Below are 115343 nucleotides of genomic sequence, written 5' to 3'. Positions count from 1 at the left end.
ACAGCAGAAGGGTGGGGAGCAGCAGTCGCATGTTCATGGTGGGGGCCTCTTATTTGCCGCGCGGCAGCTGCAGCTTGCCGCGCACGTCGCTGTGGTTGATGTCGCCGCTGCCACTGTTGGCCACCGTCAGGTCGCCGGCTACATCGCGGACCGTCACGTCGCCCGAGCCGTGCCGCTCGACCTTGACGCTGCCGCCCACCGCGCGGGCTTCGAAATCGCCCGAGCCGATGTTGCCCAGGCTGACGTTGCCCTTGACCTGGCGCAGGTCCACGTCGCCCGAACCGACCGTCTTGATATCGACATTGCCGGCGACCCCGTCCAGGGTGAGGTCGCCCGAGCCGATCGTGCCGACCGTGGCGTTGCCGCGCAGGTTGCGGGCGGTGAAATCGCCCGAGCCGATCGACAGCAGGTTCAGCGCACCGGCACCGTCGAGCTCCACATCGCCTGAGCCGATCGCCGCCGTCACCAGGCCCTTGATGTCGCGCAGCTTGATGTCGCCCGAGCCGACATCGGCGCTGAGCGAATGCGCCCCGGTCACGCTGGCATCGCCCGAGCCGACCTTCATCTGCACCAGCACATTGGCCGGGATCGTGCCGCGCAGGTCCAGGTAGGCGTAGTTGCTGCCGCCGGTGTTCCAGTTCAGGCCCTGGTTTTCGCGCTGCAGCTGCACCACCAGCTTGTCGCCGACCTTCTTCTGGGTCACGGTCAGCTGGCTCAACCAGTCCGCATTGGAGGCGCAGGCGCGGCCACTGAGCTGGGCTGCGCCCGGGCCGGCCTGCAGCACCAGGTCGTGCTGGTTCACCTCGAATACCACGGCCTTCGCGCCGGCCACGTCGAGCTTGAGGTCACGCGGGGCGTTGAACCGGCACTGCGGTTCATCGGCCAGTGCGGTCAGCGGCAGCAACAGCAGGGAAGCGACGACGAGCTTGCGGATCATGGGCGGGTCCTCGAAGGGGCGGGATCAGATTTCGCCGGCGCGGCGGCGCAGGCGGATGGCGACGATGATGAACGCGACGCCGAAGGCAGCGCCGATCCAGAGCTCGGGCAGGGCGAGCGCGGCCAGCTGGCTGGCCGGCGACAGCGCCGCGGCCACGTTGTCGCTGTCGCGCATCACCGACTGCAGCTGGTCAGTGCGGTAGAACAGGTCGCTGCCCGGCAGCGTGCCCAGCAGCAGGCGGCCGACGATGTGTTGCCAGAACCAGCCGCTGGTCATGTTGAACAGATTCATGACGTGGGTGGTGCTGACGATGATGCCGGCAAACAGCGGCAGCATCACCGCCCACAGGAACGGCTTGGACTTGGCCCACGCAGACCACATCAGCAGCCAGCCCACGGTCGGCAGGGCCCACAGCAGGTACACCGGCAGCCAGGACAGGTGGCTGGCGACGAAGGCCAGCGGGCTGGCCGGGCCCCAGATCAGCGTGAGCGGGTTGCCGCCATGGACCAGCACCACCACCGAGAGGATCGCCATGAAGCCGAACATGGTCAGCACCGAGGCGATCACCGCGATCACCGGGGCCACCAGCAGCGCGCTCAGCGCCTTGGACAGCACGGTCTGCGTGTCCGACAGCGGCAGCGACTTCCAGAACAGGATGCTGCGGTCGCGGCGGTCGTCGTACAGGGCACCCAGGCAGTAGAAGAACACCACGAAGGCCAGCACCACGAACGGCCACAGCGAGCTCAGTACCAGGGTGGCGTCCAGGGTGTTGCCCAGGTCGGCCATGGCCTTGGCATCCATGTGGGCGGTCAACAGCTTCAGATCCAGGCCGTTGACGTTGATGTTGGTGTTGTCGATGTGCAGGTCACCGCTCTCGGCCGCACGGCGCAGGCCCCACAGGCCGAGCAGGATGCCGATCAGGCTCATCACCAGCGAAATGCCGCCGGCGATCAGCGGTGCCCACAGGAAACCGCCGCGGTTTTCCCAGTACTCGCGCTTGAGCAGCCACTTGAAGGTGCTGGCCTTGCTGATGGGGTGGAAGTGGACGGTGTTCATGCGTAGGTTCCCTTCATGATGGCCACGAACAGATCCGCCAGCCCCGGGCTGCGGATTTCGCCAAGCGGCGTGAGCTGGGCGCGCGGCACCCCGTCGAACAGCAGCACGGTCTTGCCGAACGGCAGGCTGCGCTCGTCGATCGGCTTCAGCGCACGCGCCGCTTCCAGCGTTTCGGTCGACACCAGCACTTCGGTGTAGCGCTCGCCGACGTCTTCCATGTCGGTGGTGAGCACGATGCGGCCGTCGCGGATGAACATCACGTCGGTGAGGATGTGTTCGATCTCTTCCACCTGGTGGGTGGTCACGATGATCGTCTTCTGCTCGTCGAAATAGTCTTCCAGCAGGCGCTGGTAGAACTCCTTGCGGTACAGGATGTCCAGGCCCAGGGTGGGCTCGTCGAGTACCAGCACCTTGGCGTCGATGGCCATCACCAGTGCCAGGTGCAGCTGCACGATCATGCCCTTGGACAGTTCACGTACGCGCTGGCGCGGCTGCAGCTTGGTGGAGGCCAGGAAGCGCTCGCAGCGGGCACGATCGAAGCGCGGGTGGACCCCGGCGACGAAATCGATCGCCTCGCGCACCTTCATCCAGCGCGGCAGCACCGCCACGTCGGCGATGAAGCACACATCATTCATCAGCGCGTTGCGCTGCACGGTCGGGTCCAGGCCCAGCACGCTCAGCTCGCCCTCGACCTGGGTCAGGCCCAGCAGCGCCTTGAGCAGGGTGGTCTTGCCCGCGCCGTTGGGGCCGATCAGGCCGGTGATCCGGCCGGGGGCGATGGTGAAGCTGGTGTTGTCCAGCGCGAGCGTGGATTTGTAGGCCTTGCGCAGGCCACGAGCGGAAATGACGACATCACTAGCAACGGCATTCATGAGGATTTCCCCTGGGGCAGCAATTCGTCGAGGCGCAGGCCCAGGCGCTGGATGCGCTCCAGGACCAGCGGCCATTCTTCATTGAGGAACCGGTCGCGCTCGCTGCTGCGCAGCTGCGTGGCCGCTTCTTCGGTCATGAACATGCCCAGGCCGCGGCGCTTCTCGACCAGGCCTTCATCGGCCAGTTCCTGGTAGGCGCGCGAAACGGTGATGGGATTGAGCTGGTACTCGGCGGCCACCTGTCGAACCGAAGGCAGCGCGTCGCCGGGCTTGATGATGCTGTCGAGCATCATGGCAATCACGCGTTCTTTCAGCTGACGGTAGATCGGAGCACCATCGCTCCATTGGATATCGCTCATGGTCAGCTCCGTGGGTTCAGCGACTGTGCGAATGAGAAGTAAGGCATGGACAGGGAGCTGTGCAGCCGGCGGGGAGGCGTGGGGGCGCCGTCGGCGTTCCCTGCCTGGATGACGCCTGCGTCCTGCGGGCTTTCAAACGCACCGGTGGCGGTCTCGCTGCCACGGTCACCGGCAGGGATGCTGAACCAGCCCAGCAACAGCAGTGCGGACGCGGCTGTCAGGGCTTTGGCGGAGTGGTGGCGCATGCGGTTCATGGGCTTCCCCTGCATCAGGTGACTGGTGTTGTATGCAACTATAACACCGGCACAGCCAAGTGCAATACCCGACACACCCCAACTGATGGCAGGGGCATGACGATGGCGGCGCGATCGCGTTAACGCATTGATTATCAAGCGATTGATGGTGCCGCGGTGCGCGGTATCAGTCTGCAGGTATTCAGCCGCGTGACGGCCATGTACGTCAACCGCGCGCTGAAACCCCCGGTGATATAGTCCGCCTTCCCCTGCAGGACAGGGTTTTCCAGCCTCTTTACCGGAGTTTCCAATGCCCCAGTCCCACCGCGCGACTTCCCCGTTCCACGCCACCCGGGCGCGCGCCCGCCGCTGGGGCAGTGGGCTGCTGCTGGTCGGGATGCTGGGCGCCGGGTCCGCCCAGGCCGCGGATCTGCTTGACCTCAACTACCGGCCGCTGGCCGGCAAGACCGAGGTGAACCTGGAGAAGCAGTACGGCGGCAAGGTGCTGCTGGTGGTCAATACCGCCAGCAAGTGCGGCTTCACCCCGCAATACGAGGCGCTGGAAGGGCTGCAGACCCGGTACGCCGCGCGCGGCTTCTCGGTGCTGGGCTTCCCGTCCAATGATTTCAAGGGCCAGGAGCCGGGCAGCGAGAAGGAGATCCAGGAGTTCTGCACGCTTACCTATGGCGTGAAGTTCCCGATGTTCCAGAAAGTGCAGGTCACCGGCACCGACGCCACGCCGCTGTACCAGCGCCTGACCGCTGCCACCGGCGTTGCGCCCGGCTGGAACTTCCACAAATACCTGCTGTCGCGCGATGGTCGGGTGGTGGCGCAGTTCTCCAGCAAGGTCAAGCCGGACGACAAGGAACTGGTGGCGGCAATCGAACGTGAGCTGTCCGTTGCGCCTGCAAAGCGCTGACATCCTCGACATCTCGCACGTGCGTGCGACAATGATCGCTTTCGCGCCGACGTCGGCGTCCAGTCACTTCCAGGAAAGCAGCAAATGAAGATGGGAATGCGCGGCGCTGCGGCGTCGGTTCTGATTCTGGCGATGGGTGCCACCGGTACCGTGATGTCGCAACAACCGGCCGCAGGCGCGGCCGCCAAGGAGACTTCTGCTTTGACCTCCCAGCGTGAAAAAGTCGGCTACGCCATTGGTATGGACGTGGCCAAGTCCTTCGAGCCGATCGCCGACCAGATCGACATCGTTGCCCTGCGCCGCGCGGTGACCAACGCCTTCGAAGGCAAGCAGCCGCTGATCACCCAGGAACAGGCGCAGAAGACCGACCAGGCGCTGCGCATGGCGATGGCCGTCAAGGCCGGCCAGCCGGTTCCGGGCATGGCCCCGGGCACCGAGCCGCCGAAGGTGGACCGTGAACAGGTCGGCCTGATGCTGGGCAGCTACGCCGTGGGCCCGTCGCTGGCGCCGCTGAAGGACCAGGTCGACCTGGACGCGCTGTTCGACGCCGTGCAGACCGCGTTCGCCAAGGGCACCCCGAAGATGACCGCCGAACAGGCCCAGGCCACGATGGAAGGCTTCATGGCCGCCCAGCAGGCGGAAATGCAGGCCAAGGCCGCCGCCCAGGGCGAGACCAACCGCCGCGCCGGCAATGACTTCATGGCCAAGAACAAGACCGTGCCGGGCGTGGTCACCACCGCGTCGGGCCTGCAGTACCAGGTGATCCGTCCCGGTTCGGGCGAGCGCCCGCTCCCCACCAGCAAGGTCAAGGTGCATTACGAAGGCAAGCTGCTCGACGGCACCGTCTTCGACAGCAGCATCCAGCGTGGCCAGCCGATCGAGTTCGGCCTGGACCAGGTGGTCAAGGGCTGGTCGGAAGGCGTGCAGCTGATGCCGGTCGGCGCCAAGTACCGCTTCTGGATCCCGGGCGAGCTGGCCTATGGCGAGCAGGGCACCCCGGGCGGTCCGATCGGTCCGAACGCGACGCTGACCTTCGACGTCGAACTGCTGGGCATTGCTCCGTAAAACGGAACTGGAGTCAACACGGACATGCGCGTCTCAATCTTCGGTACCGGCTACGTCGGTCTGGTCACGGGTACCTGCCTGGCCGATGTCGGCCACCAGGTGGTCTGCGTCGATATCGACCAGGCCAAGGTGGATGGCCTCAACCGCGGCGTCATCCCGATCTATGAGCCGGGCCTGGAGCCGATGGTCAAGGCCAACCATGCCGCGTTGCGGCTGGCCTTCACCACCGACGCCGAGGCGGCGATCGCGCATGGCCAGGTGATCTTCATTGCCGTGGGCACGCCACCGGACGAGGACGGCAGCGCCGACCTGCAGTACGTGTTGGCGGTGGCCCGCACCATCGGCCGGCACATGCGTGTGCCGACCGTGGTGGTGAACAAGTCGACCGTGCCGGTAGGCACGGCCGACAAGGTCCGTGCCGCCATCGCCCAGGCGCTGGCCGAGCGCGGCGAGGAGATCGCCTTCGACGTGGTCTCCAACCCCGAATTCCTCAAGGAAGGCGACGCCGTGGCCGACTGCATGCGGCCGGACCGTATCGTGATCGGGGCGGCCAATGCCGAGTCGGTGGCGCTGATGCGCCGCCTGTACGCACCGTTCAACCGCAACCACGACCGCGTGGTGGAGATGGACGTGCGCTCGGCCGAGCTGACCAAGTACGCCGCCAACGCCATGCTGGCGACCAAGATTTCGTTCATGAACGAAATCGCCAACATCGCCGAGAAGGTCGGTGCCGATGTCGAACAGGTCCGCCAGGGCATCGGCTCGGACCCGCGCATCGGCTGGCACTTCATCTACCCGGGCGCCGGTTACGGCGGCTCGTGTTTCCCCAAGGACGTGCAGGCGCTGGCCCGCACCGCGCAGCAGTACGGGCATGAACCCAAGCTGCTCAATGCGGTGGAAGCGGTCAACGATGCGCAGAAGGGGCACCTGTTCCAGCTGATCCAGCGCCACTACGACCGTGGCGAGGATGAGGGCGTGCGCGGCCGCACCTTCGCGGTGTGGGGCCTGGCCTTCAAGCCGAACACCGACGACATGCGCGAAGCCTCCAGCCGCCGCCTGCTGGCACAGCTGTGGGAGGGCGGTGCCACCGTCCGCGCGTACGACCCGGAAGCCACCGACGAGGCCCGCCGCATCTTCGGCGAGCGCGACGACCTGGTGTTCTGCGACAGTGCCAATGACGCACTGGACGGCGCCGATGCGCTGGTGGTGGTGACCGAATGGAAGCAGTTCCGCAGCCCGGATTTCGCCCACCTGCGTGACACGCTGAAAGACGCCGTCGTGTTCGACGGTCGCAACCTGTACGACCCGCAGGAGATCGAAGCCGCGGGCCTGGCCTATTACGGCATTGGCCGGGGACGTTCGCTGCATGCATGATTCCACTCCCACCGCGCGTGAGCAGGCGCTGGAAGCGCGCCTGGTCGAACTTGAAATGCGGGTGTCCTTCCAGGAACAGGCCTTGGCCGAGCTGAGCGAAGCCCTGGCCGATGCCCGCATCGAGGGCAGCCGCAACGCGGACCTGACCCGCCTGCTGCTGGAGGACCTGGGCAAGGTCCGCAACGCGCTGTATTCCGATTCGGGCGAAGAACCGCCGCCCCCGCACTACTGATCGACCCAACGTCATGAGCGATACCCTCCGCGACCAGCTGCTGGGCCTTGGCTTCAAAGCCGCGCCCAAGCCCGAACGCAAGCCCGACGCCCGCCGCGATGGCCGGCCCTCCAACGCGCCGCAGGGTGCCCGACCGCAGGCCAAGGCCGGTGAGGGCGCCCGTGGGCCGCGCGATGGCCAGCGCCCGCCGCGCGAGGGCGATGCCCGTCGTGGCCCCCAGGGCAAGGGTCGCCCCGGCGGCAACGCACGTCCCGGCCAGGGCCAGAACCCCGGCCAGGGCAAGCCGCGCTCGCGCGAGGACATCGACCTGGCCAAGGCCTACGCGATCCGCGCGCAGAAGGAAAAAGACGACCGGATCGAAGCCGAGCGGGTGAAGCAGGAAGAGGCGCGCGTGCGCCGCGAAGCCAAGGTCAAGCTCGACGAGCTGCTCAAGGACAAGGCGCTAAACGATGAAGCGGCCGACATCGCGCGGCACTTCCCGTATGGCGGCAAGATCAAGCGGATCTATGTCACCGCCGAGCAGCTGCGCCAGCTCAACGCCGGCGAACTGGGCGTGCTGCAGAGCACCGGCCGCTACCTGCTGGTGACCGCAGCGGTGCTGGACGAAGCCGAAGCGATCTTCGCCCCGGCCGTGGCACTGCGCGTGGACCCCAACGCCCCGGCCGAAGACGATCCGTACGCCGATCCGGCCTACCAGGTGCCTGACGACCTGGTCTGGTAAAATGGGCACGAAGCCTATCGGCGGTCTGTCGTGTTCCCTCGCCGCAACAGCGGCAGGCTGATCGCGAAGAAGCACAGCAGTGCACCGGCGAACGCAAACCCCGCGCCGGCCAGGAATGCGGTGCGGCCCTGGTCGACGTTCCACAGCTGGCCGGCGATCAACGCGCCGAGCACGCCGCCGACGCCTGACGAGAAGCCATACAGCAGCCCTTGGCCGTGCCCGTTGAGCCGGCCCGGGAAGTAGGTCGCCAGCATCTGCATGGCCGCCGCGAAGAAGGCGGCAAACCCCAGCGCATGCGCGGTCTGCGCCACCAGCATCACCCCCAGGTGGTCCGGGAACAGTGCGGTGACCGTCCAGCGCAGGGTCGAGCTGACCAGGGCGATCAGCAGCATCCAGCTGGCGTCATAGCGGCGGAAGAAGCGGCCGATGGTGAAGAACACGCCGACCTCGAACACCACGCCGATCGTCCACAGCAGCCCCAGCGTGGAGGTCGCATAGCCGTGGTGATCCATGTAGACCGAAAAGAATGTGTAGTACGGCCCGAACGACAGCTGTTCCATGAACGCGGCCAGGAAGAACGCCAGTACCTGCGGTTTGCGCACGATCTGCCAGAAGCCGCTGGCATCGCCATCCGCGCGATGGAAATCGCGCGCGTAGTAGTTGGCAAACGCAGAGCCCACCAGCAACGCGAACAGCGGCAGCATCAGCCACGGCAGCAGGTACGCCTTCCCAGCTCCGCCGCTGCCTTCGATCAGCCAGCCAAAGCCCATCACCACCGCGATGAAGCCCAGCGAGCCCCACACCCGGATCAGCCCGTAGCGGTGGCTGTCGTTGCCCAGGTGGGTGAGGGTGATCGATTCGAACTGCGGCATCACCGCGTTGTAGAAGAAGCAGAACACCACCATGGCCGGGTACATCCACGGCAGGGGCAGCGGCAGCAGGAACGCGCAGAAGGTGAGCAGGGTCAGCACGCTGCCCACGCGCAGCCAGCGGATCGGGTGCGGCGAGGCGGCGGCAATCGAGGTCCACGTCGTGGGCGCCACGATGCGGGTGGCATACCAGATCCCCATCATGACGCTGATCGCGGTCACGCTCATCCCGCGCGCGGTCAGGAACAGAGACCAGTACGGGGTGAATGCGCCGAGCGCCGCGTAGTAGAACAGGTAGTAGCTGGAGAGGCGGGCGACCGGAACCGCGTTCATTCCGGATCGTAATCCAGGTTGGAGGCCAGCCAGCGTTCGACCTGCGCGCGTTCCACGCCCTTGCGTTTGGCGTAATCGCCGACCTGCTCGCGGGTGACCCGGCCGACCACGAAATACTGGCTCTGCGGGTGGCTGAAGTAATAGCCGGATACCGCCGCGGTGGGCAGCATCGCAAAGCTCTCGGTCAGCTGCATGTCCGCGTTGTTTTCCGCATCGAGCAGGCGGAACAGGGTGGCTTTTTCGCTGTGCTCGGGGCAGGCGGGGTAGCCTGGCGCCGGGCGGATGCCGCTGTACTGCTCGGCAATCAACGCGTCGTTGTCCAGTGCCTCGTCCGGCTGGTAGCCCCAGTAATCGGTGCGCACCTGCTGGTGCAGGCGCTCGGCCAGGGCTTCGGCCAGGCGGTCGGCCAGCGCCTTGAGCAGGATCGCGTTGTAGTCGTCATGGTCGGCCTCGAAGCGGGCCACGTGCGGGTCGATGCCGATCCCGGCGGTGACCGCGAACGCGCCGATCCAGTCCTGGCGGCCGCTGTCGGCCGGTGCGATGAAATCGGCCAGGCAGAAGTCCGGGCGCTCCACCGGCTTGTCCACCTGCTGGCGCAGGAAGTGCAGTACGGCCGGGCCCTCCTCGGTGGTCAGGTGCACATCGTCGCCCACGCTGTTGGCCGGCCACAGCCCGAACACCGCCTTGGCGGTCAGCCAACGCTCGTCGACGATGCGCTTGAGCATCGCGCGCGCATCGCGGTACAGCTCGCTGGCCTGGGTGCCCACGATCTCGTCGGTGAGGATGGCCGGGTACTTGCCGGCCAGTTCCCAGGCCTGGAAGAACGGGGTCCAGTCGATCACCCCCACCAGGTCGGCCAGCGGGTAGTCATCCAGCACGTGCAGGCCCGGCCTGCGCGGGGCCGGCGGCTGGTACTGCGCCCAGTTGCCATCGAAACGCTGCGCGCGGGCCTTGGCCAGGGTCACCAGGCGTTTGGCATCGCCGCGGTTGCGGTGGCGCTGGCGGATGTCGGCGTAGTCGGCCTCGTTGGCGGCCACGAAGGCCTCGCGCAGTTCGCTGGAGATCAGCGACTGGGCCACGCCCACCGCCCGCGAAGCATCCTTCACCCACACCGTGGGCGCCTTGTAATGCGGGTCGATCTTCAGCGCGGTGTGCGCGCGCGAGGTGGTGGCGCCGCCGATCATCAAGGGCAGGGTGAAGCCCTGCCGTTCCATCTCGCGGGCCACGTGGCTCATTTCTTCCAACGACGGGGTGATCAATCCGGACAGGCCGATGATGTCGGCGTTCTCGGCGCGGGCCGCGTCCAGGATCTTCTGTGCCGGCACCATCACGCCGAGGTCGATCACCTCGAAGTTGTTGCACGCCAGCACCACGCCGACGATGTTCTTGCCGATGTCATGCACATCACCCTTCACCGTGGCCATGATGATCTTGCCGTTGCTCCTGGCGGTATCGCCGCTGCGCGCCTTTTCGGCTTCGATGAAGGGCAGCAGGTAGGCCACGGCCTTCTTCATCACGCGCGCGGATTTGACCACCTGCGGCAGGAACATCTTGCCGGCGCCGAACAGGTCGCCGACCACGTTCATGCCGTCCATCAGCGGTCCTTCGATCACGTCCAGCGGGCGGCTGGAACGGATCCGTGCTTCCTCGGTATCGGATTCGACCCAGGCATCCAGGCCGTGCACCAGCGCATGCGCCAGGCGCGCGTCGATCGGCTTTTCGCGCCAGGCCAGGTCTTCGCCCTTGATCTCGCCCTTCCTGCCCTTGTAGCGCTCGGCGATCTCGAGCAGGCGTTCGGTGCCATCCGGACGGCGGTTGAGGATCACGTCCTCCACGCGCTCGCGCAGTTCGGCATCCAGGTCGTCGTAGATCGGCATGGCGCCGGCGTTGACGATGCCCATGTCCATGCCCGCCGCGATGGCGTGGTACAGGAACACCGCGTGGATGGCCTGGCGCACCGTTTCGTTGCCACGGAACGAGAACGACACGTTGGACACGCCACCGGACACATGGCAATGCGGCAGTGTGCGCTTGATGATGCGGGTGGCTTCGATGAAGTCCACCGCGTAGCTGTCGTGCTCTTCGATGCCGGTGGCCACGGCGAAGATGTTCGGGTCGAAGATGATGTCCTGGGGCGGGAAGCCGACCTGGTCGACCAGGATCCGGTAGGCACGGGTGCAGATTTCCACCTTGCGCGCGCAGGTATCGGCCTGGCCCTGCTCGTCGAAGGCCATCACCACCGCGGCCGCACCGTAGCGCAGCACCTTGCGCGCGTGCTCGATGAACTGCGCTTCGCCTTCCTTGAGCGAGATCGAATTGACCACGCTCTTGCCCTGCAGGCACTTCAGCCCGGCTTCGATCACGCTCCACTTGGACGAATCGACCATCACCGGGATGCGCGCGATATCCGGCTCGGACATGATCAGGTTGAGATAGCGGGTGATCGCTTTCTCGGAATCGATCAGGCCCTCGTCCATGTTGACATCCAGGATCTGCGCGCCGCTGGCGACCTGCTGGCGGGCCACTTCCACCGCTTCTTCGTAGCGTTCTTCCTTGACCAGCTTGCGGAACTGCGCGCTGCCGGTGACGTTGGTGCGCTCGCCGATGTTGACGAACAACAGGTCCGGGGTGATGACCAGCGGTTCCAGCCCGGACAGCCGGGTGTTGCGGGTAGGGGCGTTCATGCCGCCTGCTCCTGCGCGCCGGGCAGTGCGCGCGGCCGCAGGCCGGCCACGGCCTGGGCGATGGCACGGATGTGGTCGGGGGTGGAGCCGCAGCAGCCACCCACCAGGTTGAGCAGGCCGTCCTCGGCGAAACCGCGCAGGGTGGCGGCCATTTCGTCCGGGGTCTCGTCGTACTCACCGAAGGCGTTGGGCAGCCCGGCGTTGGGATGGGCGCTGACGTAACAGTCGGCCACCTGGCCCAGGGTTTCCACGTGCGGTCGCATCGCGTCGGCGCCGAGCGCGCAGTTCAGGCCGATCGACAGAGGGCGAGCGTGGGCGAGCGACGCATGGAAGGCATCGGCGGTCTGGCCCGAGAGGGTGCGCCCGGAGGCATCGGTGATGGTGCCGGAGATCATGATCGGCAGGCGCGCGCCGCGCGCATCGAAGGCTTCTTCGATGGCGAACAGCGCGGCCTTGGCATTGAGCGTGTCGAAGATGGTTTCCACCATCAGGGTGTCGGCGCCGCCGTCGATCAGGCCGTCGATGGCCTCGCGGTAGGTCTCGCGCAGCGCATCGAAGCTGGTGTTGCGGAAACCGGGATCGTTCACGTCGGGGCTGATCGAGGCGGTACGGCTGGTCGGCCCCAGCACCCCGATGACGAAACGCGGTTTATCCGGGCTGTTGGCTTCGGCCGCATCGCAGCAGGCGCGCGCGACGGCAGCGCCGGCCTTGTTCAACTCGTACACCAGGTGTTCCAGGTGGTAGTCGGCCTGGCTCACCGAGGTGGCATTGAAGGTGTTGGTTTCGATCAGGTCAGCACCGGCTTCCAGGTAGGCGGTGTGGATGCCGGCAATGACCTCGGGGCGGGTCAGCAGCAGCAGGTCGTTGTTGCCCTTGAGGTCGTGGCCTTCCGGCGTGCCGTGGTCGCAGCCGGCGCCGTGCTGGTGGTCGAAGCCACCGGCGAAGCGTTCCCCGCGGTAATCGCCTTCCTCCAGCCCGTGCCGCTGGATCATGGTGCCCATCGCACCGTCGATGATCAGGATGCGCTGGGCCAGCGCGTCTTCGAGGGCGCGGACACGATCGGGGTGCAGCCAGGGCAGGGACATCGCGGGGAAACCTCAGGGCTTGCTGGCAATCAGCGAAATGACTTCAAAATGCGGCGGACGCTTTTCGCGGGTCACCGTTTCCAGGCTGGAGACCACCAGGCCGGCCTTCTCGGCGAATTTGCGCAGTTCCTTGTCCGAGAAACCCAGGTTGACGTGGCCATAGGCCTCGACGGCGGCCTTGTGCTCGTGGCGGGCCAGGCTGCAGAGCAGCAGGCGGCCACCAGAGCGCAGCACGCGCGCGCCTTCGGCCACGGCCTGGGCCGGCTTGGCGGCGTAGGTCAGTGCATGCATCAGCACCACCAGGTCGAAGCTGCGGTCCTTGAAGGGCAGGGCATGCATGTCGCCCTCGCGCACTTCCACGTTGGCCAGGCGGCGCAGGCGTTCGCTGGCGGCGGCCACGACGCGGGCGCTGGTGTCGATGCAGACGTAGCGCTTGGCATGCGGGGCCACCAGTTCCGCCAGCACGCCATCGCCGGAGGCGATATCGAGCACGTCCCCGGTTTCCAGCAGCGGCAGCGCGGTGCGCGCCAGCGCTTCCCAGGTGCGGCCGGGCGAGTAATGGCGTTCCATGTCGCCGGCCACGCTGTCGGCCCAGTTCTGGTCGGCGGCGCGGCTGGCCAGCACGCTGGCCACGCGTTCAGCATCCTGGCGCAGCAGCGGGTCGTCGCTGCCGGTGCTCAGGGCGTGCCACAATGCGCGTTGGGCCGGGTCCAGCGCGGCATCGTCAAAGCGGTAGTACGCCGACACGCCTGCGCGCCGGTCGCGCACCAGGCCGGCTTCCTTGAGGCGGGCCAGGTGGGTCGACACCCGCGGCTGGGCCAGGGTGGTGATGGCCGACAGCTCGGCCACGGTGAGTTCTTCCTGCTCCAGCAGCGCCAGCAGGCGCACGCGGGTGGCGTCGGCGAACACCTTCAGCCGGACCGACCAGTCCTCGAGATCCATAAATATCTACCTATCGCGATATAGAGATATTTTCGTCCTTTGGCGCCTTCGCGGTCAAGTCAGCCCGGATTGGGTGGCCCCCGGTACAATCGCCGCACCTGGACGCGCCCGGCGCGGCCATATCGACATGTTCCTGGGAGGGTTTCGTGGATTTCAGTTTCACCGAAGAGCAGCTGATGCTGCAGGACGTTGCGCGCCGCATCGCGCAGGAAAAGATCGCGCCGAGCGCCGAGCACCATGACCGTACCGGCGAGTTCCCGCTGGACAACATCCGCCTGCTGGGCGAAAACGGCCTGATGGGCATCGAAGTGCCGGCCGAGTACGGCGGCGCGGGCATGGACCCGATTGCCTACGTGCTGGCGATGGTGGAGGTTGCCGCCGGCGACGCCGCGCATTCGACCATCATGTCGGTCAACAACTCGCTGTTCTGCAACGGCATCCTGACCCACGGCAGCGAGGCCCAGAAGCAGAAGTACGTGCGCGCCATCGCCGAGGGCGAGGCCATCGGCGCGTTCGCGCTGACCGAGCCGCAGTCGGGTTCGGACGCCACGGCCATGCGTTGCCGCGCGGTCAGGCAGGCCGACGGCACCTATGTGATCAACGGCAAGAAGAGCTGGATCACCTCCGGTCCGGTGGCCAAGTACATCGTGCTGTTTGCCATGACCGACCCGGAGCAGGGTGCGCGTGGCATCACTGCGTTCATGATCGACACCGACAAGGCCGGCTTCCACCGCGGCAAGACCGAGCCGAAGCTCGGCATCCGCGCCTCGGCCACCTGCGAGATCGAGTTCCAGGATTACGTGGCGGCGGCTGAAGACGTGGTGGGCAAGGAAGGCGAGGGCTTCAAGATCGCGATGGGCGTGCTGGACGCCGGCCGCATCGGCATCGCGTCACAGGCGATCGGCATCGCACGTGCGGCCTATGAGGCCACGATCGAATACGTGAAGGACCGCAAGGCCTTTGGCGCGGCGATCGGTACGTTCCAGATGACCCAGGCCAAGATCGCCGACATGAAGTGCAAGCTGGATGCAGCGCTGCTGCTGACCCTGCGCGCGGCATGGGTGAAGGGCCAGGGCAAGCGTTTCAGCAACGAAGCGGCCATCGCCAAGCTGACCGCTTCGGAAGCGGCGATGTGGATCACCCACCAGGCCGTGCAGATCCACGGCGGCATGGGTTACTCCAAGGAAATGCCGCTGGAGCGTTACTTCCGTGATGCCAAGATCACCGAGATCTACGAAGGCACCTCGGAAATCCAGCGCCTGGTCATCGCCCGCAACGAAACCGGCCTGCGCTGAGGCGGCTTCTCGCTGTACAGACCAAAGCATCGGGGTCCTATTGGGGCCCCGATTGCTTTTGGGGTGTCTGATTGCATGGTGTACCTGGGTACCGGGCTGCGCCCGGTAGCTTCATGCATCTGGGCGAACAGCCGTTGGGCACCGGTTTGCCGGAGTTGGCGAGCCGGTGCGGGTTTGCGGGGGGCGCCGTGAATCCGTCCCTGGAGGCTCTTGCGAAACATCCATGTTTCGCAAAGCCCCCGCAAACCCGCCCCGGCTCGCCTTTGAAGGTAGGCAGGAGGCCAAGGAAAAAGCACAGGGCGCGGTAGGGTTGGTTCCCAAACAACCGCCGTGAAGATTTCCACGTTCGATAACGCATTGAACTGATCGAAGCAGGTGCCGGCATCGCCGGCACACCGGCTTTTCCCGTGACACCGACCCGCCTAGCCAGAGATCGTCTCAGCCACAGGCTGTTCGCACAAATGCATCAGCAGCCGGGCAGCGCCCGGCGACACGGAAAGCGGTGCAATTGCAGAAAAAAAAGGCCCCGGATCGCTCCGGGGCCTTCTGCGTTTCAGGGTGACCACCAACGGTGGTCACCTATTGCGAGATCAACGATCCGGACGATGCGCTGCGGTGGCTTCGCCCTGGCGTTCCAGGAACTCCTTGGACGGTTCGTCGAGCTTGTCGCCCAGCATGCGGCGGACCACCACGAAGAACACCGGGATCATCAGCAGGCCCAGGAAGGTGGCGAACACCATGCCGCCGATCACGCCCGTACCGATGGCGTGACGCGCGTTGGCGCCGGCACCGGTGGAGATCGCCATCGGGATCACGCCCATGATGAACGCGAACGAGGTCATCAGGATCGGCCGGAAGCGCAGGCGCGAGGCTTCGATGGTCGCCTCGCGCAGGTTCTTGCCTGCTGCGCGCTGCTCCACCGCGAACTCCACGATCAGGATCGCGTTCTTCGCCGCCAGGCCGATCACCGTGATCAGGCCGATCTTGAAGTACAGATCGTTGGGCAGGCCACGGGCGAGCGAGAACGACAGCGCACCCAGCACGCCCAGCGGTACCACCAGCAGCACCGCCACCGGGATCGACCAGCTTTCATACAGCGCCGCAAGGCACAGGAACACCACCACGATCGACAGCACCAGCAGCAGCGTGGCCGCGTTGCCCGCCAGGATTTCCTGGTAGGACATGCCCGACCAGTCGTAGCCGAAGCCCGCCGGCAGGTCATCCTGCACGATCCGCTCCATCGCCTGCATCGCTTCGCCCGAGCTCTTGCCCGGTGCCTGCGAACCGACGATGTTGATCGCCGAATAGCCGTTGTAGCGGCTCAGCGACGGCGGGGCGGACACCCATTCGGACTTCACCACCGTGCTCAGCGGAATCATCGCCGGCGTACCGTCGGCGTTGGTCTGCAGCGAGCTGGGCGTGTAGAAGCTGTTCAACGACTCCGCACCGGTGCGGAACGGACCATCGGCCTGCATGGTCACGCGCTTGATGCGGCCCTGGTAGAAGAAGTCGTTCACGTATACCGGCGCCAGCATCAGCTGGATGGTGCTGTACACGTCCGACACCGACAGGCCCATCGTCTGCGCCTGCACGCGGTCCACGTGGAGCTGCAGCTGCGGCGCGTTTTCCAGCCCGTTCGGGCGCACGCCGGTGAGCAGTTCCTTCTCCTCGGCCGCCTTGCCCAGCAGGATGTTGCGCGCCTGCGTCAGCTGTTCGAAGCCGGCACCGCCGCGGTCCTGCAGCCACATGTCGAAGCCGCCGAACTGGCCCAGGCCCTGCACCGTTGGCAGGTTGACCACGAAGATCTGCGCCTCCTTGATGCCGTAGAACGCGCCGTTCATGTTCTGGATGAACTCGGGCACCGTGATGTCACGGTCCGCCCACGGCTTGAGCCGGATGAAGCCCATGCCCACGTTTTCGCCCGAGCCGACGAAGCTGAAACCGGCCACCTGCAGCATGCCTTCGAAGCCATCCTGCTTTTCCAGGATGCCGCGCATCTGCGCGAAGGTCGCATTGGTCTGCGCCTTGGTCGAGCCCGGCGGCAGCTGCACGATCGCCAGCGCATAGCCCTGGTCTTCTTCCGGCAGGAAGCTGCCCGGCATGCGGGTGAACAGGAAGCCGCACAGCACGGTAAGCACCACGAACAGGATCATCCAGCGCGGCGCATGCTTCACCGCCGAGGTGATGTGGCCCACGTAGGTGCCACTGACCTTGTCGTAGTACTTGTTGAAGGTGCGGTAGACCACGTTCGGTTCACCGTGCGTGGCCTTCAGGAAGGTCGCGCACAGCGCCGGGGTGAAGCCCAGCGCCAGGAACGCCGAGAACGCCATCGCGATGGCGATGGTCAGCGCGAACTGCTTGTAGATCTCACCGGCGGCACCGCCCTGCAGCGCCGACGGAATGAACACCGCCGCCAGCACCACGGTGATGGCCACCACCGCGCCGGTGATCTGGGTCATGGCCTTCTGGGTGGCGGCCTTCGGCGGCAGCTTCTCCTCGGTCATGATGCGTTCGACGTTCTCGATGACCACGATGGCGTCATCGACCACGATGCCGATCGCCAGCACCATCGCAAACAGGGTCAGCTGGTTGATGGTGAAGCCGATGATGCTCATGCCCAGGAAGGTGCCCAGCAGGGCCACCGGGATGACCAGCGTGGGGATCAGGGTGGCGCGGAAGTTCTGCAGGAAGATCAGCATCACCAGGAAGACCAGCACGATCGCTTCGATCAGGGTCTTGACCACTTCCTCGATCGAGATCTTCACGAACGTGGTGCTGTCGTACGGCGAGAACCAGGTGACCCCGGTCGGGAAGGTGGATTCCAGTTCATCCATCTTCGCGGTGACCGCGTTGGCCACGTTCAGGGCGTTGGCACCCGGCAGCAGCTGGATCGCGAAGGCACCGGTCGGCTTGCCGTTGTACTGGGTATCGAAGCCGTAGTTGTTGGCACCGAAGGCGATGCGCGCCACGTCCTTGAGCAGCACTCGCGAACCGTCCGCGTTGGCCCGCAGGATGATGTTCTCGAACTGGTCAGGCGAGCTGAAGCGGCCCTCCGCCGATACCGTGGCGGTGAAATAGTGGCCTGCCGGCGACGGATCGGCGCCCAGCGAACCGGCCGCGAACTGCACGTTCTGGGCCTTGATCGCCGCCAGCACCTGGGTGGCCGAGAGGTTGTAGCCCTGCATGCGTTCCGGGTTCAGCCAGATGTTCATGGCGTATTCGGAACCGAACTGCTGGGTGCTGCCCACGCCGGGAATGCGCGAGATCTGGTCGAGCACGCGCGAACCCACGATGTCGTTGAGCGCATCGCGGGTGATCGCTTCGCTGTCCGACTGCAGCGCCACCACCATCAGGAAGCCGGCGTTGGCCTTGGCCACCACCACGCCCTGCTGGGTCACTTCGGTGGGCAGGCGCGGCGTGGCCAGCGACACCTTGTTCTGCACCTGCACCTGGGCGATGTCCGCGTCGGTACCGGTTTCGAAGGTCAGGGTGATGGTCGCGCGGCCGTTGGAGGCCGACGAGGAGCTGAAGTACAGCAGGTGATCGATACCGGTCAGCTGCTGCTCGATCACCTGGGTGACCGACTTTTCGGTGGTGTCGGCGCTGGCGCCGGGGTAGGTGGCGCTCACCGTCACCTGGGGCGGTGCGATGCTCGGGTAGGACTCCACGCCCAGACCCAGGATCGAGATCACGCCCGCAAGCGAGATCAGGATCGCGACCACCCAGGCGAATACCGGGTGTTCAATGAAAAATTTAGGCATGACGGAAGGTCCCGTTATTGCTTGGTCGGTTCGGCAGCCGGAGCGCCATCGGAGGGCTTGGCGGCCGGATCAGCGGCGGCATCGGTCGGCGCGGTGCCCGCGGCAGCGGGGGCGCCCGCAGCCGGTGCGGCACCCGCTGCCGGTGCAGCACCCGCAGGCGCTGCGCCAGGTCCGTTGGCGGCGGTCGGGGTCCAAGGCTTGGCCGAGGCCGGCGAGCCTTCCTTGACCTTCTGCACGCCAGCCACGATCACCTGGTCGCCCGGTTCGATGCCGCTGCTGACCAGCCAGTTGCTGCCCTGCTGGCCTTCGGTGACCACGTTCTTGCGCACCACCTTGCCATCCTTGCCGACCACCATCACGAAGCCGCCGGTGGTGTCGCGCTGCAGGGCCTGCAGCGGGACGAGGAACGCATTTTTGCGCTCACCCAGTACGGCCTGGAAGCTGACGAAGGCGCCCGGCAGCAGGATCTGCTGCGGGTTGGGCAGTACCGCGCGCAGGGTCACCGCGCCGGTGGACGGGTCGACCACGGCCGAGGAGTAATCCAGCGTGCCCGGCTGGTCGTACATCGTGCCGTCGGACAGCTTCACCTGCACGGTCGACTTGCCATCGCCGCTCAGCGACACCGCGCCGGCGGCTTGCGCACGGCGCAGCTGGGTCAGCTCGTCGGAGCTCATCGAGAAGTTGACGAACAGCGGGTCCAGCTGGTCCACGGTGGTCAGCAGGGTAATGTCGCTCTGGCCGACCAGCGCGCCTTCGGTGACCTGCTGCTTGCCGGCGCGGCCGGCGATGGGCGAGGTGACCTGGGCGTAGCCGAGGTTGATCTTCGCATTGGCCAGCGAGGCCTGCGCCTGCTGCACGGCGGCGGCGGCGGTGCGCTCGGTGGCTTCGGCGGCGTCCAGGTCGGACTTGGAGACGAACTGCTTGGGGGCCAGCGAGCGGGCGCGCGCGGCGGCGGCCTTGGCATTGGCATAGGTGGCCTGGGCCGACGCGAGCTCAGCCTGCGATGCATTCAATGCGGCCTGCAGCGGCGCCGGGTCGATCAGGAACAGCACCTGCCCCTGTTTGACGTCCTGGCCTTCCTGGTAGACGCGCTTGAGCAGCACGCCCGGCACGCGGGCGCGCACGTCGGCGCTGCGGTACGGCGACAGGCGGCCCACCAGCTCACGCTGCAGCGGCAGCGTATCGGCCTTGGCTTCGATCACGCCCACTTCCGGCGGCGGGGGCGTCTGTTGTTCCGGCTTCTTGCAGGCGGTCAACGCAACGGCGACAGCGCACGTCAGGGCGAGGGTGCGGAGTGGGGCGATCATCAGGAGAAACTCCGGTGTTGGTTTGAATGCGGTAAGCGGATCGCCTCGGGCGCAGCGAACGCGCGCAGGAAACTGTCCACGGAAAATTCGGCCCACCGGCGCCGCTGTGACGCGTCGGCACGATGGGGGGTGTGAAAGCGCTGCTTCTCGAAATCCTGTCCCGCGATCATGCTCAATAGCAGTTCAGCCATGAAGTGCGGGTCGTCATGGCGCAGAAGCGACTCCTGGATGCGATGTTGGATCCATTCAGCAAGGTGAAAAGTCAACGCCTCCGCCCCATCCCGATACAAGGAACGTGCCTCATCGGGAAAACGGGCCGCCTCTCCGGCGATCAGCCGGCGGGTCTGGACCACGTGCGGCTCATTGAAGTGGTCCAGGTAGTCGAAGGCGAACTGCAGCAGGCAGCCGCGCAGGTCATCGCCTTCCAGTGCCCGAAGCCCGGCCGTGGCCCGGCACAGGTGCCGCTGCAGCACCCGGCGCAGCAGTTCCTGCTTGCTGCCGTAGCGGCTGTAGAGGGTCTGCTTGGAACATCCGGCCTGCTGGGCCACCGACTCCATGCTCAGCTGCATGCCCTGGGTGGCCATCAGATCGCGCACGGCATCGAACACGCGATGATCGCGCGCGTCCAGCAAGGCGGCGGCAGGGGCGGGGGAGTTCACGCGGTGGACTATACCGTCCAGTTCAGAATTGGAGAAGCGTTGTGTTTGGTACTGGCATGCGATGTAAACGCCACCCAACTGAAAAACCTTATTCCGTCCTGCAGCAAGGCCTTTTCATGCGGTAGGGCTACAATTTCATCTTTCCAACTGGGCAACACGCACCGCTCTGCCATGAAACCGCAAAAAACAGCAGCCAAGACCGTGAAAAAAACGACCAAACCAGCCGATACGCAGACTGTTTCACCAGTGGGCTTCTCGCTGGAACCGGTGTACACGGCCTTGCGCAAGCGTTACCCGGCGGCCGGGCAGGCCGAGGCAGTGGCGTTCGCCGCAGACTTCTACAAGCGCATGGAAGCGGACGAGTTCCCGCACCACACCGCTGAAGAATGGGCCGCACTGGCCGGCGACACCCTCGAATTCGCCCGCGTGCGCAAGGCCGGCAAGGCCAACGTGCGCGTGTTCAACCCGACCCTGAAGGCCAACGGCTGGGAATCTGCCCACACCGTGCTGCAGATCGTCAACGACGACATGCCGTTCCTGGTCGACACCGTGACCATGACCCTGGCCGAACATGGCGTGGGCGTGCACGTGCTGGGCCACCCGGTGATCCGTTTCACCCGCGACAAGGCCGGCAAGCTGTCGACCGTGGGCGAAGGCACCGCCGAATCGGTGATGCTGCTGGAAATCGACCGCCAGCCGGCCGACGCCATGGCCGATGTCGAACAGGCCATCGTCAAGGCGCTGGATGAAGTGCGCGCCATCGTCGGCGACTGGGAGGCCATGCGCAGCAAGGCGCTGGCCCTGGCCGACGACCTCGGCACCCGCCAGCTGCCGGTCGACGACGCCTCGCGCGCCGAAGCCCAGGCGTTCCTGCGCTGGGCCGCCGAAAACCACTTCACCTTCTTCGGTTACCGCGAATACCGCGTGGAGAAGCAGGGCAAGGAAGACGTGCTGGCGCCGTTGAACGACACCGGCCTGGGCCTGATGCGCGGCAAGGACAAGTCCGCTGCACGCCCGGTCAAGACCTTGGCCGCACAGGGCCTCAACGCCACCACCGGGTTGAAGGACGCGCTGATCCTGACCAAGACCAATGCGCGTTCGCGCGTGCACCGCGCCGGCTACATGGATTACATCGGCGTGTTGGAATTCGACGCCAAGGGCAAGATCATCGGCGAGCAGCGCTTCCTGGGCCTGTTCACCTCCAGCGCCTACAACCGCCGCCCGTGGGAAATCCCGCTGGTGCGCCAGCGCCACGAATACGTGATGAGCAAGTCGGGCCTGGCCCCGGCCAGCCACAGCGGCAAGGCACTGCGCCACATCCTGGAAACCCTGCCGCGCGAAGAGCTGTTCCAGTCCAGCGAGGAAGAGCTGTACCGCACCGCCATCGGCGTGCTGGGCCTGCAGGAGCGCGTGCGCAGCCGCCTGTTCCTGCGCCGTGACAAGTACAGCCGCTTCATCTCCGCGCTGGTGTACCTGCCGCGCGAGCGTTTCAACACCGACGTGCGCCTGCGCATCGAGGCGATGCTCAAGGACGCGCTGCAGGGCGAATACGTGGACAGCTCGGTGGTGCTGGGCGAATCGCCGCTGGCCCAGGTGCACCTGATCGTACGCCCGAAGGCTGGCCAGACCCTGGAAGTGGATACCAGCGCACTGGAACAGAAGCTGGCCCAGGTGCTGCGCAACTGGCAGGACGACCTGCGCGAAGCGCTGGTGGCCCGCCATGGTGAAAGCGAAGGCCTGCGCATTGCCGCCCGCATCGGCAAGGCACTGCCGGCCGGTTACATCGAAGACTCCAGCACCGAAATCGCGGCCAACGACGTCAGCCAGCTCGACGCGCTGACCGGCCCGGACGACCTGCGCCTGAGCCTGCAGGCCGTGCACCGCGAAGAAGGCGATGGCCTGCGCCTGAAGCTGTACCGCCAGCTGGATGACATTCCGCTGTCGGACGCGCTGCCGATGATGGAAAACATGGGCCTGCGCGTGATCGCCGAGCGCCCGTACCGCCTGAGCGTGGACAACGCCCCGGTGTACGTGCAGGACTTCGAAGTGGAATCGCTGGCCGGCGCGATCGACGCTGCTGCCGCCGATGCCGCCTTCGGTGAAACCTTTGCCCGCGTCTGGCACGGCGATGCCGAGAACGACGGCTTCAACCGCCTGGTGCTGGCCGCTGGCCTGCATTGGCGCCAGGTTGCGATGCTGCGCGGTTACTGCAAGTACCTGCTGCAGACCGGCGTGCCGTTCTCGCAGGCCTACGTCGAAGCCACCTTCACCCGTTACCCGCTGCTGGCCCGCCTGCTGGTGGAGCTGTTCGAAGCCCGCTTCGACCCGGCCACCGGGCATGAGGACAAGGTCGCCATCGCCGATGGCCAGGCCGACCTGCGCGCGCACCTGACCGTGCTGGCCGGTGGCGACGAAGCCACCCTGAAGGTCATCAAGACCGTGGTCGATGCCCGCAAGGGCGACCGCAAGGCGCAGATGGACGCGGCGCGCGACGCGCTGGTCAAGCTGATGGACCGCGTCTCCAGCCTCGACGAAGACCGCATCCTGCGCAGCTTCATGGGCGTGATCGACGCCACCCTGCGCACCAGCTACTACCAGACCGATGCACAGGGCCGCCCGGGCCACGTGATCAGCTTCAAGTTCGATTCGGCGCTGGTGCCGGACCTGCCCAAGCCGCGCCCGTATCGCGAAATCTTCGTGTACGGCCCGCGCGTGGAAGGTACCCACCTGCGCTTCGGGGCGGTTGCCCGTGGCGGCCTGCGCTGGTCGGACCGTCGCGAAGACTTCCGCACCGAAGTGCTGGGCCTGGTCAAGGCGCAGATGGTCAAGAACACGGTGATCGTGCCGGTCGGTGCCAAGGGCGGATTCTTCGCCAAGACCCCGCCGGCCAGCGGTGACCGCGATGCGGTGTTCGCCAACGGCGTGGCCTGCTACAAGCTGTTCATCCAGGGCCTGCTGGACATCACCGACAACATCGTCAACAACAAGATCGTGCCGCCGGTGGACGTGGTCCGCCACGACATGGACGACCCGTACCTGGTGGTGGCTGCCGACAAGGGCACCGCGACCTTCTCCGACATCGCCAACGGGCTGGCCATCGACCACGGCTTCTGGATGGGCGATGCGTTCGCTTCCGGTGGTTCGGTCGGTTACGACCACAAGGGCATGGGCATCACCGCGCGTGGCGCGTGGGAGTCGGTCAAGCGCCACTTCCGTGCGCTGGGCCGTGACAGCCAGACCCAGGACTTCACCACCGTGGGTGTCGGCGACATGTCCGGCGACGTGTTCGGCAACGGCATGCTGCTGTCGCGCCACATCCGCCTGCTGGCCGCGTTCGACCACCGCCACATTTTCCTGGATCCGAACCCGGACGCGGCGACCTCGTTCGTCGAGCGGGAGCGCATGTTCACCGTGCCGCGTTCCAGCTGGGCCGACTACGATGCGAAGCTGATCAGCAAGGGCGGCGGTATTTACCCGCGCACGCTGAAGTCGATCGAGATCACCCCGCAGGTGCGTGAGGCGCTGGGCCTGGACGACAACGTCAAGGCGCTGTCGCCCAACGACCTGATGAGCGCCATCCTCAAGGCGCCGGTGGACCTGCTGTGGAACGGCGGCATCGGCACCTACGTCAAGGCCGCCACCGAGCAGCACAGCGACGTCGGCGACCGCGCCAACAACGCGCTGCGCGTCAACGGTGGTGAGCTGCGCTGCAAGGTGGTGGGCGAGGGCGGCAACCTGGGCATGACCCAGCTGGGCCGCATCGAAGCTGCCCAGGCTGGCGTGCTGCTCAACACCGACTTCATCGACAACTCGGCCGGCGTGGATACCTCCGACCACGAAGTCAACATCAAGATCCTGCTCAACGATGTGGTGCGGGCCAAGAAGCTGACCGTCGACGCACGCAACAAGCTGCTGGCGTCGATGACCGACGAAGTGGCCGACCTGGTGCTCAATGACAACTACCGCCAGAACCAGGCCCTGAGCCTGATGGAGCGGATGGCGGTCAAGCGCCTGGGTTCCAAGCAGCACTTCATCCGCACGCTGGAAAAGCAGGGCCTGCTGGATCGCCAGATCGAGTTCCTGCCGACCGATGCCGAGCTCTCGGCACGCAAGGCGCGTGGCCAGGGCCTGACCCGTCCGGAGCTGTCGGTGCTGCTGTCGTATTCCAAGCTGGTGGCGTTCCAGCAGCTGCTGGAATCGGACATCCCGGAAGACCCGTACCTGTCCAAGGAACTGCTGCGTTACTTCCCGACGCCGCTGCAGAAGAAGTATGCCGATGCGATGGAGCGTCACCGCCTGAAGCGCGAGATCATCGCCACGGCCGTGACCAACCAGACCATCAACCGCATGGGCGCCACGTTCCTGATGCGCATGCAGGAAGACACCGGCCGCACCATCGCCGAGGTCGCCAAGGCCTACACCATCAGCCGTGAAACGCTGGATGCGCGTGCCCTGTGGGCGCAGATCGATGCGCTGGACGGCACCCTGCCGGAGTCGGTGCAGATCGATGCGCTGGAAGTGATCTGGAAGCTGCAGCGTTCGTTCGTGCGCTGGCTGCTGTTCCGCCCCGGCGCGATGCCGGGCATCACCGAGGCGGTGAACCGCTACCAGGCCCCGTTCAACGACATCCGTGTCGCCTCGGGCGTGCTGCCGGACGCACAGCGCCCGGCGTATGAAGCCAGCGTGCAGGAGTGGAAGGAGAAGGGCCTGCCGCCGGCACTGGCACAGCAGCTGTCCGAGTTGCAGTTCCTGGAACCGGCGTTCGACATCATCGAACTGGCGCGTACCCGCAAGCTCAAGCCGGTGGACGTGTCCAAGGTCCACTTCCGCCTGGGCGACGCGCTGCAGCTGCCGTGGCTGTTCGAGCAGATCGACGCGCTGGAGGTCAACGGCCGCTGGCACGCCGTGGCCCGTGGCGTGCTGCGCGACGAGCTGGCCGCCCACCACCGCAACCTGGCCGCCCAGGTGTTGTCGATGAAGGGGGGCAGTGCCGAAGCCAAGGTCGCGGCCTGGATCGGCCGTGACGACGGCAGCCTGCGCTTCACCCTGTCGATGCTGCAGGAGCTGGCCGAGCAGAAGACGCTCGACTACCCGACGGTCTCGGTGGCGGTACAGCGCCTGGGCCAGCTGGCAGCGCACGGCGCGTAACCTGCGCTGATGCGTGAAAGCAAAAGGCCCCGCCATTGGCGGGGCCTTTTTGTTGGCGCTTCGATCCGGTTTGAACGTCGGGACGTTTGTTGCGGGCTTGGGTATCCGGGTTCGGAGGCTTGGGCCGCGCTGCGCGCGGTGTCCGGCCAACGGCCGGGGCTACGAATTGCTGAGGGCCCATGGGGATCTGGATAAATCCACGTGGGCTCCGGACGCGTTTCGGTAGCGCCGGCCGTTGGCCGGCCCTGGGAACGCCGAAGGCGGCCGATCACCTGCACGAACCGGTATGCTTCGCGGGTATCTCCGGTGGATCTTTTATGACCGACACCCCCCGCATCGCGTTCCTTGCCAGCAACACCGAGGCGGCCCAGTCGGCCCGCGCGGCCGCGGTGGCACGCTATGGCGACCACGCGCCGGACGCTGCCGAGGTGCTGTGTCCCCTGGGCGGCGACGGTTTCATGCTGCAGACCCTGCACCGGCATGGGCATCTTGGCCTGCCGGTATTCGGCATGAAGCTGGGCACCGTGGGCTTCCTGATGAACCAGTACAGGGCCGAGGACGACATCCAGGCGCGCATCGCCCGTGCCGAACCGGCCAACCTGCGCCCGCTGGAAATGCTGGCGCTGACCGAATCGGGCACCACCACCGGCTCGCTGGCCTATAACGACGTGTCGCTGCTGCGGCAGACCCGCCAGGCCGCGCACATCGGGGTCGACCTCAACGGCCAGGAGCGGGTGGCCGAGCTGATCGGCGATGGGGTGCTGGTGGCGACCCCGGCCGGCAGCACCGCCTACAATTACTCCGCACACGGCCCGATCCTGCCGCTGGGCTCTCACACCATCGCACTGACCCCGCTGGCGCCGTACCGGCCGCGTCGCTGGCGTGGCGCGATCCTGAAGGCCGATACCGAAGTGCGCTTCCGCGTACTCGACCCCTACAAGCGCCCGGTCAGCGTGACCGCCGATTCGCACGAGACCCGCGACGTGGTCGAAGTGACCATCCGCGAGTCGCGCGAGCGCCGGGTGACCCTGCTGTTCGATCCGGAACACAACCTGGAAGACCGGATCCTCAGCGAACAGTTCATGTTTTGAAGGATTTTTGACCGCCATGGGCGACAACACCCCCCGTTTGCTGACCGTTGCCGTGACCTCGCGCGCGCTGTTCGACCTGGAAGAGGGTCACGCGCTGTTCGAGGCCGAAGGCGTGGACGCCTATGCCGAGTACCAGCGCAAGCACGAGGACGATGTGCTGCGCCCCGGCGTGGCGTTCCCGGTGGTGCGCAAGCTGCTGGCCCTCAACCAGGGCCAGTCGCCGGAATCGCCGCGGGTGGAGGTCATCCTGCTGTCGCGCAATTCCGCCGATACCGGTCTGCGCATCTTCAATTCCATCCAGCATTACGACTTGGGCATCATCCGCGCCACCTTCACCGCGGGCGAGCCGACCTGGCCGTACGTGAAGCCGTTCGGGACCGATCTGTTCCTGTCGGCCAACCCGGAATCGGTGCGGCGTGCGCTGCGGCATGGCATCGCCGCGGCCACGATCCTGCCCAAGCCGCACGGCGAGACCCTGGCGGCGGCCGAACCGGTCGACATGAGCCAGCCGCTGGGCCAGCTGCGCATCGCCTTCGATGGTGACGCGGTGATCTTCGGCGATGAAAGCGAGCGCATCTCGCGCGAGCAGGGCGTGGAAGCGTTTGGCCGGCACGAGCGCGAAAACGCCCGCGAGCCGCTCAGTGGCGGTCCGTTCCGCAACTTCCTGTCGGCGCTGCACACCCTGCAGGCCGTGTTCCCGTCGGGCGAGGATGCGCCGATCCGGACCGCGCTGGTGACCGCGCGCTCGGCCCCGGCCCATGAGCGGGTGATCCGCACGTTGCGCGAATGGGGCGTGCGCCTGGACGAAGCGCTGTTCCTGGGCGGCCGCCACAAGGGCCCGTTCCTGGAAGCGTTCGGCGCGGACATCTTCTTCGACGATTCGCAGCACAACATCGACAGCGCCCGCCAGCACCTCAGCGTGGCCGCCGGCCATGTACCGCACGGCGTGGCCAACGATTGACGGCGGTCACGACCAACGGTCGTGACCTACCGGTCGGGCGGATACATGGGTAGGTCACGACCGTTGGTCGTGACACCGACTAATCGAGCGGCAGCTCGATATTGACCAATTTCCAGCGCAACCCCTGCCGCTGCAGCACGAACACCACCGGCGCGCCCTGCGCCGTATGGGTGGTGGCGGTGAATCGTGACGTGGACTCGAACCGGTGCGTAGCGCCCTCCAGCGGCCGCGCCGCACGTGGCGCCGCGTAGGCGTCATTGCTCTCCAGGTCATTGCTGGCCCGCTTCCAGAGCGTATGGCCTTCCATCAACGCCCCGATCCCGGTCGGTGTGACCATCGCATCCACCGCCGTGCCGCTGAGCTTCTGCCCGGCGGTCAGCAGCAGCGCGCCGACCAGGTTGGACTGCACGTCCGGCCCGGCCCGGCGCACCACGTAATCATCCAGCTGCGCGCGCAGGTTGGCGCGCAGCATCGGGAAGTCCACGTAGCGGTCCAGCTGGGAGGTATCGCGCTGCTCGATCGCCCCGGCCAGCCCGCGCAGGGTCAAATAGGGCCCGCTGACCAGCCAGCCTGCCAGCAGCACCACGACAAGCCCCAGCAGAAGAAGCACCTTTTTCATGCCGCCAGCTTGCCGCAGCCCACGTCAAGGCGGGGTAGAGTGCTCAAAACTCCAGATCCAACGCAGCACACAGATAGTCCACGAACGGCCCCAACGCCACCAGATCCTTCGCCAGCGTCTGCCGAAGCTTCGGCCCGGTCATGGTCGCATCATCCAGCGAGCGCCAGAACACCCAGTTGCGATGCTTCAGGTCGTCGATGAACTCGAAATCCGGCTCGAACCCACGCGGTGCCCGCACCAGCTTCTCGCTTTCGTCGAAATCGAACTTCTTCCGCAGCGCCGGCGCATGCGCGGCGGCCTTCCACGCGCCGGGGTTGTCCACGATGAAATGGCGCACCTTGCGCTGGGTGGCCGGCTCGGGATGCCACAGGCCAGCGCCAACGAAGCACCCGCCCGGTTGCAGGTGGATGTAGAACGACGGCGCCGGTACCTGCTTGCGCCGCTCATGGAACAGCCGCGCGCCCTGCCAGGTCTTGTACGGCGACTTGTCGTTGGAGAAGCGCGCATCACGGTAGATGCGGAACAGCGAGCCGCCCACGCCGCGCGGGTCGGCACGGAAGTGTCCGCTCACCGCCGCCAGGTCCGGCTGCAGGTCGCTGATCAGCTGCAGGAACGGCTGGCGCACGTGCTCCTCGTACTTCGGCTTGTGCGCGTTGAACCAGGTCTTGTCGTTGTTGCGCGCCAGCCCACGCAGGAAGGTGAAGCTGGCGGGAGTGAAATAGGTGCTCACAGGCTCTGCTCCAGATCGGTGCCCCAGTCGCGCAGGTGCTGCAACAGGGCAAGTTTGGCCGGGTCGGCGGCATGCTCCAGCGCCAGCGTGTCCAGCTGCGCGCGGAAGTCGGGCAGGGTCTGCTCGCCCAGCCCGGCATCGCCGAGCAGGCGCTGCCGCCGGTAGTCGTTCCAGCGCCCGCGTTCGCCGGCATCCAGCGTCTGCGGGTGGTTGCGCGCGCGGTAGCGGAACAGCAGCTCCGGCATGCGCGGGTCTTTCAGCCGCTCGGCGAAACCGGCCAGCTCGGCCGGCGGGCTGGTGCGCAGGCGGGACATCAGCGCCTTGTCGCCGTCGGCCAGGAAGCCGTCGTACAGCGAGGCATCCACATCGCTGACCGTGGCCACGCGCTCGCCGCCGTACACCTGCCGCACCTTCTCGACCAGCGCCGGGCCGGCCTCGCGCACGCGCGCGGCATTGGCGTCCACCGTGGCCACGTCGATGCCCAGCCGGGCATGGTCGGCCGGGCGCAGGTGGTTCCAGGCCACCAGCGCGGGCACCTTGTTCAAGTGCACTTCCTTGAGCGGTACGCGCTGTTCGCCCTCGGCCAGGTCGGCGGCGCGCGTGTAGAGGCGCGCGGCCAGCGTTTCGGCCGGCAGGGTCAGCAACCCATCGATGTCGCCTTCCAGGTCCAGCGCGATGACCCGGTTGTTGATGTACGGGTGGCGCGCGATCGGCATCACCGGCGCGGCGCACATGCGCTGGGCCGGGTAGCGCATGGAGATGTGCAGCACCGGCTGCATCGTGTCCACGTCAAGCAGGCTGCCGACGAAGCGCTTGTCGCGCAGCTTCAGGGCGTACTCCCACAGCCGGGGTTGGGCCTGCTTGAAGAGACGCGCCATGCCGATGGTGGCGTGCACGTCGGACAGTGCCTCGTGCGCGTCGCCCTGGCGTACATCGTTGGCCAGCGCCAGGTGCTCAAGCTTGAACGAGGTCGCGCCATCCTCGCGCTGCGGCCAGGCGATGCCGTCCGGGCGCAGCGCGTGCACCAGCCGCAGCATGTCCAGCAGGTCCCAGCGTGAGTTGCCGTTGCGCCACTCGCGTTCGTAGGGATCGAAGAAATTGCGGAACAGGCCGTGGCGCACGAACTCGTCGTCGAAGCGCAGCGTGTTGTAGCCCAGCGTGCAGGTGCCCGGGCGCGCCATCAGGTCGTTGATCCGCGAAAACGCCTCCGCTTCGCTGACCCCTTCGGCCAGCGCATGCTGCGGGGTGATGCCGGTGATCAGCGTGGCAATCGGCGAGGGCAGCAGGTCGTCGGCCGGCTTCACGTAGAAGCTCACTGGCGCGTCGATCATGTTCAGGTCGGCGTCGGTGCGGATCGCGGCGAACTGCGCCACGCGGGTGCGGCGCGCGTCCTGGCCGAAGGTTTCCAGGTCGTAGAACAGGAAGCTGTCGGCCATCAGTGCGCGCCCTCCAGCACGGTCAGCTGTTGGTGCACCACGCGTTCCAGCGCGGCCCAGTCGATGTGCTCCAGGCTGTCGTGGCCGGCGGTGGCCGTTTCCAGGATGCGCCGCTGCAGCTCGGTGCGTTCCAGCGCCACCGCGTACGGCGTGTGCAGGAAGGTCACCATGGTGTAGTGCGGCACGAAGCGGGTGGGCCAGCGCGCCTGCAGCTGCTGCTCCAGCTCGCGCTGCAGCAGGAAGGCCGGGTCGGCCACGCGGTCGCGCATTTCCAGGTAGTTTTCCAGCGCCATCTGCTGGATCGCTTCGGCGTTGGGCTTGCGCTCGGCTTCGAAGGCGGCGAAGGCCTGGGCCAGCGAATCCTGCTCCAGCAGGTGGCGGGCCAGCGCCACGCAGTCCTCGAACGCGCAGTTCATGCCCTGGCCGTGGAACGGCACCATGGCGTGGGCGGCATCGCCGAGCAGCACCGCACGGCCCTGCAGGTGCCACTGGCGCAGGTGCAGGGTGCCGAGCAGGCCGGGCGGGTGTTCTTCCCAATCGCGTCGCAGGTTTGGAATCAGCGCCAGCGCATCGGGGAAATCGCGCGCGAACAACGCCTCGGCTTCGGCGCCGCTGTTGGTGGTGGCGAAGCTGGGGTTGCCTTCGTTGGGCAGGAACAGGGTGACGGTGAAGGTGCCTTCGTCATTGGGCAGCGCGATGCACATGTAGTTGCCGCGCGGCCAGATGTGCAGGGCATTGGCCTCGATCCGGAAGCCGCCGTCGTCAGTGGGCGGGATTTCCAGCTCCTTGTAGGAGTGGTCGAGAAACTCGATGCGCTCGTCCAGCGGGTGCTTGCGGTTCATGGCCGCGCGCAGCGCAGAGCCGGCGCCGTCGGCGCCGATCAGCGTATCGAAGCGGATGTCGTGCGGATGGTCGGTGCGGTCATCGATGAAGCGCGCATAGCCGGCATCGAAATCCACGGTGTGCAGGCGGCGGTGGAAGTGCACCTGCGCACCCGCATCTTCGGCCAGCTGCAGCAGGGTGGTGTTGAGGTCCTTGCGGTGGATGGACCAGATCACTTCGCTGTCGTCGCGGCCATAGCGCTGCAGCTGCGGCGCGCCCTGGCGCGGGTGCACCATGCGGCCGCGCATCATCACCGCCTTGGCCATCACCGCGTCTTCGACCCCGGCCTGGCGCAGCGCATTTCGGCCGCGTTCGGCCAGGGCCAGGTTGATCGAGCGGCCGGACTCGTAATCGGCGACGCGCGGATCGCCGCGGCGTTCGTACAGGGTGATCCGCCAGCCCTGGCGGGACAGCAGGATGGCCAGCAGGGAGCCGGCCAGGCCTGCGCCGATGATGCTCAGGGAGCGATGGGGGGTAGCGATCAAGGCGGTTCCGCGCAGGGGTGGGGGAGGGCGGCTTACAGGCCGGCCCAGGATTCCACTTCCTCGACGAAGTGGTGCAGGTCAAGGTAGCGGTTGTACAACGGGGTGGGCGAGATACGGATCACATCGGGTTCGCGCCAGTCGCCCAGCACGCCCACGGTCTGCAGGTATTCGAACAGGTTGCGGCCGCGTTCACGGCCGGCCAGCACGCGCAGCGACAGCTGGCAGCCACGGCGTTCCGGCTCGCTGGGGGTGAGCACTTCGAGCACGCCGGGCAGGCGGGCGCGGACCAGTGCATCGAGCAGGCCGGTGAGCTGCAGCGACTTGTCGCGAAGGGCCTGGATGCCGCCGGCCTTGTCGATCACGTCAAGCGCGGCCCGCAGCGGGGCCAGGCCCAGCACCGGCGGGTTGCTCAGCTGCCAGCCTTCGGCGCCCACCGCCGGCACGAACTGCGGAGCCATCTTGAAGCGGGTGGCTTCCTCATGCCCCCACCAGCCGGCGAAGCGCGGCAGGCTGGTGTCGCGGTGGTGGCGTTCGTGCACGAAGCAGCCGGCCACGGCACCGGGGCCGCTGTTGAGGTACTTGTAATGGCACCACACGGCGAAGTCCGGCGCGATGTCGTGCAGCTGCAGCGGCACGTTGCCGACCGAGTGGGCCAGGTCGAAGCCGACCCGGGCGCCCTGCAGGCGGGCCATGCGGGTGATCGCATCCAGGTCGAATACCTGGCCGCTGCGGTACTGGACCCCGGGCCACAGCACCAGCGCCAGGCGCGGCCCGTGTTCGGTGATGGCGCGTTCGATGGCCTGCAGCGAGATGGTGCCGTTGGGCTCATCCGGCTGGACTTCGACCAGGTCGGTGGCCGGGTCGAAGCCGTGGAAGCGGAGCTGCGATTCCACCGCGTGGCGGTCGGTCGGGAAGGCGCCGGCTTCCATCAGGATCACCGGGCGTTCGGCGCTGGGCCGGTAGAAGCTGACCATCATCAGGTGCAGGTTCACGCTCAGCGTGTTCATGGCGACCACTTCGCTGGGCAGGGCGCCCACTACCTGGGCCAGCTGCCGATTGACCAGGCGGTGGTAGCCCAGCCACTGGGTCTCGCCGGTGAAATGGCCTTCCACGGCGAGCGCACCCCATTTGTCCATGACCTCCTGCACCGCCGCCTTGGCCCCGCGCGGCTGCAGGCCCAGCGAATTACCGACGAAATAGGTCTGGTCGCGGTGGTTGTGCTGGGGGAAGACGAATTCAGCACGCAGCGCACGCAGCGGGTCGGCGGCGTCCAGGGCGGTGGCATGGGTGCGGCTGAGGAGCTCGGACATTGGACGATAGATGTTGTCTGTGAAAGCACAGTTTATCTATCTGTTTGACCTATGGGATGAATCCGACATAGGGGCCGAAAACGGCGTGACATGGCGCCAGATAGCCGGTTTCGGTCCAAATCAGGTCGCCGGCAACGGATCCACGTGCCCGCACGCGTCGCACGTGCGCAGGTCCAGGGATGCCTGGTATTCGGCAAACACCTTCGGCAGGTCGGTCTCGATGTTCTCGAGGGTGAAAAACACCTCGTACAGCTTGTGATTGCAGCGCTCGCAGAACCACATCACGCCGTCGCGTTCGTGCGCCAGTCGCTTGCGCTCCACCACCAGGCCGACGCCGCCGGGCGGGCGGCGTGGCGAATGCGGCACCTTGCCCGGCAGCAGGAAGATCTCGCCGGCGCGGATCGGGATGTCGCGCGCCGCGCCGTCTTCCTGCACCTTCAGCAGCATCTCGCCTTCCAGCTGGTAGAACCACTCCGGGCCTTCGTCGTAGTGGAAGTCGGTGCGGCTGTTCGGCCCGCCCACCACCATGATGATGAAGTCGCCGTTCTCGATCATCTTGTTACCCACCGGCGGCTTGAGCAGGTGGCGGTTCTCTTCGATCCAGCCCAGCAGGTTGATCGGGGGCGCAAGCATGGCGGTGGGTTCCTGCAGGAAGGGTCAGTCGCGCCGGCCGTGGCGCGGAACGTAGGAGAGGGCCTTTTCGTAGGCCGGCTGCAGTTCCTCGGGACTGCCCACGTCGATGCCCATCTCGCGCACCCGGCCGTCCTTCAGGCTGTAGACCCAGCCGTGCACCATCAGCTTCTGGCCACGCGCCCAGGCGTCCTGCACGATGGTCGATCGGCAGGCATTGACCACCTGCTCGATCACGTTGAGTTCGCACAGCCGGGCGTGCTTCAGTTCCGGCTCTTCGATCGCATCCATGATGGCGGCATGCTTCTGCGCCACGTCGCCCACATGGCGCAGCCAGTTGTCGGCCAGGCCCACGCGGGTGTTGTTGAGGCTGGCATGCACGCCGCCGCAGCCGTAATGGCCCACGATCAGGATGTGCTTCACCTTCAGCTGGTCCACCGCGTACTGGATCACGCTCAGGCAGTTCAGGTCGGTGTGCACCACCACGTTGGCCACATTGCGGTGCACGAACACCTCGCCCGGGGCCATGCCGATGATCTGGTTGGCCGGCACGCGCGAATCGGAACAGCCGATCCACAGGTATTCCGGGTGCTGCTGCTTGGCCAGCTGGTGGAAGAACTCGGGGTCTTCCTTCTCGATCCGGTCGGCCCAGTCGCGGTTGTTCTGCAGCAGCTTGTGGATGTCTTTCATCAGTGCGGTACCTCAAGTTTCCAGCGCATCCACTGCGCCAGCTCATGCGAAGGAGGGGAATCGAGGGCCGACAGCGCGTCGATCACGCCGTGCTGGTTGGCCTGGGGATGGTTCTGGCTCAGTTTGAGCTTGATCTGCACCTGCTGGGCGCGGAAGCGGAAGCCGACGATGCCGGCCAGCATGCGCCGCTGGCGGGGCTCGATCGGCAGCAGGTCCCAATCGCCGCCGACCTGCGCCTCGTACCTGGCGCTGAGCCGGTCCAGCATGTCGATCAGGGCGTCCGGATCGGTCACCGGTTCCAGCGTGCCGCGCAGTTCGGCGGCCGCGTAGTTCCAGGTCGGTACGCGGGCCATTGCGTCCTTGTCCGGATACCAGCCCGGCGACACGTAGCCGTGCGGGCCGTGCACCAGTACCAGCGCGGGTCCGGCGTGGCCGGCCTGCGGGTTGGGCCGGGCCCAGTGGCCTTCGATCAGGATGTCATCGCCGTCGCGCCGGTACGCCACCGGCAGCAGGGTCACCTGCGGCAGGCCGTCGCTGCCGGTGGTGACCACGGTGACGAACGCATCGCGTTCCAGCAGGCGGTCCAGCCAGGCCAGGTTTGTCTCAACGAAGTCGGCCGGGATGAACATGCTCGGCTCAGGCGCGCGCGCCGAGGCTGACCACCATGTGGCCGCGCAGCGCGTCGTCGCTGTCGGCCTGGGGCGGGCTGACTTCGTGCAGGCTGAAGCCGCGGATCAGCGCGTCTTCCTCGTCCAGGCCATCAAACGCCACGAACTCGGCGTCGAACAGCTGCGAACGGGCAGTGTCTTCGCTGTCGTAGCTGAGGGTATTGCCGTCGCTGTCGAGCACTTCGGCGGTGCCGCCCGGGCGGACCCGCAGGCGTGCCCAGATCAGGGTGTTGCCCAGGCTGGCGAGGAACCACTGGTCGTGGTGGGCGGTGATGTCAGTCATGTCAGTACCATCGAAAGCAGCCAGAGCAGGGCGGCCATGCCCAGTCCGGCCAGCAGGGTGAGCAGCGACAGCCAGGCCGGCGTGGCCAGCCCCGAGAGCGAACGGTCGGGGGTGTCGCGGTAATCGCGGCCGAGCAGCCAGCGCAGCGCGTCCGGGCGCAGGAAGGCACCACTGCCGAAGCGGTTGGCCAGGGCAGGGTGGCGGTCGCGGATATGAACCAGGGTCAGCGGCCAGAAGATCACGAAGGCACTGAACCCGGCGATCGCCACGCCGACGAAGCACAGCGCGAAGAACAGGGTCATGGGCGTGCCTCCGTGGAAAGGATCAGAACTCGGCGCTGCCCGGTGCGCGCGGGTAGGGGATCGCATCGCGGATGTTGCCCAGCCCGCACACGTATACCACCAGGCGCTCGAAGCCCAGGCCGAAACCGGCGTGCGGCACCGAGCCGTAGCGGCGGAAATCGCGGTACCAGCCGTAGTGGGCCGGGTCCAGGCCGAACTGGGCCATGCGCGCGTCCAGCACGTCCAGGCGCTCTTCGCGCTGGCTGCCGCCGATGATCTCGCCGATGCCCGGGGCCAGCACGTCCATCGCGGCCACGGTCTTGCCGTCGTCGTTCAGGCGCATGTAGAAGGCCTTGATGTGCTCGGGGTAGTTGGTCACCACCACCGGGCGGCCGATGTGTTCCTCGGTCAGCCAGCGCTCGTGCTCGGTCTGCAGGTCCAGGCCCCATTCGACCGGGAAGTCGAACTTCCTGCCGGAGTTCTGCAGCAGCTTCACCGCTTCGCTGTAGTCGATCTGTTCGAACGGCGCGTTGATGAAGTCTTCCAGCTTCCTGATCGCGTTCTTGTCCACGCGCTCGGCCAGGAAGGCCAGGTCGTCGCCGCGCTCGTCGAGCACCGCGCGGAACAGGTACTTCAGGAACTGCTCGGCCAGGCGCGCGTCTTCGGCCAGGTCGGCGAAGGCGATTTCCGGCTCGATCATCCAGAACTCCGCCAGGTGGCGGGTGGTGTTGGAGTTCTCGGCGCGGAAGGTCGGCCCGAAGGTGTACACCTTGCTCAGCGCCAGGCAGTAGGCCTCGACATTGAGCTGGCCGGACACGGTCAGGAAGGTTTCCTTGCCGAAGAAGTCGCGGCTGAAATCGACCTCGCCCTGCGCGGTGCGCGGCAGGTTCACCATGTCCAGCGTGGAGACGCGGAACATCTGCCCGGCGCCTTCGGCGTCGGAGGTGGTGATGATCGGGGTGCTGATCCAGTTGAACCCGTTCTGGTGGAAGAACCGGTGCACGGCCTGGGCCAGGCAGTTGCGGATGCGGGTGACCGCGCCGAACAGGTTGGTGCGCGGGCGCAGGTGGGCCACTTCGCGCAGGAACTCGGCGCTCATCGGCTTGGGCTGGATCGGGTAGGTCAGCGGGTCTTCGACCAGGCCGACGATCTCGATGTCGCTGGCCTGGATCTCGAACGACTGGCCCTTGCCCTGGGATTTGACCAGGGTGCCGCGGGCGATGACCGAGCAGCCCGGGGTCAGCGCCTTCACCGCGTCGAAGTTGCCCAGGGTGTCATTGGCCACCACCTGGATGGGGGCGAAGCAGGAGCCATCGGTGACATTGACGAAGGCAAGCGCCGCAGAGCCGCGCACCGTACGTACCCAGCCCCGTACTGTTGCCTCGCCGCCTTCCGGGATCTTCCCGGCAAGCGCATGTTCAACGCTGACCACCGTCATGACTTGAATCCTCTGTTGATCGACTCGATCTCTGAACGAGGAGTTTAACGGTTGCAGCGTTCTGCTTGCGAGGCATTTCTGACTGGGCCGTGGACCTATAATGTGTCCCATCTGCTGGAGTCGTCCGTCATGGCTGTCACCCTCACCCCTGTTGCCTTCACCCGTGTCGAGAAGTTCGTGGCCCAGACCCCGGGTGCCCTGGGCCTGCGCTTCGGCGTGACCCGCACCGGCTGTTCGGGCTGGGGCCACGTCACCGACCTGGCCCGCGACGAGCGCCCCGGCGACACCGTGTTCGAGCAGGAAGGGGTGCGCATCTACGTGGACGCCGACAGCCTGGCCCTGGTCGATGGCACCGAAATCGACTTCGGCAAGCAGGGGCTGAGCGAAACCTTCACGTTCAGGAACCCGAACGCGACTGCCGAATGTGGCTGCGGCGAAAGCTTCACCACCGAGGCCGACAAGGCCTGAATCCGGCCCCGGTGCCCCCGCGGCGCCGCCTGGCTTGCCCGGAACCGCTTCTGCTGCGATAATGCGCGGCTTCCTGCCTGATTCCTGGCAGGACCCTTGCTCCACCGCGTTCACCTGCGGGGGGCTGTCCGGCCCGAAAGGGCCACATCCGAAAGGTAAATACACATGAGTCGTCATTACGAAGTCGTGTTCATGGTCCACCCGGACCAGAGCGAGCAGGTTCCGGCCATGATCGAGCGCTACAAGGCGCTGGTCGAGAACGGCAACGGCACCATCCACCGTCTGGAAGACTGGGGCCGTCGTCAGCTGGCCTACCCGATCCAGAACCTGGTGAAGGCCCACTACGTCATGCTCAACATCGAAGTTGACCAGGCCGTGCTGAGCGAACTGACCGAAAGCTTCCGCTTCAACGACGCCGTGCTGCGCAACCTGGTCATCGTGCGCCCGGGCGCCGACACCGAGCAGTCGCTGATCATGAAGAGCAAGGACGAGAAGGGCGACAAGCCCGAGCGTGGTGAGCGTCGTCGTCGTGATGACGAAGAAGGCGAAACCACCCCCGCCGCTGACAACGATGCCGGCGACGACGCCGCTTCGGCCGCTTAAGGAGCACTGACATGTCCAAGTTCTTCCGTCGCCGCAAGTTCTGCAAGTTCACGGCCGAAGGTGTCAAGGAGATCGATTACAAGGATCTCAACACCCTGCGCCAGTACCTCACCGAGAACGGCAAGATCGTGCCGAGCCGCGTGACCGGTACCAAGTCGAAGTACCAGCGCCAGCTGGCAACGGCCGTCAAGCGCGCCCGTTTCCTGGCCCTGATTCCGTACACCGACAACCACGACGTCTGATGAAAGCCGGCGACCCCGGTCGCCGCTTTCGTAGTCCCCACCGCCCGCGCCGTTTGGCAGCGGGCGGTGCCGGGTCTACCGTTCGGATATTCGGACAGCCAAACGCTGCGGGGCCTGCCTCGCTAACGAATACATATATTGGAGCTGCACCATGAAGCTGATTCTCATCCAGAAGGTCACCAACCTCGGCGGCCTGGGCGACCAGGTTGAAGTGAAGCCGGGCTACGGCCGCAACTTCCTCGTCCCGACCGGCAAGGCCGTTCCGGCTACCGCCGCCAACGTGGCCGAGTTCGAGGCCAAGCGCGCCGAGTACCAGGCCAAGGCCGACTCGATCCTGGCCGACGCCGAAGCCCGCAAGGCTGCGCTGGAAGGCAAGAGCGTCACCGTTGCCGCCAATGCATCGACCGAAGGCAAGCTGTTCGGTTCGGTTGGCCCGCGTGACATCGCCGAAGCCTTCACCAAGGCCGGCCTGCCGCTGGAAAAGAGCGAAGTCATCCTGGGCGAAGGCGCCTTCCGCAACGTGGGCGAGTACGAGGTGGTCATCCACCTGCACGCCGACGTCGAAACCACCGTCAAGGTGGTGGTGGAAGCCGAAGCCTGATCCCTGCCGCAAGGCTGGAATCGCTGAAACGGGCGCCCGCGAGGGTGCCCGTTTTTGTTTCCGGGCGGCTGACACCCGGTAGCGCCGACCGTTGGTCGGCCTTGGGAACCCGTCATCGCTCGTTGGAATCCAACAGCAACAGCGACAGCAACAGCAAACAGCCGGCGTCTCATTGCTACGTGCCGGGGAGGCCGTCGGGCAGCCCCTTACGGGACACGCCGTAAACCCATCCTTGGGGGCTTGGCAAAAACATCCATGTTTTTGACAGTCGCTACAGGGGCTGCCCGCCGGCCTCCCCCGAAAGCTGGTCGCCGGCGGATTGGAACGGCAGCCACGCAGGGCGTGGCTGTACCCGTCTGACGGCCCCCGCGCCCCTAACCGCCCGCAAAACACCCGCGCCGTTATACTCGGCCCATCGCGACTGTCCTAAAGCCAACCACGCCATGCGTCTGTCCACGATCAAGTTGTCCGGCTTCAAGTCCTTCGTAGACCCGACCACCCTGCATCTGCCCACCAACATGACCGGCGTGGTCGGGCCCAATGGTTGTGGCAAGTCCAACATCATCGATGCGGTGCGCTGGGTCATGGGCGAGAGCTCGGCCAGCCGCCTGCGTGGCGATTCGCTTACCGACGTGATCTTCTCCGGCTCGTCCGCGCGCAAGCCCGTGTCGCAGGCGACCGTCGAACTGATCTTCGACAATACCGACCACACCATCAGCGGCGAGTACGCCTCGTTCAACGAAATCTCGGTCAAGCGCACCGTCAGCCGCGACGGCAGCAGCAACTATTACCTCAACGGCACCAAGTGCCGCCGCCGCGACATCACCGACCTGTTCCTCGGCACCGGCCTGGGCCCGCGCAGTTACTCCATCATCGAACAGGGCATGATCAGCCAGATCATCGAAGCCCGCCCCGAAGACCTGCGCGTTTACCTGGAAGAAGCCGCCGGCATCTCCAAGTACAAGGAGCGCCGCAAGGAAACCGAGACCCGCATCCGCCACACCCGCGAGAACCTCGACCGCCTGGGCGACCTGCGCGAGGAAATCGGCAAGCAGCTCGAACACCTCAAGCGCCAGGCGCGCCAGGCCGAGCAGTACCAGGGCCTGCAGGAAGAGCGGCGGGTCAAGGATGCCGAGTGGAAGGCGCTCGAGTTCCGCAACCTCGATACCCGCCTCAGCGGCCTGCGCGAAGCGCTGTCCCAGGAAGAAACCCGGCTGCAGCAGTTCATCGCCGAACAGCGCGACGCCGAAGCCCGCATTGAAACCAGCCGCGTGCGCCGCGAAGAAGCCGCTGATGCCCTGAGTACCGCCCAGGCCGAGGTCTACCAGGTGGGCAGCACGCTGGCCCGGCTGGAACAGCAGATCCAGCACCAGCGCGAAATGTCCCAGCGCCTGCACAAGGCCCGCGACGAAACCCAGCAGGCGCTAGCCGAACTGGGCCAGCACATCAGCGGCGACGAAGCGCGGCTGATGGTTCTGCGCGAAGCGGTGGAGCTGGCCGAGCCGCAGCTCGAACAGCTGCAGGAAGAAAACGAGATCAAGCAGGAAGCCCTGCGCGACGCCGAGGCCAGACTGGCCGACTGGCAGGCGCGCTGGGAAGCACATACCCGCACGACCTCCGAGGCCTCGCGCGCCGGTGAAGTCGAGCGCACCCGCGTCGACTACCTTGACCGCCAGGTGCTCGAAGCCGATCGCCGCCGCGAAGCCCTCACTGGCGAGCGCACCGGGCTGGACCTGGACGCGCTGGCCGAAGTGTTCGACGAGCTGCAGCTGCAGCACGAAACCCAGAAAGCCTCGCTGGACGGGCTCACCGAGCAGGTGGAAGCCCGCAAGGAAGCCGTGGCCGGCCTGCAGGAGCGCCAGCGCACCGGGCAGACCGAGCTCGCCGAGATCCGCAAGCAGGCCCAGGCCGCGCGTGGCCGGCTGTCCTCGCTGGAAACCCTGCAGCAGGCCGCGCTCGGGCAGGAGCAGGGCGCAGCGGTGGCGTGGCTCAAGCAGCACGGGCTGGATTCGGGCGCGCGCGTCGGCGAACGCCTCACGGTGGAGAGCGGCTGGGAAAACGCCGTGGAAAGCGCGCTGGGCCAGCTGATCGAAGGCGTGCTGGTCGATGCACCGGAACAGCTGGTGGGCGCACTGGCCGAGCTGGGTGACGGGCGCATCGCGCTGGTCTCCGCCGACCAGAGCCCGCTGCAGGTCGCCCCGACCTCGCTGGCGGCCAAGGTGGAGGGCCCCACCGCGATCCGCCGCCTGCTGGCCCGCCTGCATGCCGCCGAGGACCTGGAACAGGCGCGTGCGCTGCAGGCCTCGCTGGGCGAGGGCGATTCGGTGATCACCCGGGGCGGCGAACGCCTGGGCGAAGGCTGGGTGCGCGTGTCGCGCTCGGGCGCGGCCAAGCAGGGCGCGCTGCTGCGCGAACGCGAGATCGTCAGCCTGCGCGAACAGATCGATACCCTGCAGGAACGCGAAGCCGAGCTGGAGAACCGGCTGGCCGGTTTCCGTGACCAGCTGCTGGCCGGCGAACAGCAGCGCGAAGACGCCCAGCGCCAGCTCTACGTTGCCCACCGCAGCGTGTCCGAACTGGGTGGCCAGCTGCAGAGCCAGCAGGGCAAGGTCGAAGCCGCCCGCAACCGCATTGACCGCATCGAAGGCGAGCTCTCGCAGCTGCTGGAGACGTTGGACGCCAGCCGCGAACAGGTGCGCGAAGCCCGTGCGCGCCTGGATGAAGCGGTCAACAGCATGGGCGACCTGGAATCGGTCCGCCATGCGCTGGAAAGCGAGCGCCGCCAGCTCGGCGAAGCCCGCGACCGCGCCCGCGAAGCCGCGCGCAGCGTGCGCGAGAGTGCGCATTCGCTGGCCCTGACCCTCGAATCGCAGCGCACCCAGGTGGCCTCGCTGAGCCAGGCCCTGGAGCGCATGAGCACCCAGCGTGGCCAGCTTGACTCGCGCCTGGGCGAACTGCATTCCCAGCTCGACGACGGCGATTCGCCGGTGCTGACCCTGGAAGCCGAACACCAGAACGCACTCGGCGAGCGTGTGCGCGCCGACCGCGTGCTGGGCGAAGCGCGCACGCTGCTGGAAGGCATCGATGCCGAACTGCGCACCTTCGAACAGACCCGCCACCAGCGCGACGAACAGGCCCTGGCCCAGCGCGAGCGCATTTCCCAGCGCAAGCTCGACCAGCAGGCGCTGGTGCTCAGCGCGGAACAGCTCACCGCTTCGGTCGAGAAGGCCGGGTTCGTGCTGCAGGATGTGATCAACACCCTGCCCGAAGATGCCCGCATCAGCGACTGGGAACAGACCGTGCACCAGATCGATGGCCGCATGCGCCGGCTGGAGCCGGTCAACCTGGCCGCCATCCAGGAGTACGGCGAGGCCTCGCAGCGCTCGGAGTACCTGGATGCGCAGAACACCGACCTGACCACCGCGCTGGAAACCCTGGAAGACGCCATCCGCAAGATCGACCGCGAGACCCGCGGCCGCTTCAAGGACACCTTCGACCGCGTCAACGCCGGGGTCCAGCAGCTGTATCCGCGCCTGTTTGGTGGCGGCCACGCGTACCTGGAACTGACCGGTGAAGACCTTCTCGACACGGGTGTGACCATCATGGCGCGCCCGCCTGGCAAGCGGGTGTCCAGCATCTCGCTGCTGTCCGGCGGCGAGAAGGCGATGACCGCGGTGGCGCTGGTATTTGCGATCTTCCAGCTCAACCCCGCGCCGTTCTGCCTGCTGGACGAAGTGGACGCGCCATTGGATGAAGCCAACGTGGGCCGCCTGGCCAACATGGTCAAGGAAATGAGCGAGAAGGTGCAGTTCCTCTTCGTGAGCCACAACAAGGCCACGATGGAGGCAGCGCACCAGCTCTCGGGCGTGACCATGCGCGAGCCGGGCGTCAGCCGCCTGGTCAGCGTGGACCTGGAAGAGGCAGCACGATTGGCGGGCGCGGCCTGACGTGCCATGCTTACCTGAACGTATTTAGCCGGAGACCCCTCGAATGTCCGACATGGCAATGCTCCGCATCGGCATCCTGGCCGCCGGCCTGCTGCTGATTGCTGCGATCTTCCTGTTTGGCCGGCCGCGTAAAAAATCGCAGGGCCGCCGCGTGGAAGGTGCCGACGGTGCTGCAGGCCAGCGCCGTGAACCGCTGCTGGGCGAACAGGAAGCGGGTGCCGCCGGCGCCGGCTTCACTGATGAGAACGGCGTAACCCAGGCCGAACTGGGCCTGCCCGAGGTGGATGCCAGCCCTGCCAGCGACCTGGGCAAGCGCGCCAGCCAGGATTTCGACAAGATCGTGTCCTTGTTCGTGGCCGCCCGCGCCGGCGAGATGCTGCGCGGCGAAGACATCGTCGTGGCCGCCGAAAAGACCGGCTTGGTGTTCGGCCACATGAACGTGTTCCACCGGCTGGTGGAAGGCCACCCCGAGCGCGGCCCGATCTTCTCCATGGCCAGCATCATGAAGCCCGGCAGTTTCGACATGGCCACCATCCGCGAGATGGAGACCCCGGCCATCGCCTTCTTCCTGACCCTGCCGGCGCCGATGACCGCTCTGGATGCCTGGGAAAAGATGCTGCCGACGGTGGAGCGCATGGCCGAGCTGCTCGATGCGGTCGTGCTTGACGACAGCAAGGCCAGCCTCGGCCGCCAGCGCATCGCACACATCCGTGACGAGCTGCGTGCTTACGACCGGCAGCACCAGGCGCCGCCACTGACCAAAGCCCCGCGCTGGTAACCGTCAACCTTTCAATCCAACTACCGCTGAGAATGCGTCGCGGAACGCGGCCATCTCCGCTTCGGTGCCCACGCTCACGCGGACGACCTCCGGCCAGATCGGCCAGCTGCGGCCGATCACCACGCCACGTTCGGCCATCGCCCTGGTGAATGCCGCGCCATCGCGCTGCACATCGACCATGAAGCAGTTGGCCTCTGTCGGCAGGCAGCGGAAACCGCGCTTCTGCAGCCATTCCACGGTGGCCTGCCGCACCCGTGTGTTCTGCTCGCGACGCTGTTCCACCAGCCCAGGCTCACGCAGGCTCGCCAGCCCTGCCGCCAACGCCGTCACCGGCAGCGGGTTGTCGCCCAGGCTGGCCAGTTCGCGCAGCCGGTCCGGATGGGCCGCGGCCACCCCCAGGCGCAACCCGGCCATGCCGTACAGCTTGGAGAAGGTGCGCAGCACGATCACGTCATCGCGCTGCATCACCTGCGCGATCACCGAGCGCTGTGCGCTGAACTGCAGGTAGGCCTCGTCCACCAGCAGGCGCGTCTGCGCCGGCTTGTTCGCCAGCAACCAGGCAATGTCGCCGGCGGGCGTGATCGAGCCGGTGGGATTGTTGGGATTGCACAGGTACAGCAACCCGGCGTTGACCTGCCTGGCCGCATCCACCATCGCCCGCATATCGTGCGCACCATCGGTCCGCAGCGGCACCTTCACCACCGTGGCACCGCGCGCGGCGGCCAGGTCCCCCAGGCTTTCGAAGGTCGGGTCGGCTACTACCAGACCGGCGCTGGGGGAGGTCCAGACCACGGCGGCGCGGTTCAACGGTTCGCTGGAGCCGGGAAACAGCCGCACGCGCTCGGCAGCCAGGCCTTCCTGCTGCGCGAACGCATCGCGCAGCTCGCCCGCCAGGGCGAACAGGTAGCGCCCGCTGTCGGCCACGATCGCGCGCGCGGCGGCCTGCGCGGCAGGCGACGGACCGTACGGGCTTTCATTGAAGTTGAGCAGCACCGGGCCGGTACCTGCAGCGCGGGCGGGGAGGGCGGCGCTGGAAACCGCAGGACCCAGGCCGATACCGGACAGGGCCAGGCCGGTACCGGCCAGCTGCAGGAAGGAACGGCGGGACGTGACGGTCGATGACATGGCAGGAACACCCAAGGCGGGACAATTCCGGCACGCTAGCGCCACGCGGCGGGGCCGGCAAGCCACTTCGGCGGTAGTGCGTCGGATTCCGACGCGGACCGCGCGGGTGGTCGTTGTTTACGGCAGCGCCTAGAATTCACAGCCCTACCAGGATGCCTGTCGCATGAGTCCCAGTCCCGCCCAACGTGCCGAGATCCTGCGCCGCCAGATCGACGAGGCCGGCAAGGCTTACTACGACCGCGATGAGCAGCTGATTCCCGACGCCGAGTACGACCGCCTGGTGCGCGAACTCGAAGCGCTGGAACAGGCCCACCCGGAGCTGGTCAATGCCGATTCGCCCACGCAGCGGGTCGGTGGCAAGGCGGCCTCGCGCTTTGCCGAGGTGCGCCATGCAGTGCCGATGCTGTCGCTGGGCAACGCCTTCAGCGATGAGGAAGTGCAGGATTTCGTGCGCCGCATCAGTGAGCGCCTGCGCCGCGACACCGTGCGCTTCTCGGCCGAACCCAAGCTCGATGGCTTGGCCATCAGCCTGCGTTACGAAGACGGCCGCTTCGTGCAGGGCGCCACCCGTGGCGACGGCACCACGGGTGAGGACGTCAGCGCCAACCTGCGCCAGATCAAGGTGATCCCACACACGCTGCAGGGCAGTGGCTGGCCGCAGGTGCTGGAAGTGCGTGGCGAGGTGTACATGGCCCGCGCCGATTTCGAGGCCTACAACGCCGATGCGCGCCTGCACGAAGGCAAGGTGCTGGCCAACCCGCGCAACGCCGCCGCCGGCTCGCTGCGCCAGCTCGATCCGAAGATGAGCGCGCGGCGCAAGCTGAGCTTCTATGCCTACGGCACCGGCGAAGTGCGGGGCGGTGAACTGCCGCCGACCCATTCGGCCACGCTGGCCCAGCTCAAGGGGTGGGGTTTCCCGGTCAGCGAGCTGTGCCAGGTGGTGGAGGGCAGCGAGGGCCTGCTCGCCTATTACCGTGACATCGGCGAACGCCGCGATGGCCTGGCCTTCGATATCGACGGCGTGGTCTACAAGCTTGACGATCGTGCCGGGCAGGAACAGATGGGCTTTGTGTCGCGCGCTCCGCGCTGGGCCATCGCGCACAAGTTCCCGGCGCAGGAGCAGACCACCACGGTGGAGGCGATCGAAATCCAGATCGGCCGTACCGGCGCGGCCACCCCCGTGGCGCGCCTGCACCCGGTTGCCGTGGCCGGGGTGATCGTGTCCAACGCCACCCTGCACAACGCCGACCAGATCGAGCGGCTGGACGTGCGCGTGGGCGATACGGTGATCGTACGCCGCGCCGGCGATGTCATTCCCGAAGTGGTCAGCGTCATCGCCGACCGCCGCCCGGCGGGTACCTCGCCGTGGCGCATGCCGACCCAGTGCCCGGTATGTGGCTCGGAGATCGTGCGTGAGGAGGGCGCGGCCGCCTGGCGCTGCTCGGGCGAGCTCAGCTGCCCGGCGCAGCGCAAGGAAGCCATCGCGCACTTCGCCTCGCGCCGCGCGATGGATATCGACGGACTGGGTGGCAAGTACATTGAAACCCTGGTCGATGCCGGCATCGTGCGGGGCGTGGCCGACCTCTACCGGATCACCCGCGACCAGCTGCTGCAGTTGAAGCTGGTGCTGGACGCCGAATCGCCGCAGGCATTGGCCAACCAGATCGGCCTGCACCTGCCGCCCGAAGGCAGTGGCCAGTACCTGCGCGAGGTGTTGGCGCTGGATGCCACCGACGACAGCTGGCGCGCCCGTGCCCTTGCCCTGGAAGCGACCTTCAGTTGGAACACGAAGAAGATCGCCACCAAGTGGGCCGACAACCTGATCGCCGCGATCGACGCCAGCCGCACCACCACGCTGGAACGGCTGCTGTTCGCGCTGGGCATCGAACACGTAGGCGAAAGCACGGCCAAGGCGCTGGCCACCTGGTTCGGTGACCTGGAACTCATCCGCCACCTGCCGTGGCCGCTGTTCAAGCGCGTGCCGGACATCGGCGGTGAAGTGGCGCGCTCGCTCGGCCACTTCTTCGAGCAGCCGGGCAACCAGGAGGCCATCGACGCCCTGCTGCAGGTCGGGCAGGTGCGCATCAGCGACGCCCATCCGCCCAGCGCCAAGCTGCGCGACGGGCTGGACTTCGCGCAGCTGCTGGTCGAGGCCGAAATCCCCGGGATCACCCGCCTGCGCGCGGAGAAACTGGCCGCCATGCTGCCCGATGCCGCCAGCGTGCTGGATGCCGAACCGGTGCAGCTGGTTGCTGCCGGCCTGCCCAATGAAGTGGCGCTGGGCGTGGCTGACTGGCTCGACCGCGAAGGGCATGGGCCGATGCTGCTCAAGGCCGATGCGTACCTGCGCACCTTGCTGGAGCGCGCCCCTGAGGCCGCCTCCCAGAGCGAAGGACCGCTTGAGGGCCAGACCGTGGTGTTGACCGGCACGCTCGCCCAGATGACCCGCGACGAAGCCAAGGAGCGCCTGGAAGCGCTGGGCGCCAAAGTCGCCGGCAGCGTCTCGAAAAAGACCTCGTTCGTCGTCGCCGGCACCGAGGCAGGCTCCAAACTCACCAAGGCCACCGAACTGGGCATCGATGTCTGGGATGAAGACCGCCTGGTCGCGTTCCTGGCGGCCCACTGAAAACGGATTGAATCCTTCATGCAGACTTCCCCCCTCGACTTCCGCCTCGCCACTGTCGCCGACACCGAACTGGTGGTCGGCTTGATGCGCGAGTTCTACGCCGAAGACCAGCTGGACTTCGACGAAGCGCGCGTGCGCCGCGCCCTGGCCGCACTGCTGGAAGACCCGCGCAACGGTGAAGTGCTGCTGTGGCTGTCCGAGACCGGTGAGGTCGTTGGCCATGCCGCGCTGGCCATGGGCTTCAGCCTGGAGCAGGGCGGTCATTTCGCGCTGCTCGACGAGCTGTACCTCAGCCATGCCGCACGCGGCCGTGGCCGCGGCAAACAGGCGCTGGCCATCCTGGAACAGCGCGCCAACGCGCGCGGGGTGGAGCGCATGCGGCTGGAGGTGAACCACCACAACGAGCTGGCGCGCCGGCTGTACCTGGCCACCGGTTATGTCGATGACACCCGCAGCCTGCTCACCCTGCAGCTGGCCAGCCGCCTGCGGGACGCGCGGGCGTGATCGCCGCGTTGCGCCAGCGTGCGGCGTTGAACGCGCTGATCCGCGCCTTCTTTGCCGAACGCGACGTGCTGGAAGTGGAAACGCCGATCCTCTCGGAGGCCGGCAACACCGAACCCAACATCGACAGTTTCCACACGCGTTTCAGTGGCCACGTCGATGCAGGCAGCGCCCAGCGTTGGCTGCGCACCTCGCCGGAGTACCCGCTCAAGCGGCTGCTCGCCGCGGGCGTGGGCGACTGCTACGAGCTGGGCCGGGTATTCCGCAACGGCGAAGCGGGGGGGCGCCACAATCCCGAGTTCACCATGCTCGAGTGGTACCGGGTCGGCTGGGATCATCACCGCTTGATCGATGAAACCGTGGCGCTGGTGCGCGCGGCACTGGCGCTGGTCGGACGCGACGCGACACTGCAGGTGCTCGACTATCGCAGTCTGTACCAGGCGCACGTGGGGCTGGATCCGTTCGAGGCCAGCCTTGAGCAGCTGCAGGCGCCGCTGGCCAGGGTTCGCATCGATGCCGACGGGCTGACCCGCGACGACTGGCTGGACCTGCTGATGACCCACTGCATCCAGCCGCATCTCGGTGATGGCCAGATGACGGTGGTGCATGACTGGCCGGCCAGTCAGGCCGCATTGTCGCGGGTGCGGCCGGGCATGCCGCCGCTGGCCGAACGTTTCGAGTTGTACCTGGGCGCGGTCGAGCTGGCCAACGGCTACCACGAGCTCAACGATGCCGACGAACAACGCGCCCGCTTCGTGCGCGACCACGCGGTGCGGCAGGCGCGCGGCAGCGTGCTGCCGCCGCTGGACGAGCGCCTGCTTGACGCACTGCCCGCGCTGCCGGATTGCGCAGGCGTGGCGGTAGGCGTGGACCGCCTGTTGATGGCGATGAACCGTACCGGCCGGATTGCCGATGTGCTGGCATTCGATTTCGCCCACGCCTGAACGTAGTGAAGTCTCCATGAAAGTGTCTTGCGCGGGTTGCGTGATGATGCTCTTATCACACCCGATGTCGGATGGTGGCGACGTAATCGTTCAGTGGCGGCGTGTATGGAGTTGATGAAACGGGTGGAAGCTGCTGCACCAACGCCGTCCGCCCTGATGTGGCGCCTGCCGGCGTTGGGGCTGGTGCTGTTCGCCTCCTGCCTGCCGCTGTCCGCGTGGGCCGAAACCGGCTATGCCGGGCAGGTGGTGCGCTGCCAATCGCGCGACATGGAATGGGTGCATTGCGACATGCCGGTCGCCAACGGCGTCGACCTGGTCCGCCAACTGTCCGACAACAGCTGTGTGCGCGGCTCGGAATGGGGCACCGATCGCACCGGGGTGTGGGTCACGCTCGGCTGCCGGGCTGAGTTCCGCAGCCGTGGCGCTCCCGGCAGCACCGGTGGCGAACGCAAGGTGCGCCGGGTGTTGCGCTGCGAATCCAATGGCCGCCCGCAGAGCTGCCCGGTGATCCTGCAGGGCGCGCCGGTGCGGCTGCTGCGCCAGTTGTCGGCGATGCCGTGTCGGGAAGGGCACAGCTGGGGCGTCAAGCGCAACGAGGTGTGGGTTACCCGAGGCTGCCAGGGCGACTTCGAGGTGGGCGCGGCCGATGGCAGTGGGTTCCTCGATGTGCCGCGCCCGCTGGTCTGCGAATCCAAGTCGCGCCAGCGCCGGTTCTGCGGGGCGGGCATCAGCAAGAGCGCCACGCTGGTCAAGCAGCTGTCCGGCAGCCCCTGCGAGGAAGGCCGCGACTGGGGCTGGGATGCCCGCGGGGTATGGGTGGACAACGGCTGCCGCGCCGAATTCCATGTGAATTGAGCGCCCGTTACAATGACGGGATGAACGCATCCCCCGACATCGATTACGCCCGCTACGACCACATCCGTCCGATCCTGTGGACCGGTGATTCCCTGCAGCTGCTCGACCAGCGCAAGCTGCCGTTCGTGGTGGAGCATGTGGAATGCCGTGACAGCGACGCGGTGGCCGAGGCCATCCATGCGCTGACCGTGCGCGGCGCGCCGGCCATCGGCATCGCCGCGGCCTGGGGCGTGGTGCTGGCCGCGCAGCAGGTGCAGGCCGATGATGGGGCGCAGGCGCTGGCCAAGCTGGAACCGGCGCTGCAACGCCTGAACGCGTCACGCCCGACCGCCGTCAACCTGGCCTGGGCGCTGGCACGCATGCGCCGCGCCGTGGCGCCCGCCGGTGCTGACTGGGCGCAGGTGCTGGCCCGCGAAGCGCAGGCCATCGCCGACGAAGACCTGGCCGCCAACCGCCACATGGGCGCGCTGGGCGCCGGCCTGATCGATGCCGGCAGCGGCGTGCTGACCCACTGCAACACCGGTTCGCTGGCCACGGCCGGCTTCGGGACCGCGCTGGGGGTGATCCGCGCGGGCATGGCCCAGCACCGCATCGCCAAGGTGTTTGCCGGCGAAACCCGGCCGTGGCTGCAGGGCGCGCGCCTGACCGTGTGGGAGCTGCAGCAGGACGGCATCGACGCCACGCTCATCGCCGATTCGGCCGCTTCGCACCTGATGAAGACCGGGGCGGTACAGTGGGTGATCGTCGGCGCCGACCGCATCTGTGCCAACGGCGACACCGCCAACAAGATCGGCACCTACCAGCTGGCCATCGCCGCCCGCCACCACGGGGTGAAGTTCATGGTGGTGGCGCCGTCGTCCACGGTGGACATGGACACCGCCGACGGTGCGCAGATCGAGATCGAGCAGCGCGACCCGGGCGAGCTGTATGGCGTGGGGGGTACCCGCACCGTGGCCGAAGGCATTGCCGCCTGGAATCCGGTGTTCGACGTCACCCCGGGCGAGCTGATCGACGCCATCGTGACCGAGAAGGGCGTGATCCTGAATCCCACCGTGGCCAACATGCAGGCTGCGTTCGGTTGACCGTGGGCCGGCCAACGGCCGGCGCTACCGGGATGACGTGGCCGTGGGGTTGCAGTAGCGCCGACCGTTGGTCGGCCCGGGCGGTGCCGATCGGCCCTCACATCGGCGGTCTTGCGCAATTGTCCCGAAGCCGCACCTAAGTCCCTGATTCCTGCAGGTAAAAACACCGTAAACGGCGGCGGAAAGGGCCCCGTTGTGGTAGACTCCGTCAGTTAATCGAGATTCCGACGCCGCCGCCCCGCAAGGGCCGGCGCGACGGACTGGACCGCTACCAGACAACGGAACCCGAATGGCAGAAAACGCCAAGGAAATCATCCAGGTCAACCTGGAAGACGAGATGCGCAAGAGCTACCTCGATTACGCCATGAGCGTGATCGTGGGGCGCGCCCTCCCGGATGCGCGCGATGGCCTCAAGCCGGTGCATCGCCGCGTGCTGTACGCGATGAACGAGCTGAACGCGCACAGCAACAAGCCTTACTACAAGTCGGCGCGTATCGTCGGTGACGTCATCGGCAAGTACCACCCGCATGGCGACCAGTCGGTGTACGACACCCTGGTGCGCATGGCGCAGCCGTTCTCGCTGCGCTACATGCTGGTGGACGGCCAGGGTAACTTCGGTTCGGTCGACGGCGACTCCGCTGCGGCGATGCGTTACACCGAAGCGCGCATGTCGCGGCTCACCCATGAGCTGATGGCCGACATCGACAAGGAAACCGTCGATTTCCAGCCCAACTACGACGAAAAGGAACTGGAGCCGACGGTCATGCCGACCCGGTTCCCCAACCTGCTGGTCAACGGTTCGGCCGGTATCGCCGTGGGCATGGCGACCAACATCCCGCCGCACAACCTGACCGAGGCGATCAACGCCTGCATCGCGCTGATCGAGAACCCCGAGATCGACGTTGACGGCCTGATGGAGTACATCCCGGGCCCGGATTTCCCCACCGCCGGCATCATCAACGGTACCGCCGGCATCGTCGCCGGCTACCGCACCGGTCGTGGCCGGGTGCGCATCCGCGCCAAGGCCGATATCGAAGTGGCCGACAACGGCCGCGAATCGATCATCGTCACCGAGATCCCGTACCAGGTGAACAAGGCCCGGTTGATCGAAAAGATCGCCGAGCTGGTCAAGGAAAAGAAGCTCGAAGGCATCAGCGAGCTGCGCGATGAGTCCGACAAGGACGGCATGCGCATCTACATCGAAATCAAGCGCGGCGAGTCGGCGGAAGTTGTGTTGAACAACCTCTACCAGCAGACCCAGATGGAATCGGTGTTCGGCATCAACATGGTGGCGCTGGTCGATGGCCGCCCGCAGTTGATGAACCTCAAGCAGATGCTCGAGGCCTTCGTGCGCCACCGCCGCGAAGTGGTCACCCGCCGCACCGTGTTCGAGCTGCGCAAGGCGCGCGCCCGTGCCCACGTGCTGGAAGGCCTGACCGTTGCGTTGGCCAACATCGACGAGATGATCGAACTGATCAAGACCTCGCCCAATCCCAATGAAGCCCGCGAGCGCATGCTCGCGCGCCTGTGGGAACCGGGTCTGGTCGGTTCGATGCTGGGTGCCGCCGGCGCGGAAACCTCGCGTCCGGAAGACCTGCCGAAGGGCGTGGGCCTGATCGAGGGTGGCTACCAGCTGACCGAGATCCAGGCCACCCAGATCCTGGAAATGCGCCTGCACCGCCTGACCGGGCTGGAGCAGGACCGCCTGACCGAAGAGTACAAGCTGCTGCTGGAAACCATCGCCGGGTTGATCCACATCCTGGAAGATCCGGACCGCCTGCTGCAGGTCATCCGCGAAGAGCTGATCAACGTGCGCACCGAGTTCGGCGACGAACGCCGCACCGAGATCCGCCACAGCGAAGAAGACCTGGACATCCTGGACCTGATCGCGCCGGAAGACGTGGTGGTCACCGTGTCGCACGCCGGCTACGTCAAGCGCCAGCCGGTCAGTGCCTACCGAGCCCAGCGTCGCGGCGGCCGTGGTCGCAGCGCGGCGTCGACCAAGGAAGAGGATTTCATCGAACAGCTGTGGCTGGTCAACACCCATGACACCCTGCTGACCTTCACCAGCTCGGGCAAGGTGTTCTGGCTGCCGGTACACCAGCTGCCCGAAGCCGGTTCGAATGCGCGCGGGCGCCCGATCATCAACTGGATTCCGCTGGAATCCGGTGAGCGGGTGCAGGCCGTGCTGCCGGTACGCGAATACGCCGAAGGCCAGTTCGTGTTCTTCGCCACCCGCAACGGCACCGTCAAGAAGACCCCGCTCAGCGAGTTCGCGTTCCGCCTGGCGCGCGGCAAGATCGCGATCAACCTCGACGAGGGTGACGCGCTGGTCGGCGTCGGCCTGACCGACGGCGACCGCGACATCCTGCTGTTCGCCTCCAACGGCAAGACCGTGCGCTTCGGCGAAGACCGGGTCCGCTCGATGGGCCGTACCGCCACCGGCGTGCGCGGCATCAAGATGGCCAAGGGCGAGGAAGTGGTCAGCCTGATCGTGGCCGAGCGTGCCGGCGGCAGCGAGGACGAGAGCGAAGACGACGTGCAGGTGGAAGAGACCACGGTCGAGAACGGCGATGCCGTGATCGAAGGTGGCGACGACGACAGCATGCTGTACATCCTGACCGCGACCGAGAACGGCTACGGCAAGCGCACCCCGCTGCCGGATTACCCGCGCAAGGGCCGCGGTACCCAGGGCGTGATCGGCATCCAGACCACCGAGCGCAACGGCAAGCTGGTCAGCGCGGTGCTGATGGGCTCGCGCGACGAGGTCCTGCTGATCTCCGACGGTGGCACCCTGGTGCGTACCCGCGGCTCGGAAATCTCGCGCGTGGGCCGCAACACCCAGGGCGTGACCCTGATCCGCCTGTCCAAGGACGAGAAGCTGCAGGCGGTGGAGCGGATGGATGCGTCCATCGACGATGTCGAGGACGAGGTGGAGACTGCGGCAACGCCGGTCGACACCGCCCCGGCAGCGGTCGCAGGCGACGAAAACCCGCAGGGTTGATCCACCCGCAACGCACTACGGAGAACGCCGGCCAACGCCGGCGTTCTTCGTTTCCGGCACCTGGAGCCCTCCGGCGCGCTCAATGTCCGGTAGCGCCGGCCGTTGGCCGGCCCAGGCCGCCCATCCGGAAGCCCGAAGAAAATCCCACCCCATTCACACCCGAACAGGCATAAGCTTCAAAAAAACCGGCCAGCAGGGGAGGCCGGCAGCATCCAGGGTTCCGCCGTACCGGGGAGAACACCGATGTCCGCTGTGCCGACCTCAGAGCCGCCCGTGGTGCTGCCGCCGCGCCACCCCCTGATCACCGTGCTCGCGCTGGTCCTGCTGCTCCTCGGACTTGTACTGGGCGGCCTGGGCGCTTGGCTCGCGCAACTGGGCGGGTCCTGGTACTACGTCCTGGCCGGGGCAGGACTGCTTGCCGCAGGCGTGCTCCTGTGGGGTAATCGCCGCGCCGGCGCATGGGCCTACCTCCTGGTGTTCGTCGGTACGCTGCTGTGGACATGGTGGGAATCGGGCAGTGACTACTGGCGTTGGGTGCCGCGCCTGGGCGTGATCACCGCGCTGGGCTTCCTGCTTGCGCTGCTGCTGCCGACCCTGCGCACGCCGGTGCCGCGGCGCATCTCCCGCACCTTGGCCGGGGTGCTGGGACTGGTGTTCGCGGTGGCATTCACCCTGGCCTTCGTCCCGCACGGCGCAGTGGCCGGTGCGCAGGCGTTCCCGGTCGATGCCGCCGGTACCGGACTCGCCCCGACCCGCGAGGCCAGCCCGCAACCGGCCGACCAGCCCGCACCGGGCGACTGGACCGCCTGGGGCCGCAGCAACGCGGGCACGCGCTATTCACCGCTGCAGCAGATCACGCCGGCCAACGTCGGCGACCTTGAGCTGGCCTGGCAGTTCCGCACCGGCGACCTGCCGAAGAAGCGCTGGGGCGCCGAGACCACCCCGCTCAAGGTGGGCGACAGCCTGTACCTGTGCACCGCGCGCAACCAGCTCATCGCGCTCGACGCGGCCACCGGCAAGGAGCGCTGGCGCTTCAATCCCAAGGTGAAAGACGCATCCATTCCCTACACGGCCGCATGTCGCGGGGTGGCCTACTACGAAGTGCCCGGCGTGCCGCAGGTGGATCCGGTGCTGGCCGACGTCGCCGCCGACCTGGCGCTGCCCGAACCACCGCCCAGCATGGGCAACCGGCCGCTCGCCGCGGGCAACCGCGCGCTGTGCGCGGCACGCATCATCGAAGGCACGCTGGATGGGCGCCTGATCGCCGTCGACGCCGCCACCGGCCGGCCGTGCCCGGGCTTCGGCAACAATGGCCAGGTCGACATCACCTTGGGCATGGGCGAGGTGCCACCGGGCTATGTCTCCATTACCTCGCCGCCGGCGATCGTGCGCGGGGTGATCGTCACCGGCCACCAGGTGCTGGACGGACAGCGCCGCGATGCCCCGTCCGGGGTCATCCAGGCCTACGACGCACAGACCGGCAAGCTGCGCTGGGCATGGGACATGGATGCACCCGACCGCAGCGGATTGCCACCGCAGGGCCAGACCTATACGCGCGGCACCCCCAACATGTGGACCACCGCGACCGGCGATGAGCAGCTGGGGCTGGTGTACCTGCCGATGGGCAATTCGGCGGGCGACTACTGGAGCGGTTCGCGCACTGAAAACCAGAACCGCTATGCGACCTCGCTGGTGGCGCTGGATGTGGCCACCGGCAAACCGGTGTGGAACTTCCAGGCCGTGCGCAAGGATGTCTGGGATTACGACCTCGGCTCACAGGCCACGCTGATCGATTACCCGACCGCCGCCGGCAAGGTGCCGGCGATCCTGCTGCCGACCAAACAGGGCGACCTGTACGTGCTGGACCGGCGCACCGGTGAACTGCTGACGCCGGCGGAAGAGCGCGCGGTGCCCGGCGGCGGAGTTGAGCCCGAACAACGCGCGCCGACCCAGCGGTTTTCGCTGTACCACACGCTGCGCAAGCCCGACCTGACCGAGCGCGACATGTGGGGCATCACGCCGATTGACCAGCTGGTGTGCCGCATCCAGTTCCGCAATGCCAGTTACCAGGGCTTCTATACGCCGCCCACTGCAGACCGCCATTCCATCGAATACCCGGGTTACAACGGCGGTTCGGACTGGGGCAGCGTCGCGGTGGATCCGCGCCATGGCGTGATCGTGGCCAACTACCACGATATGCCCAACTACAACCGGCTGGTGCCGCGCGCCGAAGCGGACCGCAAGGGCTGGGTGCCACGTGAGCAGGTGCGTGCCGACCGCGGCGGCGCCGAAGGGGCAGGGGACCCGCAGACTGGCACCCCCTATGCCATCGACGTCAACGCAGGCTGGCGCCTGCCGTTCACCAGACTGCTGTGCAAGCAGCCGCCGTATGGGGGCATCCGAGCCATCGACCTGCGCACGGGCCAGCTGCTCTGGGACCGTCCGTTCGGCAGCGCGCGCGGCAACGGCCCGTTCGGCATCCGCTCCGGCCTGCCGATCGAGATCGGCACCCCGAACAACGGCGGCGCGGCGCTCACCGCCAGCGGCCTGATCTTCATCGCCGCCGCCACCGACGACCTGCTGCGCGCCATCGACCTGAAGACCGGCAAGGAACTGTGGCACGCCAAGCTCCCCGCCGGTGGCCAGGCCAACCCCATGGTCTACGAATACGACGGCCGCCAGTACGTGGTGATCATGGCCGGCGGCCACCATTTCATGGAAACCCCGGCCGGCGATTACGTGATGGCATACGCGCTGCCGAAGGCGAGCAAGAACGGTCAGAGCCCGCGGTAGAGCCGACTGTTAGTCGGCTGCTTTTGCCCCTGCGGTAGAGCCGACTGTTAGTCGGCCGCCCGACCCGGGCTAGGGTAGAGCCGACTGTCAGTCGGCTGCTCCACCGTGAAAAACCGGGAACAACCCCGATGCCACTGCCAACAAGCGCAGGGCATTCTGAGCGCATGAGCAGCCCAAAACTCCACTATGGCCGCTGGTCCCACATCGGCAACGTCTACGCGCTCACCATGGTCTGCCAGCATCGGCAACGCAGCTTCGACGACGAGCGCTGTGTTCAGATCGTCAGCCGAACCCTTCGCGCGATGGACGAAGAAGGCTTCACCGCCTCACTGGCATGGGTCATCATGCCTGACCACATCCACTGGCTGGCGCAGTTGCGGACCCACACGCTGGGCTATTGCGTGCAGCGATTCAAGGCGCGCAGCAGCTACCTGATGAATCGATGTCGGAAGCGTAGCGGCGCCGTCTGGCAGCCGGGCTATTACGACCATGCGATCCGGAGCGACGAATCACTGCGCGAACAGACGATGTACATTCTTGCCAATCCAGTACGTGCGAAGCTTGCGGAACGGATAGGCGACTATCCACACGCATGGTGCAGATGGGAGCTGTAGAGGGAAGGAGCAAAGCCGACGGTAGAACCGACGGTAGAGCCGACGGTAGAGCCGACTGTTAGTCGGCTGCTCTTCGCGAAACAAAAAAAACACCCGACCACCACATCAACCTCCAAAAGCAAAAGCAGCCGACTAACAGTCGGCTCTACCGCAGGGGCAAAAGCAGCCGACTAACAGTCGGCTCTACCGCAGGGGCAACAGCAGCCGACTAACAGTCGGCTCTACCGCAGGGGCAGAAACAGCCGACCAACAGTCGCCCCCAACCCATGATGGATCCGGCGGCGCACGCGACCATCACACCACCCGCACCATCCTGCGCATCAGATGCTCCACCACGCCCTGCGGATCCGCTGTCCGCCCCACGTGCGTGCTCGACATCTGCACCACCGAACTGCGTTTGGCGGTGAGGAAATGGAACCGCGCACGCGCCGGCAGCTGCGCGATCGGGCCCGCAGCAGCATCACCCCGGCAGATCGCCACGATCGCATCCAGCCATGGCTGCAGCGCCTCCAGGTCCAGCGACGGCGCGAATGCCTGCATCCGCACCGGGTCAATCTCAATCGCCGCCTGAATATGCTTCGCCCCCGGGCAGGATACGATCACCCCGACGTTGATGAACTCTTCGCGTTCCACCCGCGGTACCACGCGGATGACCGCATAGTCATACGTGTGCAGCGTGGGCACGGACGGCCTCCTGTACAAAAGCGTCACGTGCCTGTAGCCGGCACTTCAGATAATCGATGTACGCCTGGCGGTAGGCCGCCGGGCTGTCGAACGCGGGTTCGTCCACCAGCCAGCTGTCCGGCACCAGCGCGACGATGCGCTCAATCTCCGCATCCGGCAGCCGCGCCGCCAGCTCACCGTCCACCTCGGGGATCTTCGTGGCGAACGACAGCAGCACATGGTCGCGGATCAGCAGGAACGGCTTCACGCAGGCATCGCCCGCCGTGGCCCAATCGTGGTGGAAGTACATCGCCGCACCGTGGTCGATCAGGTACAGCATGCGGTGCCACACCATCAGGTTCGGGTTGCGCGCGGTGCGGTCGACATTGCTGGTGAAGGCGTCGAACCACACGATCCGCGAGGCGAGGTCGGCATCCACCGGCATCGCCGCCACGTCGTAGTTGATCGCGCCGGGCAGGTAATCGCTGCCCAGGTTCAACCCTTCGCTGGCGCGGATCAGGTCCTGGATCTCCGGGTCGGGCTCGGTGCGCGCGAACTCGCGGTCAAGCTCGACAAACACGATTTCCGGAATCGGCAGGCCCAGCGTGCGTGCCAGCTCGCCGGCGATCAGCTCGGCAATCAGTGCCTTGGGACCCTGGCCGGCGCCCCGGAACTTCAGCACGACCATGCCGTCGTCGTCGGTCTCGACCACGGCGGGCAACGAGCCGCCCTCGCGGAGCGGTGTGATGTAACGGAGCGCGTGGACGGTACGCAAGGGACATCCATTGACGGAGTGAGCAGCGCCATCTTACCGTGGCGCCGCCCCCTCCCGCATGCAAGGACGAAACCTGATGTACACCGACGAACTGCGCATCCCTGATGGCGTCCTGAGCGATCCAGAGGCCTTCGAGATCATGCGCCTGTGGGCCGCCCACGAAGAGCTTCACGTGACCCTCAATTCCGATCTCAGTGGCGGCGCCGCCGATTTCGGGGAGTTGCTCTCGGACTTGTTCGAGCACGCCGCGCGGATGTTCGCCGAGCGCGATGGGCAATCCGTCGAGCACTGCCGCGAGGTGATGCTGCGCGACTTCATGGAGCGCATCGGCGCACCCAAGGACAGTATCGAAGGCGCAATCATCGACCGCGGCGAGCGCACGCCAGCGCATTGATCCAGGGGCCCGGCACGCGGCAGCCCGTAAGGGCGACGCCCCGTAGACCCGGGCCGTGCCCAGCCCCGCAACCCAGCCAGGAGCGCGTCATGCACAAAACCAAGGCCTGGCGCGCACCAATTCCTGCCGTCGCCACCTCCCGCATCTGGTTCAGTTCGCACAGCAACCGGAACTTCGCCATCGAGCTGCCGCCCCGGTTGCTCGGCCGAATGGCAGCGTTGGGCATTTCGCTTGTACACGACGTCTACCAGGGCGCCTGATTGACGGCATCCGAAGTGCAAGGCCGGCAATGCACCCAGTGCTTTCGGCCCATTCCGACGCGATGACCCGGTGCTAGATTCCACGGCATGCCGGCGACAAGTGCGCCGCCGGGACCCACACCTTCAAGGGGATCTGGATGCTCATCCGTCGTACCTGCCTTGCCACCGCCGTTGCCGTGGCCGCGCTCAGCCTGGCCGCACCGGCCTTCGCCGATTACGCCAAACCGCCGGAGCAGCTGCTCAAGGTGCTCAAGGCGCCGCCACCGCCGCAGCCCAGCCTGGACCCGAGCGGGCAGCGGCTGCTGCTGACCACGCTGCAGACCTATCCGTCGATCGAGCGCGTTGCCCAGCCGTATCTCAAGCTGGCCGGCGTGCGGCTGGAACCGAAGAACCGCAGCCGCCACGATACCCAGGGCGGCTACGGCATTCCGGCCTGCGTCGCCGATTTCTCGCTGGTGGATGTCGGCACCGCCCGCACCACCAAGGTCGCGCTGCCGCAGGGCTGTGCCGGCGTGGCGCAGTGGTCGGCCGATGGCAGCCACTTCGCGTTCCAGAACGCAGTAGACACCTCGGTGCAGCTTTGGGTAGGTGATGCACAGACCGGCCAGGTCAAGCAGATCCCGGGCGTGCAGCTCAATCCCATTTTCGGTTACACCGTGCAGTGGCTGGGCGGTGGCCAGCAGCTGCTGGTCAAGACCGTGCCGGCCAACCAGGGCCCGGCCCCGAGCAGCGGCAACGGCCCCGGTGGCCCGGACGTCCAGGAATCGCTGGGCAGCAGCGGCGAGAGCAGCACCTACGAAGCCCGCGACACCCTGACCAGCGCGCATGACGAAGCGTTGTTCGCCTACTACGGTGCCTCGCAGCTGGCCGTGGTGGACGCCAGCGCCGGCAGCGTGCGCGCCATCGGCGCGCCGGCGCTGTACAACGAGGTCAATGCCGCCCCCGATGGCGTGCATGTGCTCACCGAAACGCTCAAGGCGCCGTTCTCGCACGCGGTGACCTACCAGCGTTTCGCCAATGACGTTGCCGTGCTCGACCTGGGCACGGGCCGCAGCACGCCCATCGCCAGCCTGCCGCTGGCCGACCGCGTGCCGGTGCACGGCGTGCCCGAAGGCCCGCGCGATTTCGACTGGCGCTCCACCGATCCGGCCACGCTGGTCTATGCCGAAGCGCTGGACAAGGGCGACTGGAAAGTGACCGTGCCGCACCGCGACCGCGTGCTGGCGCTGAAGGCACCGTTCTCCGCCAAACCGCAGGAAATCGCGCGGACCGCGCAGCGCTTCGAAGGCATTGCCTGGAGCGCGGACCCGGCGGTGTCGTTCCTGTTCGAGAACGATGAGAACCGTCATTGGCGGCAGACCCGCATCGTCGATGTCGACCAGCCCAGGCAGGAAGGCCGGCTGCTCTGGGACCTGTCCAGCGACGAGCTCTACGCCGATCCGGGCAACCTGGTGTTCAAGCGCCTGCCCAACGGCGCGCCGGTGGTGCGCCAGGACGGCAGCTTCGTGTTCCTGCGCGGGCAGGGCAGTTCGCCGCAGGGCGACCGTCCGTTCCTGGACCGGTTGGACCTGGGCACGCTCAAGACCGAGCGCCTGTTCCGCAGTGGCGCCGACGCCTATGAGCAGGTGTTGGGGCTGACCGCCACCCCGGGCCGCTACCTGACCTGGCACCAGTCGGTGATGGACCCGCCGAATGCGTTCGTGCGCCAGCAGGGCGAACGCACCGCCAGCGCTGAAGACGGCGAGGCGCAGTACACCTCCACCGCCACCGCGCTGACCATGCTCAGCGACCCGACCCCGGAAGTGCGCCAGATCAAGAAGCGCCTGGTCACCTACAAGCGCGCCGATGGGGTGGACCTGTCGTTCACCCTGTACACCCCGCCGGGCTACCAGGAAGGCCAGCGCGTGCCGGCCATCCTTTACGCATACCCGGCCGACTTCGCCAACGCGGCGCAGGCCGGGCAGGTCTCCGGTTCGCAGCAGACCTTCACCCGCCTGGCGCCGTACCGGCTGATGCTGCTGGCCGGCTACGCGATCATCGACAACGCCGCGTTCCCGATCGTCGGTGATCCGAAGAACGCTTACGACACCTACCTGGAGCAGCTCGAAGCCGATGCCAAGGCTGCGGTCGACAAGGCAGTGGACCTGGGCGTGGTGGACCGCAACCGGATCGGCGTCACCGGGCACAGCCATGGTGGGCTGATGACCGCCAACCTGATCGCGCACACCGACCTGTTCAAGGCCGGCGTGGCCACCAGCGGGTCGTACAACAAGACCTTCACCCCGTTCGGTTTCCAGAACGAACGGCGTTCGGTATGGCATGCGCAGGATGTGTACCTCAAGGCCTCGCCGTTCTTCTATGCCGACAAGATCAAGCTGCCGCTGCTGCTGGTCCACGGCGAGGACGACGCCAACCCGGGTACCGAACCGTTCCAGTCGCGCAAGCTGTACCAGGCGATCCGCGGCAACGGCGGCATCACCCGGCTGGTGATGCTGCCCAACGAACCGCACTGGTACACGGCGCTGGAATCCAACGAGCAGCTGGTGTCGGAAATGCTCAACTGGTTCGACACCTACGTCAAAAACGCCAAGTAGCGCCACGCCCTGCGTGCTGCCCGTCGATCTGGACGCGCGCGGGTGGCACAGGCACAGTGCGGGCATCGGCCAGAATACGACGCCAGGAGCTGACATGCAGGATGACCCCCGTCCGTCGCACAGGAAGGTGCGCCTGCTCCGTCGGTGGGCATTCGTTGCTGCGCTCCTGCTGCCGCTGGCAGCCGGGGCGCGGCAGGCAGCGACGGATACGCACGCCGGCACGCACCACGACCGCCCGCGCACCTGCCTGGTGCTCGGCGGTGGCGGCGCGCGTGGCGCAGCGCATATCGGCGTGCTCAAGGTGCTGGAGCGCGAGCGGGTGCCGGTGGACTGCATCGTCGGCACCTCGATGGGCGCGGTGGTCGGCGGGCTGTATGCCTCCGGATACTCGGCCGATGAAATCGAAACCGTGCTCGACCGCATCGACTGGGCCGACGTACTGCGCGACAAACCACCGCGCAACGAACGCAGCATGCGCCGCAAGGAAGACGACCTGCGCCTGCTCGGCGGGGTCGAAGTCGGCCTGAGCAACGGCAAGATCGCATTCCCGCGCGGCCTGATCCAGGGCCAGAAACTGGAAATGCTGTTGCGCCGGCTGCTGCTGCCGACCTGGCAGGTGCGTGACTTCGACCAGCTGCCCATCCCGTTCCGGGCGGTGGCCACCGATATCGTCACCGGCGACAAGGTGGTGTTCGGCCAGGGCGACATGGCGCTGGCGATCCGCGCCAGCATGTCGGTCCCCGGCGTGTTCGCACCGGTGCGTTACCAGGACCACCTGCTGGTCGATGGCGGCGTGGTCGACAACCTGCCGATCGACGAAGCGCGCCGGCTCGGCGCGCAGCGCCTGATCGTGGTGCGGGTGGGCACGCCGTTGATGACCGAAGAACGCCTGGATTCGCCGTTGGCGATCAGCCACCAGATGGCCGGCGTGCTGATGAAGCGGGTGGTCGATGCGCAGCTGGCCACGCTGGGTACGCAGGATCTGCTGATCACGCCGCCGCTGGGCGACATGGGCAGCCAGGACTTCAACCACTCGCCAGCGGCGGTCGCCGTGGGCGAGCAGGCCGCACAAGCCGAGGTGGCGGGCATCCAGCGCTACCAGGTGGATCCGGCGCGGTACGCGATCTTCCAGCAGCAGCACCGGCCGCCGGCCTATGAAACGCCGATCGTCGCGTTCATCGACGTGCTGCGCGAGGACACGCAGACCCCGCGCTTCATCGAACAGCGCCTGCAGCCGCAGCTGGGCCAGCCGCTGCAACCGGAACGGATCGAACGCCAGGTTGCACTGACCTACGGCGAGGGCCGCTACGAGCAGGTGCAATGGCGGCTGGACCAGCGCGATGACCAGTTCGGCCTGGTCATCGCCCCGCAGGACAAACGCTGGGGCCCGGATTTCCTGCATTTCGCGTTGCGCCTGTCCGATGACTTCGATGGCAGCAGCAACTACCAGCTGATCAGCGAGTTCACCCGCACCGGCCTGACCGACCAGGGCGCCGAACTGAAACTGCGCATCGGGCTGGGCGAGGTGGAAGAAGCCTTCGCCGAGTACTACCACCCGTTTGGCAGCAGCGGCCGGCACGCGCTCTCGACCTATGCACGCTACCGCGCCACCGACCTGGACCTGGCGCTGCTGCAGCGTGGTTCGCTGGCGCAGTACCGCTACAGCCAATGGCTGGGTGGCCTGCGCTGGGCCTGGTCCCCGCATCCGGACTGGGAACTGGCCAGCTTCCTCGAGCGTGGGCAGGAGCGCACCCGGCTGGATGTGGGCAATCCCAGCGAGCTGGGCAACTACCGCGCCGACATGGGCAGCATCGGCTGGCAGCTGCGCCACGATTCCATCGACAGTTCGGCCTTCCCCAGCCGCGGCCAGCGCCTGTCGCTGACCCGCCAGCACTACCTGGACGCGCTGGGCACGGATGATCCCGCCGCCGTTACTCGCCTGCAGTGGGATGGCGCCTGGGCGCGGGGCGAAAGTCGCTGGCTGGGTGGACTGCGCATTTCATCCGCCCACGGTGGCGACGACCTGCTGGCCACCTACGGCTTCCTGGGCGGCCTGGGCAACCTGTCGGGGTACCCGGAAGAGGCGATCTTCGCCCCGCAGACCGCGCTGGCGCGCATGGTGTACTACCGCCGCGTGGCCCATGCCGACTCGTTGCTGACCATTCCGCTGTACGTCGGGGGCAGCCTGGAATGGGGCGGGTTCTGGCGCACGCGTGATGAAGTGAACATCGACGGCATGCAGAGTGCCGGCAGCGTGTTCGTCGGGGCCGATACGTTCCTTGGGCCGGTGTTCCTCGGCTATGGCCGCGCACAGGGCGGGCACGATTCGTTCTATCTCACCTTCGGTTCGTTGCTGCGCACCCTCGACGGGTTCTGACGCCCCGCGACAGGGGTGCCTTTGGTCAGATTGCGGGCGGGGTTTAGATCGATACAATCGATCCAGCCACGCATGCCGTGGCGCTACGTTGATGGTCCGTCCTTTCCGCTTTGGGAGTTCGTCGTGCACCGTTCGATGCTGGTTGCCGTTTCGCTTGTCCTGACCGCCGCGCCCTGCGCCCTGCAGGCCGCCGACCTCGCCGCCGAGGTCAATCCCTTCATCGGCACCACCAACGCCGGCAATGTGTATCCGGGTCCGTCGGTGCCGTTCGGCATGGTGGCCTTCAGTCCGGAGATGACCCCGCTGCCGGGCAAGCGCTTCGCGATTGCAGCGCCCGGTGGCTATGAGTGGCGCGGCAACGGCGTGCGCGGCTTCAGCCTGACCCATGTGTCCGGTACCGGCTGCACCGGGGCCAGCGGCGATATCCCGATCATGCCGGTCACCACCAAGGTGGAACTGTCGCCGTCGTCGGCCGAGGCTGGGCTGCGCTACGCCAGCGTGCTGGACCACAAGCGCGAGTCGGCCAGTCCCGGTGCGTACCGGCTCACGCTCGACAACGGCGTGGTGGTGGACCTGGGCGCCACCGCGCGCACGGCGGTGGGGCAGTTCCAGTTCCCGGCCGACAAACCGGCCAACCTGCTGTTCCGCACCTCCGACAGTGAAGTGGGCAGCACCGATTCGAGCATCGTGATCGATCCGGCCACGCGCACCGTGCGCGGCACGGTCACCGCCGGCAACTTCTGCGGTTACCTGGCCGAGGATCGCCGCGAAAGTTATTACACCCTGCATTTCGTGGCCGAGTTCGACCAGCCCTTCGAGGTCGGCGGCACCTGGCGCGACGAGAACGTGCAGGCCGGCGCGCGCGAAGGTGGTGGCGGCACCAGCTATGGCACCCAGGGTCACCCGCCGGTAGGTAAGGGTGCAGGCGGCTGGATCCAGTTCGACCCCAAGCGCAGCCCGAAGGTGACCGCGCGCATCGGTATTTCCTACGTTGACGAGGCCGGTGCACGCGCCAACCTGCGCCGCGAAAGCCCGGATGGGACCACGGTCGAAGCGACCCAGGCCGCGACCCGCGCCGAATGGAACAAGACGCTGGGCCAGGTGCGCGTGGCCGGCGGAACACCCGACGAACGCACCGTGTTCTACACCGCGCTGTACCACACGCTGCTCGCGCCCAACCTGTTCAGTGACGGCGATGGCCGCTACCGCGGCATGGACGGCAAGGTGCATGCGCTGTCGAAAGGCCAGCGTGCGCAGTACGCCAACTACTCGGGCTGGGACGTGTACCGCTCGCAGCTGCAGCTGGTCACGCTGCTGCAGCCGCAGGTCGGTTCGGACATCGCGCAGTCCCTGCTCAACCAGGCCGACCAGAACGGCGGCGTGTGGGACCGCTGGACGCACCTGACCGGTGCCACCGGTGTGATGAACGGCGATCCGTCGCCGCCGTCGGTCGCTGCGATCCACGCGTTCGGTGGCCGCAGCTTCGATCTGAAACGCGCCTACGCGTCGCTCAAGAAGGCGGCCACGGTGCCGACCGAACGCGACCTCAGCCGGCGCGGCTGCCCGGTACTGTGCGTCGGCCAGCGCCCGGGCCTGGATCAGTGGATGGCGTTGAAGTACATGCCGGTGGGTGCGCCGGGCTGGGGCACCGCCTCGGATACGCTGGAGATGGCGGCCGCCGATTTCGGCCTTGCCGAACTTGCCAACGCCGCAGGCGACAAACAGGGCGCGGCGCTGTTCCGCCAGCGCTCCGGCTGGTGGCGCAACCTGTACAACCCCAAGGCTACGGCGCAGGCCGGCTACATCCAGCCGCGCAATGCCGATGGCAGCTGGCCAGCGTTCGATCCGGCCTCGGATGAGGAGTTCGTCGAAGGCAGCGGTGCGCAGTACCTGTGGATGGTGCCGTTCGACCCGGCCGGGCTGATCGCCACGCTTGGCGGCCGCGACGCGGCCATCCAGCGGCTGGATGCGTTCTTCCGCAAGGAAGATGGCGCATGGGCGGTGACCAAGTCCGGCCCGTTGCATGCCGAGCTGGACAACGAACCCTCGGTGGCGGCACCGTGGCTGTACAACTTCGTCGGCCAGCCGTGGAAAACACAGGAAACCGTGCGCCAAGCCATGCGCCAGATCTGGACCAATGCGCCCGAAGGCATGCCCGGCAACGATGACCTGGGCCAGATGTCGTCGTGGTACGTGTGGTCGGCGCTGGGCCTGTACCCGCTGTACCCGGGCCGTGCAGACCTGGTGATCGGCAGCCCGCTGTTCCGCGAAGCGGTCATCCAGCGCCCCGGCGCCACGTTGACCATCACGGCCAACGCCGCGGCGATGGACGCACCGTACGTGCAGTCGCTGCGCGTGGACGGCAAGCCCAGCGACGCCAGCTGGCTGCCGGCCAGCGTGGTGCAGAAGGGCGGCACGCTGGAGTTCGAACTGGGCAAGGCGAAGAACACGCGGTGGGGCACCGCCACGCTGCCACCGTCGTACGGGCCGAACTGACATGCTGCACCACATTTCGCTCGGCGTTCGCGACCTGGTTGTTGCAGGCAGGTTCTACGACGCGGTGTTGAATGCGTTGGGCTACCGCCGTGTGTTCGAGGATGACACCGCGATCGGTTACGGGCTGATCGATGGCCATGACCTGTTATGCCTGAAACTGCGCGACGACGCGCATGCACCGGGGGGAGGTTTCCATCTCGCATTCGCCGCAAAGTCACAAGCGGCCGTAGAGGCTTTTCACTCGGCCGCGTTGGCAGCGGGTGGCTCTGAAAACGGTAAGGCGGGGCCGCGGCCGGACTACGGCGATCAGTACTACGCTGCGTTTGTGATCGATTTGGATGGGCACAGGTTAGAAGCGGTTCTCAGCCAGTAGCAACTTCGAGGCACCGCTCAGCCCCAACGTGGCGTCGGCGGATAGCAAAACTATCTCTGACGCCACTGTTGGGTGGGCGATGTGTGACTGGGTCGCCCGCTACAGTGCGGCGAAAGTGACCTTGCCACACCTGCCTGAAACTTCTCGGTGGAGCTTCATCAGGCCGCATTTGGGGAACATCGAGAGCTGATCGGCGCGTTTGCCGAGCGAGACAAGGCAAACTTCCCATTGAGATGATGTCGGCTTCTCTTCGATCCAGTCCATGTTCATCTGCGGATGCTGGTCTCGGAGCTTTTGCCTGAGCTTTGTCAGATACATGTCATTATTTCCGAAGAATAGCTCTACAGTCCTTCTTGTCTGTTCGAATAGATGACTCATGCCCTGGGCGGAACTGGGGCTCTTGGCAAAATAAAGAATCCTTCTGACCGGATTTAGGAAGTCACAAAATTCGAACCTTGACTGTCCGCCTCCGTACATCACGTTCCTTGCATCCATATGAACTAGCTCAGCGTCCAAGTTGCAGACCGAATTGTTGTAGGCGGTCTCGTCATCTATCCCGTTCCATCTGGGAGGAGGGGCAGTTGGTGCTAAGAGGGAGTTGAGGAAGTGCTCGATCTTTGCCTCTAGATTGGGTGAGGCCATGTACCACTTTCCAGAAAAGAGGACGAAATGACCTTTTTTGTTTGTAACGTCAAAAGAGAAGCAGTCTTTAGGGTAGATCCTTGCGCGGCGAATGTTTGTCGAAGCGTCGACAACGCTGATTGCTGTTCCCATGCTGGCTTCCAGTGTTGGCTGGACGCCCCCAAGTGATGCTCTCCATTCATCGAAGGATAAATTCCACGATCGCGCGTGGTTCTTAGGGTTCCATCGTCCGTAGGTGAAGTATAGGTCTTGATCAAAAACCTCCAGAGATGCTGGAGGTGCCATCGAAATCCTAGGATGAGGGGACTTCAGTTCGGCATCCAGCTGAGCATCTAGAAGCTGAATGTCGAGTTGATTGGTGATGGGGGAAAGGCTATCAATGTCCGGGAACTTTTTCTGGTAGCCGTAACCTTGTCGCTTGCAAGCCAACTCCAAGGCTTTGGGTAACAGCTCGGTCTTCGTCTCGAATCGAAGCGCGGCGCCTCCTCGCACTGTTCCATGAATTAGTTTATTTCGACTTACACCTTCCACAGAAAAAACTAGGTCGCGATCGCTTTCATATCCGAAGGAGTATAGATTCGCCGTTCCTGGTGAGCGCTCAATCTGGCGATGACGTTTTGCTAGCACTTGCTCAAGACGAATCTGCCTCAATGCGTCCTCATCAATCAGGTTCAATGCGGCGCGCCGTCCGAAGTCATGCTGATACCATCGCGCGTCAAGCTTCATCCATGCGTGGCCGAACGTGATGAGGATCAGCCTTCCCTTCAGCCAAAGGGACATAATTCCGGCAGGACTCTGGGAATTCAGAGGATGCGCCGGAGGTCTTGTCAGTAGCTTTTCTTGAAGTTCCTTGGCCCAATTGGGAGGGTCAGGTTCAGAGGATATAGGGAAGAAGGTTCCAATTGCCACGTTTGAAGATAGAGGGATCTGGTCCGGCTGATCCCTCAGGAAATCCCGAACTTGGTCTATACAGTCTCTTCGTATCAAGAAAGCAGTAACGGAAAGCGTTTCCATACTGTCCTCAGCGGTGGTTATTCTTCCAGGCTAACGTTCGTATCCAGATTTGCTGAATATGTCTAATATCTGTCGATTTTGCTAGTGGGGCGCCCTTCAAAGTATCGCTGCATTTCCCTTGATGTCTTGGCTCCCAGCTGTCCAAAGCTGTGTATCCAGAATTTGCTATAGAGGAGAAGGGTTACAAAGCTGATCAGTTCTCACCGACCAACCTCCGCTAGGCGTCAGCTGCGTTAGGGGCTTTCGCGCCTGTACCCCGCGCCATCAAGTGCATGTGTTAAATGCAGGGGCGGCCGCCATCTGGGGCCTGTCGCAGCCGGTAGAATGGGGAGGACGGCGATCATGAAGCGGATCCGCTGCTCGCTGCATCAACGGCAACTCTCGCGGAAGATTTAACGGGAATTCTGCTTGTACGGTCTCTCCGTCCACCCGCCGGTAGGATCGTTAGCGCTTGCGCTGGACCCGGTTGGAACCTAGGATCGCGAGAACAGGGGTCTTTACATGAAATTCGTTCAACAGTGCGCTTCGCGTACGCCCATCTGGCTATGTGCCATCCATGCTTTCCAGCTCAGCCCCGGCATCGCAGCGCTGCGTCCATCGAAAAGGACGTTAGCCAAGCTGGCCACCTCCAGATGCGCGGCGATGGACGCACCCTATGTGCAGTCGCTGCGCGTGGACGGCAAGCCCAGCGACGGCAGCTGGCTGCCGGCCAGCGTGGTGCAGAAGGGCGGCACGCTGGAGTTTGAACTGGGCAGGGCGAAGAACACACAGTGGGGCACCGCCACGCTGCCACCGTCGTATGGGCCGAACTGACATGCACGCACGGACATTCACGGCAGTGCTCTTTGCTGCCATCACCTTGGCCCCTCTCATGGTTGCTGCTGCTGAAACCCCGGCCACCAACCCGCTGTTGCTCAAACCGGTGGCGCAGGTGACACCGGATGAGGTCCGCTTCATGCAGCAGCGCCTTGCCGACTGGCCGCAACTGCAGCGCTATCGCGCGGAAAACGCCGCGCTGCCGGCGCCGGTCGGCGGTGCACCGCGCGTGGTGTTCTATGGCGATTCGATCACTGAAGGATGGGGCGCCACCGGCAGCCCGGGCTTCTTCCCGGGCAAGGGCTACCTCAACCGTGGCATTTCCGGGCAGACCACCGCGCAGATGCTGCTGCGTTTCCAGCAGGATGTGATCGCGCTTCATCCGGCGGTGGTAGTGATCCTCGCCGGAACCAATGACATCGCCGGCAACACCGGCCCGAGCACGCAGGGGATGATCGAGGACAACCTGCACGCGATGGTTGACCTGGCCCGCGCGCACGGCATCACCGTGGTCTTGTCCTCGGTGCTGCCGGTCAGCGAATACCCGTGGCAGCCAGGCGTGCAACCTGCGGGCAAGGTCAAGGCGTTGAACGCGGCGCTGCACGCCTACGCACGTGAGCGGAAGCTGGTCTGGCTCGACTACTACGCGGCGCTTGCCAACACGAAGGGCGGCCTGGACCCGGCGCTCGCGGCCGATGGCGTGCATCCCACTGCGGCGGGATATGCGCGGATGGCGCCGTTGGCGCAGACGGCGGTCGAACGCGCGCTCGAGCCGCGCAGGTGAACCTGACCCATCCGCTCCTGCAGCGCAGTGCCGGCATCCTGCCGTGGGTGGGGTTGGCCGCCAGTGTGGCCATGGCGTTCGTGGTGACCCTGTTCGGGGCACTGCTGCTGCCGCAGTTCGTGGAGATGTTCGGCAGCGCCGGCCAGGCACTGCCGTGGATCAGCCGCGTCTACAGCCAGGGTTATCTGCTGGCCTGGCTTGCGCCGGCGCTGGTGGGGGCGTGCTGGTACTTCGGCCCGCCCATCGCCGGCCGCATCCTGGCCGGGTTGCTGGGCCTTGGCGCAGGCCTGCTGGGCTCGGTGGGCGTGCTGTTTGCGATGTACCTGCCTTACTTCATGCTGGGTTCGCTGGTCTGAGTTCAACGGCGGCATCGAGACTGGGCCTGCACCAGGCGGCGCAGCCGCTCCGTCACCGCGGGGTGACCTGACCTGGGTCAAGCCCAGCCGATCAGTGCGCCACTGGCAGCCCCAGCAGCTCGGACAGTCCCATCCAGCCGATTTCGACACCGATGCACAGGATCACGAACGCCAACAGGCGCAGCATGACCTGCATGCCCGTAGGCGCCAGCAAGGATTGCAGCCGACCGGCGTAGCGCATGCACAGGTAGATCAGCACGCTCAACGCCAGCAGCGCGCAGCCTGCCGCGACGACATGCACCGATTCCGGCCCGTCTTTGGGCGAGGTGGTGCCCACGGCCGTCGCAACCGCGATCGCACCGGGACCCACGGTCAGCGGCAGGGTGAACGGATAGAAGGTCTGCGACTCCACCGTGGCATCGAGGTCGTGGCGTGCCTCCGCTTCGGCGGCGCCGGCCACCGAGCTGCGTTCCGCCTGCGCCGGTGCCTGCAGCAGGCGCCAGCCGGTGGCGGCAATCACCAGCCCGCCGGCCAGGCGCAATACCGGAATGGAGATGCCGAAGAAGGACAACACCCACGCCCCGACGCTGACCGACACAGCGAGCATCACGAGGCTGTTGAACGCCACCGCGCGAGCGACCCGGCCGCGCTGGGCGGGCGTGGCATCGGGCAGCAGGCCCAGCACCATCAGTGCCGCTCCCGGCGGATTGATAACCGGCAGCAGGCTGGTGAAGATAACCAGGAAGGTGTGGCTGAATTCATTCCACATGGGGGAAGGGCGCGCGACTATCCGGCCGCTCAGGGCCGCCAGAACCCAGCCCGCAGTTCGGTCAGGGTCAGGTTATTGTCGTGGTTGGCGTCCAGCGACTGGAAACGCATGTCGGTCACGCGGCTGACTTCGTCTTCGGTCAGCTCGCCGTTGACGTTGAGGTCGGCCACGCGGATGCGGTCAGCCGCGCTGAGCTGGCCGTCGCGGTCCGGGCCGAGCACGGACTGGATGTCCTCGACCGACACCCGGTAGTTGTGGTCGACATCGAGCAGGCGAAACAGGGCCGCGCCATCGTATTCGTCCTCGCTGACCTGGCCGTCGCCGTTCTTGTCCAAAGCGGTGAAACGCTGTTCGGCGGTGTCGCTTGGCGTCTGCGCCTGGCAGGTGGCGGCTGCGCCCAATCCGAGCAGCAGGGCACAGGCAAGCAGGGGAATGGACTGGTTCACGGGAACTCCGCAGGGCGGCCAGGGAGGTTCCAGTGTCTGCCGCACCGACGCGTGCGGCTACGGCAATAGATGCGCCGGGCGCCAGTATTTCTACTGGCACCCGGGCACCCTCATTCGAATCGCCAACGCACGCCCGCGTAAACACCGCGACCATCGCCGGGCGTCGAGCGCGCCACGTCGCGGCCGGCGTCGTCATAGCCGGGAGTCACCGTCGCGGCGTAATGGCGGTCTCCGATGTTGCGCAGTTCGGCCCAGGCCTGCCAGCGGCCGTTCGGGGCATCGAAGCCCACCCGCGTGCCGAAGATGAGGTGGCTGTCGGCGCGGAAGCTGTTGGCATAGTCCACGAACATCGCCGAGGCGTACTCGGTGTTGACCGCGGCGTAGAACCCGGTCGGATGATCGAAGCGCAGTTCGCCCTGGTAGTAGTGGCGCGGCAGGCCCGGCAGGCGGTTGCTGCCGAAGCGGGCATCGTGGCGGTAGCGGAAGTCGCTGAAGGTATACGCCTGGCGCAGCGAGAGGCGACCGTCGGCGCCCCGCCACAGGGTGCTGTCCAGCCCGGCCTCGATGCCACGGTGCACGGTCGGGCTGGCGTTGTTCTCGGCCACGAACAGGTTCGGTGCCGGAACGACTTCCACGCTCAGCAGTTCATGCAGCACGTGCGCGTAGTAGCCGGTCAGTTCCCAGCGGCCGAGTGCGCTGTCGCCGCGCGCGCCCAGCTCGAGCGTGGTGGCGGTCTGGTTGTCCAGCGCCACCGGTGCGCGTTGGCGTCCGCTGGACGCGCCGTTGCCGGGGGCGAAATACAGGTTCGAGCCCCAGATCATCGACCACGGGTGCGCCGGCTCCACCGACCGGCTCAGGTTGCCGAACCACTGCGTGGCGGGGGTCTGCTGCCAGGTGAAGCCCAGTCGCGGCGCGTAGTCCCAGTCGCTGCCCGACAGCCGTTCCGGCGTGCTCGGCCAGGTGACCTGCACGTCGTGGCGGGTGTTGATCAGCGCAAGGCCGGTCTGCAGGCGCAGTGTGTCGCTCAACGCCAGGTCATTGCCCACATGCAGCGTGCTGTTGGTGCCGTGGTGGGAGAAGTCGCGGGTGTGGGTGCCGGCGGGGTAGCCGTTGCTGGGGTAGCGCAGGGTTTCGCGCACGTCCGCATCCAGGTCGTGGGTGACGCGCAGGCCGAGCGTGGTCACGCTGTCGCGCCCGAACAGCAGGTGTTGCCGCCGGTAATCCAGCGTGGCGTTGAGGTTGGTGTAATCCAGCTGCTGCCGGTACAGGCTCTCGTTGAGATCCATCGGGTAGTGGTGGTAGACCAGCCCCGCCTGCAGCGAGGAATCGTCATCGATCTGCAGCGTGGTCATGTTGCCCAGCCAGGTGCTGCCCGGCTGCGGGCGCTGCGCATCGATGGCCAGGTTGGCCGGGTTGGCCGCGCGGGGATCGTTGCGGATCTGCGCGCGGGTGAGGCGCCCGGGCGTCTGGTGGTTGGTTTCGCGGTAGCGCAGGAAGAAGCGCGTTTCCAGCTGCGGGGTGATCTGCCAGCCCACGTTCGCCATCGCACCCTTGCCGTTGCCGGCGGCGTGCTGCTGGTAACCGTCGTATTCGGTATCGGTGTAGGCCAGGTAGTAGTCCACGTCGCCCGCCACGCCGCCGTAGCCTACGCTGCGCTTCTGGTAGCCACGGCTGCCCGCTTCATACTGCAGTTCCAGGCCGGTGGCGTCACGGCCGCTGCGGCTGACGTAGTTGATCGCACCCCCCAACGCCAGCGCGCCGGTTTCAAACCCGTTGGCCCCGCGCAGCACCTCGGCGCGGCTGAGCCACAACGGTTCCAGCAGCTCGTAGGGGGTGCCACCCGGGCCGGTGAGGGGCAGGCCATCCAGCGAGACCGAGATGCCGGAGGCATGCGCGCCGGGGCCGCGGTTGATGCCCGAGCCCCGAATGGAGACCTTGGCCCCTTCGTTGCCGGGCGACTGCGCGCTGATGCCGGGCTGGTAGGCCAGCACATCGGCGGTGCCGGCCAGGCGGCCATCGGTGCGGGCCAGGTCGATCACATTGCCGGCACCGGGCACGCGTTTGAGCGCGGCACGGGCCTGTTCGGTGGTGTCGGCGGCGGTGACGTTGACCGATTCCAGCGTTGTGGGCCTGTCGGCCGGAGCGGCTGAGGCGGTGGCAACCAGTACGGTCGAAAGGGCTAGGGTCAGCGTGGACAGGGTAGGGCGGTGCAACGACAGGAGAGGGGGCATGCGTCTGGAATCGGTACGAAATGGGCAGCGGCGGCCAGGCACGACACCTGTAAACCGTCGTGGTGTCGCGAAAGTTAACAGGTTGCGCCGCCGCCGTCACCCACCGAAGGAACGGGGGGGTAGGGTCGTTTCCCAAACGACTGCACGCACGGCAGGCGATCCCTTTAACGCATGGACGCCTGCAACCACGCTGCTTCGGGAGAGGCGATCCCGATCATTGCAATGCCGCCACGGGGCGCGGTGTGGCTATCGGCAGTCGATCGGGATGCGACCCTACCAAGGTGCGGAGCGTGCGGCCTGGGTGAGAAACAAGTTTCCCGGGCTCCCGGCACGGCCATGCTGACCTCAAGCTGGGCGGCATGCGTTCAAAGAATCCCAGGCAGATCCAACCCCTTCTCCTTCGCGCATTCAATCGCGATCTCATAGCCCGCATCGGCATGCCGCATCACGCCGGTGGCCGGGTCGTTCCATAGCACGCGCGCGATGCGCTTGGCGGCCGCTTCGGTGCCGTCGCAGACGATTACCATGCCGGCGTGCTGCGAGAAGCCCATGCCCACACCGCCGCCATGGTGCAGTGACACCCAGGTCGCGCCGCTGGCGGTGTTGAGCAGGGCGTTGAGCAGCGGCCAGTCCGATACCGCGTCCGAGCCGTCGGCCATCGCTTCGGTTTCGCGGTTCGGCGAGGCCACGCTGCCGCTGTCCAGGTGGTCGCGGCCGATCACCACCGGTGCCTTCAGCTCGCCATTGGCGACCATTTCGTTGAACGCCAGCCCGAGGCGATCACGATCCCCCAAGCCGACCCAGCAGATGCGCGCCGGCAGGCCCTGGAACTTGATCTTCTCGGCGGCCATGTCCAGCCAGCGGTGCAGGTGCGGGTTGTCCGGAATCAGTTCCTTCACCTTCGCATCCGTTTTGGCGATGTCCTCCGGGTCACCGCTCAGTGCGGCCCAGCGGAACGGGCCGATGCCGCGGCAGAACAGCGGGCGGATGTAGGCGGGCACGAAGCCGGGGAAATCGAAGGCGTTTTCCACGCCTTCCTCCAACGCCATCTGGCGCAGGTTGTTGCCGTAATCCACGGTCGGTACGCCCAGCGCATGGAAGGCGAGCATGGCCTGGATGTGGTTGGCCATCGACGCGCGCGCGGCTTTCTCGACCACCTTCGGCGCGGTCACGCGCTGTTCGTCCCATTGCTCCACCGTCCAATCCTGCGGCAGGTAGCCGTTGACCGGGTCATGCGCGGAGGTCTGGTCGGTCAGCAGGTCCGGCTTGACCCCGCGCACCAGCAGTTCGTCCAGCACGTCGGCGACGTTGCCGAGCAGGCCCACCGACAGCGGCTTCCGGGCCGTGCAGGATTCCTCGATCAGGCGCAGCGCTTCGTCCAGGTTGTCCGTCCAGGTATCCAGGTAGCCGGTGCGCAGGCGCATCTCGATGCTGCTCTTGCGGCACTCCACTGCCAGGCACGAGGCGCCGGCCATCACCGCGGCCAGCGGCTGCGCGCCACCCATGCCGCCCAGGCCGCCGGTGAACAGCCACTTGCCGGCCAGGCTGCCGTTGTAGTGCTGGCGGCCCATTTCCACGAAGGTTTCGTAGGTGCCCTGCACGATGCCCTGCGCACCGATGTAGATCCAGCTGCCGGCGGTCATCTGGCCGTACATGGCCAGGCCCTTCTTATCCAGCTCGTTGAAGTGGTCCCAGTTGGCCCAGCGCGGCACCAGGTTGGAATTGGCGATCAACACGCGCGGTGCATCGGCATGGGTGCGGAACACGCCCACCGGCTTGCCCGACTGCACCAGCAGGGTCTGGTCGTCTTCCAGGCGGGTGAGGGTCTCGATGATGGCGTCGTAGCTTTCCCAGTCGCGCGCGGCGCGGCCGATGCCGCCGTACACCACCAGTTCCTGCGGGCGCTCGGCCACGTCCGGGTGCAGGTTGTTCATCAGCATGCGCAGCGGCGCTTCAGTCAGCCAGCTCTTGGCGGTGAGCGTGCTGCCGGTGGGGGCGATGATGGTGCGGGTGGAATCGTGACGGCTCATGCAGCACTCCGGGAGTTCGCGAATTCAAGGCAGGCGGTGAGCACCTGCTGCAGCGTGTGGCGCAGCGGCGCAGCGTGGTCGGGGTCGATCGGGGTGGGCCAGCTGTGCACGTCCACCTGTTCGGGTTCGGGTTCGTGCATGTAGCCGCGGCAGGCCAGCTCCATCTGCAGGCTGTGCACGCCGCCGGCGATGTCGCTGTAGTGGCGGGTGATCCAGCCGCCCTTGAAGCGGCCGTTGCGCACGTGCGACAGGCCGCTGATCCGGCACAGGTTCTCCACCACGTCGCTGAGCGCGTTGTCGCAGGAGGTATCCGGCGCGCCGGAGGGACCGGCAGTGCCCAGGTTGAACTGCGGCAGGTCGCCGTCGAACAGGTGCGGGATGTGCGAGCGGATCGAATGCGCGTCGTATACCACCACGGTGCCGTGGCGCTGGCGCAGGCGCGCGATCTGCGCCGCCAGCGCCGCGTGATAGGGCGCAAAATACGTATCGCGTCGCTGGGCAATCGCGTCGGCATCCGGCTCCCGGCCCGGGTGGTACAGCGGCTGGTTGTCGAACGTGGTCAGCGGGCACAGCCCGGTGGTGTTCTGGCCGGGATACAGCGACACGCCGCTGGGGTCGCGGTTGAGGTCGATCACCGAACGCGAGATCGCCGAGCGCACCGTGGTCGCCCCGAGGCGCTGGGCGAAGTCATACAGCTCATGCACCCACCAGTCGGCATCGCGGCGGGCCAGCCACGGCGACACGAAATCGCCGGCCAGCGCATCGGGCAGTTCGGTGCCGGTGTGCGGGAAGCTGACGATCAGCGGCGTATCGCCTTCATGCACCTGCAACCACTCCGGATGTGCGGTCATGCCAGCGGCTCCACCTGCGGCAGGATGTCGGCCAGCCCTTCGGCCAGCGCGCCGCTGCGCACCAGCGCGGTGGCGGCCAGCATGTCCGGGTGGAAGTAGCGGTCATCCTGCAGGGTCGGCACCTGCGCACGAAGTCGCTGGCGCACTGCTTCCAGCGCATCGCTGGAGCGCAGGCCGCCGTGGAAGTCGCACCCCTGCGCGGCGGCCAGCAGCTCGATGCCTACGACGTTGGCCGCGTTCTCGGCCATCTGCAGCAGGCGGCGTGCGCCATGCGCGGCCATCGAGACGTGGTCTTCCTGGTTGGCCGAGGTGGGAATCGAATCCACGCTGGCCGGGTAGGCGCGTTGCTTGTTTTCCGAAACCAGCGCGGCGGCGGTTACCTGTGGAATCATGAAACCGGAATTCAGGCCCGGCTTCGGGGTGAGGAACGCGGGCAGGCCCGACAGCGCCGGGTCGACCAGCATCGCGGTGCGGCGTTCACTGATCGAACCGATCTCGCACACCGCCATCGCCAGCATGTCGGCGGCGAACGCCACCGGTTCGGCGTGGAAATTGCCGCCGGACAGCGCTTCGTTGGTATCGGTGAACACCAGCGGGTTGTCGGACACGCCATTGGCCTCGATCGACAGCGTGGTGGCGGCCTGGCGCATCACATCAAACGCCGCGCCCATCACCTGCGGCTGGCAGCGAAGGCAGTACGGGTCCTGCACGCGCACGTCGTTGTCGCGATGCGATTCACGGATCGCCGAGCCCTGCATCAACCTGCGCAGTGCCGCAGCGGTGGCGATCTGGCCACGCTGGCCGCGGATCTGGTGGATGCGCGGATCGAACGGGGTGTCCGAGCCCTTGGCCGCTTCCACCGACAGCGCACCGGTGACCAGCGCGGCCTGGAACACGGTGGTGATCTCGAACAGCCCGGCCAGCGCATAGGCGGTGGAGTACTGGGTGCCGTTGAGCAGGGCCAGGCCTTCCTTGGCGCCCAGTACCAGCGGCGCCAGGCCGAAGCGCGCCAAGGCATCGGCGGCCGGCAGGCGCTCGCCGCCGACGAAGGCCTCGCCTACGCCGATCATCACGCTGGCCAGGTGCGACAACGGCGCCAGGTCGCCCGAGGCGCCCACCGAGCCCTGGCACGGAATCACCGGCACCAGGTCGTGCTGCAGGAAGGCTTCCAGCAAGGCGAGCGTTTCCGGGCGGATGCCCGAGGCGCCCTGGGCCAGGCTGGTCAGCTTCAGCGCCATCATCAGGCGCACCACCGGCGCGGGCATCGGCTCACCGACGCCGGCGGCGTGCGACAGCACGATATTGCGCTGCAGGGTTTCCAGGTCGTCGCGTTCGATGCGTACGCTGGCCAGCTTGCCGAAGCCGGTGTTGATGCCGTACACCGGCTCGCCCTTGGCCACGATGTCGGCCACGGTCTGCGCGCTGCGGCGCACCGCCTCGGCCGACGCGGGGTCCAGGCGCACGCGGGCACCGTCGAAGATCGCGCGCCAGTGCGCCAGCGTCACCGCGCCGGGCTGCAGGGTCAGGGTCGTACTCATGGAATCTCCAGGCATCTCTATGTTCAGACGGATACGCCGCGCATCACGCGCGCGTGCAGGGGGTTGAAGCCGATGCGGTAGACAAGGTCGGCAGGCGCCTCGATGTCCCACACGGCCAGGTTGCAGTCCAGCCCGACCGCCAGCCGGCCGATCCGCGCCTGCCGGCCCAGCGCACGCGCCGCTTCACGGGTGAAGCCGGCAATGCACTCGTCCACGGTCATGCGAAACAGTGTCGCGGCCATGTTCATGGCCAGCAGCGGGCTGGTCAGCGGCGAGGTGCCGGGGTTGCTGTCGGTGGCCAGTGCCAGCGGTACGCCGGCGGCGCGCAGCGCGTCGATCGGGGGCAGGGTGGTGTCGCGGGTGAAATAGAACGCGCCCGGCAGCAGCACCGCCACGGTGCCGGCGGCACGCATCGCGGCAATGCCGTCTGCATCGAGGTGTTCGATGTGGTCGGCCGACAGCGCGCCATGCCGCGCGGCCAACGCAGCGCCGTGCTGGTTGCTGAGCTGTTCGGCGTGGATCTTCACCGCCAGGCCATGCGCCTGCGCGGCCACGAACACCTGCTCGGCCTGCGCGGTGCTGAAGGCGATGTTCTCGCAGAACACATCGACCGCTTCGGCCAGGTCCTGCGCGGCCACCGCCGGAATCATCACGTTGCACACCTCATCGATGTACTCCTGCGCCTGCCGCCCCGGCGGCACCGCGTGTGCACCGAGGAAGGTGGGCACCACCTCGACCGCGCGCTGCCGCGACAGCTCGCGGGCCACGCGCAGCTGCTTGGTTTCATCTTCAAGCGAGAGGCCGTAGCCGGATTTGATTTCCACCGTGGTGAGGCCTTCGGCCAGCATCGCGTCCAGCCGTGGCAGGCTGGTCGCCAGCAGCTCCGCTTCGCTGGCGGCACGGGTGGCGCGTACGGTGGAGACGATGCCGCCGCCGGCGCGGGCGATGTCGGCATAACTCACCCCCTGCAGGCGCTGTTCGAATTCATTGGCGCGGTTGCCGGCGTACACCAGGTGGGTGTGGCAGTCGACCAGCCCCGGACTGATCCAGCGCCCGCCGCAGTCCACCCGGCGGTTCGGCTGCAGGTGCGCTTCGGACCCGGCCGGGCCGACGTGCACGATGCGGCCGTCGTGGGCGGCGATCACCCCGTCGCGGATCACGCCAAGGCCGGGGCCGTCGACGGTGATCAGGTGGGCGTTGGTCCAGAGGGTGTCACAGTGCATGGCAGCAACCACGGCGGCTTATATGTCTATACAATATAGGCGCCACTTCCGGGATGTCCAGTGATGCCAGCCAACCCCGCTTCCGTCCTCGCTTTCCACGCCGACCATGCCCTGCTGCCGCAGGGGTGGGCGCGCGATGTGCGCATCGTCTGCGCCGGCGGCACCCTGCAGTCGGTCACCCCGGGCGTGCCCGCGCAGGCCGGCGACACCGCGCTGGCCATCGCGCTGCCCGGGCTGGGCAACCTGCACAGCCACGCCTTCCAGCGCGGCATGGCCGGGCTGACTGAAATCGGCGGGCGCAGCGGCGACAGCTTCTGGAGCTGGCGCGAACTGATGTACCGGTTCCTGGCCCACCTGCAGCCTGATGCAGTGCAGGCCATCGCCGAACAGGCCTACGTGGAGATGCTCGAATCCGGCTTCACCCGCGTGGGCGAGTTCCACTACCTGCACCATGCCCCCGACGGCACGCCATACACCGACCGCGCCGAGATGGCCGCGCGCATCGCCGCGGCAGCGCAGGGCAGTGGCATCGGCCTGACCCTGCTGCCGGTGTTCTACGCGCACGCCGATTTCGGTGGCGCAGCGCCGAACCCGGCCCAGCGCCGGCTGCTGCATGACGTGGACGGGTTCGCCGCGCTGCTCGACGGCTGCCGCCATGCGCTGCGCGGGCAGGACGATGCGGTGCTGGGCATCGCGCCGCACAGCCTGCGCGCGGTGACCGGCGAGGAGCTGGCGGCGCTGCTGCCGCTCAACCGCGGCCCGGTGCACATCCATATCGCCGAACAGACCCGCGAGGTCGATGCCTGCGTGGCCTGGAGCGGGCTGCGCCCGGTGCGCTGGCTGTACGAACATGCCGCCGTCGATGAACGCTGGTGCCTGGTGCATGCCACCCACGTCGATGCCGACGAAGTGCGGCGCATGCTGGCCAGCCGTGCCGTGGTCGGGCTGTGCCCGATCACCGAGGCCAACCTGGGCGATGGGTTGTTCCCGATGCAGGCCTTCGCGCGTGGCGGCGGCCGGTTCGGGGTGGGCTCGGATTCCAACGTGCTGATCGATGCGGCCGAAGAGCTGCGCCTGCTCGAATACGGGCAGCGCCTGCAGCTGCGTGGGCGCAACGTGCTCGCGCCGCAGGAAGGCGTTTCCAGCGGGCGCTGGCTGTTTGAACAGTCGCTGCAGGGCGCAGCGCAGGCCTTGGGCGTCACCACTGGCCTGCAGCCCGGGGCGCCGGCCGACGTGGTGGAACTGGACCCGCAGCACCCGGCGCTGATCGCGCGCGACGGCGATGCCTGGCTTGACAGCTGGGTGTTCGCCGCCCGTAATGGCGCCGTCCGATCGGTCTGGCGCGGGGGGCGCGAGCTGGTACGGCAAGGCCGCCACCTGCAGCGCGACGCCGTAGCGGCGCGCTTTGCCCACGCCCTTCGCGGCGTGCTTGCCGCGCACTGAACGTGGCCGCCACCCCCCACCAGGATTCCCGCGTGACCGGCAAGAAAGCCGAAACCCTCAACCAGCGCATCCGTGCCGACCTCGAGAGCCGCATCCTGAGCGGGGAGTGGGCGCCGGGGTTCCGCATTCCGTACGAGCACGAGTTGATGGAGCAGTACGGCTGCTCGCGGATGACCGTCAACAAGGTGCTCACCGCGCTGGCCGAGAGCGGCATGATCGAGCGCCGGCGTCGCGCCGGCTCGTTCGTTGCGCGCCAGCCGCCGCACCTGGAACAGGTGGCGCTGGAGATTCCCGACATCGCCATGGCGGTCGGTGCGCGCGGCCATGTGTACGGCTACCAGCTGCTGGACCGCGCCTACCGGGCGCCGGACACGCAGGTGGAGGAAGAAATGGCGTTGTCCGCTGGGGAGAAACTGCTGGCCATCCGCTGCCTGCACCGTGCCGACGGCAGGCCGTTCGCGCTCGAACACCGGCTGATCAGCCCGGTCGGGGTGCCCGAAGTGCTGGACGTGGATTTCAACACGACCGCGCCGGGCAGCTGGCTGCTGCAGAACGTGTCGTGGACCCGCGCCCAGCACCGGATCAGTGCGTGGGGCGCCGATGCCGCAGCAGCGGCCCTGCTGGAAGTGCCGCTGGGCACAGCGTGCCTGGTGATCGACCGCCTCACCTGGCGAGGCGACCAGCCCATCACCTGCGTGCGGCAGATGTTCCTGGGCGACGCCTGGGACCTCGTGGCGCGGTTCGCGCCCGGCGCGCGCTGATCCTTACGACGTGGCGCACTGGCGCCAGCGCACCGGCTCGTCGGTGTTGATGCGGGGATTGAGCTGGATGCGCACCGTGCGCAGTGCCGGGTAGCGCTTCACCTGGGTGCAGATACGTGGCCAGACCTCGTCGATCTCGGCCGAGCGGTTGACTGCCAGCGTCTGCCGGGTCTGCCAGAACGCGCTGAGCACGCCCTCCTGCTGGGCCAGCAGGGTTGCCAGTTCGCGCTGGTACACCGCCAGCGTGGCCGCATCCGGGTCGGCCACGGTGCCGAGGATCTGGTTCGGCGCGGCGGCCGTCTGGGCCGGGTTGGCCGGCGCAGCAGGTGCAGGGGCGACTGGAGCGGGCGGGGTGGGCGCCGGCGGGGTCGCCGCCTGCACGGGGGCCGACGCCGGCGCGGGCGCCTGGGCTGCCTGGTCCAGGCGGGATGTCAGGTATCCCATGCCGACCAGCAGGCCCAGCGTCAGCGAGCCCAGCCCGGCGATCGAGATGCGCCGCACCGCTTCGCGGCGTGCCGCGTGCTTGACGCGGGTTTCCACGTCACCGGGCAGGTAAGGCTGCAGCATCGGCCACAGCAGCGCTCCGTCCAGCACTTCCACGTTCTGCTTGTCGGCGGTGGAGCGGCCATCGCGCTCGACCATGCCTTCGGTGATGAGGATGCCGCCGCGGGCACCGGCCAGGCGCGCCGCGGCGCCCAGCTCGTTCACCGCCGCCCGCCCGATCCGGTAGGCGCGGCCATGCTTGCACGACACCAGGTAGCGCTGGTGCTGGGCGTCCTGCATCAGGAAGTCGCTGCTGGGCTCACGGCTGTCGTCGGCCTCGCCGGTCACGTCCTGCAGGCCGCGCTGTTCGTGCAGGGCGCGCCGGACGATTTCCGAGAAGTCCCGCCAGTGCATGCCGGCCAAGGCGTTGAGCCCCAGCCGGGTCTCCTTGCGGCGGCGTTTCACCAGCCAGAAGTAGGCAGCGGCCAGGGACCAGACAACGAGGGCCAGCAGGAGAGCCAGAATCCAGGAGAACATGGGACCTAGAGATGAACACGGAGGCGCAGACGACAGTTTATATGCGCCCGCCCCTGTCTGCGGGATGTCGTTTTGAGATCGCGCACACAGAAAACCCGCCAATCCTTAGCCGTGAGGGGAGGGAACAAACGGCGCAGAAGCAATTGGCGGGTCGATTTCGATTGTCAACAAAGTGGTGCTGCTTTGCAACAATCGCCGTACGGAACAGTGTGGTCCGCGCTCAGGGGTCCGAACCGGGCGACTGGTGGGTGCCGGGCCGTGGGTCTGCGTTGGGGGAGGCGTTGCGGGCCTCGGCGCGGTTGAGCCGGGCGGTCAGGGCATCGATCCGCACATTGAGCGCCGCCACGTCTTCTGCCGTGGGGATATGCAGGCGCTTGAGCACGCCCTGGACCCGGTCGTCGAAGGCCTTCTCGACCTTGTCCCAGGTGCCGGCGGCCTTTTCCCGCGCCTCGCCCAGGTGTTCCTCGACGTTGTCGCGCCAGCGCGGAGTGTCGCCGGCCTGCTCGCGGTTGCGCGCGTCCACCGACTCGCCTTCCCTGACCAGGTCGTCGAAAACGCGGCTGCCTTCGGCCTGGGCGCGTGCGAACACGCCAAGCCCGGCCAGCCAGATCTGCTGCGCCGAACCGGTCAGCCTGCGTGAGAAGCGCTCGGCCTGATCCTGCAGCGAGGGCTTTTCGCCGGTGCGGTCATCGTAGTCGTCGTGAGTATTCATGGGGCGATCCTGTGAGTGGCCACCCCTTGATCCTACCCAGCGTTTCGATTGCGTGGCGTGATGGCGTGCCCGCCGCCACGCCAGCGGTTCAGGCCAGCTTTTCCTGCAGGACGCGTTGGATTTCGCCTTCGACCATGCCCTTCATCATCGACACCGGGAAGCCCAGGTCGGCGACCACGCGCACCTGGTGAGCCAGCAGCTCGATCTGGCCATTCACGCCGGAGCCGTTGAACGTGAGCGCATCGCCGTCCCACTGGGTCTTGAGGGAAAACTTGTCGGTGAGCTTGGCCGCCATCGCCTCGATCGCGTCGCGGGCCGCTTCGGTGGACAGCGTGTGGTCGTGGCGGATATCGATGCGGGACATGCGGACTCCTGACGGGCGATAGCGGGAAACGGGCGTGCATTGTGCGCATCCGCAGACAGAACTCCAAGCAGTGCGTCACACTTCTCTATCTTCCCTGACATCCAACCTGCTAGGCTGCGCCGCGTGCAGAACCTGCTTGTTCACTTCACTCATCGCCAACACCCCGACCAGCCGTTGCGGCCGGGGGTACAGCGCATCGTGCGCCATGCCTCGGGCAGCGTCCGCTTGGGTGGCGACGCCGCGGGCACACTGCTGCTGGCCCAGTTCTGCCTGGATGACCGCGGCCTCTGGCTGCAGGTGGCCGCCGGCATGCGCGGCATCCATGTCAATGGTCGCCCGGTGCGGCGCATGGCGCTGCTGCGCCCCGGCGACGCGGTCTACGCCGACGGCGTGGAAATGCTGATCCAAGGCGAATGCGAGGCCCTCAACCACGCCCCGTCGCGCAGCGATGAGAGTGGGGAAGACCAGCGCCTGCTGCGCGGCGTGGGTGGCCAGCACCACGGGCGCAGCTTCACCCTCGACCGCCCGCGGGTGATCGGGCGCGGCGCCGAATCCGACATCGTGATCGACGATCCCGCGTTCGCCGAACAGCACGCGCGCCTGGAACGCCACGGCGACCGCCTGCTGTTGCGGGATCTGGGGGCGGGCGAATCGACCCGGGTCAACGGCGTCAGCGTCAGGCACTGCTGGGTGCTGCCCGGTGACCAGCTGGTCTTCGATGCGCAGCACCGGTTCGTGCTGGAAGTGCCGCACGACGGCCGCAAGCGGGTGGTCAGCGATGAGGAGGACGAGCTGCTCGACCTGCCATCGCCGGTGGAAGCCCAGGCCAAGCCGACGCGGGTAAGCCGCTGGCCTTGGTTGCTCGGCAGCGCGCTGCTGCTGGCCGGCCTGATCAGCCTGCTGCTGTGGTTCGGCGCGCGCTGAACCGATAGATTCGGATGCAACCAATTTCGCCTTGTCCTGCAAGGCCTAAAGGCTGGTGCGCTGCGGCATACTAGGGGTCTTGCCCCATAGGTGTGACATGACGCGCGCGTTCAATTTCAGTGCCGGCCCTGCAACCCTGCCGGAATCGGTCCTGCGCCAGGCGCAGGAAGAGATGTTGGAATGGAACGGCGCTGGCGCCTCCATTGTCGAAATGAGCCACCGCGGCCCGGAGTTCATGGCCGTTGCCGCCCAGGCCGAAGCCGACCTGCGCCGCCTGCTCGGCGTGCCGGACGATTACGCGGTGATGTTCCTGGCCGGCGGGGCGACCACCCAGCAGGCCCTGCTCGCGCTTAACTTCGCTGCCCCCGGGCAGACCGTGGATTACGTGCTCACCGGGCATTGGGGCAAGACCGCGATCAAGCAGGTCAGCCCCTACGTGAGGGTCAACGTGGCCGCCAGCAGCGAAGCCGGTGGCTTCCATGACATCCTGCCGCGCAGCCAGTGGCAGTTGTCCGACGATGCCGCCTACGTGCACATCACCGCCAACGAAACCATCCATGGTGTCGAGTTCCGTGACACCCCGGACGTCGGCAGCGCGCCGCTGTTCGCCGATTTCAGCTCCTCCATCGCCAGCGAACCGCTGGATGTCTCGCGCTACGGCCTGATCTACGCCGGTGCACAGAAGAACCTGGGCCCGGTCGGCGTGTCGGTGGTGATCGTGCGCCGCGACCTGCTCGAGCGCAGTGGCCAGCCGCGCGCGGACATCTTCGATTACCGCTCGCACGTCGCCCGCGATTCCATGCTCAACACTCCGCCCACCTGGAACTGGTACCTGGCCGGGCTGGTGTTCCAGTGGATGCTTGCCGAGGGCGGGGTGGAAGAATTCGCGCGGCGCAACGCGGTCAAGTCGACGCTGATCTACGGCGCCATCGATGCCTCCGGCGGCTTCTACCGCAATGAGGTGGTGCCTGCCGCGCGTTCACGCATGAACATTCCGTTCTTCCTGCCTGACGAAACCCTCACCGCCCGCTTCGTGAGCGAATCCAAGGCTGCCGGGCTGCTGGCGCTGAAGGGCCACAAGGCCGTCGGCGGCATCCGCGCCTCGCTGTACAACGCACTGCCGGTGGAAGGCGCACAGGCGCTGGCCGCCTTCATGCGCGATTTCCAGCAACGCAACGGCTGACGTTCCCGAATCTGTAACTGGATACCCTGATGGCCACCAAACCCGCCAAGCCCAAGGCACCCGCCGCCAAGCCCACCAAAGCCAAGGCCGACGCCGTACCTGCTGTCGCCGCACCGGTGCTGTCGGATGTGCGCGCCAAGATCGACCACATCGACCGCAGCATCCAGGCGCTGATCGCCGAGCGCGCCCAGTTCGCCCACCAGGTCGGCAAGGCCAAGGGCAAGCTTGCTGCTGCCGTGGATTATTACCGCCCCGAACGCGAAGCCCAGGTGCTGCGCATGGTGGTGGACCGCAACGAAGGCCCGCTCAGCGATGAAGTGCTGGTGCATGTGTTCCGCGAAATCATGTCGGCCTGCCTGGCCCAGCAGGAGCCGCTGAAGATCGGTTACCTCGGCCCGGAAGGCACCTTCAGCCAGCAGGCCGTGCTCAAGCACTTCGGCCGCTCGGCGCTGGGCCTGCCGCTGGCCAGCATTGAAGAAGTGTTCCAGGAAGTGGAAGCGGGCAACGCCGATTTCGGCGTGGTGCCGGTGGAAAACTCGGGGCAGGGCACCATCCAGATCACCCTGGACATGTTCCTCACCTCCAACCTCAAGATCTGCGGCGAAGTCGAACTGCGCGTGCAGCAGTACCTGATGTCCCGCAGCGGCCGCTTGGAAGATGTCGAACGCGTGTATGGCCACCCGCAATCGTTCATGCAGACCTCCTCGTGGCTGCGCGCCAACCTGCCCAAGGCCGAAAAGGTGCCGGTGTCGAGCAACGCCGAAGGCGCGCGCCGCGCCCGCAATGCCGATGACGCCGCCGCCATTGGTGGCGAAAGTGCAGGGCACGTGTATGGCCTGAAGAAGGTCGTGACCAAGCCGATCCAGAACGACGCCGACAACACCACCCGCTTCCTGGTGGTGGGCCGCCAGTTCTTCCCGACTTCCGGCCACGACCGCACCTCGGTGCTGGTGTTCATCCACGACAAGCCCGGTGCGCTGTTCGACGTGCTCAGCCCGTTTGCGCGGCACGGCATCAGCATGAACCGCATCGAGTCGCGTCCGTCGCACAACGCCAAGTGGGAATACGGCTTCTTCATCGACCTGGCCGGTCATATCGACGACGAGGCCATGCAGGCTGCGTTGGCCGAACTGAAGGCGCACTCGGCGCAGATCAAGGTGTTGGGCTCCTACCCGGTGGCCGTGCCCTGATACCCCGGCGCCGCCGCACTGCGCGCGGCGCCGCTTACCGTCATTCCGCACCATCGCTGCCTTCGCGGGCGGCTTTCTACAGGATTCACCGATGACCGCTTCCGCTTCCTGGACCGCCCGCAAGGGCCAGCCCCTGCAGGGCAGCCTGACCATTCCCGGCGACAAGTCGGTCTCGCACCGTGCGGTGATGTTCGCTGCACTGGCCGATGGCGTTTCGCACATCGACGGTTTCCTGGAAGGCGAGGACACCCGCGCCACCGCCGCGATCTTCTCGCAGATGGGCGTGCGCATTGAAACCCCGTCGCCGTCGCAGCGCATCGTGCACGGCGTGGGCGTGGATGGCCTGCAGGCGCCGGAGGCGCCGCTGGACTGCGGCAACGCCGGCACCGGCATGCGCCTGCTGGCCGGCCTGCTCGCCGCGCAGCCGTTCGATTCCGTGATGGTGGGCGATGAATCGCTGTCGCGCCGTCCCATGCGCCGGGTGACCGGCCCGCTGGCGCAGATGGGCGCGAAGATCGACACCGAGGCCGACGGCACCCCGCCGCTGCGCGTGCATGGCGGCCAGCCGCTGCACGGCATCGACTTCGCCTCGCCGGTGGCCAGCGCGCAGGTCAAATCGGCCGTGCTGCTGGCCGGCCTGTACGCGCAGGGCGACACCGCCGTGAGCGAACCGCACCCGACCCGCGACTACAGCGAACGCATGCTGCGCGCCTTCGGCGTGGAGATCGACTTCTCGCCCGGCAAGGCCCGCCTGCGTGGCGGCCAGCGCCTGCGCGCCACTGACATCGCCGTGCCGGCCGACTTCTCCTCGGCCGCGTTCTTCCTGGTGGCGGCCAGCATCATTCCCGGTTCGGCACTCACCCTGCGCCAGGTCGGCCTCAACCCGCGCCGCACCGGGCTGCTCGCCGCGCTGCGACTGATGGGCGCGGATATCCGCGAAGAGAACCATGCTGAGCAGGGCGGGGAAGCCGTGGCAGACCTGGTGGTCCGCCATGCACCGCTTCACGGCGCCGAGATTCCCGAAGCGCTGGTGCCGGATATGATCGACGAGTTCCCGGCCCTGTTCGTTGCCGCTGCCGCTGCACAGGGCAACACCATCGTGCGTGGCGCGGCCGAACTGCGAGTCAAGGAATCCGACCGCCTCGCGGCCATGGCCACCGGCCTGCGCAGCCTCGGCGTACAGGTGGATGAAACCGAAGACGGCGCCACCATCCACGGCGGGCATGAGCTGGGCAGCGGCACCATCGAAAGCCACGGCGACCACCGCATCGCGATGGCCTTCGCCATCGCCGGCCAGCTCAGCAGCGGCGAGGTGCGCATCAACGACATCGCCAACGTCGCCACCTCGTTCCCCAACTTCGACGGCATCGCCCGCGCCGCGGGCTTCAACCTCGGGTAAGGCACCGCCGGCGGCAAAAAAAAAAGGAGCCGACCAGATGGTCGGCTCCTGCTCCCCCGCCGTTTTACAGATGAGGGTTACCGCTGCTCGGTGCGGAAATCCACCGGCACGCGTACCACGCTGGCCACGGCGCGGCCGTTGTGCATGGCCGGTTCGAACTTCCAGTCACGCACGGTGCTCAGCACTGCACGGTCCAGGTCGCGATCACGACCGCCACTGCGCTGCACGATATTGGCGTCGGTCACCTGTCCGCGTGGGTCCACGTTGAGGCTGGCAATCACGCTGCCTTCCACGCCACTACGCAGCGCGGTCCGCGGATACACCGGCTTGGCATTGCTGCTCAGCGGGCGCGCATCGCGATCGCGAACCACGGGAGCAGCACGACGCTGCGTGGTGGCTGGCGTCGCTTCACGGTTGGCCGGGGCCGGCGTCACCGCCACCGGCGTCTCGGTAGCAGGCAGCATGCGTTCCCCGACCGGCGCGCTGGCGCCTTCATCGGGATTGGCATACCGCAGCCACACCAGCGCGGCGGCAAACATCGCGACGATCAGCGCGATCCACAGCAGGGGGGAGGTGCGACGGCGGCCCGGCTCGTCAATGATGTCGCGCTGCTGCTGCGGCGACGTAGGCATCTCGTGTGCATGGGTAACACTCATGGCGGACTCCTGGTGTCGAGTTGACGACGCCAGTCTTGCCTGAGCCGGGTTGCGGGTGTGTCACCGATGCGTCAACGCCACGAGTGCATTCCCGTTGAGGTTCAGCATCATGAGCCGGACCTTTACGTGGGGTTCGCGCGGTCTTCAAGCGTGTGCCCACTAACAGTGGGCACCTACCGGTGGGCACCTATCAGCGGGCACCTGTGGGCACCTACCCGCGCAATATCATTGCGCCTTGAAATCGAACGGGACTTCGATGCTGCCCGGCACCGCAATGCCGTTGCTCTGCGCCGGCTGGAAACGCCAACGGCGCACGGCATCGCTGGCAGCGCGATCCAGGTCACGCGAACCACTGCGCTGGATGATGGTGACGTTCATCGGGTAGCCGGTCGCATCCACGTCCACGCGCACCACCACGCTGCCTTCCACGCCGTTGCGCAGGGCGGCAGGCGGGTAGGTCGGCGGCGGCGACTGGTCGGCAATCGGCTGCGGGCGGTCGCCGGCGGCCATCGCCACGGGGGCAGTTTCCGGCGCGGCAGCGGCCGGGGCGGCCGGCGCGGGCGGCGGAGCGGTTTCGACCAGCTGCGGCTTTTCGTCTTCCACCGGCAGCGGCCTGGCGTCGGGCATGTCGCTGGATCCGGCCGCGGCGGGCAGGGGTTCGGGCAAGGGCTCGACCTGGGCTACTTCCTGCGGGGTCTGCGCGGGGCCGGCCTTGTAGAAGTCGTTGTTGCGGTTGCCCAACCACACGACCAGGAACAGCAGCACGCCGACGCCAAAGGCGATCCCGGCGATCATGAGGCTGCGGCGGGGCAGCTGGAAGGTGATGTTCTTGCCAGACGAGGAACGGGAAGCGGACATGAGCCATACCATGGTGAACCCCCCGATTCTGCCACGCCGGGAATGAACCGGGCGGCAGAAAAGCGGATTACAGGCGATAATCCCCCTCCAGACCCGCACTTACCGCCCAAACGCCATGCTCGATCCAGCCCTGCTCCGCCAACAACCCGCCGAACTCGCCGAACGCCTGCGCTCCTCCCGCGGTTTCGAGCTGGACGTCTCCGGGCTGGAGTCGCTGGAAGCCGACCGCAAGCGCATCCAGATTCGCACCCAGGAGCTGCAGAGCCTGCGCAACAGCCGCTCCAAGGCCATCGGCCAGGCCAAGGCGAAGGGCGAGGACGTCTCGGCGATCATGGCCGAAGTGGCCGCCTTCGCCGACGAGCTCAAAGCCTCGGAAGTCACCCTGGACGAGCTGCGCGAGAAGATTGAAGCCATCGCGATGGGCATCCCCAACGTACCGGCAGACGATGTTCCGTACGGCAAGGACGAATCGGAGAATGTCGAGCAGAAGCGCTGGGGCACCCCGCGCAGCTTCGATTTCCCGGTGCTCGACCATGTCGAGCTGGGCGCGCGCAACCAGGGCCTGGACGGTGAAGCCGGCGCCAAGCTGTCCGGTTCGCGCTTCACCGTGCTGCGCGGCCCGGTCGCGCGCCTGCACCGCGCCTTGGCCCAGTTCATGCTCGACCTGCACACCGGCGAGCACGGGTATGAGGAAACCAACGTCCCGGTGCTGGTCAACCCGGAATCGCTGCGTGGCACCAGCCAGCTTCCCAAGTTCGAAGACGACCTGTTCAAGACCGCCGTGGGCGAGTCGACCCGGTATCTGATTCCGACCTCGGAAGTGTCGCTGACCAACATCGTGCGCGATGAGATCATCGAGGCCGAGCGCCTGCCGTTGAGCATGACCGCCCATTCGCTGTGCTTCCGCGCCGAAGCCGGCAGCGGCGGCCGCGACGTGCGCGGCATGATCCGCCAGCACCAGTTCGAGAAGGTCGAGCTGGTCACCGTGTGTGCCCCGGCCGAGAGCGAAGCCGAGCACCAGCGCATGACCCGCTGTGCCGAAGTGGTGCTGGAAAAGCTGGGCCTGCCTTACCGCAAGGTGCTGCTGTGCACCGGCGACATGGGCTTCTCGGCAATCAAGACCTACGACCTGGAAGTGTGGCTGCCCTCGCAGGACACCTACCGCGAGATTTCCTCGTGCTCCAACTGCGGCGACTTCCAGGCGCGCCGCATGCAGGCGCGCTGGCGCAACCCGGAAACCGGCAAGCCGGAACTGGTGCACACCCTCAACGGCTCGGGCGTGGCCGTGGGCCGCGCGATGATCGCGGTCATGGAGAACTACCAGAACGCCGACGGCAGCATCACCGTACCGGATGCGCTCAAGCCCTACATGGGCGGCCTGGAAAAGATCGCGTAACCAAAGAACCCGCCGAACGGCGGGTTTTTTTTGTGGCTGCTATCAAATAGAAACGGCCCCGCAAAGCGGGGCCGCAGGGTGGGCCGGATGGGGGAGGGGGAATCCGGCCCGGGCAGGGCGTCCGACGAGGACTCAACGCCTGCCCTGGAACACTCAGGCTTCGGCCAGTTCTTCGAACTCGGCGGCCGGCAGGCTGGCCAGCGCAGCGGCAATGGCTTCTTCGCGGTGGGTCGGCGAATACGCAATGCCTTCGGCACGCACGAATTCGACATTGGTGATGCCCATGAAGGCGAACACCTGGCGCAGGAACGGCTCCTGGAAGTCAGCCGGCGAATCGGTATAGATGCCGCCACGCGAGCTGGCGATGATCACGCGCTTGCCACCGGCCAGGCCGACCGGGCCATTCTCGGTGTACTTGAAGGTGCGCCCAGCCACCGCCACGCGGTCGATCCAGGCCTTCAGGGTCGACGGAATGCTGAAGTTGTACATCGGCGCGCCGATGACAATCACGTCTGCGGCAAGGAACTGCTGCATCACGGATTCGGCATCGGTGGCTTCGGCCGCGTCCACCTGGGCCAGCGAACCACTACTCAAATGGGGAATGGGATTACGATCGAGATCGCGGTAGGTTACATCGAGGTTCTCAACGGTCTCATTGAACCGTGCGACCACCGCCGCGGACAGCTGGCGGGAAACAGAGTTGTCGCCCAGCACGCTGGCATCAATGTGAAGAAGCTTCATGGCAATCACCTGTATCCGGGGAAGGGCGGTCAAGGCGCCGCCGACGGAAAGCAGGTTAGGTTGTTGCGTCTCTGGGATAAAGGTGGTTGAATACCACGTATTGTTCTATATCTGGAACTTCGGTATGCACGACCTCAACGACCTGTACTACTTTGCCATGGTGGTGGACCACGGCGGTTTCGCCGCGGCCGAACGCGCCTTGGGCATCCCCAAATCCCGTCTGAGCCGCCGTATCAGCCAGCTGGAAACCGACCTGGGCGTGCGCCTGCTGCAGCGCTCCACGCGTCGCTTCGCGGTGACTGACGTCGGCACCAGCGTACATCGCCACGCGCAGACCATGCTGGCCGAAGCCCAGGCCGCACGCGAAGTGGTGGACCGGCTCAGTGCCGAGCCACGTGGCCTGGTGCGCGCCAGCGTGCCGGTCTCATTGGCGCAGATGCAGCTGCCCAAGCTACTGCCGAAGTTCCTGGCCCAGTACCCCAAGGTCCGGCTGCAGCTGAACATCAGCAACCGCCGCGTGGACATCATCAACGAAGGCTATGACGTCGCCCTGCGCGTGCGCTCACGCCTGGACGATGACGGCAGCCTGGTAATGCGCAGCTTCGGCCAGGTGCAGGAACTGCTGGTGGCCAGCCCGAAATACCTTGATCGTGCCGGCCGCCCGAAAGATCCCGATGAACTGGCCAACCACGTCACCCTGAGCATCAGCGAAGACGAAGCCAGACAGCGCTGGGAGCTGCACGGCCCGGAGGGCGCGGTGCGCCGCGTGGACCTGCAGCCGCGCGTGGCCGGGTTCGATTTCCCGCTGCTGCAGAGCATGGTCAAAGACGGCTTCGGCATCACCATGCTGCCCGAGACCGTCTGTGCCGACGCCGTGCGCAGCGGCGAGCTGGAAGTGGTGCTGCCGGAATGGTCGCTGCCGCAGGGCATCTGCCACGCCGTATTCGCCTCCCGCCGCGGCCTGCTGCCGGCGGTGCGGGTGTTCATCGACTTCCTGGCCGAGCACCTGCCGCCGCAGCTGGAAGCGTCGCGCCTGGACTGCGGTGGGGCGTGCGAACGGGCCAAGGAAAAGATCCGCGCCAGCGCCCTGGGCGCCCTGGCGGTGGACGCCGGCTGACGCTGTCGGGGTCGGCCTTGGGTAAACCCGGCCGACCATGCGAGAATACGCGCCCGGCCCCGGCCGGCGCGCGACATCCGGAGAGATGGCCGAGCGGTTTAAGGCACCGGTCTTGAAAACCGGCGAAGGGTCATTCCTTCCGTGGGTTCGAATCCCACTCTCTCCGCCACTAGATCCTGAAAAAGTGATCTGGATTGAAATCTTAGTTTGAGTCGATTGGAAGGCAGGAAGCATGCAGAGGAATCACTCGCATGCGCATCGCTCGTCGTCTGAGCCGGCCCGCCATCGGCCGCTGGTCCTTCGTCCAGCGAGTCCCCGTCGAACTTCGCGTCGTGCTCGACTGCCGGCTTATCAAGCGTACCTCCGGACCAAGTATCTGGCCCAGGCCACGTGCGTGCGGTCGTCCTTTCATCGGCTGTGCTCGACTCTTCGCACAGTTGAAGGATCAACGCGTGGTCAAGCCCAGCAAGACGGATGGTGACGTGGTCCTCGCTCGACTGACGAACGCCGGGAAGTTACAGGAGCTCACGTTGAACTGGAGCGGCTCCCCAGACGCCACGGTCAACTTGCAGCAGCAGATCGAGAGCCCGGGCGCTGTGGAATCCATCCACGCTCAAAATGTGCTCGCAGTCTCGCCATATCGAAGTCTTGAGCTTGTCGCGCATGTGGAAGCCAAGCTTTCCACTCAAGGCAGTCTGACAGTGGCCTGTTTGGATCCGCCTCAATTGCGAATGAGTCGTGATATCATTTGTCGGCTGCAAGCTTCCATCGCGGTCATGGACGACTCCCAGCCCAAGCAAGACGGAAAAAGATGAATAGACGTACTTACATCGAACTTGTTCTTGAGTTGTTTGCGTTTATCGCCTTGTGTCTGGCGATGATGGCAAGCGGCAAAGCAGTGGTGATCTTCTCGCTGATCACTATCGCTTTAGTCATCTGGATTCCATTCCAAGCCAATGCGGGGAACCGTTTGACCCGGGCCCTAAGCATCGCGCTCCCCATTGCTGCTATAGCAAGGACTGTCGTTCACTTCCTACCAAACCATTCGCTTTAGGAGCTGAACTACATGAATGTGCTTGGATGTTGCGCGGCGGCGGCCTTGGCGATCTGTGCCTCAAGCCTCATGCAGGCGGCGACGCAGCGCCCCCACCGCTGCCGCGATAGCCATCGCGGGCACCGCCAGCACCGCTGCGTATACCAGTCCGGCCAGCAACATCGGGCCAAAGCCCGACGCCATGGCCGCCACTGGCACCTGCAGCGCCATGAACAGCAGGCCCCACAGCCACGCATGCCGGGGAAAGCACGCGCCTAGAGCCGCGGCGATCCCCAGTGCGATGGGATAGACGACGGTCCAGAACGCGGGCGCGTCCCAAGGCTCGCCCCCCGGAGTCCGCCAGGCCACCAGGACCCAGAACACGACGCCTACCTTCAGCGTGACAGCACTTGCTGCAAGAAAACTGCCCGATATCCGCATACTTATTCTCCCGCACGAACATTCAGCATGCCCCTGTCGCGTTGACGGTGTATGACCAGCACCGGCAGGCGTTTTGCGTATCTGGCGGAGAGCGCCGGATGTCGAAGCAGAAAACCGCAAAAAGAAAACGCCCCAGGAAGGGGCGTCTTTCATGGGGGTGACGCAATGCCACGCCATGCGTGGCACCGGCATCAATGGCGCGCGTTATCGCGGGCCTTGCCCACGTCGCTCTGCACCTTGCCGACTTCCTTCTGGACCTTGCCTTCCAGTTCCTGCGACTTGTCGCCGGTCACCTTGCCAGCTACTTCCTTCACGGTGCCCTTGACCTGGTTCTTCGCGCCTTCAGTACGATTCTTGTCCATGTTCAATTACCTCGTGGTTGAACCCGTTGTGGGTGAATCGATCCTGCTTGGAACCCGGTAGCGAAGCAGTGAATCCCGGCCTCACGCGGCGCGAACACTAGGCAACTGTTCATTTGACGCTGCGTGCCGCAAGCACGTGAGCGGTACTTCACGCGGCAACCGTATGCTGCCGAAATCCATCTACACAGGTACCACCCGCGCATGAGCCGTACAGCGCAAGACCATTTCGACGTCATCATCATCGGCGGCAGCTACGCGGGCATGTCGGCCGCCCTGCAGCTGGTCCGGGCCCGGCGCAGCGTGCTGGTGATCGACAGTGGCCTGCCGCGCAACCGCAATTCCCTCGAAGCGCACGGCTTCATCGGCCGGGAAGGCATGCATCCGGCGGAAATCGCCGCGCAGGCGCGCACCGAACTGCTTACCTATCCCACCGTGACCTGGGTGGAGGGCAAGGCCGCGAGCGCCCGCGTCGTGGAGGAAGGCGTTTCGTTCGAGGTGGACTGCGACGACGGCCGCACGTTCGCCGCCGACCGGCTGGTGCTGGCATATGGCGTAACCGATACATTACCGCCCGTCGATGGCCTGGCCGAGCGCTGGGGCCGCAGTGTCTACCACTGCCCCTACTGCCATGGCTATGAGTTGTACGAAGGCAACATCGGCGTGCTCGGCTGCGCCAAGGATGGTGGCGTCGGGCAGGCGCTGCTGCTGTGCGACTGGGGAAAGATCACCCTGTTCTGCCCGGACCCGGGTAGCATCGATCCGGAAAAGCGCGAGCGGCTCGATGCATGCGGCGTGGTGATCGAATCGACCCGCGTCCAACGTGTCGAAGACACGGCCACCGTGGTGCTGGCCGACGACCGCCGTGTGGTGCTCGATGCGCTGTTCCTGCTGCCGACGTCGACGTTGTCCTGCGACCTGGCCGAACAGCTTGGCTGCGAGCTGATGGATGCCGGCTGCATCACGGCCGATTCGGCCAAGCAGACCACGGTGCCGGGCGTGTTTGCCTGTGGTGATGCCGGGCGGATGGCCGGCAGCATCGCCTTGGCGGTGGGCGAGGGTGCATTGGTCGGGGTTGCGGTGCACCGGTCGCTGCTGGGATTGCTTGATTGATTGATGCGTCAGCCACGCAGGGCGTGGCGCTACCGTGGTGCAGTTGCCGTTGCCGCCGCCGTCTGTCGCGGTTTGTACTGGCAGCGCGGGTAGCCCGAGCATGAGGCGAACTCGCCATAGGGCCCGGTGCGCTGCACGATCACCCCGCCATCGCACGCCGGGCAGGCCTGCTCGCGGATCGGCTCGCCGTTGGCGGCCGTGATCTCCACGGCGCCATCGTGGACCAGCTCGTCGAGGAACGGCGAGCGTTTGCCCTGCACGGTAAACATGACCACCGAGCGTCGCGCGCGGGTCAATGCGACATAGAACAGGCGGCGCTCCTCGCTGAGCGGATACGCATCGGCATGCGGCATTGCCAGCGCCAGCACCGGATCATCGGCGCGGGCACTCGGGAAGCTGCGGTCGAGCATGGCCGGCAGGATCACGATATCGGCCTCGGCGCCCTTCGCGCGGTGCGCGGTGAGGAAGCTCAGCTGCAGGTGTGCGCCGAAGCGCGCCGCCCAGTGCGAGGGAAGGAACGCGCGCTCGGCGTTGTACCGCCCTACGATGAACACCGACAACCGGCCATCGCGGCCGGGCGCCATGGCCCCGCTCTGAAGCTGCTGCTGCAGTCGCTGCAGGTATTGGTAGATCGCATCCTGCAGGCGGTCGCGCGCGGCCACCTGGAAGGCCTGCAGGACCGGGCCCTGTACCGGTGCCAGCGAGCGCACCTGCTTGGCGATCTGCCCGGGGTTCCTTGAGACGAAGCGGCTCGAGGCGTCGCACAACGCCTGCGGGCAGCGAAAGGTGCGGGTGAGGTGCAGGATCTGCGACGGCCCGAAGGTCGCTTCGAAGTGGGTCATGCAGCTCACATCCGCGCCGGCGAAGCGGTTGATCGACTGCCAGTCGTCGCCCACCGCGAACAGGTGCCGCCCCGGCGCCTCCACCAGTGCCCGGCACAGCCGCGCACGGGCACGCGAGGCATCCTGGAACTCATCGGCCATCACCAGCAGATAGGGCGATGCGTAGCGGCCCTGTTCGAGATGTTCGGCGGCCTGGTTGAGCATGTCCTCGAAGTCGATGGCATTCTCGGCTGCCAGCGCATCGTCCCAGGCGTGCAGGATCGGCGTGGCCAGTTCGAGGAACAGCCGGTAGCGGTGCTTGAAGCGGTCCTCGGGCAGCTCGCGCAGGCGCCCGGCCAGGTCGGCCACGGCAAGGCCGTTGCTCTTGGCGTGGCTGATGAAGGTACGCAGCAGGCCAATGAGGTCGCTGTCCGGCATCGGCTTTGCACCCTCCGCAGGCAGCTCGCGGTCCGGGTTGGGGTCGAGCTCGATGCGGTGCGCGCTCAACGCCGTTTCGAGTGCCTCGAACAGCGCGCCGCTGCGCAGCTGTCCGCTGCTGGTCTGCAGTTGCATCGCATCGCGGCCGCGCGGGTGCGGATCGGCGCCGTCACCCGTGCGATGCGTGTGGTACAGCGTCGTGCCCGGATAGAAGAAGTCCGCGCGCCCCGGTTGCCAGGTATCGGTAGTGGTATCCAGCACCGGGTGCGGTTCGTAGGTGTATTCAACGCCGTTGTAGAACAGCCAGTCGGCAATCACGCATTCTTCGATGTTGCCCACCCGTTCGCCACGGAGCGTGCGCACATAGCGGTGGCCCTCGGCGTCCCAGCCGTCGGCCGGCGCGGCCTGGCCCTGCGGCGGCAGGTCGCGCGCGAACACCAGCCGGAACATGTCCCACTGGGTGCGGAAGTGCAGCGACCGGTCCTTGAGGCGGTCGATGATGTCGGCCAGCTGTTCGAAGCCCTGGGCGGCGTCCACCGCCCACGCAGGCACCTCCGGCATGCGCCCGGTGACCTTGCCGATGATCTGCCGACCGAGCGCGTGGAAGGTACAGGCGGTGACGTCGCCGACAGGCAGGCCCAGCCGTTCGAAGGCGGCGCTGGTGCGCTGCTGCAGTTCGCCGGCTGCTTCGCGGTTGAAGGCCAGCATCACGATCTGGTCCGGTGCCATCAGGCCGCGCTCGACGGCGTAGGCCGCCTTGGCCACCATCGTCGAGGTCTTGCCAGAGCCGGCGGCGGCCACCACCAGCATCCGGCTGTCGAAGCACAATACCGCGCGTGCCTGCTCGTCGCTGAGGGGCAGCCGCTCCACGCGGCCCAGCAGCGCCGCCGCATCGGTCCGTTCGCGTTGCAGGTGCGCTTCATTGCGTGACGCCCACACCGCCGTCCAGTCGCCCGACCAGCGCAGCAGGTCGTCCTCGATCATCGCAGCGGTCCCATCAAGCTGCGGGCGCAGCGCAGGATCGTCGAACACCGCCCACAGCGCATCGTCGTCTAGCGCCAGCACCGGGCGCGCGTACAGCAGTGCATGCTGGTGTTCCTGGGTCAGCCAGCGGTCCGCGGCATCGGCACCCGCCATCACCGCGTCGACCTGTTGCAGCCACTCACGGATCTGCGCCAAGGCTGCATTGGCCTCGCCCACCGCGTGGTCCTGTCGATGGATCTGCGCACTGGCGCTCCACAGCGCTTCCAGTTCATGCGCCTGCGCGTTGGGGAGCCCGCCCAGGCGAAGCTCACCCTCGTCGGTCGACATGCACAGCGTGGTCCATACCGCACCGCGCTGCAGGTGCCACGCCTGGGTTGCGCTGACCGGCAGGGAATACACCTGCGCGTCGACGGTGAGCTCGAAACGGTCATCGAGCCGGCGCAGCCGCCAGTCCGGCGAACGCGAGAGGCGTCGGCCCCACGGGGAAGGGGACCAGTCGTGGATCATCGGTACATCCAGGAAAGCGGGCCACGTACCGGAACGGGCCGGCACCGGGGAAAGGTGGGCCGCCATGATAGGAAAATCCCAACCAAAAAGCCCCGCCGGAGCGGGGCTTCTTCAGCGCGGCGCCACGTTCGCGGATCAGCGCTCGCAGGCCACCACGGCACCGGTGCGCGACTGGCGCTGCACCAGTACTGCCACGACCCACAACAGCAGGCCGCCCAGCGCGGTGGCCGCACCGACATAGCCGGTCACGGCGGGGCTGAAGCCGGCGCCGATGGCCATGCCACCGAACCACGGGCCCAGTGCATTGGCGGTATTGAACGCGGCATGGTTGGACGCCGCGGCCAGGGTCTGCGCTTCGCCGGCCACGTCCATCAACCGGGTCTGCAGCACGGCGGCGAGGGCGCCCATCGTGCCCACCGCGATGATCATCGGGAAGATCGTCCAGACCGAGTTGGCGGCCAGCGGATAGGCCAGCAGCACCACGATCGACCACAGCAGCACGATCGCGGCCGCCCGGAACTGGAAGCGGTCCACCAGCCAGCCACCGGCGACATTGCCGATGATCGCGCCGATGCCGAAGATGCCCACCGCCACCGGCATCCACGATTCGGCCAGGCCGGTCACCTGCACCAGCGTCGGCGCCAGGTAGGTAAACACGCAGAACATGCCGGCAAAGCCCACCGAGCCGATCGCCAGCGCCAGCCACACCTGTGGCCGGTTGAACGCGCGCAGCTCGCGCATCGGCGAGGTCCGCACTTCATCCGGGTCCGGCAGCAGGAAGCGGGCAATCATCAGCACCGTGGCAATCGCCAGCACGCTCACCAGCGCGAACGCGGTGCGCCAGCTCAACTGCTGGCCCAACCAGGTGGTGAGCGGATTGCCGACCAGGATCGCCACCGACAGGCCAAGCAGCACCTTCGATACGGCGGCGCCACGCTGCGCCGGCGGACTGATCGCGGCGGCCACCAGCATGGCCACGCCGAAGTAGGCGCCATGCGGCAGGCCCGCGATGAAGCGGGCGATCAACATTGTCGTGTAATCCGGGGCCAGCGCGCTGGCGAGGTTGCCCACGGCATAGAAACCCATCAAGCCCAGCAGCAACGTGCGGCGTGCATACCCCGCGCCGGCGAAGGCCAGCACCGGTGCACCCACCACCACGCCGATGGCATAGGCACTGATCAGGTGGCCGACCTGGGTCTCGCTGATCGACAGCCCGCGGCTGATCTCCAGCATCAGGCCCATGCTGGCGAATTCGCTGGTGCCGATGGCGAAGCCGCCGAGCGACAGCGCCAGGATGATCAGCGTGCGCTGGCGCGCGGTGAGGCGCGCGGCCAGGGGGAGGGGAGTGGGGCTCATGGGCAGCAGGCGGAGAATGAAGCAACCTATTGTACTGCTGCGGCGCAACATATGGCTGGAATTACGGTATCCGGTGCTGGAATGCTGTGGCGTGGCCGCTGGAACCGAGGACCGGCTTCGCCTCTTCTTCACGCAGCCTTCACGGTGACGCGGCGCGTACGCTTCACGCTTGGACCATCCCATTCCGCGCGTGCAAGCCGATGCTGCTGACGGCGAACTTCCATCTCGAAGAGTTCACCCGGACCGCGACCGGGCTGCCCAACGTGCCCAACCGTGCAGAGCGCGCCGCACTACAGGCTCTGGCTGTGCACGTGCTGCAGCCGTTGCGCGATTCGATTGGTAAACCGGTGTACATCACGTCCGGCTTCCGCTCGGCCGCGGTCAATCGCGCCGTAGGCGGGGTGGCTGACAGCCAGCACCGCAGTGGCCAGGCCGCAGACATCCAGGTGGAGGGGATGAGCTCCATGGCGCTGGCGAGACGCATCGTCGCGCTGCAACTTCCGTTCGACCAGCTCATCGAAGAATTCGGTGAGTGGGTGCATGTGTCCCATGCACCGCAACCCCGGCGACAACAACTGACCGCGGTGAGACGTGCGGGAAGTACACGCTATCTTCACGGCGTGCGATGAGTGTTGAACGCGATCTCGTTACATTGTCCCGCCACGCGCAACATTGTTGCGAGTACACCTGTATTCACAGCTGTATTGTAAGTAATTTCTGATTGGCATCGCCGTAAACGTGCATTAGCATGCGCGCATTGGCATCGACCCGAGGGAGCGTGCGTGATGGTGCAATTCCCTCACGCACTGCGGGTAGATGGCAGGTTTCAGCTGGTGGCTTTGACATATTCGCCGGTCTACAGTCCGGCCGATGTGTTCGGCTTCGCCGTCCTCACTTCCGACGGCGCGCGGCTGACCGATGTGGTGTCGCTTGATGAGGCGCACCTGCACTGGTCGCTGTTGCGCGAGGAAGCGAAGACGGCCCTTGGGGAAGTTGAAGCAACCGGTACACGCGCGGCGCCACGCAGGCGTCGGCGTAAGTCGTAGCGCCTTCGGGCGCGTCATGGAGGATTGGGTTTGTCCACGCAGAAGATCGTTGTCACCGCTGTTGTCATCCTCTTGACCGCACTTGTTGGCTACTGCCTTGCCGGCTACCTCACGCTGCTGTTCCTCGGCCTCGATACCGGGCTGTTCAAGTGGAATACCTATTACCAGTACGTCCAGGCGATGGACCAGCCGGCGGTTGCGCCGTACCTGACCAAGATCAAAGCGGCGGGCGTGGTGGGTTTCAGCCTGCCGATCGTGGCCTGCCTGGTTGCGCTGTTCTTCGTGCTGAAGCCGAAGAAGAAATCCCTGCATGGCGATGCCCGCTTCGCGGACGCCGCCGACCTGGCCAGGCACGGTCTGTTCAAGAAGACCGACAACGGCATCGTGGTCGGCAGCTTCGGCGGCAAGCTGGTGCGCCTGAGCGGCCAGCAGTTCGTGATCCTGGCCGCACCCACCCGCTCCGGCAAGGGCGTGGGCGTGGTCATTCCCAACCTGCTCGAGTACGGCGAGTCGGTGGTGGTGCTGGACATCAAGCAGGAAAACTTCGACCTCACCAGCGGCTGGCGTGCCAGCCAGGGCCATGAGGTGTTCCTGTTCAATCCGTTTGCCGAAGACCGCCGCACCCATCGCTGGAACCCGCTCAGCTACGTCTCCGACGACCAGGCCTTCCGCGTCTCGGAACTGATGAGCATCGCCGCGATGCTGTACCCGGATGGTTCGGACGAGCAGAAGTTCTGGATCAGCCAGGCGCGCAATGCGTTCATGGCCTTCACCCTGTACCTGTTCGAGAACTGGGACGACGAGCGTCGCCAGGGCTTCCCCGGCGGGCAGGGCACGCCGACGCTGGGCGCGGTGTTCCGCCTGTCCACCGGCGATGGCAGCGACCTGAAGAAGTACCTGAAAGCCCTGTCCGAACAGAAGTTCCTGAGCGGCAATGCGCGTTCGGCATTCGCCAACCTGCTGTCGCAGGCCGATGAAACCTTCGCGTCGATCATGGGCACGTTCAAGGAGCCCTTGAACGCCTGGATCAACCCGGTGCTGGACAAGGCCACCAGCGCCAACGACTTCCTGCTGACCGACCTGCGCAGGAAGAAGATGACCATCTACATCGGCATCCAGCCCAACAAGCTGGCCGAAAGCCGGCTGATCATCAACCTGTTCTTCAGCCAGATCATCAACCTCAATACCAAGGAACTGCCCAAGTCCAACCCGGACCTGAAGTATCAGTGCCTGCTGTTGATGGACGAATTCACCGCGATCGGCAAGGTGGACATCATCGCCTCGGCGGTGTCCTACATGGCCGGTTACAACGTGCGCCTGCTGCCCATCATCCAGAGCATGGCCCAGCTGGACGCCACCTACGGCAGGGACGTCTCGCGCACCATCATCACCAACCACGCCCTGCAGATCCTCTACGCGCCGCGTGAGCAGCAGGATGCCAACGACTATTCGGAAATGCTCGGCTACACCACCGTGCGCAGGAAGAATGTCACGCACGCCCGTGAAAAGACCCACAGCTTTACCGAAGAGCGGCGCGCGCTGATGCTGCCGCAGGAGCTGAAGGCGATGGGCAACGATCACGAAGTGTTCCTCTACGAGGGCATTCCGCATCCGGTCAAGTGCGACAAGATCAAGTATTACCAGGACCGCTACTTCACATCGCGTCTGTTGCCGAAGACGTCGGTGCCGACGTTGGATCTGTAACCGTCATATGTGAAGGCATGTGACGTGCGTCAAAGAAACACGGGATGAACGTTAAAAAATTGTCGCTTTTGACGTTGATTTGACGCGAATGTGTGGCATCGTATTTGTGATGGACGTTCTGTACGTCATGAATTTGTTGTTGAGACCAGTGCTGGAAGACATGCACTGAAGCAGTCAAGAGGAACATGGATGGCTTTTCTCGGGTTGGGTGTGCAGGCGCAGGGGCCGGACAGGCGTTCGGGGCGTTTACACACCAGACGGGGCGGGGGCCCGGTTGCACCGGTGAAAGGTGTTGCTCGCATCCAACGTTGCGTTGTCGGGCCTGACCGCAGGCCATGACACGTCAGCGTGTTGCCGTTTTTTCCCGGTTAAAAGCCGCTATTCCGTACGTCATAGGGAAGTTCGTATGAAGCAAGCGTTTCTGTCAAAGGGATCCATCAGCGTTGCCACCGCCGTTGCCGTGCTGCTGCTCGCCGGTTGTGCGACTCCCGACGCGCCGGATTTTGGCGGTCGCTGGAAGCCGGTGAACCGCTTCGCCAGCACCACCATGGAAATTCCGCTGTACACCAGCTACGTGTACCAGGCCTCGCCCATGGATGGCACCTTGAAGACCATGCTTGAACGCTGGGCCAAGGATTCGGGGATGACGCTGGATTACCGCATCAGCTCCGATTACACGCTGTATGGCGCGGTCTCCACGATCGGCACCACCAATCCGCAGCAGGCGATGATCGATCTCACTGCCGCCTATGCAGGGCAGGGCGTGTCGGTGTCCATCGTCGGCAACCAGATCGTCGTGCAGTCCGCCTCCGCCGCATCGCCGACCGCTGCCGCCGGCAGTGTCGACGCGTCCAGCGGAAGCTGAGTTCCGCGGCCCCTTGATTTTCCAGCAGTACGGATGACCCCATGTTCCGAAAGAAGGAAACAGGCAACACCCCCAAGGTCGACCAGGCGGTCGCCAAGGCGGTGAGCTACGAGTTGACCGTTGCCGACATGGCGCGCCGCAGCGAGCGCCGCGCCTGGTGGGTGGCGACCGGTTCACTGGTGATGTCGCTGGCGTTGGCCGGCGGCTATTACTACATGCTGCCGCTGAAGGAGAAGGTGCCGTTCCTGGTGATGGCCGACGCCTACACCGGCAACGCAACCGTGGCCCGGTTGGCGGGTAATTTCGGTGACGGATCGATCACCGCCAACGAAGCCATCAACCGGAGCAACGTGGCCCAGTACGTGCTGGCGCGCGAGTCGTTCGACTCGGCGGTGATGGGCCTGCGCGATTGGGACCTGGTGTTCACGATGTCGTCCGAGCCGGTGGCCGCCACCCAGCGCCAGCGCTATGCGAACAACAATCCGCAGAACCCGGTGTTCGTGTACGGCACCAACAAGGCGATCCGGGTCAAGATCCTGAGCATCACGCCGCTGGCCGCCGAAGGCAACGGCAGCTTCCGCGGTGCCTCGGTGCGCATCCAGCGCAGCCTGCTCGACAAGACCACTGGGGTTTCCCAGTTCCTGGACAACAAGCTGGTCACGATGCGCTTTGATTACCGCACCGACCTGGCGCTGAGCGAACAGGACCGGATCCTCAATCCGCTGGCGTTCCAGGTGACCGAATACCGCGTCGACAACGACTACGCCCGTGGCGTGCCGGTGCCCGACGACGCCGACATGGCCAGGCAGGCCAACCAGGCGGCCGCGGCCCAGGCGGCGCAGGCGGCAGCGGCTGCCGCCGCGGCAGCGCCGGTGTACGACCCGAACAACCCGGCCACCGCCACCATGATCGATCCGGCCACCGGCCAGCCGGTTGCGGTGCCGGCCCAGGCCGTCCCCGGCCAGATGGTGGTGCCGGGGCAGCAGGTACCGGGCCAGATGACGGTGCCGGGCCAGGTGCCCGCGCAGCCAATGCAGCAGCAATACCCCGGGCAGGTAGTGCCGGGCCAGGCGATACCAGGACAAGTCGCGCCGCGGCAACCGGCCAACGTGCCGGCACAGAACATTTCCACCGGAACTGCTGAGGGAGCAAGCAACCGATGAGTAGTAGCAAACTTTGGTGGGCCGCATTGGCCTTGGTGCCGATGATGTCCCTGGTCTCCGCGCCTGCGAAGGCCCAGGTGGTCGACCACTACGAATACGAACAGGACCGCCTCTATCCGGTGCGCACCGGCCTGGGTCTCACCACCCAGATCGAACTGAGCCCGAACGAGAAGATCCTGGATTACAGCACCGGCTTCAGCAGTGGCTGGGAGCTGACCCGTCGCGAGAACGTGTTCTACCTCAAGCCGAAGAACGTCGACGTGGACACCAACATGATGGTGCGCACCGAGACCCATTCCTACATCTTCGAACTGAAGGTGGTGGCCACCGATTGGCGCCAGCTGGAACAGGCGCGCCGTGCCGGCGTGCAGTACAAGATCGCCTTCAGCTACCCCAGCGATACCGAGTTCGGTACCGCCCAGCAGGCGGTGGATGAAGAGGTCAAGCCGCTGCTCAGCTCGGAACTGGCCAAGGATCGCCAGTACAACTTCGACTATTCGTACTCCACCCGCCGCGCCAAGAAGATGGGCTGGCTGATCCCGGTCAACGCCTACGACGATGGCCGTTTCACCTACCTGAAACTGCCGGCGTCGCCGGAGTACAAGACGGGCATTTTCCCGGCGGTGTTCGGCCGTGAGAGCGAGTACGGTGAGGATTTCGTGGTCAACACGACGGTGGAGGGCAATTCGCTCATCGTGCATGGCACCTATCCCTACCTGGTCATCCGTCACGGTGACAACGTCGTTGGTCTGCGAAGGAACGTGAAGAAATGAGCCAGCACAACACTCCCGGCAACGAGCCGAACCACGGCCGCGACGACGGCGACGCGCCGAGCAACCCGTACTACGGCCAGAACGTGGCCGACAACAATCCCAACCTCGATGCCGCCGCGCCGCAGCTGCGCTCGGCCGAGGAACAGCGCCTGAACCGCAAGGCGCTGGCGTTCCTGGGCGGCATCCTGGTGCTGATCATCGCCATGGGCTTCCTGCTCCTGCGCAAGAGCAGCGACGACCAGGACGGTCCGGCCAAGGTCAACGAACAGGCCCGCGTGTCCACCCCGGAACTGCCGACCGCGCAGCCGGTGCTGCCGCAGGCTCCGGTGGCCGATACGCAGCCCATTGAAATGCTGCCGCCGCTGCCGCCGCCGGAACAGGACAACCCGTACCGCACGCCGCCGGCCATTCCCAGTGACATGGGCATGTCCAACGAACCGCGTCAGCCGTCGCTGCTGGACCGCCGCATGGCGTCGGGCAACGGCGTGGGTGGCAGCAATGGGGCGGCTGGGGCCGAAGGGCAGGGTGGCCTCGGTGGCCGTCCCGATGACGAGTACACCCGCGCGATGATGGCGCAGCTGCCGGGTGCGCAGCAGCCGGCACCGACCAAGGTCCGCCGCGGTCCCGACGTCGAAGACGTCTCCAGCGCTGCCTTCATCCGCAGCCCGGATGCACTGCTGGTGCGCGGCACCTACCTGCGTTGCGTGCTGGAAACCCGCATCATCACCGACGTCTCCGGCTTCACTTCGTGCCTGCTGACCGAACCGGTGTATTCGATCAACGGCCGCAGCCTGCTACTGCCGAAGGGTTCGAAGATCTACGGTGCGTATGGCGGCGGCCCGAAGGGCAAGCGCGTCGAAGTGATCTGGGACCGCATCACCACGCCGAACGGTATCGATGTGGCCATGTCCAGCCCGGGTATCGACCAGCTCGGTGGCGCGGGCCACCCGGGCGACTACAGCGCGCACTGGGGCAGCCGTATCGCCTCGGCGCTGATGATCAGCCTGATCGCGGACGCCTTCAAATACGCCGCGGCCGAACACGGCCCGGAGACCACCACCATCAGCAGCAACGGTTTTGCCGTGCAGTCGCCCTATGAGAGCGCCACCGCGCGCAGCATGGAGCGCCTGGCCAACGAAGCGATGAGCGAGCGTCGCCCGCCCACCGTCACCATCAACCAAGGCACCGTGATGAGTGTCTACGTGGCCAAGGACGTCGATTTCAGCGACGTGCTGCCGCGACGCCGCTGATCGCCTGGACAGAACATGGACGCCGAAGTGGCCCCTGTAGCCGACGTTTCCAGTGAGTTTCTCAGGTACCAGTACGAGGTCCTGGGTATTCACCAGTACATGACTTCGCCCGATGTGACGGAAATCTGCATCAACCGTCCGGGCGAGGTGTACCTGGAAACGCGTGACGGATGGCAGCGTGTGGAAGTTCCCACGCTGACCTTCGAGCGTGCGCGCCAGTTCTGTACCGCCGTGGTCAATGAAAGCAACACCGGCCAGCGCATCACCGACGTCGATCCGGTGGTGTCGCTGACCTTCCCGACCGGCCAGCGCGCCCAGTTCGTCATCCCGCCGGCGTGCGACGCCGGCAAGGTGTCGATCACCATCCGCCTGCCGTCCAAGCACACCAAGACCCTGGAGCAGTACCAGAGCGACGGGTTCTTCAACCAGATCCTGGAGCAGGGCCACGCGCTGAGCGAACAGGACCAGGAACTGCTCGCCCTGCGCCAGAACCGCGATTACGCCGAGTTCTTCCGCAAGGCCGTGCAGTACCGCAAGAACATCGTGGTATCCGGTGCCACCGGCAGCGGCAAGACCACCTTCATGAAGTCGCTGGTCAATCACATTCCGGCCAACGAACGCCTGGTCACCATCGAAGATGCGCGCGAGCTGTTCATCAGCCAGCCCAACGTGGTGCACCTGCTGTATTCCAAGGGCGGGCAGAGCGCCAGCAACGTCACCGCCAAGAGCTGCATGGAAGCGTGCCTGCGCATGAAGCCGGACCGCATCATCCTGGCCGAGCTTCGCGGCGATGAAGCGTTCTACTTCATCCGCAACTGCGCCTCCGGCCATCCCGGCTCGATCACCAGCTGCCACGCCGGCAGCCCAGAACAGACCTGGGACCAGCTGGGCCTGATGGTGAAGGCCTCGGCGGAAGGCTCCGGCCTGGAGTTCTCGGTGATCAAGCGCCTGCTGAAGATGACCATCGACGTGGTCGTGCACATCAAGGCGCATGCCGGCAGCCGCTACATCACTGGCATCGATTTCAGCCCCGAACGCGCGTTGGCCGCAGGGAGTGACGCCTGATGCTGCCCGGTCTTGAAGCCATGGTGTGTCCGGAAATGGCCGTGTCCATGGACGTGATGCAGCACGTGATCAACGTGGAATCGTCGCGCAACCCCTACGCCATCGGCGTGGTTGGCGGCGCGCTGGTCCGCCAGCCCAAGCAGCTGGACGAGGCCCTGGCCACCGTGCGGATGCTGGAAGAGAAGGGCTACAACTTCTCGGTGGGCCTGGCCCAGGTCAACCGCTACAACCTGGCCAAGTACGGGCTGGACTCGTACGAGAAGGCGTTCCAGCAATGCCCGAACCTGCAGGCCGCCTCGCGCATCCTGGCCGAGTGCTATGGCCGCTCGGGCAAGGACTGGGGCAAGTCCTTCAGCTGCTACTACTCGGGTAACTTCACCACCGGCTTCCGCCACGGCTACGTGCAGAAGGTGTTCGCGTCCATTTCGCGCCAGCGCGGCAACATGGTCGCCGCCAACGGTGCCGCGCCGATCGACGTGGTCAGCCGTGCCCAGCGCCGCGTGGTTGACGTGGCCCACCACCCGCAGTTCAGCGGCCAGCCGCAGGGCGTGGCCGAAGCGCGCGTGCAGGCCATGCAGGCGCTCTCGCCCACGTATGCACAGGCCGTCGTGCCGGTGGACCCGGCGCGTGCCTACGAGGTCTACCCCTCCACCGGCGCGATGGTGCGCGGTGGCCTGGTCCGCACCGCCGACGCCGCGCTGTCACGCGTGGTGATGGGCGCCATGGACCAGGTGGTGCCGCAGCCGCAGGCCGCCCAGATGCCCGCACCGCAGCCCATCGCCCAGCAACCAGTCGCACCGCAGCCCATGCCGGCACAGAACGACGCCGGCCCTGTCGTGGTGCGCGCCTGGAGTGAACGCAATGCCCCGGTGGCATTACCCGCGCAGGCCGCACCTGCGCAGGCCATGCCGGTACAGAACATCCCCGCTGGGGATGAAGCCTTCGTGTTCTGAAGGACCGATCCAGTCGTGTTAGACCATCAACAAGGAAAACCCACCATGAAGCGTAACAACCTCGATATCGCCCAGGCCCAGCGCACGCTGAAGACCGTGCTGATGGCCGCTGCCTTCGCCGCTGCCGTGTTCGTGCCGGACGTGTTCGCCCAGTCCACCAACTTCGGCGGCACCGACACCAAGGTGTGCGGCTTCTTCTCCAACATCAACGGCCTGCTGAACATCGCCTCCATCGCCGTGGTGACCATCGCCGTCATCTTCGCCGGCTACCAGATTGCCTTCGCCCACAAGCGCATCGGTGATGTGGCCCCGATCCTGATCGGTGGCCTGCTGATCGGCGCCGCTGGCCAGATCGCCAAGATGCTGCTCGGTGACGGCGGTTCCAGCTCCTGCGCCGGCAGCGCCACCGGCGCCATCATGAACGCCGTCCAGTACTACAGTGCATAAGAACGTCCTGTTCCGCGGCTGCACGCGGCCAGCGATGTTTCTGGGCGTTCCGTACGTCCCGTTCTTCCTGGTCGCAGGCGGCTTGCTGTTGCTGAGCATGTACATCGACATGCGGCTGTTGATCACCATCCCGATTGCCATCTTCATCCTGCGTCACATGGCAAAGCGCGATGAAATGATCTTCCGCCTGATCGGGTTGCGCCTGCAGTTCAAGTTCCGCGCGCGCAACCTGCAGCAGCACGACGGAATGTGGGTGTTCACGCCCAACCATTACCGCGACAAGCCGCCGCCGTCGGACTGACCACGGCACGCTACAGGCCGGGCAGGCGATCACATCGCCTGCCCGGTGCAGGCCCCGCACCATCCCCGCAGCACCCTTTGGAAGCGCCCATGTTCAGTCCCGACACCTCGATCAGCGAATTCATTCCCCTGTCGTCCCATGTGGCGCCGACGGTCGTCAAGACCACGGGTGGAGACTTCCTGCTGACCTGGCACCTGGAAGGCCTGCCCTTCGTGGGGCGCGAGGATTGGGAGCTCGAACACCGCCACAACACCTTCAATCGACTGCTGCAGACCCTGCGCGCACCGGATTTCGTCAACGTCGCCTTCTGGGTGCACGACATCCGCCGTCGACGCCAGCTCAAAGGCAGCAGCAAGTTCTCCCAGCGCTTCAACCAGGACGTGTCCGACCAGTACATGGGCATGCTCTCCTCGCAGCGCATCATGCAGAACGAGCTGTACCTGACCATGATCTACCGGCCGGTCGTGTCCGGTAAGCGCTTCATGGACAAGTCCTCCAGCATCACCCAGCTGCAGGCCGAGCAGGACCAGTCCGTGGCCAAGCTGCTGGAAATGGCCGGCAACGTGGAAGCGGTGATCCGCGACTACTCGCCGTACCGCATGGGCATGTACGAAGCCAAGAACGGCATGGTGTTCTCCGAGACCCTGGAGTTCTTCGGCTACCTGCTCAACCGGGTCGACGAACCGGTGCCGGTGCTGTCCGCGCCGGTCAAGGACTACCTGCCGATCAGCCGCCACATGTTCTCGGCCAAGACCGGCGATTTCGTGATCAGCACGCCCAACGGCGTCAATCACTTCGGCGCCATCCTCAACATCAAGGAATACGCCGAGGGCACCTATCCGGGCGTGCTCAACGGCCTGAAGTACCTCGACTTCGAATACGTCATCACCCATTCGTTCAGCCCGATGGGCCGCCAGGACGCGCTCAAGGTGCTCGACCGTACCAAGGGCATGATGATCTCCTCCGGCGACAAGGCGGTCAGCCAGATCGTCGAGCTCGACCAGGCGATGGACCAGCTCTCCTCCGGCAACTTCGTGCTGGGCGAGTACCACTTCATCATGGCGGTCTATGCCGACAGCCAGGAAAAGCTCTCGCAGAACATCGCCACCACCCGCGCCGAGCTGTCCAACGCCGGGTTCGTGTCGACCAAGGAAGACCTGGCCGTCACTGCCTCGTTCTATTCGCAGTTCCCGGCCAACTGGCGCTACCGCACCCGCCTGGCCAACATCAGCTCGCTGAACTTCCTGGGCCTGTCGCCGCTGCACAACTTCGCCACCGGCAAGCAGCACAACAACCCGTGGGGCGACTGCGTAACCACGCTGCAGACCACCAACGGCCAGCCGTACTACTTCAACTTCCACGCCACCCACCCGTCCGAGAACTCGCTGGGCGAGAAGGCCATCGCCAACACCATGGTGATCGGCAAATCCGGTACGGGTAAGACCGCGCTGATCAACTTCCTGCTCAGCCAGGTGCAGAAGTACGACCCGTCGCCGACCATCTTCTTCTTCGACAAGGACCGCGGCGCGGAGATCTTCGTGCGCGCCTGCGGCGGCAACTACCTGGCGCTGGAGAATGGCCAGGCGACCGGCTTCAACCCGTTCCAGTGCGAGAACAATGAAGCCAACGTGCAGTTCCTGGCCGACCTGATCAAGGTGCTGGCCAACAAGCACGAGTACAGCGCTCGCGAGGAAGAGGACATCTTCCGCGGCGTCGAGAACATGCTCGACACCCCCATGCACCTGCGCAGCATGACCAACTTCCAGAAGAGCCTGCCCAACATGGGCGACGACGGTCTGTATGCGCGCCTGCGCAAGTGGACCTCGGGCAACTCGCTGGGCTGGGTGTTCGACAACCCGGTCGACACCGTCGACCTGAGCCGCGCCAACATCATCGGCTTCGACTACACCGACATCATCGACAACCCTGAAGTGCGCGTGCCGGTCATCAACTACCTGCTGCACCGCCTGGAATCGCTGATCGATGGTCGTCCGCTGATCTATGTGATGGACGAATTCTGGAAGATCCTGGACGGCGAGGGCGGCCTGAAGGAGTTCGCCAAGAACAAGCAGAAGACCATCCGTAAGCAGAACGGCATGGGCATCTTCGCCACCCAGAGCCCGGAGGACGCGCTCAAGAGCGATATCGCCGCGGCGCTGATCGAGCAGACCGCCACGCTGATCCTGCTGCCCAACCCCAATGCCAGCCGCTCGGATTACATCGACGGCCTGAAGCTGACCGAGTCCGAGTTCAAGGTGGTCACCGCCCTGGACGAGCGCTCGCGCTGCTTCCTGGTCAAGCAGGGCCACGCTGCCAGCGTGTGCCAGCTCAACCTGCGTGGCATGGACGACATCCTGTCGGTGATTTCGGCCTCCACCGACAATATCGACGTGATGCACCGCGTCCTGCTCGACGCCGCCCAGCGCGAGAAGGTATCGCAGGCCGACCTCACCCCGGACCAGTGGCTCAGTGAGTTCTACAGGAAGCGCAAGGGCTCTGGAAAGCCCGCCGGGACACGACAGGACGCCGTTGCCTGACGGTCCCCCGGCCGATCAGGGACAGGCTTTCGCCGCATTCGATGGAGATAATTATGGACATTGCCATGAACAAGAACACGACCCGCCGCCGTCACTTCAGCTTCCGCCTGGCCGCCCTGTCGCTGGTGACCGTGCTGATGTGCAACGCGCCCGCACCGGCGTACACGATGCCCGTGGTCGAAGTCGGCCCGAGCGTGTACCAGCAGATCATGAACCAGATCAACACCTACAAGGCAGAGATCACCGCGTACGCCTCCAAGGCGCAGGACGCGGCCGAGTATGTCGAACAGCGCACCCGCTGGATCCGCACGCTGCAGCAGTATGCGCAGGCGCTGGTGGAAGTGCAGGCGGTGCTGAACGACTTCGGCATGCCGCAGGGCGTTGAACTGACCCCGGTAGGCGAGAATTACCTGGTCAGGGAAACCTGTGGCAGCAAGGCGGACTTCAGCCCGATGGGGCTGTTCAAGACCTTCGTGTTCAACCCGCAGGACGACTTCAAGGAACAGCAGACCCAGATCTGCGTGAACATCCGCATGATGCAGAACCGCAAATACAACGAAGCGGTGATGTTCATGACCTATTCGGTGCCGAAGATGGAGTCCTCGCTCAACCGCATCTTCAAGCTGCGCATTCTGAACAACAACCAGGGTAACGTGCAGGGCACCGACAGTGAGTCGCTGCGCATGGCCAATGACCTGGCGGTCCAGTCGCAGATCTGGCAGTCGCGCATGCGCTCTTACGATGCCTACATCGAAGTGATGGAGGGTAACCAGAAGGTGGTCGCCCAGAACGCACTCAAGGGCGACACCACCAAGAATGTCATTGGCGATCTTGTCAAGACCGCCGCGCTGAAGGGCGCGCTCAGCGTCAAGTAAGTATTCACGCAGGTACAGCGGGTCTGCAAGGTACTGCCGGACCCAATGCAGTAGCAGCATCACCAAGGGATTGTGGAAATGTCGATCAGGTCGATTGCCAACGTTTTTGATTTCTCAGGCGGATTGCAGGATCTGCTGGGCTACGCAGTGCGTGTCCAGTCGATTGGCGACTTCGTGTTCTTCAAGCTGATCCTTGATTACCTGCGCGAGCGCATCAACGATTTCGGCATCGAGATGATGGGCCGCATGATGGCCTGGGTCGGTGGGATTGCCCTCATCCTGATGACGCTGTGGGTCCTCGTGCAGGGCTACCGCATCGTCACCGGCCAGAGCCGGGATTCGATGATGGTGCTGGTCACCAACATGGCCCGCGCGGCGCTGATCATCAGCGTGGCGACGTCCATGGCGATGTTCGGCAGCAGCGTCAGCGACTTCCTGACCAAGGACGTTGGTGGCCTCATCACCCGCGTTGTCACCGGCAAGAGCGGCACCGCCGAAGACCAGATCGACAAGAGCCTCGCTTGGATGCAGGTGGCGTTGTCCAGCGTAGATGCCATCAAGGTGCTGGACGACGGTGGCCTGCGTGAAGAGAAAACCCGCGCCATGTGGTTCATCGGCCTCGGTACCGGTGGCCCTGCGGTAACTGCCGGTTCAATGCTGCTGCTCTACCAGGTCGCCATTTCGCTGTTCATTGGTTTCGGGCCTCTGTTCATTCTTTGCCTGCTGTTTGACCAGACAAAACAGTTCTTCCAGAAGTGGCTGTTCTACGGCATAGGAACCATGTTCTCGATGGCGGTGCTGTCGGCCATGGTCTCCATCGCGCTGGACATGGTCATCCGCGTCTCAGCCGCATTCTGGACATCGGCACTGATCAACAAGTTCTTCCTGACAGATGCAATGAGTGATGGCTTGACCAGCCAGGCCATGCAGCAGGGCGGCATGGGATTGATCCTCACGACGCTGATCCTGACTGCGCCCCCAATGGCCGCGATGTTCTTCCAGGGAACCCTGGGCAGCTTCATGGCATATTCGCAGATAGGTGGCTCGGCAGCCGCCGGCCCGCAAGGCCAGCCGCCGGGTTCGTATACGCCGCCTGCTCCAGCCCGCGTGGATTCGGCGTCGAACGTTTCTACCAATGACGTCTCACGTTTCGGATCCAGTGAAGCATCACCACAGACTCAGGCCGGACAGCGAGGCCTCGCCGGCGGGTCGTCGCAATGATTGGAGACAAATGAGAGTGTCTATCAGGAACTTGGTTGGCGTTCGTATGTGGGTCATTTGCTTGGCGATGGTGGCTCTCGGCACGTTCATTCCATTGTCCGCAAGTGCGGAGGGGAGATGCCCTCCTGGCCAGTATCCAGTTGGCGGGCAGGGCGTC

103 protein-coding genes and 1 tRNA gene (2 of these 104 running past the window's edge) are annotated in these 115343 nt (G+C 66.2%); 59 read left to right on the top strand and 45 right to left on the bottom strand.

Annotated features, from left to right (window positions below; all coding sequences use genetic code 11):
- The 6 genes in view from BAY15_RS12135 to BAY15_RS12110 are tightly spaced (at most 24 nt apart) and all read right to left on the bottom strand, a layout consistent with a single transcriptional unit that may run on beyond the window.
- Positions 1-37: the beginning of a DUF2884 family protein gene (locus tag BAY15_RS12135; protein ID WP_068852969.1), read on the bottom strand. Its footprint begins 551 nt before the window's first position; only the first 37 of its 588 coding nucleotides appear in the window; the start codon lies at positions 35-37; the stop codon falls past the left edge of the window.
- Between the two features lie 12 nt (positions 38-49).
- Positions 50-937, bottom strand: a complete 888-nt coding sequence (locus tag BAY15_RS12130) for a GIN domain-containing protein (protein ID WP_068852966.1) — start codon at positions 935-937, stop codon at positions 50-52.
- A gap of 24 nt (positions 938-961) precedes the next feature.
- Positions 962-1993, bottom strand: a complete 1032-nt coding sequence (locus BAY15_RS12125; RefSeq protein ID WP_068852963.1) for an ABC-2 transporter permease — start codon at positions 1991-1993, stop codon at positions 962-964.
- Complete coding sequence (locus BAY15_RS12120) at positions 1990-2865, bottom strand: ABC transporter ATP-binding protein (RefSeq protein WP_068852960.1); 876 nt, start codon at positions 2863-2865, stop codon at positions 1990-1992. Before BAY15_RS12120 ends, BAY15_RS12125 begins: the two co-directional genes overlap by 4 nt.
- Positions 2862-3224, bottom strand: coding sequence for a GntR family transcriptional regulator (locus tag BAY15_RS12115; protein ID WP_068852958.1), 363 nt, complete (start codon positions 3222-3224; stop codon positions 2862-2864). Before BAY15_RS12115 ends, BAY15_RS12120 begins: the two co-directional genes overlap by 4 nt.
- A gap of 2 nt (positions 3225-3226) precedes the next feature.
- Positions 3227-3478, bottom strand: coding sequence for a hypothetical protein (locus BAY15_RS12110; RefSeq protein WP_068852955.1), 252 nt, complete (start codon positions 3476-3478; stop codon positions 3227-3229).
- Between the two features lie 376 nt (positions 3479-3854).
- Between BAY15_RS12110 and BAY15_RS12105 the strand changes: the two genes are divergently transcribed.
- The 5 genes from BAY15_RS12105 to BAY15_RS12085 all read left to right on the top strand — a co-directional run bounded on the left by BAY15_RS12105 (position 3855) and on the right by BAY15_RS12085 (position 7768).
- A complete protein-coding gene (locus BAY15_RS12105) occupies positions 3855-4376 on the top strand; it encodes a glutathione peroxidase (protein WP_068854696.1) in 522 nt (173 codons plus the stop codon).
- A gap of 84 nt (positions 4377-4460) precedes the next feature.
- Positions 4461-5441, top strand: coding sequence for an FKBP-type peptidyl-prolyl cis-trans isomerase (locus tag BAY15_RS12100; protein WP_068852953.1), 981 nt, complete (start codon positions 4461-4463; stop codon positions 5439-5441).
- Positions 5442-5465: 24 nt separating this feature from the next.
- On the top strand, positions 5466-6815 hold the full coding sequence (locus tag BAY15_RS12095) for a UDP-glucose dehydrogenase family protein (RefSeq protein WP_068852950.1): 1350 nt from the start codon (positions 5466-5468) through the stop codon (positions 6813-6815).
- Entirely contained in the window at positions 6808-7047 is a 240-nt protein-coding gene (locus BAY15_RS12090; RefSeq protein WP_068852947.1) for a SlyX family protein, read from the top strand. Before BAY15_RS12095 ends, BAY15_RS12090 begins: the two co-directional genes overlap by 8 nt.
- 13 nt (positions 7048-7060) lie before the next feature.
- On the top strand, positions 7061-7768 hold the full coding sequence (locus tag BAY15_RS12085) for a DUF2058 domain-containing protein (protein WP_068852944.1): 708 nt from the start codon (positions 7061-7063) through the stop codon (positions 7766-7768).
- A gap of 14 nt (positions 7769-7782) precedes the next feature.
- On the opposite strand, the gene BAY15_RS12080 is transcribed toward BAY15_RS12085, so the two are convergent.
- Genes BAY15_RS12080 through BAY15_RS12065 form a run of 4 tightly spaced genes read right to left on the bottom strand, consistent with a single transcriptional unit; the run spans position 7783 to position 13681 of the window.
- On the bottom strand, positions 7783-8970 hold the full coding sequence (locus BAY15_RS12080) for an MFS transporter (RefSeq protein ID WP_068852941.1): 1188 nt from the start codon (positions 8968-8970) through the stop codon (positions 7783-7785).
- Positions 8967-11654: a methionine synthase gene (gene metH, locus BAY15_RS12075; protein WP_068852938.1), complete on the bottom strand. Its 2688-nt coding sequence runs from the start codon at positions 11652-11654 to the stop codon at positions 8967-8969. Before metH ends, BAY15_RS12080 begins: the two co-directional genes overlap by 4 nt.
- Positions 11651-12739: a homocysteine S-methyltransferase family protein gene (locus BAY15_RS12070; RefSeq protein WP_068852935.1), complete on the bottom strand. Its 1089-nt coding sequence runs from the start codon at positions 12737-12739 to the stop codon at positions 11651-11653. Before BAY15_RS12070 ends, metH begins: the two co-directional genes overlap by 4 nt.
- A gap of 12 nt (positions 12740-12751) precedes the next feature.
- Entirely contained in the window at positions 12752-13681 is a 930-nt protein-coding gene (locus BAY15_RS12065; protein ID WP_068852932.1) for an ArsR/SmtB family transcription factor, read from the bottom strand.
- A gap of 176 nt (positions 13682-13857) precedes the next feature.
- Here BAY15_RS12065 and BAY15_RS12060 point away from each other — a divergent pair, with 176 nt between their 5' ends.
- Positions 13858-14976 (top strand): acyl-CoA dehydrogenase family protein, encoded by a 1119-nt coding sequence (locus BAY15_RS12060; RefSeq protein ID WP_428999301.1) that lies wholly within the window; start codon positions 13858-13860, stop codon positions 14974-14976.
- Between the two features lie 590 nt (positions 14977-15566).
- Here the strand turns inward: BAY15_RS12060 and BAY15_RS12055 are convergent.
- Genes BAY15_RS12055 through BAY15_RS12045 form a run of 3 tightly spaced genes read right to left on the bottom strand, consistent with a single transcriptional unit; the run spans position 15567 to position 20628 of the window.
- Complete coding sequence (locus BAY15_RS12055) at positions 15567-18737, bottom strand: multidrug efflux RND transporter permease subunit (protein WP_068852926.1); 3171 nt, start codon at positions 18735-18737, stop codon at positions 15567-15569.
- 14 nt (positions 18738-18751) lie between these two features.
- Positions 18752-20044, bottom strand: a complete 1293-nt coding sequence (locus BAY15_RS12050; RefSeq protein ID WP_068852922.1) for an efflux RND transporter periplasmic adaptor subunit — start codon at positions 20042-20044, stop codon at positions 18752-18754.
- Positions 20044-20628: a TetR/AcrR family transcriptional regulator C-terminal domain-containing protein gene (locus BAY15_RS12045; protein ID WP_237334360.1), complete on the bottom strand. Its 585-nt coding sequence runs from the start codon at positions 20626-20628 to the stop codon at positions 20044-20046. The genes BAY15_RS12050 and BAY15_RS12045 overlap by 1 nt, the downstream gene beginning before the upstream one ends.
- Before the next feature lie 246 nt (positions 20629-20874).
- On the opposite strand from BAY15_RS12045, the gene BAY15_RS12040 reads away from it, so the two are divergent.
- The 3 genes from BAY15_RS12040 to BAY15_RS12030 all read left to right on the top strand — a co-directional run bounded on the left by BAY15_RS12040 (position 20875) and on the right by BAY15_RS12030 (position 27903).
- Positions 20875-25851: an NAD-glutamate dehydrogenase gene (locus BAY15_RS12040; protein ID WP_068852916.1), complete on the top strand. Its 4977-nt coding sequence runs from the start codon at positions 20875-20877 to the stop codon at positions 25849-25851.
- 317 nt (positions 25852-26168) lie between these two features.
- On the top strand, positions 26169-26942 hold the full coding sequence (locus BAY15_RS12035; protein ID WP_068852913.1) for an NAD kinase: 774 nt from the start codon (positions 26169-26171) through the stop codon (positions 26940-26942).
- Between the two features lie 16 nt (positions 26943-26958).
- Positions 26959-27903: a 5'-nucleotidase gene (locus tag BAY15_RS12030; protein ID WP_068852910.1), complete on the top strand. Its 945-nt coding sequence runs from the start codon at positions 26959-26961 to the stop codon at positions 27901-27903.
- A gap of 79 nt (positions 27904-27982) precedes the next feature.
- Here BAY15_RS12030 and BAY15_RS12025 read toward each other — a convergent pair whose 3' ends face one another.
- The 11 genes from BAY15_RS12025 to asnS all read right to left on the bottom strand — a co-directional run bounded on the left by BAY15_RS12025 (position 27983) and on the right by asnS (position 37355).
- Positions 27983-28522 (bottom strand): DUF2939 domain-containing protein, encoded by a 540-nt coding sequence (locus BAY15_RS12025; protein WP_068852907.1) that lies wholly within the window; start codon positions 28520-28522, stop codon positions 27983-27985.
- A 43-nt stretch (positions 28523-28565) separates the two neighbouring features.
- Positions 28566-29252 carry a DUF2461 domain-containing protein gene (locus tag BAY15_RS12020; RefSeq protein ID WP_068852905.1) on the bottom strand — a complete coding sequence of 229 codons (687 nt, stop codon included), beginning with the start codon at positions 29250-29252 and terminating at the stop codon, positions 28566-28568.
- Positions 29249-30688, bottom strand: coding sequence for an exodeoxyribonuclease I (gene sbcB / locus BAY15_RS12015; protein WP_068852902.1), 1440 nt, complete (start codon positions 30686-30688; stop codon positions 29249-29251). The genes BAY15_RS12020 and sbcB overlap by 4 nt, the downstream gene beginning before the upstream one ends.
- Entirely contained in the window at positions 30688-32055 is a 1368-nt protein-coding gene (locus tag BAY15_RS12010; protein WP_068852900.1) for an FAD-dependent oxidoreductase, read from the bottom strand. Before BAY15_RS12010 ends, sbcB begins: the two co-directional genes overlap by 1 nt.
- A gap of 32 nt (positions 32056-32087) precedes the next feature.
- The gene (kynU, locus tag BAY15_RS12005; RefSeq protein WP_068852898.1) at positions 32088-33365 is read right to left on the bottom strand and encodes a kynureninase; all 1278 of its coding nucleotides are present in this window, start codon (positions 33363-33365) and stop codon (positions 32088-32090) included.
- Positions 33366-33485: 120 nt separating this feature from the next.
- Positions 33486-33998, bottom strand: coding sequence for a 3-hydroxyanthranilate 3,4-dioxygenase (locus BAY15_RS12000; protein ID WP_068852895.1), 513 nt, complete (start codon positions 33996-33998; stop codon positions 33486-33488).
- 24 nt (positions 33999-34022) lie between these two features.
- Positions 34023-34685, bottom strand: a complete 663-nt coding sequence (gene can / locus BAY15_RS11995; protein ID WP_068852892.1) for a carbonate dehydratase — start codon at positions 34683-34685, stop codon at positions 34023-34025.
- Positions 34685-35314, bottom strand: a complete 630-nt coding sequence (locus tag BAY15_RS11990; RefSeq protein ID WP_068852889.1) for an FMN-binding negative transcriptional regulator — start codon at positions 35312-35314, stop codon at positions 34685-34687. The genes can and BAY15_RS11990 overlap by 1 nt, the downstream gene beginning before the upstream one ends.
- 7 nt (positions 35315-35321) lie before the next feature.
- Positions 35322-35636, bottom strand: a complete 315-nt coding sequence (locus tag BAY15_RS11985) for a hypothetical protein (RefSeq protein ID WP_068852887.1) — start codon at positions 35634-35636, stop codon at positions 35322-35324.
- Complete coding sequence (locus BAY15_RS11980) at positions 35633-35938, bottom strand: hypothetical protein (protein WP_068852884.1); 306 nt, start codon at positions 35936-35938, stop codon at positions 35633-35635. Before BAY15_RS11980 ends, BAY15_RS11985 begins: the two co-directional genes overlap by 4 nt.
- Positions 35939-35960: 22 nt before the next feature.
- Positions 35961-37355, bottom strand: a complete 1395-nt coding sequence (asnS, locus tag BAY15_RS11975) for an asparagine--tRNA ligase (RefSeq protein ID WP_068852881.1) — start codon at positions 37353-37355, stop codon at positions 35961-35963.
- Between the two features lie 129 nt (positions 37356-37484).
- On the opposite strand from asnS, the gene BAY15_RS11970 reads away from it, so the two are divergent.
- From BAY15_RS11970 to zipA, 6 genes are all read left to right on the top strand, one after another.
- Positions 37485-37823, top strand: a complete 339-nt coding sequence (locus tag BAY15_RS11970; RefSeq protein ID WP_068852879.1) for a HesB/IscA family protein — start codon at positions 37485-37487, stop codon at positions 37821-37823.
- Between the two features lie 165 nt (positions 37824-37988).
- Complete coding sequence (gene rpsF, locus BAY15_RS11965; RefSeq protein ID WP_068852876.1) at positions 37989-38426, top strand: 30S ribosomal protein S6; 438 nt, start codon at positions 37989-37991, stop codon at positions 38424-38426.
- Positions 38427-38437: 11 nt separating this feature from the next.
- Complete coding sequence (rpsR, locus tag BAY15_RS11960; protein WP_002804494.1) at positions 38438-38668, top strand: 30S ribosomal protein S18; 231 nt, start codon at positions 38438-38440, stop codon at positions 38666-38668.
- Between the two features lie 151 nt (positions 38669-38819).
- A complete protein-coding gene (gene rplI / locus BAY15_RS11955) occupies positions 38820-39269 on the top strand; it encodes a 50S ribosomal protein L9 (protein ID WP_068852873.1) in 450 nt (149 codons plus the stop codon).
- Positions 39270-39712: 443 nt separating this feature from the next.
- A complete protein-coding gene (smc, locus tag BAY15_RS11950; protein ID WP_068852871.1) occupies positions 39713-43216 on the top strand; it encodes a chromosome segregation protein SMC in 3504 nt (1167 codons plus the stop codon).
- Between the two features lie 43 nt (positions 43217-43259).
- Positions 43260-43994, top strand: a complete 735-nt coding sequence (gene zipA, locus BAY15_RS11945; protein ID WP_068852868.1) for a cell division protein ZipA — start codon at positions 43260-43262, stop codon at positions 43992-43994.
- Positions 43995-43997: 3 nt separating this feature from the next.
- On the opposite strand, the gene BAY15_RS11940 is transcribed toward zipA, so the two are convergent.
- On the bottom strand, positions 43998-45119 hold the full coding sequence (locus BAY15_RS11940) for a pyridoxal phosphate-dependent aminotransferase (protein WP_068852865.1): 1122 nt from the start codon (positions 45117-45119) through the stop codon (positions 43998-44000).
- Positions 45120-45282: 163 nt separating this feature from the next.
- Here BAY15_RS11940 and ligA point away from each other — a divergent pair, with 163 nt between their 5' ends.
- The 8 genes from ligA to BAY15_RS11900 all read left to right on the top strand — a co-directional run bounded on the left by ligA (position 45283) and on the right by BAY15_RS11900 (position 57538).
- A complete protein-coding gene (ligA, locus tag BAY15_RS11935) occupies positions 45283-47745 on the top strand; it encodes an NAD-dependent DNA ligase LigA (RefSeq protein WP_068852863.1) in 2463 nt (820 codons plus the stop codon).
- 18 nt (positions 47746-47763) lie between these two features.
- On the top strand, positions 47764-48249 hold the full coding sequence (locus BAY15_RS11930) for a GNAT family N-acetyltransferase (RefSeq protein WP_068852860.1): 486 nt from the start codon (positions 47764-47766) through the stop codon (positions 48247-48249).
- Positions 48246-49190, top strand: a complete 945-nt coding sequence (gene epmA / locus BAY15_RS11925; protein ID WP_068852857.1) for an EF-P lysine aminoacylase EpmA — start codon at positions 48246-48248, stop codon at positions 49188-49190. Before BAY15_RS11930 ends, epmA begins: the two co-directional genes overlap by 4 nt.
- A gap of 156 nt (positions 49191-49346) precedes the next feature.
- The gene (locus BAY15_RS11920) at positions 49347-50045 is read left to right on the top strand and encodes a DUF3011 domain-containing protein (RefSeq protein WP_068852854.1); all 699 of its coding nucleotides are present in this window, start codon (positions 49347-49349) and stop codon (positions 50043-50045) included.
- Between the two features lie 20 nt (positions 50046-50065).
- The gene (gene mtnA / locus BAY15_RS11915) at positions 50066-51127 is read left to right on the top strand and encodes an S-methyl-5-thioribose-1-phosphate isomerase (protein WP_068852851.1); all 1062 of its coding nucleotides are present in this window, start codon (positions 50066-50068) and stop codon (positions 51125-51127) included.
- A 289-nt stretch (positions 51128-51416) separates the two neighbouring features.
- Positions 51417-54131 carry a DNA gyrase subunit A gene (gene gyrA / locus BAY15_RS11910; protein WP_068852848.1) on the top strand — a complete coding sequence of 905 codons (2715 nt, stop codon included), beginning with the start codon at positions 51417-51419 and terminating at the stop codon, positions 54129-54131.
- 243 nt (positions 54132-54374) lie between these two features.
- The gene (locus tag BAY15_RS11905; protein ID WP_068852845.1) at positions 54375-56924 is read left to right on the top strand and encodes a membrane-bound PQQ-dependent dehydrogenase, glucose/quinate/shikimate family; all 2550 of its coding nucleotides are present in this window, start codon (positions 54375-54377) and stop codon (positions 56922-56924) included.
- A 164-nt stretch (positions 56925-57088) separates the two neighbouring features.
- Positions 57089-57538: an REP-associated tyrosine transposase gene (locus BAY15_RS11900; protein ID WP_068852843.1), complete on the top strand. Its 450-nt coding sequence runs from the start codon at positions 57089-57091 to the stop codon at positions 57536-57538.
- Positions 57539-57832: 294 nt separating this feature from the next.
- Here the strand turns inward: BAY15_RS11900 and BAY15_RS11895 are convergent, their stop codons facing one another.
- Together BAY15_RS11895 and BAY15_RS11890 are read right to left on the bottom strand one after the other, a co-directional pair.
- On the bottom strand, positions 57833-58222 hold the full coding sequence (locus tag BAY15_RS11895; RefSeq protein ID WP_068852840.1) for a DUF3037 domain-containing protein: 390 nt from the start codon (positions 58220-58222) through the stop codon (positions 57833-57835).
- Positions 58200-58976 carry a HipA family kinase gene (locus BAY15_RS11890; protein ID WP_068852838.1) on the bottom strand — a complete coding sequence of 259 codons (777 nt, stop codon included), beginning with the start codon at positions 58974-58976 and terminating at the stop codon, positions 58200-58202. Before BAY15_RS11890 ends, BAY15_RS11895 begins: the two co-directional genes overlap by 23 nt.
- Positions 58977-59052: 76 nt before the next feature.
- Here BAY15_RS11890 and BAY15_RS11885 point away from each other — a divergent pair, with 76 nt between their 5' ends.
- From BAY15_RS11885 to BAY15_RS11865, 6 genes are all read left to right on the top strand, one after another.
- Positions 59053-59370 (top strand): DUF5076 domain-containing protein, encoded by a 318-nt coding sequence (locus BAY15_RS11885; protein ID WP_083214175.1) that lies wholly within the window; start codon positions 59053-59055, stop codon positions 59368-59370.
- A gap of 89 nt (positions 59371-59459) precedes the next feature.
- Entirely contained in the window at positions 59460-59630 is a 171-nt protein-coding gene (locus BAY15_RS19225; RefSeq protein ID WP_157771747.1) for a hypothetical protein, read from the top strand.
- Between the two features lie 137 nt (positions 59631-59767).
- Positions 59768-62224, top strand: a complete 2457-nt coding sequence (locus BAY15_RS11880; protein ID WP_068852835.1) for a S9 family peptidase — start codon at positions 59768-59770, stop codon at positions 62222-62224.
- Positions 62225-62318: 94 nt separating this feature from the next.
- Complete coding sequence (locus tag BAY15_RS11875; protein WP_083214174.1) at positions 62319-64601, top strand: patatin-like phospholipase family protein; 2283 nt, start codon at positions 62319-62321, stop codon at positions 64599-64601.
- A gap of 123 nt (positions 64602-64724) precedes the next feature.
- Positions 64725-67097, top strand: a complete 2373-nt coding sequence (locus BAY15_RS11870; RefSeq protein ID WP_208856102.1) for a GH92 family glycosyl hydrolase — start codon at positions 64725-64727, stop codon at positions 67095-67097.
- 1 nt (position 67098) lies between these two features.
- Entirely contained in the window at positions 67099-67470 is a 372-nt protein-coding gene (locus BAY15_RS11865) for a VOC family protein (RefSeq protein WP_068852830.1), read from the top strand.
- Positions 67471-67569: 99 nt separating this feature from the next.
- Here the strand turns inward: BAY15_RS11865 and BAY15_RS18915 are convergent, their stop codons facing one another.
- Positions 67570-69126 (bottom strand): TIGR04141 family sporadically distributed protein, encoded by a 1557-nt coding sequence (locus BAY15_RS18915; protein ID WP_083214173.1) that lies wholly within the window; start codon positions 69124-69126, stop codon positions 67570-67572.
- A 642-nt stretch (positions 69127-69768) separates the two neighbouring features.
- Here BAY15_RS18915 and BAY15_RS19445 point away from each other — a divergent pair.
- The 3 genes from BAY15_RS19445 to BAY15_RS11850 are packed head-to-tail and all read left to right on the top strand — an operon-like array spanning position 69769 to position 71082.
- The gene (locus BAY15_RS19445; RefSeq protein ID WP_208856101.1) at positions 69769-69939 is read left to right on the top strand and encodes a glycoside hydrolase domain-containing protein; all 171 of its coding nucleotides are present in this window, start codon (positions 69769-69771) and stop codon (positions 69937-69939) included.
- Positions 69940-69997: 58 nt separating this feature from the next.
- Positions 69998-70726: an SGNH/GDSL hydrolase family protein gene (locus BAY15_RS11855; protein WP_237334254.1), complete on the top strand. Its 729-nt coding sequence runs from the start codon at positions 69998-70000 to the stop codon at positions 70724-70726.
- The gene (locus tag BAY15_RS11850; RefSeq protein WP_068852823.1) at positions 70723-71082 is read left to right on the top strand and encodes a hypothetical protein; all 360 of its coding nucleotides are present in this window, start codon (positions 70723-70725) and stop codon (positions 71080-71082) included. Before BAY15_RS11855 ends, BAY15_RS11850 begins: the two co-directional genes overlap by 4 nt.
- 91 nt (positions 71083-71173) lie before the next feature.
- On the opposite strand, the gene BAY15_RS11845 is transcribed toward BAY15_RS11850, so the two are convergent.
- The 7 genes from BAY15_RS11845 to hutI form a co-directional block, all read right to left on the bottom strand.
- A complete protein-coding gene (locus tag BAY15_RS11845; RefSeq protein ID WP_068852821.1) occupies positions 71174-71851 on the bottom strand; it encodes a MarC family protein in 678 nt (225 codons plus the stop codon).
- 29 nt (positions 71852-71880) lie between these two features.
- The gene (locus tag BAY15_RS11840) at positions 71881-72297 is read right to left on the bottom strand and encodes an EF-hand domain-containing protein (RefSeq protein ID WP_157771745.1); all 417 of its coding nucleotides are present in this window, start codon (positions 72295-72297) and stop codon (positions 71881-71883) included.
- Positions 72298-72407: 110 nt separating this feature from the next.
- Positions 72408-74528 carry a TonB-dependent receptor family protein gene (locus tag BAY15_RS11835; protein WP_068852815.1) on the bottom strand — a complete coding sequence of 707 codons (2121 nt, stop codon included), beginning with the start codon at positions 74526-74528 and terminating at the stop codon, positions 72408-72410.
- 365 nt (positions 74529-74893) lie between these two features.
- Entirely contained in the window at positions 74894-76558 is a 1665-nt protein-coding gene (gene hutU / locus BAY15_RS11830; protein ID WP_068852812.1) for a urocanate hydratase, read from the bottom strand.
- On the bottom strand, positions 76555-77409 hold the full coding sequence (gene hutG / locus BAY15_RS11825; protein WP_068852810.1) for an N-formylglutamate deformylase: 855 nt from the start codon (positions 77407-77409) through the stop codon (positions 76555-76557). Before hutG ends, hutU begins: the two co-directional genes overlap by 4 nt.
- Positions 77406-78947 (bottom strand): histidine ammonia-lyase, encoded by a 1542-nt coding sequence (gene hutH, locus BAY15_RS11820; protein ID WP_068852807.1) that lies wholly within the window; start codon positions 78945-78947, stop codon positions 77406-77408. Before hutH ends, hutG begins: the two co-directional genes overlap by 4 nt.
- Before the next feature lie 23 nt (positions 78948-78970).
- Positions 78971-80170: an imidazolonepropionase gene (gene hutI, locus BAY15_RS11815; protein WP_068852804.1), complete on the bottom strand. Its 1200-nt coding sequence runs from the start codon at positions 80168-80170 to the stop codon at positions 78971-78973.
- A gap of 63 nt (positions 80171-80233) precedes the next feature.
- On the opposite strand from hutI, the gene BAY15_RS11810 reads away from it, so the two are divergent.
- Both BAY15_RS11810 and hutC read left to right on the top strand, forming a co-directional pair.
- Positions 80234-81613 carry a formimidoylglutamate deiminase gene (locus tag BAY15_RS11810; protein WP_068852801.1) on the top strand — a complete coding sequence of 460 codons (1380 nt, stop codon included), beginning with the start codon at positions 80234-80236 and terminating at the stop codon, positions 81611-81613.
- Positions 81614-81645: 32 nt separating this feature from the next.
- A complete protein-coding gene (gene hutC / locus BAY15_RS11805) occupies positions 81646-82374 on the top strand; it encodes a histidine utilization repressor (protein ID WP_068854693.1) in 729 nt (242 codons plus the stop codon).
- Between the two features lie 3 nt (positions 82375-82377).
- Here the strand turns inward: hutC and BAY15_RS11800 are convergent, their stop codons facing one another.
- From BAY15_RS11800 to BAY15_RS11790, 3 genes are all read right to left on the bottom strand, one after another.
- Positions 82378-83394 carry a restriction endonuclease gene (locus BAY15_RS11800; protein ID WP_068852798.1) on the bottom strand — a complete coding sequence of 339 codons (1017 nt, stop codon included), beginning with the start codon at positions 83392-83394 and terminating at the stop codon, positions 82378-82380.
- Positions 83395-83614: 220 nt separating this feature from the next.
- Positions 83615-84106: a phasin family protein gene (locus BAY15_RS11795; protein WP_068852795.1), complete on the bottom strand. Its 492-nt coding sequence runs from the start codon at positions 84104-84106 to the stop codon at positions 83615-83617.
- A gap of 88 nt (positions 84107-84194) precedes the next feature.
- Complete coding sequence (locus BAY15_RS11790; RefSeq protein WP_068852792.1) at positions 84195-84470, bottom strand: polyhydroxyalkanoic acid system family protein; 276 nt, start codon at positions 84468-84470, stop codon at positions 84195-84197.
- Between the two features lie 123 nt (positions 84471-84593).
- Between BAY15_RS11790 and BAY15_RS11785 the strand changes: the two genes are divergently transcribed.
- From BAY15_RS11785 to aroA, 4 genes are all read left to right on the top strand, one after another.
- Positions 84594-85394, top strand: a complete 801-nt coding sequence (locus tag BAY15_RS11785) for an FHA domain-containing protein (protein WP_068852789.1) — start codon at positions 84594-84596, stop codon at positions 85392-85394.
- 97 nt (positions 85395-85491) lie between these two features.
- Positions 85492-86577, top strand: coding sequence for a phosphoserine transaminase (gene serC / locus BAY15_RS11780; RefSeq protein WP_068852786.1), 1086 nt, complete (start codon positions 85492-85494; stop codon positions 86575-86577).
- A gap of 29 nt (positions 86578-86606) precedes the next feature.
- A complete protein-coding gene (gene pheA / locus BAY15_RS11775) occupies positions 86607-87767 on the top strand; it encodes a prephenate dehydratase (RefSeq protein ID WP_068852783.1) in 1161 nt (386 codons plus the stop codon).
- A gap of 91 nt (positions 87768-87858) precedes the next feature.
- Positions 87859-89166 carry a 3-phosphoshikimate 1-carboxyvinyltransferase gene (aroA, locus tag BAY15_RS11770; protein WP_068852780.1) on the top strand — a complete coding sequence of 436 codons (1308 nt, stop codon included), beginning with the start codon at positions 87859-87861 and terminating at the stop codon, positions 89164-89166.
- Between the two features lie 77 nt (positions 89167-89243).
- Here the strand turns inward: aroA and BAY15_RS11765 are convergent, their stop codons facing one another.
- Positions 89244-89822, bottom strand: a complete 579-nt coding sequence (locus BAY15_RS11765) for an energy transducer TonB (protein WP_068852777.1) — start codon at positions 89820-89822, stop codon at positions 89244-89246.
- Between the two features lie 225 nt (positions 89823-90047).
- Complete coding sequence (locus BAY15_RS11760; protein ID WP_068854692.1) at positions 90048-90680, bottom strand: energy transducer TonB; 633 nt, start codon at positions 90678-90680, stop codon at positions 90048-90050.
- 115 nt (positions 90681-90795) lie between these two features.
- Here BAY15_RS11760 and serS point away from each other — a divergent pair, with 115 nt between their 5' ends.
- Positions 90796-92076, top strand: a complete 1281-nt coding sequence (gene serS / locus BAY15_RS11755) for a serine--tRNA ligase (RefSeq protein ID WP_068852774.1) — start codon at positions 90796-90798, stop codon at positions 92074-92076.
- Between the two features lie 153 nt (positions 92077-92229).
- Here the strand turns inward: serS and BAY15_RS11750 are convergent, their stop codons facing one another.
- Positions 92230-92817, bottom strand: coding sequence for an FMN-dependent NADH-azoreductase (locus tag BAY15_RS11750; RefSeq protein ID WP_068852771.1), 588 nt, complete (start codon positions 92815-92817; stop codon positions 92230-92232).
- A 124-nt stretch (positions 92818-92941) separates the two neighbouring features.
- Here BAY15_RS11750 and BAY15_RS11745 point away from each other — a divergent pair, with 124 nt between their 5' ends.
- From BAY15_RS11745 to BAY15_RS11730, 4 genes are all read left to right on the top strand, one after another.
- Positions 92942-93934, top strand: coding sequence for a LysR family transcriptional regulator (locus BAY15_RS11745; RefSeq protein WP_068854691.1), 993 nt, complete (start codon positions 92942-92944; stop codon positions 93932-93934).
- Positions 93935-94013: 79 nt separating this feature from the next.
- Positions 94014-94103, top strand: a tRNA-Ser gene (locus BAY15_RS11740).
- Between the two features lie 82 nt (positions 94104-94185).
- Entirely contained in the window at positions 94186-94749 is a 564-nt protein-coding gene (locus BAY15_RS11735; protein ID WP_157771744.1) for a hypothetical protein, read from the top strand.
- Positions 94746-94988, top strand: coding sequence for a hypothetical protein (locus BAY15_RS11730; protein WP_068852766.1), 243 nt, complete (start codon positions 94746-94748; stop codon positions 94986-94988). The genes BAY15_RS11735 and BAY15_RS11730 overlap by 4 nt, the downstream gene beginning before the upstream one ends.
- Before the next feature lie 60 nt (positions 94989-95048).
- On the opposite strand, the gene BAY15_RS11725 is transcribed toward BAY15_RS11730, so the two are convergent.
- Positions 95049-95351, bottom strand: a complete 303-nt coding sequence (locus BAY15_RS11725) for a hypothetical protein (RefSeq protein WP_157771743.1) — start codon at positions 95349-95351, stop codon at positions 95049-95051.
- Positions 95352-95599: 248 nt separating this feature from the next.
- Positions 95600-95770: a CsbD family protein gene (locus BAY15_RS11720; protein ID WP_068852760.1), complete on the bottom strand. Its 171-nt coding sequence runs from the start codon at positions 95768-95770 to the stop codon at positions 95600-95602.
- A gap of 201 nt (positions 95771-95971) precedes the next feature.
- On the opposite strand from BAY15_RS11720, the gene BAY15_RS11715 reads away from it, so the two are divergent.
- Entirely contained in the window at positions 95972-96880 is a 909-nt protein-coding gene (locus BAY15_RS11715; protein WP_068852757.1) for an NAD(P)/FAD-dependent oxidoreductase, read from the top strand.
- 29 nt (positions 96881-96909) lie between these two features.
- Here BAY15_RS11715 and BAY15_RS11710 read toward each other — a convergent pair whose 3' ends face one another.
- Both BAY15_RS11710 and BAY15_RS11705 read right to left on the bottom strand, forming a co-directional pair.
- Entirely contained in the window at positions 96910-99630 is a 2721-nt protein-coding gene (locus BAY15_RS11710) for a UvrD-helicase domain-containing protein (protein WP_068852755.1), read from the bottom strand.
- A gap of 135 nt (positions 99631-99765) precedes the next feature.
- Positions 99766-100986 (bottom strand): MFS transporter, encoded by a 1221-nt coding sequence (locus tag BAY15_RS11705; RefSeq protein ID WP_068852752.1) that lies wholly within the window; start codon positions 100984-100986, stop codon positions 99766-99768.
- A 200-nt stretch (positions 100987-101186) separates the two neighbouring features.
- Here BAY15_RS11705 and BAY15_RS11700 point away from each other — a divergent pair, with 200 nt between their 5' ends.
- The 15 genes from BAY15_RS11700 to BAY15_RS19670 all read left to right on the top strand — a co-directional run.
- Positions 101187-101615, top strand: a complete 429-nt coding sequence (locus tag BAY15_RS11700; RefSeq protein ID WP_068852749.1) for a D-Ala-D-Ala carboxypeptidase family metallohydrolase — start codon at positions 101187-101189, stop codon at positions 101613-101615.
- Between the two features lie 153 nt (positions 101616-101768).
- Positions 101769-102032: a hypothetical protein gene (locus BAY15_RS11695; protein WP_141236186.1), complete on the top strand. Its 264-nt coding sequence runs from the start codon at positions 101769-101771 to the stop codon at positions 102030-102032.
- Positions 102033-102062: 30 nt separating this feature from the next.
- A complete protein-coding gene (locus BAY15_RS11690; RefSeq protein WP_068852744.1) occupies positions 102063-103736 on the top strand; it encodes a type IV secretory system conjugative DNA transfer family protein in 1674 nt (557 codons plus the stop codon).
- Positions 103737-104142: 406 nt separating this feature from the next.
- A complete protein-coding gene (locus BAY15_RS11685) occupies positions 104143-104601 on the top strand; it encodes a hypothetical protein (protein WP_068852741.1) in 459 nt (152 codons plus the stop codon).
- A 41-nt stretch (positions 104602-104642) separates the two neighbouring features.
- Positions 104643-105764 (top strand): VirB8/TrbF family protein, encoded by a 1122-nt coding sequence (locus tag BAY15_RS11680; protein WP_068852738.1) that lies wholly within the window; start codon positions 104643-104645, stop codon positions 105762-105764.
- Positions 105761-106537: a TrbG/VirB9 family P-type conjugative transfer protein gene (locus tag BAY15_RS11675; RefSeq protein WP_068852735.1), complete on the top strand. Its 777-nt coding sequence runs from the start codon at positions 105761-105763 to the stop codon at positions 106535-106537. Before BAY15_RS11680 ends, BAY15_RS11675 begins: the two co-directional genes overlap by 4 nt.
- Positions 106534-107787: a TrbI/VirB10 family protein gene (locus BAY15_RS11670; RefSeq protein ID WP_068852733.1), complete on the top strand. Its 1254-nt coding sequence runs from the start codon at positions 106534-106536 to the stop codon at positions 107785-107787. Before BAY15_RS11675 ends, BAY15_RS11670 begins: the two co-directional genes overlap by 4 nt.
- 15 nt (positions 107788-107802) lie before the next feature.
- The gene (gene virB11, locus BAY15_RS11665; protein ID WP_068852730.1) at positions 107803-108852 is read left to right on the top strand and encodes a P-type DNA transfer ATPase VirB11; all 1050 of its coding nucleotides are present in this window, start codon (positions 107803-107805) and stop codon (positions 108850-108852) included.
- A complete protein-coding gene (locus tag BAY15_RS11660; RefSeq protein WP_068852727.1) occupies positions 108852-109805 on the top strand; it encodes a lytic transglycosylase domain-containing protein in 954 nt (317 codons plus the stop codon). The genes virB11 and BAY15_RS11660 overlap by 1 nt, the downstream gene beginning before the upstream one ends.
- A 45-nt stretch (positions 109806-109850) precedes the next feature.
- A complete protein-coding gene (locus BAY15_RS11655; RefSeq protein WP_068852724.1) occupies positions 109851-110252 on the top strand; it encodes a TrbC/VirB2 family protein in 402 nt (133 codons plus the stop codon).
- Positions 110245-110553, top strand: a complete 309-nt coding sequence (locus BAY15_RS11650) for a type IV secretion system protein VirB3 (protein WP_083214171.1) — start codon at positions 110245-110247, stop codon at positions 110551-110553. The genes BAY15_RS11655 and BAY15_RS11650 overlap by 8 nt, the downstream gene beginning before the upstream one ends.
- A gap of 89 nt (positions 110554-110642) precedes the next feature.
- Positions 110643-113090 carry a VirB4 family type IV secretion/conjugal transfer ATPase gene (locus tag BAY15_RS11645; protein WP_068852720.1) on the top strand — a complete coding sequence of 816 codons (2448 nt, stop codon included), beginning with the start codon at positions 110643-110645 and terminating at the stop codon, positions 113088-113090.
- Between the two features lie 65 nt (positions 113091-113155).
- Positions 113156-113965 carry a hypothetical protein gene (locus BAY15_RS11640; RefSeq protein WP_157771742.1) on the top strand — a complete coding sequence of 270 codons (810 nt, stop codon included), beginning with the start codon at positions 113156-113158 and terminating at the stop codon, positions 113963-113965.
- 78 nt (positions 113966-114043) lie between these two features.
- Positions 114044-115186, top strand: a complete 1143-nt coding sequence (locus tag BAY15_RS11635; RefSeq protein WP_083214169.1) for a type IV secretion system protein — start codon at positions 114044-114046, stop codon at positions 115184-115186.
- Positions 115101-115343, top strand: the beginning of a protein-coding gene (locus BAY15_RS19670) for a DUF4189 domain-containing protein (RefSeq protein WP_335743675.1). The gene runs 393 nt beyond the window's last position; only the first 243 of its 636 coding nucleotides appear in the window; its start codon is at positions 115101-115103; its stop codon lies off the right edge, out of view. The genes BAY15_RS11635 and BAY15_RS19670 overlap by 86 nt, the downstream gene beginning before the upstream one ends.

Source organism: Stenotrophomonas rhizophila (assembly GCF_001704155.1).
Lineage (GTDB): Bacteria > Pseudomonadota > Gammaproteobacteria > Xanthomonadales > Xanthomonadaceae > Stenotrophomonas > Stenotrophomonas rhizophila_A.
Note: the sequence above shows the minus strand (reverse complement) of the source record. Positions and strands in the feature narration are given on the sequence as shown.

Bases quoted from the DNA above. Each gene is read 5' to 3' on its own strand.
- BAY15_RS12130 (WP_068852966.1), bottom strand. From the start codon at position 937: ATGATCCGCAAGCTCGTCGTCGCTTCCCTGCTGTTGCTGCCGCTGACC.
- BAY15_RS12125 (WP_068852963.1), bottom strand. From the start codon at position 1,993: ATGAACACCGTCCACTTCCACCCCATCAGCAAGGCCAGCACCTTCAAG.
- BAY15_RS12120 (WP_068852960.1), bottom strand. From the start codon at position 2,865: ATGAATGCCGTTGCTAGTGATGTCGTCATTTCCGCTCGTGGCCTGCGC.
- BAY15_RS12115 (WP_068852958.1), bottom strand. From the start codon at position 3,224: ATGAGCGATATCCAATGGAGCGATGGTGCTCCGATCTACCGTCAGCTG.
- BAY15_RS12110 (WP_068852955.1), bottom strand. From the start codon at position 3,478: ATGAACCGCATGCGCCACCACTCCGCCAAAGCCCTGACAGCCGCGTCC.
- BAY15_RS12105 (WP_068854696.1), top strand. From the start codon at position 3,855: ATGCTGGGCGCCGGGTCCGCCCAGGCCGCGGATCTGCTTGACCTCAAC.
- BAY15_RS12100 (WP_068852953.1), top strand. From the start codon at position 4,461: ATGAAGATGGGAATGCGCGGCGCTGCGGCGTCGGTTCTGATTCTGGCG.
- BAY15_RS12095 (WP_068852950.1), top strand. From the start codon at position 5,466: ATGCGCGTCTCAATCTTCGGTACCGGCTACGTCGGTCTGGTCACGGGT.
- BAY15_RS12090 (WP_068852947.1), top strand. From the start codon at position 6,808: ATGCATGATTCCACTCCCACCGCGCGTGAGCAGGCGCTGGAAGCGCGC.
- BAY15_RS12085 (WP_068852944.1), top strand. From the start codon at position 7,061: ATGAGCGATACCCTCCGCGACCAGCTGCTGGGCCTTGGCTTCAAAGCC.
- BAY15_RS12080 (WP_068852941.1), bottom strand. From the start codon at position 8,970: ATGAACGCGGTTCCGGTCGCCCGCCTCTCCAGCTACTACCTGTTCTAC.
- metH (WP_068852938.1), bottom strand. From the start codon at position 11,654: ATGAACGCCCCTACCCGCAACACCCGGCTGTCCGGGCTGGAACCGCTG.
- BAY15_RS12070 (WP_068852935.1), bottom strand. From the start codon at position 12,739: ATGTCCCTGCCCTGGCTGCACCCCGATCGTGTCCGCGCCCTCGAAGAC.
- BAY15_RS12065 (WP_068852932.1), bottom strand. From the start codon at position 13,681: ATGGATCTCGAGGACTGGTCGGTCCGGCTGAAGGTGTTCGCCGACGCC.
- BAY15_RS12060 (WP_428999301.1), top strand. From the start codon at position 13,858: ATGCTGCAGGACGTTGCGCGCCGCATCGCGCAGGAAAAGATCGCGCCG.
- BAY15_RS12055 (WP_068852926.1), bottom strand. From the start codon at position 18,737: ATGCCTAAATTTTTCATTGAACACCCGGTATTCGCCTGGGTGGTCGCG.
- BAY15_RS12050 (WP_068852922.1), bottom strand. From the start codon at position 20,044: ATGATCGCCCCACTCCGCACCCTCGCCCTGACGTGCGCTGTCGCCGTT.
- BAY15_RS12045 (WP_237334360.1), bottom strand. From the start codon at position 20,628: ATGGCCACCCAGGGCATGCAGCTGAGCATGGAGTCGGTGGCCCAGCAG.
- BAY15_RS12040 (WP_068852916.1), top strand. From the start codon at position 20,875: ATGAAACCGCAAAAAACAGCAGCCAAGACCGTGAAAAAAACGACCAAA.
- BAY15_RS12035 (WP_068852913.1), top strand. From the start codon at position 26,169: ATGACCGACACCCCCCGCATCGCGTTCCTTGCCAGCAACACCGAGGCG.
- BAY15_RS12030 (WP_068852910.1), top strand. From the start codon at position 26,959: ATGGGCGACAACACCCCCCGTTTGCTGACCGTTGCCGTGACCTCGCGC.
- BAY15_RS12025 (WP_068852907.1), bottom strand. From the start codon at position 28,522: ATGAAAAAGGTGCTTCTTCTGCTGGGGCTTGTCGTGGTGCTGCTGGCA.
- sbcB (WP_068852902.1), bottom strand. From the start codon at position 30,688: ATGGCCGACAGCTTCCTGTTCTACGACCTGGAAACCTTCGGCCAGGAC.
- kynU (WP_068852898.1), bottom strand. From the start codon at position 33,365: ATGTCCGAGCTCCTCAGCCGCACCCATGCCACCGCCCTGGACGCCGCC.
- BAY15_RS12000 (WP_068852895.1), bottom strand. From the start codon at position 33,998: ATGCTTGCGCCCCCGATCAACCTGCTGGGCTGGATCGAAGAGAACCGC.
- can (WP_068852892.1), bottom strand. From the start codon at position 34,685: ATGAAAGACATCCACAAGCTGCTGCAGAACAACCGCGACTGGGCCGAC.
- BAY15_RS11990 (WP_068852889.1), bottom strand. From the start codon at position 35,314: ATGTTCATCCCGGCCGACTTCGTTGAGACAAACCTGGCCTGGCTGGAC.
- BAY15_RS11985 (WP_068852887.1), bottom strand. From the start codon at position 35,636: ATGACTGACATCACCGCCCACCACGACCAGTGGTTCCTCGCCAGCCTG.
- BAY15_RS11980 (WP_068852884.1), bottom strand. From the start codon at position 35,938: ATGACCCTGTTCTTCGCGCTGTGCTTCGTCGGCGTGGCGATCGCCGGG.
- asnS (WP_068852881.1), bottom strand. From the start codon at position 37,355: ATGACGGTGGTCAGCGTTGAACATGCGCTTGCCGGGAAGATCCCGGAA.
- BAY15_RS11970 (WP_068852879.1), top strand. From the start codon at position 37,485: ATGGCTGTCACCCTCACCCCTGTTGCCTTCACCCGTGTCGAGAAGTTC.
- rpsF (WP_068852876.1), top strand. From the start codon at position 37,989: ATGAGTCGTCATTACGAAGTCGTGTTCATGGTCCACCCGGACCAGAGC.
- rpsR (WP_002804494.1), top strand. From the start codon at position 38,438: ATGTCCAAGTTCTTCCGTCGCCGCAAGTTCTGCAAGTTCACGGCCGAA.
- rplI (WP_068852873.1), top strand. From the start codon at position 38,820: ATGAAGCTGATTCTCATCCAGAAGGTCACCAACCTCGGCGGCCTGGGC.
- smc (WP_068852871.1), top strand. From the start codon at position 39,713: ATGCGTCTGTCCACGATCAAGTTGTCCGGCTTCAAGTCCTTCGTAGAC.
- zipA (WP_068852868.1), top strand. From the start codon at position 43,260: ATGTCCGACATGGCAATGCTCCGCATCGGCATCCTGGCCGCCGGCCTG.
- BAY15_RS11940 (WP_068852865.1), bottom strand. From the start codon at position 45,119: ATGTCATCGACCGTCACGTCCCGCCGTTCCTTCCTGCAGCTGGCCGGT.
- ligA (WP_068852863.1), top strand. From the start codon at position 45,283: ATGAGTCCCAGTCCCGCCCAACGTGCCGAGATCCTGCGCCGCCAGATC.
- BAY15_RS11930 (WP_068852860.1), top strand. From the start codon at position 47,764: ATGCAGACTTCCCCCCTCGACTTCCGCCTCGCCACTGTCGCCGACACC.
- BAY15_RS11920 (WP_068852854.1), top strand. From the start codon at position 49,347: ATGTGGCGCCTGCCGGCGTTGGGGCTGGTGCTGTTCGCCTCCTGCCTG.
- mtnA (WP_068852851.1), top strand. From the start codon at position 50,066: ATGAACGCATCCCCCGACATCGATTACGCCCGCTACGACCACATCCGT.
- gyrA (WP_068852848.1), top strand. From the start codon at position 51,417: ATGGCAGAAAACGCCAAGGAAATCATCCAGGTCAACCTGGAAGACGAG.
- BAY15_RS11905 (WP_068852845.1), top strand. From the start codon at position 54,375: ATGTCCGCTGTGCCGACCTCAGAGCCGCCCGTGGTGCTGCCGCCGCGC.
- BAY15_RS11900 (WP_068852843.1), top strand. From the start codon at position 57,089: ATGAGCAGCCCAAAACTCCACTATGGCCGCTGGTCCCACATCGGCAAC.
- BAY15_RS11885 (WP_083214175.1), top strand. From the start codon at position 59,053: ATGTACACCGACGAACTGCGCATCCCTGATGGCGTCCTGAGCGATCCA.
- BAY15_RS19225 (WP_157771747.1), top strand. From the start codon at position 59,460: ATGCACAAAACCAAGGCCTGGCGCGCACCAATTCCTGCCGTCGCCACC.
- BAY15_RS11880 (WP_068852835.1), top strand. From the start codon at position 59,768: ATGCTCATCCGTCGTACCTGCCTTGCCACCGCCGTTGCCGTGGCCGCG.
- BAY15_RS11875 (WP_083214174.1), top strand. From the start codon at position 62,319: ATGCAGGATGACCCCCGTCCGTCGCACAGGAAGGTGCGCCTGCTCCGT.
- BAY15_RS11865 (WP_068852830.1), top strand. From the start codon at position 67,099: ATGCTGCACCACATTTCGCTCGGCGTTCGCGACCTGGTTGTTGCAGGC.
- BAY15_RS18915 (WP_083214173.1), bottom strand. From the start codon at position 69,126: ATGGAAACGCTTTCCGTTACTGCTTTCTTGATACGAAGAGACTGTATA.
- BAY15_RS19445 (WP_208856101.1), top strand. From the start codon at position 69,769: ATGGACGCACCCTATGTGCAGTCGCTGCGCGTGGACGGCAAGCCCAGC.
- BAY15_RS11855 (WP_237334254.1), top strand. From the start codon at position 69,998: ATGGTTGCTGCTGCTGAAACCCCGGCCACCAACCCGCTGTTGCTCAAA.
- BAY15_RS11845 (WP_068852821.1), bottom strand. From the start codon at position 71,851: ATGTGGAATGAATTCAGCCACACCTTCCTGGTTATCTTCACCAGCCTG.
- BAY15_RS11835 (WP_068852815.1), bottom strand. From the start codon at position 74,528: ATGCCCCCTCTCCTGTCGTTGCACCGCCCTACCCTGTCCACGCTGACC.
- hutU (WP_068852812.1), bottom strand. From the start codon at position 76,558: ATGAGCCGTCACGATTCCACCCGCACCATCATCGCCCCCACCGGCAGC.
- hutG (WP_068852810.1), bottom strand. From the start codon at position 77,409: ATGACCGCACATCCGGAGTGGTTGCAGGTGCATGAAGGCGATACGCCG.
- hutH (WP_068852807.1), bottom strand. From the start codon at position 78,947: ATGAGTACGACCCTGACCCTGCAGCCCGGCGCGGTGACGCTGGCGCAC.
- hutI (WP_068852804.1), bottom strand. From the start codon at position 80,170: ATGCACTGTGACACCCTCTGGACCAACGCCCACCTGATCACCGTCGAC.
- BAY15_RS11810 (WP_068852801.1), top strand. From the start codon at position 80,234: ATGCCAGCCAACCCCGCTTCCGTCCTCGCTTTCCACGCCGACCATGCC.
- BAY15_RS11800 (WP_068852798.1), bottom strand. From the start codon at position 83,394: ATGTTCTCCTGGATTCTGGCTCTCCTGCTGGCCCTCGTTGTCTGGTCC.
- BAY15_RS11795 (WP_068852795.1), bottom strand. From the start codon at position 84,106: ATGAATACTCACGACGACTACGATGACCGCACCGGCGAAAAGCCCTCG.
- BAY15_RS11790 (WP_068852792.1), bottom strand. From the start codon at position 84,470: ATGTCCCGCATCGATATCCGCCACGACCACACGCTGTCCACCGAAGCG.
- serC (WP_068852786.1), top strand. From the start codon at position 85,492: ATGACGCGCGCGTTCAATTTCAGTGCCGGCCCTGCAACCCTGCCGGAA.
- pheA (WP_068852783.1), top strand. From the start codon at position 86,607: ATGGCCACCAAACCCGCCAAGCCCAAGGCACCCGCCGCCAAGCCCACC.
- aroA (WP_068852780.1), top strand. From the start codon at position 87,859: ATGACCGCTTCCGCTTCCTGGACCGCCCGCAAGGGCCAGCCCCTGCAG.
- BAY15_RS11765 (WP_068852777.1), bottom strand. From the start codon at position 89,822: ATGAGTGTTACCCATGCACACGAGATGCCTACGTCGCCGCAGCAGCAG.
- BAY15_RS11760 (WP_068854692.1), bottom strand. From the start codon at position 90,680: ATGTCCGCTTCCCGTTCCTCGTCTGGCAAGAACATCACCTTCCAGCTG.
- serS (WP_068852774.1), top strand. From the start codon at position 90,796: ATGCTCGATCCAGCCCTGCTCCGCCAACAACCCGCCGAACTCGCCGAA.
- BAY15_RS11750 (WP_068852771.1), bottom strand. From the start codon at position 92,817: ATGAAGCTTCTTCACATTGATGCCAGCGTGCTGGGCGACAACTCTGTT.
- BAY15_RS11745 (WP_068854691.1), top strand. From the start codon at position 92,942: ATGCACGACCTCAACGACCTGTACTACTTTGCCATGGTGGTGGACCAC.
- BAY15_RS11735 (WP_157771744.1), top strand. From the start codon at position 94,186: ATGCGCATCGCTCGTCGTCTGAGCCGGCCCGCCATCGGCCGCTGGTCC.
- BAY15_RS11730 (WP_068852766.1), top strand. From the start codon at position 94,746: ATGAATAGACGTACTTACATCGAACTTGTTCTTGAGTTGTTTGCGTTT.
- BAY15_RS11720 (WP_068852760.1), bottom strand. From the start codon at position 95,770: ATGGACAAGAATCGTACTGAAGGCGCGAAGAACCAGGTCAAGGGCACC.
- BAY15_RS11715 (WP_068852757.1), top strand. From the start codon at position 95,972: ATGAGCCGTACAGCGCAAGACCATTTCGACGTCATCATCATCGGCGGC.
- BAY15_RS11710 (WP_068852755.1), bottom strand. From the start codon at position 99,630: ATGATCCACGACTGGTCCCCTTCCCCGTGGGGCCGACGCCTCTCGCGT.
- BAY15_RS11705 (WP_068852752.1), bottom strand. From the start codon at position 100,986: ATGAGCCCCACTCCCCTCCCCCTGGCCGCGCGCCTCACCGCGCGCCAG.
- BAY15_RS11700 (WP_068852749.1), top strand. From the start codon at position 101,187: ATGCTGCTGACGGCGAACTTCCATCTCGAAGAGTTCACCCGGACCGCG.
- BAY15_RS11685 (WP_068852741.1), top strand. From the start codon at position 104,143: ATGAAGCAAGCGTTTCTGTCAAAGGGATCCATCAGCGTTGCCACCGCC.
- BAY15_RS11680 (WP_068852738.1), top strand. From the start codon at position 104,643: ATGTTCCGAAAGAAGGAAACAGGCAACACCCCCAAGGTCGACCAGGCG.
- BAY15_RS11675 (WP_068852735.1), top strand. From the start codon at position 105,761: ATGAGTAGTAGCAAACTTTGGTGGGCCGCATTGGCCTTGGTGCCGATG.
- BAY15_RS11670 (WP_068852733.1), top strand. From the start codon at position 106,534: ATGAGCCAGCACAACACTCCCGGCAACGAGCCGAACCACGGCCGCGAC.
- virB11 (WP_068852730.1), top strand. From the start codon at position 107,803: ATGGACGCCGAAGTGGCCCCTGTAGCCGACGTTTCCAGTGAGTTTCTC.
- BAY15_RS11660 (WP_068852727.1), top strand. From the start codon at position 108,852: ATGCTGCCCGGTCTTGAAGCCATGGTGTGTCCGGAAATGGCCGTGTCC.
- BAY15_RS11655 (WP_068852724.1), top strand. From the start codon at position 109,851: ATGAAGCGTAACAACCTCGATATCGCCCAGGCCCAGCGCACGCTGAAG.
- BAY15_RS11645 (WP_068852720.1), top strand. From the start codon at position 110,643: ATGTTCAGTCCCGACACCTCGATCAGCGAATTCATTCCCCTGTCGTCC.
- BAY15_RS11640 (WP_157771742.1), top strand. From the start codon at position 113,156: ATGAACAAGAACACGACCCGCCGCCGTCACTTCAGCTTCCGCCTGGCC.
- BAY15_RS11635 (WP_083214169.1), top strand. From the start codon at position 114,044: ATGTCGATCAGGTCGATTGCCAACGTTTTTGATTTCTCAGGCGGATTG.